General features: G+C 67.8%; 106 protein-coding genes, 1 other RNA gene, 1 pseudogene and 2 riboswitches (1 of these 110 running past the window's edge). Of the genes and pseudogenes, 63 read left to right on the top strand and 45 right to left on the bottom strand.

The window, feature by feature from the left end; translation table 11 throughout:
* The 4 genes from VG566_RS10770 to ribD form a co-directional block, all read left to right on the top strand.
* On the top strand, positions 1–270 hold the 3' portion of the coding sequence (locus VG566_RS10770) for a hypothetical protein (protein ID WP_014645915.1). The gene continues 150 nt to the left of window position 1, outside the view; 270 of the gene's 420 nt are visible here — the last part of the coding sequence; its start codon lies beyond the left edge, outside the window; the stop codon is at positions 268–270.
* 27 nt (positions 271–297) lie between these two features.
* A complete protein-coding gene (locus VG566_RS10765) occupies positions 298–747 on the top strand; it encodes a hypothetical protein (protein ID WP_032962449.1) in 450 nt (149 codons plus the stop codon).
* Positions 748–899: 152 nt separating this feature from the next.
* A complete protein-coding gene (gene nrdR / locus VG566_RS10760) occupies positions 900–1,421 on the top strand; it encodes a transcriptional regulator NrdR (protein WP_010481984.1) in 522 nt (173 codons plus the stop codon).
* A 120-nt stretch (positions 1,422–1,541) separates the two neighbouring features.
* Positions 1,542–2,627: a bifunctional diaminohydroxyphosphoribosylaminopyrimidine deaminase/5-amino-6-(5-phosphoribosylamino)uracil reductase RibD gene (gene ribD, locus VG566_RS10755; RefSeq protein WP_197561548.1), complete on the top strand. Its 1,086-nt coding sequence runs from the start codon at positions 1,542–1,544 to the stop codon at positions 2,625–2,627.
* Positions 2,628–2,662: 35 nt separating this feature from the next.
* On the opposite strand, the gene VG566_RS10750 is transcribed toward ribD, so the two are convergent.
* The 3 genes from VG566_RS10750 to VG566_RS10740 form a co-directional block, all read right to left on the bottom strand.
* Positions 2,663–3,022, bottom strand: coding sequence for a hypothetical protein (locus tag VG566_RS10750; protein WP_262216542.1), 360 nt, complete (start codon positions 3,020–3,022; stop codon positions 2,663–2,665).
* Positions 3,023–3,187: 165 nt separating this feature from the next.
* Positions 3,188–4,072, bottom strand: coding sequence for a hypothetical protein (locus VG566_RS10745; RefSeq protein WP_049442183.1), 885 nt, complete (start codon positions 4,070–4,072; stop codon positions 3,188–3,190).
* Between the two features lie 154 nt (positions 4,073–4,226).
* Positions 4,227–4,847, bottom strand: a complete 621-nt coding sequence (locus tag VG566_RS10740) for a hypothetical protein (protein WP_014645920.1) — start codon at positions 4,845–4,847, stop codon at positions 4,227–4,229.
* A gap of 302 nt (positions 4,848–5,149) precedes the next feature.
* A riboswitch (FMN riboswitch) is annotated at positions 5,150–5,295 on the top strand.
* 77 nt (positions 5,296–5,372) lie between these two features.
* Between VG566_RS10740 and VG566_RS10735 the strand changes: the two genes are divergently transcribed.
* From VG566_RS10735 to thiL, 5 genes are all read left to right on the top strand, one after another.
* A complete protein-coding gene (locus tag VG566_RS10735) occupies positions 5,373–5,999 on the top strand; it encodes a riboflavin synthase (protein WP_014645921.1) in 627 nt (208 codons plus the stop codon).
* Positions 5,996–7,096 carry a 3,4-dihydroxy-2-butanone-4-phosphate synthase gene (ribB, locus tag VG566_RS10730; RefSeq protein WP_241884632.1) on the top strand — a complete coding sequence of 367 codons (1,101 nt, stop codon included), beginning with the start codon at positions 5,996–5,998 and terminating at the stop codon, positions 7,094–7,096. The genes VG566_RS10735 and ribB overlap by 4 nt, the downstream gene beginning before the upstream one ends.
* Positions 7,097–7,226: 130 nt before the next feature.
* Positions 7,227–7,694: a 6,7-dimethyl-8-ribityllumazine synthase gene (ribH, locus tag VG566_RS10725; RefSeq protein ID WP_049443133.1), complete on the top strand. Its 468-nt coding sequence runs from the start codon at positions 7,227–7,229 to the stop codon at positions 7,692–7,694.
* Positions 7,691–8,170, top strand: a complete 480-nt coding sequence (nusB, locus tag VG566_RS10720) for a transcription antitermination factor NusB (RefSeq protein ID WP_005408062.1) — start codon at positions 7,691–7,693, stop codon at positions 8,168–8,170. The genes ribH and nusB overlap by 4 nt, the downstream gene beginning before the upstream one ends.
* Before the next feature lie 125 nt (positions 8,171–8,295).
* Positions 8,296–9,258 (top strand): thiamine-phosphate kinase, encoded by a 963-nt coding sequence (gene thiL, locus VG566_RS10715; RefSeq protein ID WP_197587093.1) that lies wholly within the window; start codon positions 8,296–8,298, stop codon positions 9,256–9,258.
* Positions 9,259–9,410: 152 nt separating this feature from the next.
* Here the strand turns inward: thiL and VG566_RS10710 are convergent, their stop codons facing one another.
* Complete coding sequence (locus tag VG566_RS10710; protein ID WP_241884633.1) at positions 9,411–9,782, bottom strand: DUF805 domain-containing protein; 372 nt, start codon at positions 9,780–9,782, stop codon at positions 9,411–9,413.
* A 128-nt stretch (positions 9,783–9,910) separates the two neighbouring features.
* On the bottom strand, positions 9,911–10,321 hold the full coding sequence (locus VG566_RS10705; RefSeq protein ID WP_049438571.1) for a hypothetical protein: 411 nt from the start codon (positions 10,319–10,321) through the stop codon (positions 9,911–9,913).
* Between the two features lie 424 nt (positions 10,322–10,745).
* On the opposite strand from VG566_RS10705, the gene VG566_RS10700 reads away from it, so the two are divergent.
* Complete coding sequence (locus VG566_RS10700) at positions 10,746–12,773, top strand: acyltransferase family protein (RefSeq protein WP_423172665.1); 2,028 nt, start codon at positions 10,746–10,748, stop codon at positions 12,771–12,773.
* A gap of 110 nt (positions 12,774–12,883) precedes the next feature.
* Here VG566_RS10700 and VG566_RS10695 read toward each other — a convergent pair whose 3' ends face one another.
* The 4 genes from VG566_RS10695 to VG566_RS10680 all read right to left on the bottom strand — a co-directional run bounded on the left by VG566_RS10695 (position 12,884) and on the right by VG566_RS10680 (position 17,013).
* Positions 12,884–14,182: an FAD-binding oxidoreductase gene (locus tag VG566_RS10695; RefSeq protein WP_423172723.1), complete on the bottom strand. Its 1,299-nt coding sequence runs from the start codon at positions 14,180–14,182 to the stop codon at positions 12,884–12,886.
* Positions 14,179–14,823 (bottom strand): metal-dependent hydrolase, encoded by a 645-nt coding sequence (locus VG566_RS10690; protein ID WP_241884636.1) that lies wholly within the window; start codon positions 14,821–14,823, stop codon positions 14,179–14,181. The genes VG566_RS10695 and VG566_RS10690 overlap by 4 nt, the downstream gene beginning before the upstream one ends.
* A gap of 110 nt (positions 14,824–14,933) precedes the next feature.
* Positions 14,934–15,302 (bottom strand): YraN family protein, encoded by a 369-nt coding sequence (locus VG566_RS10685; RefSeq protein WP_241884637.1) that lies wholly within the window; start codon positions 15,300–15,302, stop codon positions 14,934–14,936.
* Positions 15,292–17,013, bottom strand: coding sequence for a penicillin-binding protein activator (locus VG566_RS10680; protein WP_241884638.1), 1,722 nt, complete (start codon positions 17,011–17,013; stop codon positions 15,292–15,294). Before VG566_RS10680 ends, VG566_RS10685 begins: the two co-directional genes overlap by 11 nt.
* A gap of 81 nt (positions 17,014–17,094) precedes the next feature.
* Here VG566_RS10680 and rsmI point away from each other — a divergent pair, with 81 nt between their 5' ends.
* The gene (rsmI, locus tag VG566_RS10675; protein WP_014645933.1) at positions 17,095–17,913 is read left to right on the top strand and encodes a 16S rRNA (cytidine(1402)-2'-O)-methyltransferase; all 819 of its coding nucleotides are present in this window, start codon (positions 17,095–17,097) and stop codon (positions 17,911–17,913) included.
* Between the two features lie 126 nt (positions 17,914–18,039).
* Positions 18,040–18,391, top strand: an RNA gene (rnpB, locus tag VG566_RS10670) — RNase P RNA component class A.
* Between the two features lie 88 nt (positions 18,392–18,479).
* On the opposite strand, the gene VG566_RS10665 is transcribed toward rnpB, so the two are convergent.
* Positions 18,480–18,959, bottom strand: a complete 480-nt coding sequence (locus tag VG566_RS10665; protein WP_049405822.1) for a DM13 domain-containing protein — start codon at positions 18,957–18,959, stop codon at positions 18,480–18,482.
* A 358-nt stretch (positions 18,960–19,317) separates the two neighbouring features.
* A complete protein-coding gene (locus tag VG566_RS10660) occupies positions 19,318–20,106 on the bottom strand; it encodes an NRDE family protein (RefSeq protein WP_014645935.1) in 789 nt (262 codons plus the stop codon).
* 324 nt (positions 20,107–20,430) lie between these two features.
* Here VG566_RS10660 and mraZ point away from each other — a divergent pair, with 324 nt between their 5' ends.
* The 15 genes and pseudogenes from mraZ to lpxC all read left to right on the top strand — a co-directional run bounded on the left by mraZ (position 20,431) and on the right by lpxC (position 37,296).
* Positions 20,431–20,877 (top strand): division/cell wall cluster transcriptional repressor MraZ, encoded by a 447-nt coding sequence (gene mraZ, locus VG566_RS10655; protein WP_004143635.1) that lies wholly within the window; start codon positions 20,431–20,433, stop codon positions 20,875–20,877.
* A gap of 14 nt (positions 20,878–20,891) precedes the next feature.
* The gene (rsmH, locus tag VG566_RS10650) at positions 20,892–21,875 is read left to right on the top strand and encodes a 16S rRNA (cytosine(1402)-N(4))-methyltransferase RsmH (protein ID WP_241884704.1); all 984 of its coding nucleotides are present in this window, start codon (positions 20,892–20,894) and stop codon (positions 21,873–21,875) included.
* Positions 21,872–22,135 carry a cell division protein FtsL gene (gene ftsL, locus VG566_RS10645; protein ID WP_005415286.1) on the top strand — a complete coding sequence of 88 codons (264 nt, stop codon included), beginning with the start codon at positions 21,872–21,874 and terminating at the stop codon, positions 22,133–22,135. The genes rsmH and ftsL overlap by 4 nt, the downstream gene beginning before the upstream one ends.
* A complete protein-coding gene (locus VG566_RS10640; protein ID WP_241884703.1) occupies positions 22,132–23,976 on the top strand; it encodes a penicillin-binding transpeptidase domain-containing protein in 1,845 nt (614 codons plus the stop codon). The genes ftsL and VG566_RS10640 overlap by 4 nt, the downstream gene beginning before the upstream one ends.
* The gene (locus tag VG566_RS10635) at positions 23,973–25,481 is read left to right on the top strand and encodes a UDP-N-acetylmuramoyl-L-alanyl-D-glutamate--2,6-diaminopimelate ligase (RefSeq protein WP_241884702.1); all 1,509 of its coding nucleotides are present in this window, start codon (positions 23,973–23,975) and stop codon (positions 25,479–25,481) included. Before VG566_RS10640 ends, VG566_RS10635 begins: the two co-directional genes overlap by 4 nt.
* A complete protein-coding gene (locus tag VG566_RS10630; RefSeq protein WP_046428819.1) occupies positions 25,478–26,872 on the top strand; it encodes a UDP-N-acetylmuramoyl-tripeptide--D-alanyl-D-alanine ligase in 1,395 nt (464 codons plus the stop codon). The genes VG566_RS10635 and VG566_RS10630 overlap by 4 nt, the downstream gene beginning before the upstream one ends.
* Complete coding sequence (gene mraY, locus VG566_RS10625) at positions 26,862–27,947, top strand: phospho-N-acetylmuramoyl-pentapeptide-transferase (protein WP_004154219.1); 1,086 nt, start codon at positions 26,862–26,864, stop codon at positions 27,945–27,947. Before VG566_RS10630 ends, mraY begins: the two co-directional genes overlap by 11 nt.
* 1 nt (position 27,948) lies before the next feature.
* Positions 27,949–29,274: a putative lipid II flippase FtsW gene (gene ftsW / locus VG566_RS10620; protein WP_053495603.1), complete on the top strand. Its 1,326-nt coding sequence runs from the start codon at positions 27,949–27,951 to the stop codon at positions 29,272–29,274.
* Complete coding sequence (murG, locus tag VG566_RS10615; protein WP_049406067.1) at positions 29,271–30,359, top strand: undecaprenyldiphospho-muramoylpentapeptide beta-N-acetylglucosaminyltransferase; 1,089 nt, start codon at positions 29,271–29,273, stop codon at positions 30,357–30,359. The genes ftsW and murG overlap by 4 nt, the downstream gene beginning before the upstream one ends.
* A 40-nt stretch (positions 30,360–30,399) precedes the next feature.
* Positions 30,400–31,836 carry a UDP-N-acetylmuramate--L-alanine ligase gene (gene murC, locus VG566_RS10610; protein ID WP_197561952.1) on the top strand — a complete coding sequence of 479 codons (1,437 nt, stop codon included), beginning with the start codon at positions 30,400–30,402 and terminating at the stop codon, positions 31,834–31,836.
* Positions 31,833–32,795, top strand: a complete 963-nt coding sequence (locus VG566_RS10605) for a D-alanine--D-alanine ligase (protein WP_014645943.1) — start codon at positions 31,833–31,835, stop codon at positions 32,793–32,795. The genes murC and VG566_RS10605 overlap by 4 nt, the downstream gene beginning before the upstream one ends.
* Positions 32,792–33,469: pseudogene (locus tag VG566_RS10600) on the top strand (cell division protein FtsQ/DivIB); the annotation flags it as partial. The gene VG566_RS10605 and the pseudogene VG566_RS10600, both read left to right, overlap by 4 nt.
* A gap of 68 nt (positions 33,470–33,537) precedes the next feature.
* Positions 33,538–34,773: a cell division protein FtsA gene (gene ftsA / locus VG566_RS10595; protein ID WP_005408083.1), complete on the top strand. Its 1,236-nt coding sequence runs from the start codon at positions 33,538–33,540 to the stop codon at positions 34,771–34,773.
* Positions 34,774–34,943: 170 nt separating this feature from the next.
* Positions 34,944–36,179, top strand: coding sequence for a cell division protein FtsZ (gene ftsZ / locus VG566_RS10590; RefSeq protein ID WP_005415297.1), 1,236 nt, complete (start codon positions 34,944–34,946; stop codon positions 36,177–36,179).
* 205 nt (positions 36,180–36,384) lie between these two features.
* On the top strand, positions 36,385–37,296 hold the full coding sequence (lpxC, locus tag VG566_RS10585) for a UDP-3-O-acyl-N-acetylglucosamine deacetylase (RefSeq protein WP_032956680.1): 912 nt from the start codon (positions 36,385–36,387) through the stop codon (positions 37,294–37,296).
* A 281-nt stretch (positions 37,297–37,577) separates the two neighbouring features.
* Here the strand turns inward: lpxC and VG566_RS10580 are convergent, their stop codons facing one another.
* The gene (locus VG566_RS10580; protein ID WP_032956682.1) at positions 37,578–38,027 is read right to left on the bottom strand and encodes a DUF721 domain-containing protein; all 450 of its coding nucleotides are present in this window, start codon (positions 38,025–38,027) and stop codon (positions 37,578–37,580) included.
* Between the two features lie 12 nt (positions 38,028–38,039).
* Between VG566_RS10580 and VG566_RS10575 the strand changes: the two genes are divergently transcribed.
* From VG566_RS10575 to VG566_RS10565, 3 genes are all read left to right on the top strand, one after another.
* The gene (locus VG566_RS10575; RefSeq protein WP_014645946.1) at positions 38,040–38,996 is read left to right on the top strand and encodes a M23 family metallopeptidase; all 957 of its coding nucleotides are present in this window, start codon (positions 38,040–38,042) and stop codon (positions 38,994–38,996) included.
* Positions 38,997–39,283: 287 nt separating this feature from the next.
* Positions 39,284–42,016, top strand: a complete 2,733-nt coding sequence (gene secA, locus VG566_RS10570; RefSeq protein ID WP_014645947.1) for a preprotein translocase subunit SecA — start codon at positions 39,284–39,286, stop codon at positions 42,014–42,016.
* 102 nt (positions 42,017–42,118) lie between these two features.
* The gene (locus VG566_RS10565) at positions 42,119–43,072 is read left to right on the top strand and encodes a Nudix family hydrolase (protein ID WP_049406070.1); all 954 of its coding nucleotides are present in this window, start codon (positions 42,119–42,121) and stop codon (positions 43,070–43,072) included.
* Between the two features lie 103 nt (positions 43,073–43,175).
* On the opposite strand, the gene VG566_RS10560 is transcribed toward VG566_RS10565, so the two are convergent.
* Both VG566_RS10560 and metF read right to left on the bottom strand, forming a co-directional pair.
* The gene (locus VG566_RS10560; protein WP_241884700.1) at positions 43,176–43,760 is read right to left on the bottom strand and encodes a DUF4124 domain-containing protein; all 585 of its coding nucleotides are present in this window, start codon (positions 43,758–43,760) and stop codon (positions 43,176–43,178) included.
* Between the two features lie 40 nt (positions 43,761–43,800).
* Complete coding sequence (gene metF / locus VG566_RS10555; protein ID WP_032956691.1) at positions 43,801–44,628, bottom strand: methylenetetrahydrofolate reductase [NAD(P)H]; 828 nt, start codon at positions 44,626–44,628, stop codon at positions 43,801–43,803.
* A 203-nt stretch (positions 44,629–44,831) separates the two neighbouring features.
* On the opposite strand from metF, the gene VG566_RS10550 reads away from it, so the two are divergent.
* From VG566_RS10550 to VG566_RS10530, 5 genes are all read left to right on the top strand, one after another.
* On the top strand, positions 44,832–45,758 hold the full coding sequence (locus tag VG566_RS10550) for an alpha/beta fold hydrolase (protein ID WP_100449344.1): 927 nt from the start codon (positions 44,832–44,834) through the stop codon (positions 45,756–45,758).
* 36 nt (positions 45,759–45,794) lie between these two features.
* The gene (locus VG566_RS10545; protein ID WP_049440189.1) at positions 45,795–46,844 is read left to right on the top strand and encodes a sensor histidine kinase; all 1,050 of its coding nucleotides are present in this window, start codon (positions 45,795–45,797) and stop codon (positions 46,842–46,844) included.
* Positions 46,841–47,572 (top strand): LytR/AlgR family response regulator transcription factor, encoded by a 732-nt coding sequence (locus tag VG566_RS10540; protein WP_014645953.1) that lies wholly within the window; start codon positions 46,841–46,843, stop codon positions 47,570–47,572. The genes VG566_RS10545 and VG566_RS10540 overlap by 4 nt, the downstream gene beginning before the upstream one ends.
* A 50-nt stretch (positions 47,573–47,622) precedes the next feature.
* Positions 47,623–48,207: a DUF3228 family protein gene (locus VG566_RS10535; protein ID WP_014645954.1), complete on the top strand. Its 585-nt coding sequence runs from the start codon at positions 47,623–47,625 to the stop codon at positions 48,205–48,207.
* Between the two features lie 101 nt (positions 48,208–48,308).
* Positions 48,309–48,944, top strand: coding sequence for an energy transducer TonB (locus VG566_RS10530; protein ID WP_241884699.1), 636 nt, complete (start codon positions 48,309–48,311; stop codon positions 48,942–48,944).
* Between the two features lie 70 nt (positions 48,945–49,014).
* Here the strand turns inward: VG566_RS10530 and VG566_RS10525 are convergent, their stop codons facing one another.
* The 5 genes from VG566_RS10525 to ahcY all read right to left on the bottom strand — a co-directional run bounded on the left by VG566_RS10525 (position 49,015) and on the right by ahcY (position 53,971).
* A complete protein-coding gene (locus VG566_RS10525) occupies positions 49,015–49,500 on the bottom strand; it encodes a hypothetical protein (protein WP_241884698.1) in 486 nt (161 codons plus the stop codon).
* Positions 49,500–49,973 carry a Cys-tRNA(Pro) deacylase gene (ybaK, locus tag VG566_RS10520; RefSeq protein WP_014645957.1) on the bottom strand — a complete coding sequence of 158 codons (474 nt, stop codon included), beginning with the start codon at positions 49,971–49,973 and terminating at the stop codon, positions 49,500–49,502. Before ybaK ends, VG566_RS10525 begins: the two co-directional genes overlap by 1 nt.
* A gap of 109 nt (positions 49,974–50,082) precedes the next feature.
* Positions 50,083–51,426, bottom strand: coding sequence for a peptidoglycan-binding domain-containing protein (locus tag VG566_RS10515; RefSeq protein WP_241884697.1), 1,344 nt, complete (start codon positions 51,424–51,426; stop codon positions 50,083–50,085).
* Between the two features lie 50 nt (positions 51,427–51,476).
* The gene (locus VG566_RS10510) at positions 51,477–52,265 is read right to left on the bottom strand and encodes a lysozyme inhibitor LprI family protein (RefSeq protein ID WP_241884696.1); all 789 of its coding nucleotides are present in this window, start codon (positions 52,263–52,265) and stop codon (positions 51,477–51,479) included.
* Positions 52,266–52,525: 260 nt separating this feature from the next.
* Entirely contained in the window at positions 52,526–53,971 is a 1,446-nt protein-coding gene (ahcY, locus tag VG566_RS10505; protein ID WP_014645960.1) for an adenosylhomocysteinase, read from the bottom strand.
* A gap of 36 nt (positions 53,972–54,007) precedes the next feature.
* Positions 54,008–54,091, bottom strand: a riboswitch (S-adenosyl-L-homocysteine riboswitch).
* Between the two features lie 120 nt (positions 54,092–54,211).
* Between ahcY and VG566_RS10500 the strand changes: the two genes are divergently transcribed.
* Together VG566_RS10500 and ppc are read left to right on the top strand one after the other, a co-directional pair.
* Positions 54,212–56,728, top strand: coding sequence for a prolyl oligopeptidase family serine peptidase (locus tag VG566_RS10500; RefSeq protein WP_197561676.1), 2,517 nt, complete (start codon positions 54,212–54,214; stop codon positions 56,726–56,728).
* Positions 56,729–56,965: 237 nt separating this feature from the next.
* Positions 56,966–59,677 (top strand): phosphoenolpyruvate carboxylase, encoded by a 2,712-nt coding sequence (gene ppc, locus VG566_RS10495; protein WP_164109635.1) that lies wholly within the window; start codon positions 56,966–56,968, stop codon positions 59,675–59,677.
* Positions 59,678–59,778: 101 nt separating this feature from the next.
* Here the strand turns inward: ppc and VG566_RS10490 are convergent, their stop codons facing one another.
* Together VG566_RS10490 and metK are read right to left on the bottom strand one after the other, a co-directional pair.
* The gene (locus VG566_RS10490) at positions 59,779–60,285 is read right to left on the bottom strand and encodes an acyl-CoA thioesterase (RefSeq protein ID WP_010481883.1); all 507 of its coding nucleotides are present in this window, start codon (positions 60,283–60,285) and stop codon (positions 59,779–59,781) included.
* Positions 60,286–60,472: 187 nt separating this feature from the next.
* Positions 60,473–61,684 carry a methionine adenosyltransferase gene (gene metK, locus VG566_RS10485; protein WP_010481882.1) on the bottom strand — a complete coding sequence of 404 codons (1,212 nt, stop codon included), beginning with the start codon at positions 61,682–61,684 and terminating at the stop codon, positions 60,473–60,475.
* A 335-nt stretch (positions 61,685–62,019) separates the two neighbouring features.
* Between metK and VG566_RS10480 the strand changes: the two genes are divergently transcribed.
* The 3 genes from VG566_RS10480 to VG566_RS10470 all read left to right on the top strand — a co-directional run bounded on the left by VG566_RS10480 (position 62,020) and on the right by VG566_RS10470 (position 65,719).
* Entirely contained in the window at positions 62,020–63,735 is a 1,716-nt protein-coding gene (locus VG566_RS10480) for a lysophospholipid acyltransferase family protein (protein ID WP_049406095.1), read from the top strand.
* Complete coding sequence (locus VG566_RS10475; protein ID WP_005412268.1) at positions 63,732–64,532, top strand: UDP-2,3-diacylglucosamine diphosphatase; 801 nt, start codon at positions 63,732–63,734, stop codon at positions 64,530–64,532. Before VG566_RS10480 ends, VG566_RS10475 begins: the two co-directional genes overlap by 4 nt.
* Before the next feature lie 119 nt (positions 64,533–64,651).
* Positions 64,652–65,719: a metal-dependent hydrolase gene (locus VG566_RS10470; RefSeq protein WP_134967310.1), complete on the top strand. Its 1,068-nt coding sequence runs from the start codon at positions 64,652–64,654 to the stop codon at positions 65,717–65,719.
* A 57-nt stretch (positions 65,720–65,776) separates the two neighbouring features.
* Here VG566_RS10470 and VG566_RS10465 read toward each other — a convergent pair whose 3' ends face one another.
* The 5 genes from VG566_RS10465 to VG566_RS10445 form a co-directional block, all read right to left on the bottom strand.
* Positions 65,777–66,604, bottom strand: coding sequence for a class I SAM-dependent methyltransferase (locus tag VG566_RS10465; protein WP_005415318.1), 828 nt, complete (start codon positions 66,602–66,604; stop codon positions 65,777–65,779).
* An 85-nt stretch (positions 66,605–66,689) separates the two neighbouring features.
* Entirely contained in the window at positions 66,690–67,685 is a 996-nt protein-coding gene (gene dusB, locus VG566_RS10460; protein ID WP_241884695.1) for a tRNA dihydrouridine synthase DusB, read from the bottom strand.
* Between the two features lie 147 nt (positions 67,686–67,832).
* A complete protein-coding gene (locus VG566_RS10455) occupies positions 67,833–68,264 on the bottom strand; it encodes a hypothetical protein (protein ID WP_049414051.1) in 432 nt (143 codons plus the stop codon).
* Positions 68,265–68,413: 149 nt separating this feature from the next.
* Positions 68,414–69,379 (bottom strand): ribokinase, encoded by a 966-nt coding sequence (locus VG566_RS10450; protein WP_049414049.1) that lies wholly within the window; start codon positions 69,377–69,379, stop codon positions 68,414–68,416.
* A gap of 25 nt (positions 69,380–69,404) precedes the next feature.
* Complete coding sequence (locus VG566_RS10445; protein ID WP_014645968.1) at positions 69,405–70,703, bottom strand: NupC/NupG family nucleoside CNT transporter; 1,299 nt, start codon at positions 70,701–70,703, stop codon at positions 69,405–69,407.
* 193 nt (positions 70,704–70,896) lie between these two features.
* Between VG566_RS10445 and VG566_RS10440 the strand changes: the two genes are divergently transcribed.
* The 7 genes from VG566_RS10440 to VG566_RS10410 all read left to right on the top strand — a co-directional run bounded on the left by VG566_RS10440 (position 70,897) and on the right by VG566_RS10410 (position 77,423).
* Positions 70,897–71,868, top strand: a complete 972-nt coding sequence (locus VG566_RS10440; protein ID WP_049406102.1) for an aldo/keto reductase — start codon at positions 70,897–70,899, stop codon at positions 71,866–71,868.
* 193 nt (positions 71,869–72,061) lie between these two features.
* On the top strand, positions 72,062–72,256 hold the full coding sequence (gene hemP / locus VG566_RS10435) for a hemin uptake protein HemP (protein ID WP_005412278.1): 195 nt from the start codon (positions 72,062–72,064) through the stop codon (positions 72,254–72,256).
* Between the two features lie 152 nt (positions 72,257–72,408).
* Entirely contained in the window at positions 72,409–74,601 is a 2,193-nt protein-coding gene (locus VG566_RS10430) for a TonB-dependent hemoglobin/transferrin/lactoferrin family receptor (RefSeq protein ID WP_423172666.1), read from the top strand.
* 4 nt (positions 74,602–74,605) lie between these two features.
* Positions 74,606–75,205 carry a Hemin transport protein gene (locus tag VG566_RS10425; protein ID WP_241884694.1) on the top strand — a complete coding sequence of 200 codons (600 nt, stop codon included), beginning with the start codon at positions 74,606–74,608 and terminating at the stop codon, positions 75,203–75,205.
* Between the two features lie 73 nt (positions 75,206–75,278).
* On the top strand, positions 75,279–76,208 hold the full coding sequence (locus VG566_RS10420) for a DUF6607 family protein (protein ID WP_241884693.1): 930 nt from the start codon (positions 75,279–75,281) through the stop codon (positions 76,206–76,208).
* 274 nt (positions 76,209–76,482) lie between these two features.
* Complete coding sequence (locus VG566_RS10415) at positions 76,483–77,013, top strand: hypothetical protein (RefSeq protein WP_241884692.1); 531 nt, start codon at positions 76,483–76,485, stop codon at positions 77,011–77,013.
* Positions 77,007–77,423, top strand: coding sequence for a hypothetical protein (locus VG566_RS10410; protein WP_053494923.1), 417 nt, complete (start codon positions 77,007–77,009; stop codon positions 77,421–77,423). Before VG566_RS10415 ends, VG566_RS10410 begins: the two co-directional genes overlap by 7 nt.
* 78 nt (positions 77,424–77,501) lie before the next feature.
* On the opposite strand, the gene VG566_RS10405 is transcribed toward VG566_RS10410, so the two are convergent.
* Positions 77,502–80,012 (bottom strand): FtsX-like permease family protein, encoded by a 2,511-nt coding sequence (locus tag VG566_RS10405; protein WP_241884691.1) that lies wholly within the window; start codon positions 80,010–80,012, stop codon positions 77,502–77,504.
* Positions 80,009–80,656, bottom strand: coding sequence for an ABC transporter ATP-binding protein (locus VG566_RS10400; RefSeq protein WP_075076551.1), 648 nt, complete (start codon positions 80,654–80,656; stop codon positions 80,009–80,011). The genes VG566_RS10405 and VG566_RS10400 overlap by 4 nt, the downstream gene beginning before the upstream one ends.
* 75 nt (positions 80,657–80,731) lie before the next feature.
* Between VG566_RS10400 and VG566_RS10395 the strand changes: the two genes are divergently transcribed.
* The 3 genes from VG566_RS10395 (at position 80,732) to VG566_RS10385 (ending at position 83,599) form a co-directional block, all read left to right on the top strand.
* Positions 80,732–81,373 (top strand): arylesterase, encoded by a 642-nt coding sequence (locus VG566_RS10395; protein WP_049406109.1) that lies wholly within the window; start codon positions 80,732–80,734, stop codon positions 81,371–81,373.
* A gap of 87 nt (positions 81,374–81,460) precedes the next feature.
* Positions 81,461–82,174 (top strand): response regulator transcription factor, encoded by a 714-nt coding sequence (locus VG566_RS10390; protein WP_002811889.1) that lies wholly within the window; start codon positions 81,461–81,463, stop codon positions 82,172–82,174.
* Positions 82,175–82,327: 153 nt separating this feature from the next.
* Positions 82,328–83,599 carry a sensor histidine kinase gene (locus VG566_RS10385; RefSeq protein WP_014645975.1) on the top strand — a complete coding sequence of 424 codons (1,272 nt, stop codon included), beginning with the start codon at positions 82,328–82,330 and terminating at the stop codon, positions 83,597–83,599.
* 135 nt (positions 83,600–83,734) lie between these two features.
* Here VG566_RS10385 and VG566_RS10380 read toward each other — a convergent pair whose 3' ends face one another.
* Entirely contained in the window at positions 83,735–84,436 is a 702-nt protein-coding gene (locus VG566_RS10380; protein WP_241884690.1) for an SGNH/GDSL hydrolase family protein, read from the bottom strand.
* 213 nt (positions 84,437–84,649) lie between these two features.
* Here VG566_RS10380 and VG566_RS10375 point away from each other — a divergent pair, with 213 nt between their 5' ends.
* From VG566_RS10375 to VG566_RS10335, 9 genes are all read left to right on the top strand, one after another.
* On the top strand, positions 84,650–85,045 hold the full coding sequence (locus VG566_RS10375) for a diacylglycerol kinase (RefSeq protein WP_014036025.1): 396 nt from the start codon (positions 84,650–84,652) through the stop codon (positions 85,043–85,045).
* 33 nt (positions 85,046–85,078) lie between these two features.
* On the top strand, positions 85,079–85,828 hold the full coding sequence (locus VG566_RS10370; RefSeq protein WP_005408127.1) for a TerC family protein: 750 nt from the start codon (positions 85,079–85,081) through the stop codon (positions 85,826–85,828).
* A 226-nt stretch (positions 85,829–86,054) separates the two neighbouring features.
* Positions 86,055–87,215, top strand: a complete 1,161-nt coding sequence (locus VG566_RS10365) for an MFS transporter (RefSeq protein ID WP_241884689.1) — start codon at positions 86,055–86,057, stop codon at positions 87,213–87,215.
* A gap of 537 nt (positions 87,216–87,752) precedes the next feature.
* Positions 87,753–88,373: a LemA family protein gene (locus tag VG566_RS10360; RefSeq protein ID WP_227864292.1), complete on the top strand. Its 621-nt coding sequence runs from the start codon at positions 87,753–87,755 to the stop codon at positions 88,371–88,373.
* Positions 88,374–88,376: 3 nt separating this feature from the next.
* Positions 88,377–89,264: a TPM domain-containing protein gene (locus tag VG566_RS10355; RefSeq protein ID WP_049420663.1), complete on the top strand. Its 888-nt coding sequence runs from the start codon at positions 88,377–88,379 to the stop codon at positions 89,262–89,264.
* Entirely contained in the window at positions 89,264–89,758 is a 495-nt protein-coding gene (locus VG566_RS10350; protein WP_014645980.1) for a TPM domain-containing protein, read from the top strand. The genes VG566_RS10355 and VG566_RS10350 overlap by 1 nt, the downstream gene beginning before the upstream one ends.
* A gap of 95 nt (positions 89,759–89,853) precedes the next feature.
* Positions 89,854–90,741: a prolipoprotein diacylglyceryl transferase gene (gene lgt, locus VG566_RS10345; RefSeq protein WP_014645981.1), complete on the top strand. Its 888-nt coding sequence runs from the start codon at positions 89,854–89,856 to the stop codon at positions 90,739–90,741.
* Entirely contained in the window at positions 90,738–91,532 is a 795-nt protein-coding gene (locus VG566_RS10340) for a thymidylate synthase (RefSeq protein ID WP_241884688.1), read from the top strand. Before lgt ends, VG566_RS10340 begins: the two co-directional genes overlap by 4 nt.
* 5 nt (positions 91,533–91,537) lie before the next feature.
* Positions 91,538–92,089, top strand: coding sequence for a dihydrofolate reductase (locus VG566_RS10335; protein ID WP_241884705.1), 552 nt, complete (start codon positions 91,538–91,540; stop codon positions 92,087–92,089).
* Positions 92,090–92,167: 78 nt separating this feature from the next.
* Here VG566_RS10335 and VG566_RS10330 read toward each other — a convergent pair whose 3' ends face one another.
* The 10 genes from VG566_RS10330 to VG566_RS10285 form a co-directional block, all read right to left on the bottom strand.
* Entirely contained in the window at positions 92,168–92,827 is a 660-nt protein-coding gene (locus VG566_RS10330; RefSeq protein ID WP_049404140.1) for a DUF1287 domain-containing protein, read from the bottom strand.
* A complete protein-coding gene (locus tag VG566_RS10325; RefSeq protein WP_241884687.1) occupies positions 92,824–93,876 on the bottom strand; it encodes a symmetrical bis(5'-nucleosyl)-tetraphosphatase in 1,053 nt (350 codons plus the stop codon). Before VG566_RS10325 ends, VG566_RS10330 begins: the two co-directional genes overlap by 4 nt.
* 15 nt (positions 93,877–93,891) lie before the next feature.
* Positions 93,892–94,275: a Co2+/Mg2+ efflux protein ApaG gene (apaG, locus tag VG566_RS10320; RefSeq protein WP_008268668.1), complete on the bottom strand. Its 384-nt coding sequence runs from the start codon at positions 94,273–94,275 to the stop codon at positions 93,892–93,894.
* 13 nt (positions 94,276–94,288) lie between these two features.
* Positions 94,289–95,092: a 16S rRNA (adenine(1518)-N(6)/adenine(1519)-N(6))-dimethyltransferase RsmA gene (gene rsmA / locus VG566_RS10315; RefSeq protein WP_197561806.1), complete on the bottom strand. Its 804-nt coding sequence runs from the start codon at positions 95,090–95,092 to the stop codon at positions 94,289–94,291.
* Positions 95,089–96,069 (bottom strand): 4-hydroxythreonine-4-phosphate dehydrogenase PdxA, encoded by a 981-nt coding sequence (pdxA, locus tag VG566_RS10310; protein WP_049440154.1) that lies wholly within the window; start codon positions 96,067–96,069, stop codon positions 95,089–95,091. The genes rsmA and pdxA overlap by 4 nt, the downstream gene beginning before the upstream one ends.
* 3 nt (positions 96,070–96,072) lie before the next feature.
* Positions 96,073–97,419 carry a peptidylprolyl isomerase gene (locus tag VG566_RS10305; RefSeq protein ID WP_032959016.1) on the bottom strand — a complete coding sequence of 449 codons (1,347 nt, stop codon included), beginning with the start codon at positions 97,417–97,419 and terminating at the stop codon, positions 96,073–96,075.
* Positions 97,416–99,923 carry an LPS-assembly protein LptD gene (lptD, locus tag VG566_RS10300; protein ID WP_162838511.1) on the bottom strand — a complete coding sequence of 836 codons (2,508 nt, stop codon included), beginning with the start codon at positions 99,921–99,923 and terminating at the stop codon, positions 97,416–97,418. The genes VG566_RS10305 and lptD overlap by 4 nt, the downstream gene beginning before the upstream one ends.
* A gap of 89 nt (positions 99,924–100,012) precedes the next feature.
* Positions 100,013–100,951, bottom strand: coding sequence for a histone deacetylase family protein (locus VG566_RS10295; RefSeq protein WP_241884686.1), 939 nt, complete (start codon positions 100,949–100,951; stop codon positions 100,013–100,015).
* 9 nt (positions 100,952–100,960) lie between these two features.
* Positions 100,961–101,515 (bottom strand): cob(I)yrinic acid a,c-diamide adenosyltransferase, encoded by a 555-nt coding sequence (locus VG566_RS10290; protein WP_014645991.1) that lies wholly within the window; start codon positions 101,513–101,515, stop codon positions 100,961–100,963.
* A gap of 8 nt (positions 101,516–101,523) precedes the next feature.
* On the bottom strand, positions 101,524–102,108 hold the full coding sequence (locus VG566_RS10285; RefSeq protein ID WP_014645992.1) for a hypothetical protein: 585 nt from the start codon (positions 102,106–102,108) through the stop codon (positions 101,524–101,526).
* Positions 102,109–102,217: 109 nt separating this feature from the next.
* Here VG566_RS10285 and ubiH point away from each other — a divergent pair, with 109 nt between their 5' ends.
* Positions 102,218–103,426 carry a 2-octaprenyl-6-methoxyphenyl hydroxylase gene (gene ubiH / locus VG566_RS10280; protein WP_014645993.1) on the top strand — a complete coding sequence of 403 codons (1,209 nt, stop codon included), beginning with the start codon at positions 102,218–102,220 and terminating at the stop codon, positions 103,424–103,426.
* The gene (locus tag VG566_RS10275) at positions 103,423–104,604 is read left to right on the top strand and encodes a UbiH/UbiF family hydroxylase (RefSeq protein WP_241884685.1); all 1,182 of its coding nucleotides are present in this window, start codon (positions 103,423–103,425) and stop codon (positions 104,602–104,604) included. Before ubiH ends, VG566_RS10275 begins: the two co-directional genes overlap by 4 nt.
* Before the next feature lie 68 nt (positions 104,605–104,672).
* Here the strand turns inward: VG566_RS10275 and VG566_RS10270 are convergent, their stop codons facing one another.
* From VG566_RS10270 to VG566_RS10245, 6 genes are all read right to left on the bottom strand, one after another.
* A complete protein-coding gene (locus VG566_RS10270; RefSeq protein WP_134966894.1) occupies positions 104,673–105,071 on the bottom strand; it encodes an EF-hand domain-containing protein in 399 nt (132 codons plus the stop codon).
* Positions 105,072–105,135: 64 nt separating this feature from the next.
* On the bottom strand, positions 105,136–106,203 hold the full coding sequence (gene rlmM / locus VG566_RS10265; RefSeq protein WP_046428937.1) for a 23S rRNA (cytidine(2498)-2'-O)-methyltransferase RlmM: 1,068 nt from the start codon (positions 106,201–106,203) through the stop codon (positions 105,136–105,138).
* Entirely contained in the window at positions 106,187–106,747 is a 561-nt protein-coding gene (locus tag VG566_RS10260; protein ID WP_004154307.1) for a nucleoside deaminase, read from the bottom strand. Before VG566_RS10260 ends, rlmM begins: the two co-directional genes overlap by 17 nt.
* Before the next feature lie 98 nt (positions 106,748–106,845).
* Entirely contained in the window at positions 106,846–107,568 is a 723-nt protein-coding gene (locus VG566_RS10255) for a DUF6348 family protein (RefSeq protein ID WP_241884684.1), read from the bottom strand.
* A 48-nt stretch (positions 107,569–107,616) separates the two neighbouring features.
* Positions 107,617–108,270 (bottom strand): hypothetical protein, encoded by a 654-nt coding sequence (locus VG566_RS10250; protein ID WP_241884683.1) that lies wholly within the window; start codon positions 108,268–108,270, stop codon positions 107,617–107,619.
* Between the two features lie 43 nt (positions 108,271–108,313).
* The gene (locus tag VG566_RS10245) at positions 108,314–110,062 is read right to left on the bottom strand and encodes a glutamine--tRNA ligase/YqeY domain fusion protein (protein WP_014645999.1); all 1,749 of its coding nucleotides are present in this window, start codon (positions 110,060–110,062) and stop codon (positions 108,314–108,316) included.
* A 225-nt stretch (positions 110,063–110,287) separates the two neighbouring features.
* On the opposite strand from VG566_RS10245, the gene VG566_RS10240 reads away from it, so the two are divergent.
* Together VG566_RS10240 and msrA are read left to right on the top strand one after the other, a co-directional pair.
* The gene (locus VG566_RS10240) at positions 110,288–110,551 is read left to right on the top strand and encodes a DUF2007 domain-containing protein (protein WP_100449360.1); all 264 of its coding nucleotides are present in this window, start codon (positions 110,288–110,290) and stop codon (positions 110,549–110,551) included.
* 30 nt (positions 110,552–110,581) lie between these two features.
* On the top strand, positions 110,582–111,247 hold the full coding sequence (gene msrA, locus VG566_RS10235) for a peptide-methionine (S)-S-oxide reductase MsrA (protein WP_032956996.1): 666 nt from the start codon (positions 110,582–110,584) through the stop codon (positions 111,245–111,247).
* The last annotated feature ends 409 nt before the right edge of the window (positions 111,248–111,656 follow it).

Genomic DNA, 111,656 nt, shown 5'->3' with positions numbered 1-111,656 from the left:
ATGCCGCTGTGGGGCCTGGCCGGCATTGCCGGCTGCCTGGCCTGGTTGTGGCTCAGCGCGGGTTTTCTGCTGCAGGGGCGTGCCGGGCTGCACGTGCACCGCCTCTGGTGGTGGATGCTGCTGGCGGGCGGTCTCGCCGCCTTGCCCCCGCTGGGGCTGGCGCTGTGGTGGGGCATCGCCGTGCATGCCGAAGGCATCGGCTTGTTGCTGCTGGGCCCGTCGATGCTGGTGCCGGCTGCGATGCTGGTGTGGATCAAACGCCGCGCATGACGTGGCCCATGGAAGGAAATCGAACGCATGGATGAGCGTCTGCACAAACGCTGGATGGCGATCGCCGGCCTGCTGGTGGGCCTGCCCACCGTGGCAGCAGGCGGCACGGGTGCCGTGCTGGGGCTGATGGTCGTATGGGACGGCAAGTACCTGACGGGCGACGAGCACACGTGGTTGCTGCTGTGGTCGTCGGCTGGAATCATCGGCCTGCTGTCGTGGTTGTGGCTGAGCGGCCTGTTCCTGTGGCGCGGTGTTGCCGGCCTGCGCCAATCACCGGTTGTCGCCTGGGTCGGCCTTGCGCTGGGGGTGCTGGCCGCGTTGGCCGTGGTCGCCGCCGCGTTGTACTTCACCTTCAAGCATGGGGAAATCTCGACCCTGGCCTTCCTTGGGTTCGGCCCGCCGCTGCTGGTGATGGCCGGGCACCTGGCGTGGCTGCGCTGGGCACGCGCGGCCCCGGTGCCGTCGGCACCTGGTTGAACGTCTGGTCCTGCTGACCTCACTGGACGCTCTGGTTGGCCGAAATGCAGGTACTTCCGCGCAGACAGCATTTGCCGCTGCGCCCTTTCTCAGGTACCTTTGCGACGCTGCCATGACCGTGGCAATAGGTACTTTCCTGAGCCAGGCGTTCCATGCACTGCCCCTTCTGCCAACATGCCGATACCCGGGTCATCGACTCGCGCGTCTCTGAAGACGGCGCGACGATCCGTCGTCGGCGTGAATGTGAAGCCTGCGGCGAGCGCTTCAGCACCCTGGAAACGGTCGAACTGAAGCTGCCGGCCATCGTCAAGAGCGATGGCACCCGCGAGGCGTTCGACCAGCGCAAGGTCCGCGCTGGCTTCGACCGCGCGCTGCAGAAGCGTGCGGTGGCCGAAGACAAGATCGAAGCAGCGGTGCGTGCGGTGGTTCACCAGCTGCGCATCAGCGGCGAGCGCGAAGTGCCCTCGATCAAGGTCGGCGAGTTCGTGATGAACGAACTGCGCAAGCTCGATCATGTCGGCTACGTGCGCTTCGCTTCGGTCTACCGCAGCTTCGAGGACGTGGCCGATTTCCGCGAGGAGATCGAGAAGCTCGAGCGCGACCTGCCGTCCAGTACCGAACAGCTGCAGCTGCTGGGCGATGTGATCGCCCTGACCAAGAAGAAGAAGGGCTGACTGCCTCTGCCTTGGGGGTGCCAACCTTGGTTGGCACCGATGGCCGCATTCACTGGTGGGTGCCAACCGTTGGTTGGCACTGACGGCATGGATCAACACCGGCGGCGTTACCATGGCTGCATGACCACTTCGTTCTCCGTCCTCGACCACCTGCACATGGCCAACGCGCTGCGCCTGGCCGAGCGTGCCGCCTATACCACCCGCCCCAACCCGATGGTCGGCTGCGTGATCGCCCACGGCGAACGCGTGGTCGGGCAGGGCTGGCACCAGCGCGCCGGTGGCCCGCATGCGGAAGTGTTCGCCCTGCGCGAGGCCGGCAGCGAAGCACGCGGTGCCACCGCCTACGTCACCCTGGAACCCTGCGCCCACTACGGGCGCACGCCACCGTGTGCGCTGGCCTTGATCGAAGCCGGCGTGTCGCGCGTGGTCGCGGCGATGCGTGATCCGTTCCCGAAGGTCGATGGCGGTGGGTTCGATCTGCTGCGCAATGCCGGCATCGAGGTCGCCGAAGGGCTGATGGCGGCGCAGGCGCGGGAGCTCAACAAGGGCTTCCTGTCGCGCGTGGAGCGCAATCGGCCGTGGTTGCGGGTGAAGCTGGCCGCCAGCCTGGATGGCCGTACCGCGATGGCCGATGGCAGCTCCAAGTGGATCACCGGGCCGGCCGCGCGCGAGGATGTGCAGCACTGGCGCGCGCGCGCCGGTGCGATCCTGACCGGCGCCGACACGGTGCTGGCCGACGACCCGATGCTGACCGTGCGCCTGGCCGATACCGAAGTGATGGCACCACTGCGTGTGGTGCTGGATTCGCGCCTGCGCTCGCTCGAATGCAGCCGCGTGCGCGAGGGCGGGGCACCGACGCTGTACCTGCACGCTGCGGCGGTGAGCGCACCGGACGCGGCCGACGCCGAATTCGCCAGCGTGCCCAGCGCAGAGGGGCGGTTGGACCTGGGCGCGGTGCTGGCGCTGCTGGCCGAGCGCGGCATCAACGAAGTGCACACCGAAGCCGGCGCGACACTGGCCGGTGCGCTGCTGCGCGGTGGCTGGGTCGATGAGCTTCTGCTCTATCAGGCGCCCACGCTGCTGGGCGACAACGGCCGCCCGCTGCTGGCTGGCCTCGGCATTGATGCCATGGACCAGCAGCGTCGCCTGCGCGTGGTTGACCAGCGCCAGGTCGGCGAGGACAACAGGCTGCTGCTGCGCCCATGAAGGAATGACGCAGAGCAGGGGCTACGCCCATGGCGTCAGGCCGCTTCGTCGTCTTCTTCGCCGACCGGGCACTGGCCCTTCCACTGCTGCTTCCACAGCACATGCAGGTCGCGGCAGTACGCGCCGAGCGCCTCGCCCGGCAGTTGCCTCGCCTTGAACCGCAACTGGCGACGCGTAAAACCGTCGTCGTACTCATCCGGCAGTACCAGCACGGCACACTGATCGTGGTACATCGGGAAATCGCGGCAGTGGTCGTCATTGCTCATCCACGCATCCAGGTGCCTGTCGCTCAGCTGGGTTGACTCGAAGGCGACCGAGGGTTGGACGACGATGATCTTCGTGGCTTTGAACTTGGACGCTTCGGCCTGCCAGCACACCATCAGCGCCAGCAACATGAGCGCGGTCGACGTCATACGGTGTTTCATGCGGTTGCCCCCGGGGGAAGAGGGCAACAGCATTGACCATGCAGGCCGCGCAGGGCCATGCAAGGGTTCTGAAAATGCAGTTGCCCTTGCCGTCGGCAACGCTGGGCAGCGCGTAGGCTCGGCGTTACATCCCGCTCACGCGCATTCGTCGGTCCACATCATCTCGGCGATCGGGCGCAGTGCCTTGCATTCCTGCGTCATGTCTTCGGCTGACTTCACCTTCGCCTTGGCCTTCAGTTCCTCGGTCATGGCATCCACGCCACTGATCTGGTCCGGCGCGATCTTCGCCACGCAGGCGCGGTGCTGCTGCAGCAGCAGGTCACAGCCGGGTACGCCGGTCACCTTCGGTGCGCTGGCCGCCTGCGCGTCCTGCATCCAGTCCTCGAACGGTGCCAGCGCGCCGGTCACGGTACCCACCAGATCGTCGAAGTTGCCGCTGTACCAGTAGCCGTTGTCCTTGGCCGGGTACAGGGTGAAGGTGCCGCTGACCGGCACGCGCGCACCGCTCTGCAGCGCCTGGGTGTAGGCGTCGGTGAACTGCTTGCGCGCGGCCGGGCTGGCGTCGGCTGCAAGGCTGGCGGCGAACAGCGGGCGCACCTTGCCGAGGTCGGGCACCTGGCAGCTGAAAGTGATGCGCGCCAGCTTCTGGTCTTCCACGTACTCGTTGTCTTCAATCACGCTCTTGCTGGCGCGGCACTTCGAATCACGCAGGGCCTTGGCATACAGCGCTTCGGTGGCGGCCGCGTCGGCCTTTGCGCCGGTGCTGGCTAGTACGACCTGCCACGGTTCGGCCAGCGCCTTGGCCAGCGCACCCGGGTTCGGGGTCACCGCGTCCTGGCCTTCGAACGCCGGCTTCAGCGCATCGTTGAGCGCGCGGGTCGCCGCGGCGTCATCTTCCAGCAGCACGCGTGCGTACAGGTCGAAAGCCTGTTCGGGCGTCAGCGTGGCGGGGGCTGCGCCGGCCAGCAGCGGGGCCGCCAGCAGGGCGCTGGCCAGCAGGGTACGCAAGGGAGTCTTCATGACGGTGTTTCCTGTTCCAGAGGCGCGCAAGCGTAGCGCATCTTTGCGCAGGCCCGATGGTGCCCTGTGGCCGCCTGCCGGCGCGCGCGGGCCCAAAAAAAAACGGGCCCCTTGCGGGGCCCGTTCGATCGCACGACGAGGAGCGATCGGTAAATCAGAAGCTGGCGCGGACGCCGACCGAGTACTGGGTGACGTCGCGGTAGCCGGCGATCTCGCCCACTACACCCCAGGTCTTGGTGAAGTTGACCTGGCCGCCGACGGTACCGACCCAGGTGCCCTTGTAGTTGTTGCCGCCATCCATGTAACCGGCCTTGGCCCAGGCTTCGGTCATGCGCGACGGCTTGCCACGGATACCCATGGTGACGCGGCCCAGGTTGGTGTGGTCCTTGCCGTGGTAACGCACGCCGTCGTAGCGCAGGGTCGATTCGGCGTTCTGGCGCACCCAGGCGGCATCGGCGGTGAAGTCCAGGCGGTCGGTCCACGGCATGTGGTAGCCGATACCCAGCTCCGGCTGGTTCAGTTCCAGCTTCAGCGAGTCTTCGCCGTAGTGGCGGGTCTTGCTGGTGCGCGACCAGCCACCGAACACGTAAACCTGCTCGGCCAGCGCGACCGAGCCGCGCAGGTAGCCGCCGTCGACCTTCGGGTCGTCCAGCACGTTGTCGTCAACCTGGACCTGGGTCCAGCCGCCTTCCACGTAGGTGTAGCTCAGGGCGTCGGCCGAAGCCGAGAACGGAGCAGCGGCCAGCAGGGCGGCCACGATCAGGATCTTGCGCATGGGAATTCCTGTGAATTTCAGTCCATTGGCGGGCCTGCCCTCGCGGCTGCCCGTGGCGACCTCATGTCGTCCGCTGCGGATTTTAATGAAAGTTTTACAAAATGCGAGAGACGGCCGTCACAGGCTGGAGCCGGCCTGCAACGGGGTCAGATCCGTTTTCCGTCGGAAAACGGCTCTGACCCGTAGCGATTTCGAGAGGGCCGGGATCAGAGCCCCGTCCAGCGGAAAGGGATCCGACCCCGGTCATCCCCACCCCGTTCAGCACGGGCTGGTACACTAGCCGCGCCGGTTCGCCGGTACACAAACGTCTTCAGGGCGGGGTGCAATTCCCCACCGGCGGTAGGTGCGCAAGCACGAGCCCGCGAGCGCCCCGGCCCACGGCCGGGGGTCAGCAGATCCGGTCCAATGCCGGAGCCGACGGTCATAGTCCGGATGAAAGAAGACGGTGCCACAGGGCCTTCGCGGCCCTGCGCCCGCCTGTTTGCCTTGCGGCGTTTTTCGCTCACTTTTCGCGGAGAACGTTACTTGTTTACTGGAATCATCGAAGGCGTCGGCCGTCTGGCCGCACGCGAATCCATCGGCGGCGATGTCCGCTTCACCTTCCACGTCGGGAATCTGCCGTTCGACCACGTGCAGATGGGCGAGAGCATCGCCATCAACGGCGTCTGCCTCACCGTCATCGCGTTCGACGCCAGCAGCTTCCAGGCCGATGCCTCCACCGAGACCCTGGGCCTGACCACGCTGGGCCAGTTGGGCGAAGGGGCGGTCATCAACCTGGAGCGCGCCATGCGCCCGACCGACCGCCTGGGCGGCCATCTGGTCAGCGGCCACGTCGACGGCCTCGGCCAGGTGCTGTCCATCCATGACGACGCGCGGGCCCAGCGCTGGCGTTTCGCCGCGCCGGCCTCGCTGCGCCGCTATATCGCTAAGAAGGGCTCGATCTGCGTTGACGGCGTCAGCCTCACCGTCAACGAAGTGGACGACGACGGTTTTGAAGTCGCCCTGATCCCGCACACCGTGGCCAACACCGCCTTCTCCGCCACCGGCGTGGGCAGCGCGGTCAATCTGGAAATCGATCTGGTGGCCCGTTACGTCGAGCGATTGATGGGTGTGCCGAGCAACGGTCAGCACCCACAGGGAGACGCAGCATGAACTTCGCCCCGATTCCGGAAATCCTGGAAGACATCCGCCTGGGCCGCATGGTGGTCATCGTCGATGACGAAGACCGCGAGAACGAAGGCGACCTGATCATGGCCGCCGAGCTGGTCAAGCCGTCGGACATCAACTTCATGGTCACCCACGGCCGCGGCCTGGTGTGCCTGCCGCTGACCCGCAGCCGCGCCGCCGACCTCGGCCTGGCGCCGATGGTGCAGGCCAATACCGCCCAGTTCCAGACCAACTTCACGGTCAGCATCGAGGCCGCCGAGGGCGTCACCACCGGCATTTCGGCGCATGACCGCGCGCATACCATCCGCACCGCGGTAAAGCCCAATGCCAAGCCGTCGGACCTGCACCAGCCGGGCCACATCTTCCCGCTGATCGCCCAGCCGGGCGGCGTGCTGACCCGCGCCGGCCACACCGAAGCCGGCGTGGACCTGGCCATGCTCGCCGGGCTGGAGCCGGCCGGCGTGCTGGTGGAGATCCTGAACCCGGATGGCAGCATGGCGCGCCGCCCGGAGCTGGAAGTGTTCGCCCGCGAGCACGGCCTGAAGATGGGCTCCATCGCCGACCTGATCGCCTACCGCCTGGCCACCGAAAAGACCGTCGAGCGCGTGGACGAGCGCGAGATCGATACCGAATTCGGCCCGTTCAAGCTGGTGACCTACCGCGACCGCATCGCCCACGACCTGCACTTCGCGCTGGTCCGTGGCACCCCGGATGCCGAAACGCCCACCCTGGTCCGCGTGCAGGTGGAAAATCCGTTGGCCGACCTGCTGCACTGGCGCCGCGATGATTTCGGCGTGGCCGCCACCGATGCCCTGCGCGCGATCGACGCCGAGGGCGCCGGCGTGATGGTGGTGCTGTCGGCCCCGCGCGATGGCGAAGCCCTGCTGGCCCGCCTGCGCCAGCAGCCGGCGCCGGTGGTGCCGGGCAAGGACAAGGACGTGGGCCAGTGGCGCCGCAATGGTGCCGGCGCACAGATCCTGTCCGACCTGGGCCTGGGCAAGCTGCGCGTGCTGGGCACCCCGCGCCGCCAGATCGGCCTGGCCGGGTACGGCCTGGAAGTGGTGGAGACGGTCACCCTGTAATGGATGGTGCCGACCCCGTGCCACCGGTGGGTGCCGACCGTTGGTCGGCACACCCTGCAGGCCCCCATCGGCCACGGCCGGGGCCCATCCACGCTAGAATTACCTCCTTATCGAGTCCCCCAAGCCGCATATGAGCCACTACGAAGGCGATCTTCGCACTCCCGAATCGGCGCGCTTCGCCATCCTGGCCAGCCGCTGGAACGCCCGCATCACCGACGCGCTGGTCGCAGGCGCCCGCCTGAGCCTGGCCGGCAACGGCATCACCGAAGCCAACATCGACGTGATCCGCGTACCGGGTGCCTGGGAACTGCCGCTGGTGGCCGCGCGCCTGGCCGCCGCCCACGAACACGCCGCCATCCTCACCCTGGGCTGCGTGATCCGTGGCGACACCCGCCACTACGAACACGTGGCCGACCGCTGCGCCGAAGGCCTGATGCGCGTGCAGCTGGACTTCGGCGTGCCGGTGCTGAACGGCGTACTGGCGGTCGAACGCGCTGAGGATGCCGAGGCACGTGCCGGCGGCAGCCACGGTAACAAGGGCGAGGAAGTCGCACTCGCCGCATTGGAAATGGTCAATCTTCTGGAGCAGCTGCCATGAACAAGAACACCCAGGGCAAGCCCTCCGGTAAACCCGTCCGCCGCGATGGCGTCGATCCGGTGCTGCGCTCGCGCGCCCGTCGTCGTGCCGTGCAGGCCATCTACGCCTGGCAGATCTCCGGCGGCAACGCACAGTCGCTGATCGCCCAGTTCGCCCACGAGCAGGCCCGCGAGATCGCTGACCTGGCGTACTTCGAGGCGCTGCTGCACGGCGTGCTCGACAACCGTCGTGACATCGACGAAGCGCTCGGCCCGTACCTGGACCGTGGCATCGAGGAAGTGGATGCGATCGAACGCGCGGTGCTGCGCCTGGCCGCCTACGAACTGCGCTACCGCCTGGACGTGCCGTACCGCGTGGTGATCAACGAAGCCATCGAATCGGCCAAGCGCTTCGGCTCCGAGCATGGCCACACCTATGTCAACGGCGTGCTGGATCGTGCCGCCGTGGAATGGCGCAAGGTCGAATCGGGTCACTGACCTGACCCACCTGTGGTAGTGCCGGCCGTTGGCCGGCAGCTGCAGGGATCCTGAGGTTGCCGGCCAGCGGCCGGCACTACCGCCCAGCGCGCCTTGCGCGGCACGTACAACAGCGGGAACGCCCCATGTCCCTGGCCGAATTCGCCCTCATCGACCGCATCCGCGCCCGCACCCTCGAGCGCGACGACATCCTGCTCGGCATCGGCGACGACGCCGCGCTGCTGCAGCCGCGTGCCAATGAGCAACTGGTGGTCACCGCCGATACGCTCAACAGCGGCGTGCACTTTCCGGTTGAAACGCCTGCCTTCGACATCGGCTGGAAGACCCTGGCGGTCAACCTGTCGGACCTGGCCGCGATGGGCGCGCGCCCGGCGTGGTGCACGCTGGCACTGTCACTGCCGGAGGCCTCTGAAGACTGGATCGAGGCCTTTGCCGATGGCTTCTTCGCACTGGCCGACCAGCACGACATCGCGCTGATCGGCGGCGACACCACGCGTGGCCCGCTGTCGCTGTCGGTGACCGCGATGGGTCAGGTCGGGCGTGGCCAGGCGCTGCGCCGCGATCGCGCGCAGGTGGGGGACGACCTCTGGGTCAGCGGCACGCTGGGTGACGCCGCCGGTGCGCTGCGCCTGTGGCAGCAGGGCGCGCTGAGCGTAACCACCGCCACGCTGCTGGCCGACTACGAAAGCCTGCGCCTGCGCCTGCTGCGGCCGACGCCGCGTGTAACGCTCGGCCTGCGCCTGCGTGCCTTCGCGCATGCGGCGGTGGACGTGTCCGATGGCCTGCTGGCCGACCTCGGTCATATCGCCACGCGCAGCAACGTGGCCGCACATGTCGATGCCGATTCGCTGCCGATCTCGCACGCGCTGCGTGAGCTGCTCGGCCGCGACGGTGCACGTGACTGCGCACTGCGCGGTGGCGACGATTACGAGCTGTGCTTCACCGCCGCCGCCGACCAGCGCGACGCGCTGCACTACCTGGCCGAATCGCTGGACGTGCCACTCACCCGCATCGGCCGCATCGCCGAAGGGCAGGGCGTGCATGTGGATGGCGAAGCCGCCGACGGCGGTTACCAGCACTTCGCGTAGCCGCAGCGGTACTGCCCTGGTGGGTGCCGACCTTCGGGGTGGGGTCAGATCGATGTTGCTCTGGTAGGTGCCAACCTTGGTTGGCACGAATGTGTCAGCGGCCGGCGGCAACACCGTGTCGACCAAGGTCGACACCTACCAAAGCGGGGCGACTACACGTGCGGAACCGGCGCACCGAAGCGGTTGTCGCCCGGCGTGCTGGGCAGCAGCAGGAATACCAGCAGCACCAGGCTGACGAACGGCACGAATGCCAGCAGCATCCACCAGCCCGAGCGATCGGTGTCGTGCAGGCGGCGGATGGTCGCCGCAATACAGGGCAAGGCGAACACCAGCCACATCACCACGCTAAGACCGGTCGCGACGAGTGCCAGACCCTGCGAATCGCTGTAACCGGCATAGAAGCTCAGGATGTACAACGGGATCGAAACGATCACGATGAACAACTGGAACCACCAGAACTCACTACGGCTGGCACGCCCGCTGAACTGCGTATAGCGGGTAAGCGGAATCATCATCTTGTGCATCTGGGCACTCCCTGAAAAGAAGGGCCCACTATTGGTGCGCCTGTAATGATGAACCATCGTAATCATTGCAATTGCGCGCAGCGTGCGACTGAAATGGGCGCTTGCCCGCAGTTCGCGTCGTTGGAAGCTCACGCCGCCCGCAACTGCACATCCACATACTCGGCCAGCCCTCGGCAGGCCAGCAGCAGGCCCTCGCGTGCGCCATCGCCCATCTGCTGGTCGATATCACCGTCCACGCGGACGCGTTCGGTGGCGTGCAGCAGTTCCAGCAGGAAACTCAGCCCCGCATTGGCGCGGTCGATGCGCGCCAGGGCCAGGCGTTGCCCGGGTGTGCGGTTGTTGCCCGGCCACGGCTGGCCATCGGCCGCATCGCCCTGGCGAATGTACTGCAGGCAGGCCTGCAAAGTGATGGCCCCGGCACTGTTGCCGCTCTGTAGTGCAACGAATGTGTCTTCCAGCGTGCGCGCCAGATCATCCGGCAGGCGCGTGGCGGCGTCGCCCAGGGTGGCGAACAGGTGTGGGTAAGGGGAAGCGGTCATGGCGGCGTCCTTGTGCAAGCGGCAAGGGGCCACCCTGCTTAACGGCGAGGGTGGCGGACGGTGCGTGGTTCCAATACCGGTGGCTAACGTCGTCAAACGCCGGCGGGCACGAGGCCCCCACGCACCGCCCGCCATAGGTGCGCGGACAGAATGCCTGCCGACGCCACCCAACAAGGAAAGGGCGACGCCGGCAGGCAAGCGTAAACGACATTAACCAAACGGGATTGGAAGCCCGTGCCACCCGTTGTCGGTGGCGCTACATGATTTGCATGAAGGGCCACGTATGCCAATGAGAAAGATTTGAAAATCCGAAAACGTTGCAGGCATGCGGTGCGCGCCTCAGCGCGACGATTGCGACATTCCTGTAGAGCCGAGCTGGCACCGGAGCTGAACAATGTCCACGTCTGTCGCGATCATCCATTGAATGACTGCGGCAGCGGTGGTGATGCTGTCGGATCGTTCTCCTCCCGTTGCCTGCATGTCCCCTCCCGAACGTTCCCACAACGCGGCCATCGATGGCCTGCGCGCATTGGCGGTGCTGGCTGTCGTCGTCTTCCACACCAATGCGACGTGGCTGCCCGGCGGCTTCACCGGTGTGGACCTGTTCTTTGTGGTGTCCGGCTTCGTGATCAGCCAGTCGCTGGCCTCGCGCACCCATGCATCGCTGGGTGCCATGCTGCTCGACTTCTACCGTCGCCGCGTGCTGCGCCTGTTGCCGGCGCTGCTGGTGATGCTGATGGCCACTTTCGTACTGTCGGCACTGTTCATTCCCCGCGCGTGGCGCAATGAGCAGTTCGACCAGACCGGCTGGGCCGCGCTGGTCGGTTTCAGCAACATCGTGCTGGCCGGCCAGCAGGACGATTACTTCTCGCCCGGCGCTGAACTCAATCCGTTCCTGCATACCTGGACGCTGGGTGTGGAAGAGCAGTTCTACCTGGTCTTCCCGCTGTTGTTCTTCGTGTGGCTGCGCGGGCGTGAGCGCTGGCCGGGGGCGCGTTGGCTGTTGCCGGCGCTCACCATGCTGTCGCTGGCGTGGGCGGGCTGGCAGGCGCGATCGGCGCCGGCGTCGGCGTTCTATCTGCTGCCGGCGCGGTTCTGGGAGCTGGCCGCAGGTGCGCTGCTCTACCAGTGGATGCGTACGCGTACGCGTACGCCAGGCCGGAACGGTGACGCGGTCGCAGCGGCCGGGCTGGCGCTGCTGGCCGCAGGTGTGTTGATCGCCCCGCAGCTGGCGATGCCGGTACCGGGTGTGCTGGCGACCGTGGCCGGTACCCTGCTGCTGTTGGCGGGCGTGTCGACAGCGGGGACATCGCGCATCGCCCGTGCGCTGGGCTGCGCACCGCTGGCCTACCTGGGTCGGCTGTCCTATTCGCTGTACCTGTGGCATTGGCCGCTGCTGGTACTGCTGCGCTGGACGTATGGCCTGCATGGCGTCGCGCTGTGGCTGTATCCGGTGCTGCTGCTGGCGGTGTCGGCCGCGTCCTACCACTTCATCGAGCGCCCGCTGCGCAGTGCGGCGCCGCTGCTGCGGCTGGCACCGGCCAAGGTGCTGGCGATGGCGTTTCCGCTGGTGGCGCTGTGCGGTGCCGGCGCCTGGGCCACGGTCGAGTACCACGAGCAGGTCTCGCTCAGCGTCACCCGCAACGGCTACGCATGGCAGGCGCGTCGCTACCCGGCGTGGCGCCCGCTGGAACCGGTGAGTGCGCCGGCGCTTGAAGGGCGGCGCCTGTTCGTGGCCGGCGACTCGCATGCGGCGGCGTATCGCACCATGACCAGCATGGTCGCGCGGCAGACCGGCATGGAGGTGCGCCAGCAGGATCGCGGCGGCTGCAGCTTCGTCAACCTGCTGCGGGCCAGCCCGGCCGACTGCCAGGACTTCATTGAAGACACGCTGTCGACCATCGAACGCGAGGCGCGCCCGGGTGACATCGTGCTGCTGGCGGCCTTGCGCATGCCGGAACTGCGTGGGTTCGACTGGCAGCGGCAGGATGCACAGCAGATCTATCAACAGCTGCTGGGCGAGCGCACGCCCGCGCATGCACAGGCTGCACGCGACGAAGCCGAACGCGTGCTGGGGCGTTTGCAGAAGCTGGGCGTACAGGTGGTGATCGACGCACCGCTGCCGCTGTTCAAGGCCGGTGCGTACCGCTGTTCAGACTGGTTCAACCGCCGCAATCCGGCGTGTGCCGGCGGTCTGAGCATGCCGCGTGCGGATCTGGAAATGCTGCGGGCGCCGCAGATGGCACTGCTGGATGACCTGGCGGCACGTTACCCGTCAATGACCGTGTGGGATCCGCTGCCGCTGCTGTGTGGGCCGCAGGCCTGTTCGGCGGTGGAAGAGGGCGAACCGTTGTTCTTCGACAACGATCACCTGAGCGGCCATGGCAACCGCGTGCTGCTGCCCAGTTTCCGGCAGACCCTGATCGATATCGCAGCCGACAAGACGGTGTAGAGCCGAGCCCACGCTCGGCTTGCGCGCACAGCGCGGGCGTCATCGCGATCTGGTCGAAGAGCAGCCGAGCATGGCTCGGCTCTACAGGAGCGCGCAGGAGTGCGCGCAGTCTATGCCGGCGGCAGCACCTTACCGGGGTTGAGGATGCCGTCCGGGTCCAGCGCGGCCTTGATCGCGCGCATCGTTGCCAGTGTTTCCGGGGTGAAGGCCTGCGCCATGAAATCGCGCTTGGCCAGGCCGATGCCGTGTTCGCCCGACAACGTGCCGCCCAATGCCAGCGTCAGCTCGAAGATCCTTGGCAGCGCGGCATGTGCGCGTGCGTTCTCGTCGGCATCGTCTGGGTGGTAGAGGATGTTGACGTGCAGGTTGCCGTTGCCGGCATGACCGAAGGTGACGATGGTCAGCGTGTAGTCGCGTGCCAGGGCCTGCACACCGGCCACCAGTTCCGGAATGCGCGACACCGGCACCACCACGTCTTCATTGATCTTGCCCGGCGCAACACTGCGCAGCGCGGGCGACAGCGCCTTGCGTGCGGCCCACAGTTGGTCGCGCGCGCGGCCTTCCATCGCCACGTCCAGTTCAATCATGCCGTCGCCTTCGGCGGCGCTGGCCAGGGCCTGCAGCAGATAGGGCAGGGTGTCGTGGTCACCATCGGCCTCGACCAGCAGCATCGCACCGGCCTCCGGCACGTCAGCACCATTGAGCCGCAGCAGCTCCAGGCTGCGCGCGTCCATGAATTCCAGGCGGGTGGGTACCACCGGCTGCGACATCAACCGCGATACGGCGGCCGCAGCAGCATCGGCATCACGGTACAGCACGCGCAGCCCGGCCTGGCTGACCGGCAACGGGGTCAGCTTCAGCGTGGCTTCCACGATCAGTGCCAGCGTGCCTTCGCTGCCCACCAGCAGATGGGTGAGGTCGTAGCCGGTGGCGTCCTTGGTGTAGGCACCACCGCAGCGGATCAGCTCGCCGGTGCCGGTCACCGCCACCAGGCCCAGCACGTTGTCGCGGCTGGTGCCGTACTTCACCGCGCGCGGGCCGCCGGCATTGCAAGCGAGGTTGCCGCCGATGCTGCAGATCTCGGCGCTTGAGGGATCCGGCGCCCAGAACAGGCCATGCGGGGCCAGTGCCTGCTGCAGGGTGCCATTGAGCACGCCGGGCTGCACGACCGCGCAGCGATCACCGGCGCGGATCTCGACGATGCGGTCCATGCGGGTGAACGACAGCACGATGCTGCCCGGCTGCGGGACGGCTGCACCGGTAGTGCCGGTGCCGGCGCCGCGCGCGACCAGCGCCACGCCATGCGCGCGACAGGCACGTACCAGTGCCTGGTCATCCATGCGCCAGCCCTCCGCGCCCAGCAGGGTGGACAGTTCGGCGACCAGGGCAGCAGGCAGGGCAGGACTCATGACGGATCTCGAGAGGCAGCAGGAGCGGGTTGGATCAGTTTCCAGGCGACAACGGCGCCGGCCAGCGGCAGCCACACCCAGCGCAGTTCGGAGAGCAGGGTAGCCACGCCGCGTGCGCTGAAGAACTGTGGGGCGAAGGGTGAAACGCGGATCGGTCGCCACGGCGCGAAGAAGCGTTGTTCGCTCCACGGCCAGGCCAGTGCGACGCCGAGGCCACCGGAGGTCATCGCATCCAGCAGTGGATGGCTGGCGGCGCAGACGAATACGAATACAGCGGCTTGTACGGTCGATGCCACCGTTGGCCCTGCCTTGGTAGGTGCCAACCTTGGTTGGCACGAAACCGCCGACCAAGGTCGGCGACTACCGGGGCTGTGTGGTGCCGACCAAGATCGGCGGTTACCAAAGAACGCCAGCACCGCGGCCAATGCCGCCAGCACGCCGGCAAACAGCAGCGAATGGCTGGCACCGCGATGGCCGAAGGCATCCGCATAGGGAATGTGCAGCGCAAAGGCCAGTACATCGGCATCGGGCAGCATCGCGGCGATCACGCCTGCAACCAGCAGGCGCGGCGGGATGCGGCCGCGATCAGCGGCGCACCACAGCGCCAGCGGCACAGCAGCATGGGTGATGATCGAAGGCATCAGTCACACACCGTGGTCGTGCCGGCCTGGCTGCGCTCTGGCAGGTGCCAACCTTGGTTGGCACAGAAGCGCCGACCAAGGTCGGCCTCTACCAGAGCGGACGGTACCCATCAGCAGTCATCCAGCCGGAATGCATCACGCAGCCACCGCAGCTGCGGCGGCTCGCCGGTGGCGTCGACCACATCAAAACGGCAGGGTGCATTGGCCAGCGCCGGGTTGTCCTGCAGGTACAGCTGCGCGGCGTGCGCCAGGCGTCGGCACTTGCGCACATCCACCGAAGCGGCACCGCCACCGAAATCCGATCGCGCGCGATAGCGCACCTCCACGAACACCACGATGCCGGCATCGTCCATCACCAGGTCCAGTTCACCGCCGCGATAACGCACGTTGCGCGCGCGCGGCTGCAGTCCGGCCTGTTGCAGATGCTGCTCGGCGGCGGCTTCCACCGCCGAGCCACGTTGGCTGCGCTCAGCGACCACCGACGATCGGCATCGGCCGGCCGCCATTGAAGGTCGACCATGCCGGCTGGCGCAGGATGTTGCCGTTGCTGTCCAGGAACAGGGTGCCGGTGGCACCGTCCAGGCCGCCTTCGTTGGACAGCTTGTCCAGATAGGCGGTGATCTTCCAGGCGTCGGCGCCGAACGCGAACAGGCGGCCGGCCGCACCGCGTGCGCTCGGCAGGGTGCTGGCCACCTGGCTGGCCGAGGGCAGGCCGGACACGCTGCGCACGTTCCAGGCTTCATTCGGGTAGACGATGCCGTCCAGGGCCACGTCTTCTTCCACCTTGCCGCTGCCGACGGTCAGCTGCGAGGTGCCGACGCGGGTGGCGCCACCGGCACCGGCCAGCGCCAGCTGCGGCGCCAGCAGGCGGGCCTGCGGTGCACGCACGGCGAGGAACACCGCATCGACCTGGCCGGCATTGCGCACCTGCGCGCCGACATCGCCAACGGCATCGCTGACGTTGAAGGTGGCCACCACCTGCCCACCGCGCTGTGCGAAGCGCTGCGCGAAGGCGGCGGCGGAACGGCGGCCGGTGTCGTCATTGCTGCTGATCACCAGTGCGCGGTTGCGTTCGCGGCCACGCAGGTATTCGGCGGCGACGATGCCGTCGTCTTCCGGTGCCAGCGAGAAACCGGCGCTGCCGGCCGGCGGTGCGTCCTTGCCACGGTTCAGGGCCAGCACCGGCACCTGCAGCTGCTGGCGGCCGTACACGGCGTCCACTTCGTCGCGGCCCAGCGGTCCGACCACGAAGTCGGCACCGGAGGCGACCGCCTTGTCATAGGCGGCGAGGGCACCGGCCGGGGTGCCGGCGGTGTCGAAGAAGTTGATGTCCGGGCGGCGGCGGCTTTCACCGTAGTAGGCGCTCAACAGGCCATCGCGCACCGGCTGCGCGGCGGTGGCCAGGCGGCCGCTGAGCGGCAGCAGCACGGCCAGCTTGGCCGGCGGGCGGTAACCGTCGCTCATCGCCGGCGGGCGCTTGCTGGTGTCGAACTGGGCCGCGTCATCGCGGTCGAACGGGCGCGGCAGCGGCAGGCCGCGCGCGATCAGCGCACGGCCGGCGAAGTTGTACAGCGGGTCGTTGGCCGGCAGCGCGGCGGCACGGCTGCGCAGGGTGGCGTCGTCGAGGGTGCCGAGCAGGCCGGCGATGGCGGCCTGGTTCTCGCTGCGCGCGCTGCCGGTCAGGCCGGCATGGGCACGGGCGCGCTCGTTGGCGGCACCGAAGGCATCGCCGGTGCCCTGCAGGGCCTGGGCGCGGGCCAGCAGCCAGCGGGTGCGCAGGCCGACCGCAACACTGTCGGCATGATCCTTCAGCAGCGCCAGCGCCTGCGCAGGCTGCTTGTCGGACAGCGCCAGCTCGGCACCGGTCAGCTGGTAGCGCTGCAGGCTGGCGCCGGACAGCTGGCGGGCGGTGAGCTGGCCCAGCAGGCTGCGCGCGCGGGCACTGTCACCGGCCAGATGCCAGGCCCAGGCCGCATCGGCCAGTGCGTTGCTGCGGGCACCGCCACGCAGCGTGGCGGCCAGGCCTTCCAGCTGCAGTGCGGCGTCGCGCGGCTTGCCCTGTTCGATCAGCGCCAGCGCCTGGCCCTGGGCCGGCGAATCGGGGGTGCTGGTCAGGCTGGTGGTGGCACAACCGGCCAGCAGCATCAGCGACAACGACAGGGCGGAGAACCGTGCGGCGGGCTTGTTCATGATCGGGTCCATGCGATGAGGGCAGCGGCCTTGGCCGGGTACACGCTACGATTCTACCCTTGCCCCGTGAGTACCGCTGAAATGAGTGTCCCAACCCTGTACGTCGTCGCCACCCCGATCGGCAACCTGGCCGATCTGAGCCCGCGCGCGCAGGAGGTGCTGCGTTCGGTGGCGGCCATCTGTGCCGAGGACACCCGCCGCAGTGGCCAGCTGCTGTCCCATTTCGGCATCCAGCAACCACTGGTGGCCCTGCACGAACACAATGAAGAGGCCCTGGCGCAGCGGCTGGTCTCGCGCCTGCAGGCCGGCGAGTCGCTGGCGCTGGTCAGCGATGCCGGTACCCCGCTGGTCAGTGACCCCGGATTCCGCCTGGTGCGTGCCGCGCGCGCGGCGGGTATCAAGGTCAGCCCGGTGCCCGGCGCCTGCGCCGCCATCGCCGCGCTGAGCGTGGCCGGCCTGCCCAGCGACCGTTTCAGTTTCGAGGGCTTCCTGCCGGCCAAGGCCAGCGGCCGCCGCGACCGCCTGCAGGCGCTGGCCGGCGAAGTGCGCACGATGGTGTTCTACGAATCGTCGCACCGCATCGCCGAATCGCTGGCCGACATGGCGGCGATCTTCGGTGGCGAACGCCCGGCGGTGCTGGCCCGCGAGCTGACCAAGCTGTTCGAGACCGTGCTCGATGGTGACCTGGCGGGCCTGCTGGCGAAGGTCGAGGCCGACGACAACCAGCGCAAGGGCGAGTTCGTGGTGATGGTGCAGGGCGCGGGTGATGACGAACAAGCGCAGCTGGCGCATGGCCGCCGCGTCTACGCGAAGCTGAGCGAGCACCTGCCGCCGTCGACCGCCGCCAAACTGGCCGCGGAACTGACCGGCGCGCCGCGCAAGGCGTTGTACGGTAGTTGATGGATTGCTGCAGCCACGCATGGCGTGGCGCTACTGCAGTAGATCCACGCCATGCGTGGATGGATGAACCGGACGCCGCGATCAGCACGGCAGGAAGGACCTGCGTACGCTAGAATATGCGCTGGCGGAGCCGGCCAGACAGTCGCGTCATCCCTTCGGGGGTGCCGAGGAAAGTCCGGGCTCCATAGGGCAAGGTGCCAGGTAACGCCTGGGCGGCGCAAGCCGACGGAAAGTGCAACAGAAAGATACCGCCTACGTCTTCTTCGGAAGGCCGGTAAGGGTGAAATGGTGCGGTAAGAGCGCACCGCGAGTCTGGCAACAGACCGGCACGGCAAACCCCACCTGGAGCAAGACCAAATAGGGATCCTTTGGCGCGGCCCGCGTTGGATCCGGGTAGGTTGCTTGAGCGTTGCGGTGACGTAACGCCTAGAGGAATGACTGTCCACGACAGAACCCGGCTTATCGGCCGGCTCCGCCTCCTTCTTCTTCCACGCATGGCGTGGAGCTACCGTGATTGCGGGGTCGGATCCCTTTCCGGAGGAAAGGGATCCGACCCCATGCTGTCCTCAGCCCGGCGTGCGGTACTGGCCGGCGGAAATGAACTGCGAGAAGCGCTCGCACCACACCACCACCGTGGTGTAGTCGTCCACGTCCACGTTCGCGGGCACATCCACCAGGAAGCGGTTGAAGGTCTTCACCTCGCCGATGCGCTGGGCCTGCGCCTTGATCTTCAGGAAGTCGGCCTTGTTGTCGACGAAGTCGCGGACCAGGTAGACCTTGTAATCCGGGCCCGGTCCCATCTTGCCGTCGAAGGCAACCTGGGTGGCGCTGACGCTGACCTTGCCTTCGGCCCAGTGCACCGCGTCGCTGCCTTTGAGGTCGCGACGGAAGGTGGTGCGATAGGTGGCGTCGTTCATCGCGGCCTGCACCTGCGTGACCGGCGGGTCATCGGGGGCGATCAGGATCGGCAGCAGATAGATGCCCAGGCCGAAGCCCAGGCCGAGAGCAAGCAGGTGGGTGGCGAACAGGATGAGAATGCGACGCATGGGGCCTCCTTGAGGGTTGTGGTCGATTGCGCGGCGCGATGCCGGGCGCGACCACCCTGGGAGGTCAGGGGCGACATTTATAGACACAGTGCCGATTGCGAAAAGGGCACAGTCGGCTGGCTGTGATGCTGAAACCGCTGTGGCGCGGACGGATCGCGGTCGCGGCTGGAAGCTGAATGACGTTTCAGGCCCGCTGCGATGACGACTGCCGTCGCGTGGATCGCGACAGCACGCTGCGGGTAGTGCCGGCCGCTGGCCGGCAACTTCATGCTGCATCCGAAGATCCAGAGGTTGCCGGCCACGGCCGCCACTACCCCCCCCCGCCAAGAGCATCCGGCCAAGGGCCGTCATGACCGGGTCAGAAAATGACGTGGCTCTGGCCGCTGGGAGCGCCCTGCGGGCCGAAGCGGCGTTCGTGGATCTCGCCATGGCCGTCGGCGTCGATCAGCAGCACGGTGCTGGCGCGGGTGCCGTAGTCATCGCCACGGATGAAGGCCGGGCTCAGCCAGCGCTCGCGTTCCAGGCCGATGCCGGTGTCGGGCAGGTCGCTGTCGGCAGGGCGGTGTTCGTCGGCCAGAGCATTCCAGAGTGGGGTCAGGTCCGGGGTCAGATCCCTTTCGCTGTGCGAAAGGGATCTGACCCCGTCATTCTGAAGCCAGGCTTCAAGGGCCGCCATCAGCCGCCGGGTCTTCGGCCAGGGCGCGTCCAGCGCGCCGTTGGACATGCCGTGCACGCCCGGGCCGAGGGTCTGCCGTTCGGCGGGATGGTTGCCGAGGTACTCCAGGCTGTCGCTATCGGCCAGCAACAGATTGAACGGGGCATAGGCGCCAGCCACGGTCGCCAATCGGTCGATATGCACAGCGGCCGGGTCGCGGCCGCGCAGGAAGTCGGCCACCAGCGCGCCCCGCGACGGGCCGGTCTGGGCCGCCAGCGGGTCGCGGACGTTGGTGACCACCGCCATCCGGCCCGAGGCGCCAACCCCGGCCCAGCCACCGCCGGAGCGCAGATCGCGCCCGCCGATGACGGACGTCTCATCCTGCCAAGGGGCCAGCGCCGCCGTCGGGCGGGCGTGGAACTCATCACGGTTGCCGGTCATCACCAGCCGCCAGCGCGGGTGGTGCATCCAGCCAAGAGCGAGCAGGCACATGGCCTCATTGTGCACGGTTTGCGCAGTCCGGCGCCGTTTCCGGCCCGTTCCGGATGAATGCGCGGCCGATGTTTCACGCCCTCTCCACGCCCCTGAACTTCCGTTCAATCTCAAAAATTGAGACGGATCAGCAACTTGTGGATAAGCCTTGAACAATTCTCTAAAGGTTGTTGCAAGCCATTGATGCGGCTGGCGATTTCCCCGCTGAAAAGTTGTTGACAACCCTCGGCCCGCTGCTAAGGTGGGCATCAGAGGGAAATCCGGGTGTTTTGTGGGTTTTCGTGGTTCAATGTTTCACCGGGCGAAGGACAAGGTGCAGGCGTCGTGTTCCAGGGCGAGACGGCCATCACAGTTGACGACAAAGGGCGCATGGCGGTTCCCACCGCTTACCGCGACCTCGTCGCGCGCGCCAGCAACAACCGTCTCGTGCTGACCTACAACCCGTTCGAAGCCGGCTGCCTGTGGCTGTATGCAGAGTCGGAATGGGAGCGGGTCCGCGACGATGTGATGTCCAAGCCCAACACCCAGCGCGTCGTGCGCCTGTTGCAGCAGAAGCTGGTCGGCTCGGCCGCCCATCTGGAACTGGACGGCAACGGTCGCATCAGCATCCCCGCCAGCCACCGCGGTGCGGTGGGCATTGAGAAGAAGGCGGTATTGCTCGGTATGGGCGACAAGTTCGAATTGTGGAGCGAGCAGGCGCATCGGGCCCTGATCCAGCAGACGTTGTCTGACGAGGATCTGGGTGATGGGTTGCTCGACCTGAAGTTGTGAGCCGGGGTGCCCGGATGCGCCCAGAAGCGCAGGCCGGTCACCTTCCGGTGTCGCAGTCGCCGGCGGTGCACCTGCCGGTCCTGTACACCCAGGTCCTTGAAGGCCTGAGGGTGATCGAAAACGGACGTTATCTGGATGGCACGTTCGGTCGTGGCGGTCATGCGCGTGGCGTGCTCACCCAGCTCGGTCCCGAGGGGCGCCTGCTGGTCATGGACAAGGATCCGGAAGCCATCGCCGTTGCCGAGCGCGATTTCGCGCCGGACCCGCGCGTGTCCATTTTCCGGGGCAGCTTCGCCCAGCTGCTGCAGTGGAACGCGACGGCCGAAGGCCTGGACGGCGTGCTGTTCGACCTCGGCGTGTCGTCGCCGCAGCTGGACGTGGCCGAACGTGGCTTCAGCTTCGGCAAGGACGGCCCGCTGGACATGCGCATGGATCCGGACAGCGGTGAAAGCGCCGCGCAGTGGATCAACCGCGTCGAAGAGCGCGAGATCGCTGATGTGCTGTGGACCTACGGCGAAGAGCGCCAGAGCCGGCGCATCGCCCGCGCCATCGTGGCCCGCCGCGAGAAGCAGCCGTTCTCCCGCACCGCCGAACTGGCCGAGCTGATCGCCTCGGTGATGCCGCGTGGGAAGTCGGGATCCGATAAGAGCCGGATCCACCCGGCCACGCGCAGCTTCCAGGCCATCCGCATCCACATCAACCGCGAGCTGGCCGATCTTGAAGCCGGGCTCGATGCGGCGGTGGAACGGCTCAAGCCCGGTGGCCGCCTGGCGGTGATCAGCTTCCACTCGCTGGAAGACCGCATCGTCAAGCAGTACATGAACCGCCTGGCCAAGGCGCCGCCGGCCAACCGCCGGCTGCCCGAGGCGGTTGCGTTCGTGCCGACGCTGGACCTGATCGGCGGCGCCATCAAGGCCACGGACGAAGAGCTGGCCGCCAACCCGCGTGCCCGCAGCGCCGTGCTGCGCGTGGCACAGAAGCGGGGGGGCGATGCATGAGCCGGCTGCTGCTGATCATCCTGCTGGCCTGCACCGTCGCCTCGGCGATCGGCGTGGTGTTCGTGCGCCACCGCCACCGGCAGACCTTCATCGAGCTGTCGCGTGCCGAGCGCAAGCGCGATGACATCAACCTTGAGTTCGGCCGCCTGCAGCTGGAACAGGCCACCCTGGCCGAAGCCAACCGCGTGGACCGCATTGCCCGCGAGAAGCTGGGCATGAAGTTCCCCGAGGCCGCTGACATCGTGGTGGTGCGCCCATGAGCAAGACCGGCCGCAACCGCCCGCGCAACGCCTTCAACCTGCGCCAGCGCCTGCGCTGGGTCGCGCTGGCGCTTGGCCTGTGCTCGGTGTCGCTGGTGGGTCGCGCGGCCTACGTGCAGATCATCAACAGCGATTTCTACCAGCGCCAGGGCGAGGCCCGCTACCTGCGCGAGCTGCCGATCAAGACCTCGCGCGGCATGATCACCGACCGCAACGGCGAGCCGCTGGCGGTGTCCACGCCGGTGGCCTCGATCTGGGTCAACCCGCAGGACCTGCTGCGTTCGCCCGAGCGCATCCCGGAGCTGGCCCAGGCGGTCGGCATGTCGGTGGATGAGCTGAGCAGCCGCCTGTCGCAGAAGTCGGACAAGGAATTCATGTACCTGCGCCGCCGGATCAATCCGGACGAGGCAGAGAAGGTGGTCGCGCTGAAGATTCCGGGCGTGGCCGCGCAGCGCGAGTTCCGCCGCTTCTACCCACAGGGCGAAGCGATGGCGCACGTGCTGGGCTTCACCAACATCGACGACCGCGGCCAGGAAGGCCTGGAACTGGCGTTCGACGAATGGCTGCGCGGCAAGGCCGGTGCCAAGCGGGTGATCCGCAACCGCAAGGGCGAGACCGTCGAAAGCGATCTGCTGCGCGCCGCCGAGCCGGGCAAGGACCTGACCCTCAGCATCGACCGCCGCATCCAGTACCTGGCCTTCAAGGAACTGCGCAACGCGCTGGTGGCCAACAAGGCGGCCGGTGGTTCGATGGTGATCATGGACGTGACCACCGGCGAGATCCTGGCCATGGTCAACCTGCCGACCTACAACCCGAACTCGCTGACCGGCGCGATCCCCGATACGCGCCGCAACCGTGCGGTGACCGACCTGGTCGAACCGGGTTCGACGATGAAGCCGCTGACCATCGCCACCGCGCTGCAGGCCGGTGCGGTGACCAAGGACACCATCATCGACACCAACCCGGGCTACATGACCCTGGGCCGCTTCACCATCCGCGACGTGCCGCGCAACAACGGTGTGCTCAACGTGACCGGCGTGATCACCCGCAGTTCGAACGTGGGTGCGGCCAAGGTTGCGGCGAAGATGCCGGACCAGACCTTCTACGACGGCGTGCGCCGCTTCGGCTATGGCTCGGCGCCGCACAGCGGTTTCCCGGGCGAATCGGCCGGCGTGGTGATGCGTCCGGCACGCTGGTCGGGTACCACCAAGACCACCATGTCCTATGGCTATGGCCTGTCGGTCACGCCGCTGCAGATTGCCACCGCGTACTCGGCGCTGGCCAACGGCGGGCGCCTGATCGCGCCGACCTTCGTCAAGGGCCAGCGCAATGAAGGCCAGCAGATCATCGACGAGAACGTCGCCCGGCAGGTGGTGGCGATGATGGAAACGGTAGTCACCCAGGGCGGCGCCAAGCAGGCGGCGGTGCTGGGTTACCGCGTGGCCGGCAAGACCGGCACCGCGCGCAAGGCCGGCCCGGGCGGTTATGAGCGCGGCCATTACAACGCGCTGTTCGCCGGCGTGGTGCCGGCCACCAACCCGCGTTTCGCCACCGTCATCGTCATCAACGACCCGCAGGCCGGCAAGTTCTACGGCGGCCTGGTGTCGGCGCCGGTCTACCACAACGTGATGGAAGGCACCCTGCGCCTCATGGACGTGCCGCTGGACGACCTGCAGTCGTGGCTGGCCGCACAGCAGTCGGGCAAGGTCGGCCATTCGGCGTCGATCCTGCCTGCGCCGCCGGCCGAGACCGCGCTGCCGGTCGATGCCGCCGCTGAATTCGACGCTGCGCTGCCGAGCGCGCAAGTCCAGACGCCGCCCGCTACGGGAGGCACGCAATGAGTCATTCGATGTTGCTTTCGCAGTTGCTTCCGGACGTGGCCCTGGCGGGTCATGATCCCGTTCTGACCGGCCTGGTGCTGGACAGCCGTGCCGTGCGCCCCGGTAACGCCTTCGTCGCCATCGCCGGTTTCGGCGCGCATGGCCTGGGCTTTGTCGAGCAGGCGCGCGCTGCCGGTGCCAGTGCCATCCTGTTCGAACCGCCGGCACCGGCCGATCTGCCGGCCCCGGCTGATGCGATCGCCGTGCCGGGCCTGCGCGCGCGCATGGGCGCGATGGCCGACCAGTTCCATGGCGCGCCATCGCGGGCGATGGCGATGGTCGGCGTGACCGGCACCAACGGCAAGACCTCCACCGTGCAGCTGCTGGCCCAGGCCTGGCATCTGCTCGGAACGCCCAGTGGCAGTATCGGCACGCTGGGTGCCGGACTTTATGGTGCGGTCGAGCCGACCGGCTTCACCACGCCGCTGGTGCTGCAGATGCATGCGCTTCTGGCGCAGCTGCGCGACGCCGGTGCGCGCGCGGTGGCGATGGAAGTCAGCTCGCATGCGCTGGACCAGGGCCGCGTGGACGCCGTGCACTACGACGTGGCGGTGTTCACCAACCTCACCCGCGACCATCTGGACTACCACGGCGACATGGCCAGCTACGGCGCGGCCAAGGCGCGGCTGTTCCATCGCCCGGGCCTGAAGGCCGCGGTGATCAATCTGGACGATGCCTTCGGCCGGCAGCTGTTCGCGGGCCTGCCGGCCGGCGTGCAGGCGATCGGGCTGAGCTCGCGAGGTGCCATCGACGCCAGCGTGCGCGCCGAGGCGCTGCAGCTGGATGGGCGTGGCATTGCCTTCGAGCTGGTCATCGACGGCCAGCGCGCGGCGGTGCAGTCGCCGCTGCTGGGCCGCTTCAACGTGGACAACCTGCTGGCCGTGGCCGGTACCCTGCATGCGCAGGGCCAGCCGCTGCCGCGTATTGCCGAGGTGCTGTCGGCGCTGCAGCCGATCCGCGGCCGCATGAACCGCCTGGGCGGTGAAGACGGCCTGCCGACGGTGGTGGTCGACTACGCGCACACCCCGGATGCGCTGGAACAGGCGCTGGACAGCCTCCACGGGCACCTGCAGGGCACGCTGTTCTGCGTGTTCGGCTGCGGCGGCGAGCGCGACACCGGCAAGCGCCCGCAGATGGCGGCGATTGCCGAGCGCCTGGCCAACCAGGTCATCGTCACCGACGACAACCCGCGCGGCGAAGATGGCGATGTGATCGTGGCTGACATCCTGGCCGGCTTCCAGAACGCCGATGCCGTGACCGTGCAGCGCAGTCGCGCGCGTGCGATCGGCCTGGCGGTGAGGCGTGCCGGTGCAGGCGACATCATCCTGATCGCCGGCAAGGGTCACGAGCCGTACCAGGAAGTGAATGGCGTGCGCCATGACTTCGACGACACCGAAGTGGCCGCCGCCGCACTGGCGGCCAAGGCTGGTGTGCTCAGCGCGCAGGCCGGGGAGGGCGCCGCATGAAGCGCACCCTGCTTTCGCTGATCGCACACTGGGCCGGCGGCGAGATCCACGGCGACGACGTGGCCATCGATGCGGTCAGCAATGACACCCGCAATCTCGGTCCGGGCAGTCTGTATGTGGCGCTGCGCGGCGAGCGGTTCGACGGCCATGACTTCGCGGCCGACGCGCAGGCGCGCGGTGCCAGTGCGCTGCTGGTCGAGCGCCTGCTGCCGGTCGAACTGCCGCAGGTGCTGGTGGCCGACAGCGAACTGGCGCTGGCGAAGATCGCCACAGGCATGCAGCGTGACCGTGGCACCGAGGTGTTCGCGATCACCGGCAGCAATGGCAAGACCAGCGTGAAGAGCCTGCTGCTGTCGATCCTGCAGCAGGTGGCCCAGCACGCGCACAAGGTGGTCTACGCCAACCCGGGCAACCGCAACAACGAGATCGGCCTGCCGCTGGCGGTGATCGATGCGCCGGAAGATGCCGACTACGCCGTCTACGAGATGGGCGCCGGCAAGCCGGGCGACATCGCCTACCTGACCGACATCGCCCGCCCGCGTTATGCGCTGGTCAACAACATCGCCCCGGCGCACCTGGAACGTATGGGCAGCCTGCTCGGCGTGGCGGTGACCAAGGGCGCGATCTACGCCGCGCTGCCGGCCGATGGCGTGGCGGTGATCAACGCCGACGATGCCTATGGCCGCTGGTTCGAACAGCATTTCATCAGCACCCCGGCGCGTTGCCGCGTGCTGCGCTATGGCCTGGAACACTCGGCGGACGTGACCGCGCGCGATATCCGCGCCGGTGCGCAGGGCAGCCAGTTCACTCTGGTCGCACCGGCCGGCGAAGCTCGCGTGGTGCTGGGCCTGCCGGGTCGCCACAACGTCAGCAATGCGCTGGCCGCCGCCAGTCTGGCGCTGGCCGCCGGTGTCGATCTGGCGCTGATTGCCGCCGGCCTGGCCGAAGCGCAGCCGGTGCCGGGTCGCCAGATCGCCCATCAGCTGCGCAATGGCGCGGTGCTGGTGGATGACAGCTACAACGCCAACCCCGGGTCGCTGGCCGCGGCCATCGATGCCCTGGCCGCGGCGCCGGAAGAGGGCTGGCTGGTGCTGGGCGACATGCGCGAGCTGGGCCCGGACGCGGAAGCGCTGCATGCGCAGGCCGGCCTCCGCGCACGTGCTGCCGGCCTGAAGCGCCTGTATGCACTGGGCCCGCTCAGCGCCGCTGCCGCCTCCGCCTTCGGCGAAGGCGGCCGCCATTTCGCCACCCACGACGCGCTGTCGCAGGCGCTGAAGGACGAGCTGCACGCCGGCGTGCGCTGCCTGGTCAAGGGTTCCCGTGGCAGCGCCATGGACACGATTGTCAAAGCGCTGCTGGCGCAAGGAGAGGAATCCCCGCATGTTGTATGAACTGGCTCGATGGTTGCAGCAGTTGGAGAGCCTGTTCGGGCTGTTCAACTACCAGACGTTCCGCGCCATCCTTGCCGCGCTGACGGCCCTGTTCCTGTCGCTGTGGCTGGGCCCGGCGATGATCCGCAAGCTTGCCCAGTTCAAGGGCGGCCAGCCGATCCGCAAGGACGGTCCGCAGACCCATTTCTCCAAGGCCGGCACGCCGACCATGGGCGGTTCGCTGATCCTGCTCACCATCACCCTGTCGGTGCTGATGTGGGCCGACCTGCGCAACCGCTACGTGTGGCTGGTGCTGGCGGTGATGCTGTGCTTCGGCGCCATCGGCTGGTATGACGACTGGATCAAGATCGTCCGCCGTGACCCGAACGGCCTGAAGTCGCGCTGGAAGTACCTGCTGCAGTCGATCTTCGGCCTGGCTGCGGGCCTGTTCCTGTTCTACACGGCCGACGTGCCGGCGGCGCTGACCTTCTACATCCCGATGTTCAAGTCGGTCGCGCTGCCGCTGGCCGGCATCGGCTTCGTGGCCATCGCCTACTTCTGGATCGTCGGCTTCTCCAACGCGGTGAACCTGACCGACGGCCTTGACGGCCTGGCGATCATGCCCACCGTGCTGGTGGCCTGCGCGCTGGGCGTGTTCGCCTACGCCTCGGGCAACGTGGTGTTCGCCAACTACCTGCAGATCCCGCAGATCCCGGGCGCCGGCGAGCTGGTCATCATCTGTGCGGCCATCGCCGGCGCGGGCCTGGGCTTCCTCTGGTTCAACACCTACCCGGCCATGGTCTTCATGGGCGACATCGGCGCACTGGCACTGGGTGCGGTGCTGGGCACGATCGCGGTGATCACCCGCCAGGAGCTGGTGCTGGTGATCATGGGCGGCGTGTTCGTCATCGAAACGCTGTCGGTGATGATCCAGGTCGCCTCGTTCAAGCTGACCGGCAAGCGCGTGTTCCGCATGGCGCCGATCCACCACCATTTCGAACTGAAGGGCTGGCCGGAGCCGCGCGTGATCGTGCGTTTCTGGATCATCTCCGTCGTGCTCGTGCTGATCGGCCTGGCCACGTTGAAGGTGCGCTGAGATGAACGACCTGTCCCGCCAGGCAACACGCCTTGAAGCCATCGAAGGCAGCTACGACAAGTGGCTGCTGGGCGCGATCATCGCGCTCACCGGTGTCGGCGTGGTGATGGTGGCCTCCAGCTCGATCGCGCTGATGAGCAGCCCGTTCTATTACCTCAACCGCCACCTGATCTTCCTGGCGGTGGGTATCGTGCTGGCGGTCATTGCCGCCCGCACCGAGCTGAAGTCGATCGAGCAGTACAACCAGATGCTGCTGCTGGGCTGCTTCGTACTGCTGCTGGCGGTGTTCGCACCGGGACTGGGCAGCACGGTCAACGGTGCGCGCCGCTGGATCAACCTGGGCATTTCCAAGTTCCAGACGGTCGAAGCGGTGAAAGTGCTCTACATCGTCTGGCTGTCGAGCTACCTGGTGCGTTTCCGCGACGAGGTCAATGCGACCTGGCCGGCAATGCTCAAGCCGCTGGGCGTGGCCGGTGCGCTGGTGGTGCTGCTGCTGCTGCAGCCGGACTTCGGTTCCTCGACCCTGCTGCTGGCGATCACCGCCGGCATGCTGGTGCTGGGCGGGGTGAACATGCCGCGCATGTCGATGCCGGTGATCATCGGCCTGGTCGGCATGAGCGCGCTGGCGATCATCGAGCCGTACCGCATGCGCCGCATCACCTCCTTCCTGGACCCGTGGGCCGACCAGCAGGGCGACGGCTACCAGCTGTCCAACGCGCTGATGGCGGTGGGCCGTGGTGAATGGACCGGCGTCGGCCTGGGCAACTCCGTGCAGAAGCTGTACTACCTGCCCGAAGCGCACACCGACTTCATCTTCTCGGTCACCGCCGAGGAATTCGGTTTCCTGGGTACCTGCGTGATCGTGGCGCTGTATGCGCTGCTGGTCGGCCGCACCTTCTGGCTGGGCATGCGCTGCGTGGAAATGAAGCGCCACTTCTCCGGCTACATCGCCTTCGGCATCGGCCTGTGGATCAGCATGCAGACCTTCGTCTCGATCGGCGTGAACCTGGGCATCCTGCCGACCAAGGGCCTGACCCTGCCGCTGATCTCCTCCGGCGGTTCGTCGGTGCTGATGACCTGCGTGGCGATGGGCCTGCTGCTGCGCGTGTCGTATGAACTCAAGCGCGCCGAGCGCCGCCAGGCCGTGCGCATCGGTGGCGCCGAAGACGCCGCGGCCGAACCGATGGACAAGCCCGCCGCAGCGGTGGACGCCAGCGTGCCGACGCGTGCCGAGCCGGTCGCACCCGCGTCCGCTGCAGCGAGCGCCGCACGTGGCACCAGCCGCCTGCAGTCGCGCATCGAACCGACCTTCGGGAGGCTGTCATGAGTGCAGCCACCGAGAGTGGGCGCCCGGTGATGATCCTGGCCGGAGGCACCGGCGGTCACATCTTCCCCGGCCTGGCCGTGGCCCGCGTGCTGCGCCAGCGCGGCGTGCCGGTGACATGGATGGGCGCCGACGGTGCGATGGAAACCCGCCTGGTGCCGCAGCACGACATCGCCATCGATACGCTGGCCATCACTGGCCTGCGCGGCAAGGGCAAGCTGGCCCTGCTGGCGGCGCCGTGGCGGCTGATGCGCGCGCTGCGCGCGGCCGGGCTCATCATCCGCCAGCGCCAGCCGCGCGCGGTGGTCGCCTTCGGTGGCTTTGCCTCCGGCCCCGGTGGCATGGCCACGCGCCTGCATGGCCTGCCGCTGATCGTGCATGAGCAGAACCGTGCGCCGGGCCTGACCAACCGCATCCTGTCGCGTTATGCGCGTCGCCTGCTGACCGGTTTCCCGGGCACCTTCGCCAAGGGCGAGGAGTTCGTCGGTAACCCGGTGCGCGCGGAAATCGCTGCCATCGCGCCGCCGGAACAGCGCTTCGCCGACCGGCAGGGCCCGCTGCGGGTGCTGGTGGTGGGCGGCAGCCAGGGCGCGCGTGCCCTCAATACCGGCGTGCCGCAGGCGATTGCCGCGCTGGGCGCCGGCCTGCCGGTGCAGGTGCGCCACCAGAGCGGCGAGAAGATGCATGCCGAAGCGGTGGAGGCTTACGCCAAGGCCGGTGTGCAGGCGGAAATCACGCCGTTCATCGCCGACATGGCCGAAGCCTTTGCCTGGGCTGACCTGGTTGTCTGCCGCGCCGGCGCGTCCACGCTGGCCGAGCTGTGCGCGGTCGGTGTCGGCAGCGTGCTGGTGCCATTCCCCGCTGCCGTCGACGATCACCAGACCCGCAACGCGGAGTACCTGGTCGAGCGCGGCGCGGCGGTGTTGCTGAAGCAGGACGGAACGCTGGCTGACGGCATTGCCGCACTGCTGCGCGATCTGTCCGAAAATCCCGCCCGCCGCATGCAGATGGCGCAAGCCGCGCGTGCCCTGGCCAAGGTCGATGCCGCCGAGCGCATCGCCGATATCATTCTCGAGGAAGCTGTATGAAGAAGGCATGCCACCGCGCCTGCCCTGCGCGAGGCCGCGCATGATCCGCCGCCTGCACGACACCAACGACCTGGTGCGCGCGTTCCCGCGCGTGCATTTCGTCGGCATCGGCGGCACCGGCATGAGCGGTATCGCCGAAGTGATGCTGACGCTGGGCTATGAAGTGTCCGGCTCGGACAACGCCGACAACGTGGCGACCCGCCGCCTGGCCAGCCTGGGGGCGCGCATCATGCGCGGCCACTCCGCGGCCAACGTGCTGGGCACCGACTGCGTGGTGGTCTCCAGTGCCATCCGCGAAGACAACCCGGAACTGATGGAAGCACGCAGCCAGCGCATTCCGATCATGCCGCGTGCGGCGATGCTGGCCGAGCTGATGCGCTTCCGCCGCGGCATCGCCGTGGCCGGTACCCATGGCAAGACCACCACCACCAGCCTGACCGCTGCGGTGCTGAGCGAAGGTGGCCTGGACCCGACGTTCGTGATCGGTGGCCAGCTGCTGGCCGCCGGTGCCAACGCCAAGCTGGGTGGCGGGCAGTGGCTGGTGGCCGAGGCCGATGAAAGCGATGGCAGCTTCCTGCGCCTGAACCCGCTGATGTCGATCATCACGAACATCGATGCCGACCACCTGGAAAACTACGGCAACGATTTCGCCCGCGTGCAGGCGGCGTTTGCCGAGTTCCTGCAGCGCCTGCCGTTCTACGGCCTGGCGGTACTGTGCATCGATGATCCGGAAGTCGCCGCGCTGGCCGCCAGGACCCCGCGCCACGTGATGAGCTACGGCATGAGCCCGCAGGCCGACGTGCGCGCCGAGAACGTGGTGCAGGAAGGGGCGCGCATGCGCTTCACCCTGCGCCTGCCGCAGGGCACCAGCCAGGAAGTGGTGCTGGCGCTGCCGGGCAGGCACAACGTGCTCAACGCGCTGGCCGCCGCTGCGGTGGGCTGGCAGCTGGGCGTGGCCCCGGACGCGATCGCACGCGCGCTGGAGGGCTTCGCCGGTGTCGGCCGTCGCTTCAACGATCTGGGCGAGGTGACCACCGCCAGTGGCGCCAAGGTCCGCATCATCGACGACTATGGCCATCACCCGAGCGAGCTGGAGGCAGTGTTCGCCGCCGCTCGTGGTGGCTGGGCCGACAAGCGCCTGGTGGTGGCCTTCCAGCCGCACCGCTACAGCCGTACCCGCGACCAGTTCGACAAGTTCGCCGCCGTGCTGTCGAGCGTTGATGCGCTGGTGCTGAGCGAGGTCTACCCGGCCGGTGAAGAACCGATTGCCGGCGCCGACTCGCACGCGCTGGCCCGTGCCATCCGCGCGCGTGGCCGCAGTGAGCCGGTGGTGGTGGGCAAGGCCGCCGAGCTGGCCAGCGTGCTGCCGGACGTGCTGCAGGACGGTGACCTGCTGCTGATGATGGGCGCCGGCGACATCGGTGCCGTGGCCACCCATATCGCGGTGGAAGGTTTCAAGGGGGAGGGCCAGGCGTGAGCACGCTGACCTTCCCGCCGCTGCGCGTGACCGACCCGGCCGAGTTCGGCCGCGTCGCCGTGCTGCTGGGCGGCAGTTCCAGCGAACGCGAGGTGTCGCTGGATTCGGGCCGCAACGTGCTCGAAGCCCTGCAGTCGCGTGGCGTCGATGCGTTCGCGGTGGACGGCATTCCGGCGCTCGCCAGCGCGCTCGCCGCCGGTGGCATCGATCGCGTCTTCAACATCCTGCACGGCCACAACGGTGGCGGCGAGGACGGCATCGTGCAGGGCCTGATGGACGCCTTCGGCGTGCCGTACACCGGCTCGAACGTGCTGGGTTCGGCGCTGAGCATGGACAAGATCCGCACCAAGCAGGTGTGGCTGTCGCTGGGCCTGCCGACCCCGCAGTACCGCAAGGTCACTGCCGAGGACGTGCACGCCAATGCCGCCGAACTCGGCCTGCCGGTGGTGGTGAAGCCGGCCAACGAAGGCTCCAGCGTGGGCATCAGCCGGGTCACCGATGACGCCGGGCTGGATGAAGCGGTGGCCCTGGCCGCGCGCTACGACGGCCAGCTGCTGATGGAGCAGATGGTGGTCGGCGACGAATTGACCGTGGCCATCCTTGGCGACGTCGCACTGCCGTCGATCCGCATCGTGCCCAAGGGCCAGTGGTACGACTACAACGCCAAGTACATCGCCGAGGACACCCAGTACCTGTGCCCGGGCCTGGACGGTGGCGACGAAGAGGACATCCGGCGCATCGCGCTGGCCGCGTTCCGTGCCGCCGGGTGCCGTGGCTGGGGCCGCGTGGACGTGATGCGCGATCGCGACAGCGGCCGTTTCTTCCTGCTGGAAGTGAACACCGCGCCGGGCATGACCAGCCATTCGCTGGTGCCCAAGGCGGCCCGCCAGGCCGGCATCGGTTTCGAGGAACTGGTGTGGCGCGTGCTGGAACAGACCCTGGAGGCCTCGCACGCATGAACGCGGTGCTGCGCATCTTCGTCTGGCTGTTGGCGCTGTCGGTGGTTGCACTGCCGGTGGTGGCCGTGGTCAATGGCTGGGTCGGCGCCGAGCGCTGGCCACTGGCGAAGCTGCGCGTGCATGGTGAGTTCAAGCGGGTGCCGGCCGAACAGCTGCAGCAGGTGCTGCTGCCGTATGCGCGCGCCGGTTTCTTCGCGGTCAAGCTGCAGGACGCGCAGGACGCCCTGGAGAAGCTGCCGTGGGTGGAAAGCGCGCAGGTCCGCAAGCAGTGGCCGGACGTGCTGGAAGTGACCCTGGTCGAGCACAAGCCGTTCGCCCGCTGGGGTACCGACCGCCTGGTGTCCGAGCAGGGCAAGCTGTTCCCCACGCCGAAGAAGCTGTCCGACCTGGCGCTGCCGGAGCTGGATGGCCCGGACAGCCAGACCGCGGAAGTGATGAAGCTGTACAGCGACTCGCGTGCATTGTTCGCACCGGCCGGCGTCGATGTGCGCCGGGTGACGATGGACGCACGCGGCAGCTGGTCGCTGGTGCTGAGCAACGGCACCGAAGTGGTGGTCGGCCGCGACGACGCGCGCTCGCGCATGCAGCGCTTCGTCAAGGTACTGCCGCAGCTCAACCGTCAGGACGCGCCGATCGAGCGCGCCGACCTCCGTTACACCAATGGTTTCACGCTGAGCTGGGGTACCCCGGCCACGCCGGCGAAAACGCCGGCGACCCCGGCCAGAAGCACGCAGGAAAGGACATGAATCGCAAGGGTGACAAATCGCTGATCGTTGGCCTGGACATCGGCACCTCCAAGGTGGTGGCGCTGGTGGGCGAGTATTCGCCGGGCAACCCGATCGAAGTGATCGGCATCGGCTCGCACGAATCGCGCGGGCTGAAGCGCGGCGTGGTGGTGGACATCGAATCGACCGTGCAGTCGATCCAGCGCGCGGTGGAAGAAGCCGAGCTGATGGCCGGCTGCGAGATCCGTTCGGTGTACGCCTCGATTTCCGGCAACCACGTGCAGTGCAAGAACTCGCCGGGCATCGTGCCGATCCGCGACGGTGAAGTGACCTGGGGCGACCTGGATCGCGTGCTCGACGCGGCCAAGGCGGTGGCGATCCCGGCCGACCAGAAGATCCTCCACGCGATCCCGCGCGAGTACGTGCTGGACGATTCGCAGGAAGGCATCCGCAACCCGGTCGGCATGACCGGCGTGCGCCTGGAAGTGCATGCGCACCTGGTGGTGTGCGCGCAGTCGGCGGCGGCCAACATCAGCAAGTGCGTGCAGCGCTGCGGCCTGCAGGTGGACGACCTGGTGCTGTCCTCGCTGGCCTCCAGCGTGGCAGTGCTGACCGCCGACGAGCGCGAGCTGGGCGTGGTGCTGGTCGACATGGGCGCCGGCACCACCGACATCGCGGTGTTCGTGCAGGGTGCGATCTGCCACACCGCCTCGCTGCCGATCGCCGGCGACCACGTGACCAACGACATCGCGCACATGCTGCGCACGCCGACCCCGGAAGCCGAGCAGATCAAGGTGCGCTATGCCTGCGCCCTGGCCCAGCTGGCCACGGCCGAGGAGAGCATCCAGGTGCCGTCGGTGGGCGACCGCCCGCCGCGCCGCATGCCGCGCCATTCGCTGGCGCAGGCCGTGCAGGGCCGCTACGAGGAAATCTTCGAGATGGTGCAGGCCGAACTGCGCCGCTCCGGCTTCGAGGAGCTGGTGCGCGCCGGCATGGTGCTGACCGGTGGCGCGTCGAAGATGGAAGGCGTGGTCGAACTGGCCGAGGAAATGCTGCAGATGCCGGTGCGCGTGGGCATCCCGCAGCACGTCACCGGCCTGGGCGAAGTGGTCGGCAACCCGGTGCACGCCACCGGCGTGGGCCTGCTGCTGATGGGAAGCCAGATCGAGCACCCGCGGCGGCCGTCGCTGCCCACCGGGCGCGCCGGAAGCATGTTCAAGAAACTCAAGACCTGGTTCCGCGGCGAGTTCTGACGCGGAACCCGAAAACCCGGGCCTCGCCCGGGCGCAACACCCGCAGTACCCGCATCACAACGCAGTACCGGCTACACACAACCCACACAGCCGCAACGTCGGCATGCAGCAGGACGGCAGGACGCCCGAATGCCCATGCCAGCGAAAGCGGATACAACGAGGACACGGACATGGCGCATTTTGAACTGATCGAAAAGATGGCACCCAATGCGGTGATCAAGGTGGTTGGCGTGGGCGGCGGCGGCGGCAATGCCGTGGCGCACATGGTCAACTCGGCAGTGGATGGCGTGGAATTCATCACTGCCAACACCGACTCGCAGGCCATCAAGAATTGTGGTGCCAAGCTGCAGCTGCAGCTGGGTACCAACGTGACCAAGGGCCTGGGCGCAGGCGCGAACCCGGAAGTCGGCCGCCAGGCCGCGCTGGAAGACCGTGAGCGCATCATGGACGCGCTGCAGGGCGCCGACATGGTGTTCATCACCGCCGGCATGGGCGGCGGCACCGGTACCGGCGCTGCGCCGGTGGTGGCACAGCTGGCCAAGGAAATGGGCATCCTGACCGTGGCCGTGGTCACCAAGCCGTTCCCGTTCGAAGGCCGTCGCCGCATGCAGGTGGCGCTGAAGGGCATCGAGGAACTGAGCCAGCACTGCGACTCGCTGATCACCATCCCGAACGAGAAGCTGATCACCGTGCTGGGTCGCAACGCGACCATGATCCAGGCCTTCCGCGCTGCCAACGACGTGCTGCAGGGCGCCGTGCAGGGCATCGCCGACCTGATCGTGCGTCCGGGCCTGATCAACGTCGACTTCGCCGACGTGCGCACCGTCATGTCTGAAATGGGCCTGGCGATGATGGGTACCGGCACCGCCCGTGGCGATGACCGCGCCCAGGCCGCTGCCGAATCGGCGATCCAGAACCCGCTGCTGGACGATGTGAACCTGGCTGGTGCCAACGGCATCCTGGTCAACATCACCGCCGGCGCCGATTTCACCATGGCCGAGTTCGACGAGATCGGCCGCACCATCGATGGCTTCGCTTCCGAAGATGCCACCGTGGTGGTCGGCACCGTGCTCGATCCGGACATGCAGGACGAAGTGCGCGTGACCGTGGTGGCCACCGGCCTGAACCGCGTCTCGGCCAGCAAGACCCAGCGTCCGGGCGAGCGTGCGCCGATCAAGCTGGTCCGCAACGCCACCACCGGCCAGCCGGAGTTCGGCGAGTTCGACAACGGCGGCGATGCCGTCTCCAAGGCGGTGGGTGGCATGGGCCTGGGCCTGCGTCGCGCCAGCAGCGATACCGCAGCGGCCTCCGCCCCTTCGGCCCCGGCCGCTTCGGCCCCGGCGGCGGCGGAACTGCCGAACGATTACCTGGACATCCCGGCGTTCCTGCGCCGCCAGGCGGACTAAGCGGGGCGGCCCGGGGTTGTCCTCCCCGGGTTGCGCCACCATGTCCTGAAAACGCGGGCGCCGGGCCAGGATGGGCCCGGCCGCCCTGCTTCACGCGCTTTCCAGCGGCGTGCCGGTGGATCCTGCCGGTGGCTGCAACTGGCGTTTCAGCCGGGGTAGGGGAGTGCGCGTGTTAATCTAATGTGTCACTTCCGGTCCATCCCCCATGATCCAGCAACGCACCCTCAAGAACACGATCCGCGCCACCGGCGTTGGCCTGCACAGTGGTGACAAGGTCTACATGACCCTGCGCCCGGCACCGGTCAACCATGGCATCGTGTTCCGCCGCGTGGACCTGGACCCGGTGGTGGAGGTGCCGGCCAAGGCCGAACTGGTCACCGAAGTGACCCTGTGCACCGGCCTGACCTGCAACGACGCAAAGATCCAGACCGTCGAACACCTGATGTCGGCGCTGGCCGGCCTGGGTGTCGACAACATCATCGTCGAACTGTCCTCGGCCGAGCTGCCGATCATGGACGGTTCGGCCGGCCCGTTCGTGTTCCTGCTGCAGTCGGCGGGCATCGTCGAACAGGATGCGCCCAAGCGCTTCATCCGCGTGCTCAAGACCGTGGAGGTGACCGAGGGCGACAAGGTGGCCCGCTTCACCCCGTACGAGGGCTACAAGCTGGGCTTCACCATCCAGTTCGACCACCCGATGATCCCGGCCAAGCAGTCGCGGCAGGAAATCGAGTTCTCGACGCTGGCCTACACCAAGGAAATCTCCCGCGCGCGCACCTTCGGTTTCATGCGCGACCTGGAATACATGCGCGAGCGCAACCTGGGCCTGGGCGGTTCGATGGACAACGCCATCGTGCTGGACGAGTTCCGCGTGCTCAACGAAGACGGCCTGCGCTACGCCGACGAATTCGTGCGCCACAAGATCCTTGACGCCATTGGCGACCTCTACCTGGCCGGTGGCCAGGTGCTGGGCGCCTACGAGGGCTTCAAGTCCGGCCACGCGCTCAACAACAAGCTGGTGCGGGCCCTGATGGCCGACGCCAGCGCCTGGGAATGGGTCAGCTTCGACTCGCCGACCAGCCCGGATCCGGTGGAATATGCCACCCCGGCCTACGCCTGATTCCATAGATCGTTGAATTTCAAGATAAAAACGCCGCCTTCCAGGGCGGCGTCGTTGTTTCCGGCGCTGGCGACGCATTCAGCGTGCTTGAAAGGCGTCAAGGCCGGTTCAAGGTCACGGTTTTGTGAACCTGTTGGATCGGAAGCCTGAATTTAACGACATTTTAACTTCAATCTAACGACAGGCCCCCGGTTGGCCGCTAGGATGCGACCCGGCCCCCGAAATGTTTCACGCCGTGGTGACACGCGCGACGGGGAGCGGAGCCGGATGCTCCGTTGCCATCAGGACCGCTTCTTCGGCTTCGAGGGAACGTCCTGCAGGCAAGCCAAGGCGTCGCGTAGCCCTTTGTGCGTGGCGGCTGAAACTGCGTGGGGGCCATTCCGGTTGTCGATCGCTGGGGAGCGTGAGGGAGTGGTGGACGCAGTCTTGATGGTCACCCTGGTGGCCTTCAGCCCGATGGAACGGGCCGCGTCGAGCAACTGGGCTTCGGCAAGCCGCAACTTGGCATGCCAGACCGGGGACTCGACGAGAAAAACGAGGTGTTCCCCGTCCACATTGGCCAGCCGGCAGCGGCTGCGCAGAGGTGGCGGCAACTGGGGGCGCAACTGCCGGTCCAGCGCGTCGAGCCACAAGGCCCGACGCAGCGGGTTCCCGCTTTTGTCCGCCATTACCGCATCCAGCGCCGGTTTCGGCACTGACGCGGGGCGAACGCTGGATTTCGGCTCAGACATGAAAACTCACTGATGGCATTCAAAAAGATCGTAATCAAAACGCGTGAAGGACAGGCCAAGGCGTCGCCGATCACGCGTTTGCGGTTCTATTTCGAGGACCGCCCCCGCGCCCTGCTGGGCAGCGTGCTCGGGGTAGGCTGCATTATCGGCCTTGCCGGCGGCATTGGCGCCAGTGCGCTGAATGATTCGCGCCTGCAGGCCAAGGTCGAGCGCCAGGATGCGGAGCTGGCCAAGGTCAAGCGCGATGCGCAGACCCAGGTCAACGCGCTGGCCGCCCGCCTCGGCGAGCTGCAGGCGCAGGCCACCCGCCTGAACGCCCTCGGCGAACGGCTGACCCAGATGGGCAAGCTGGAAGATGGCGAATTCGACTTCAACGAGACCCCCGGCCTCGGTGATGGCGACGCCGGCGGCCCGACCAGCGACATCCCGGTCAAGGACGTCAACGCCGACTTACAGGTGCTGGAGCAGCGCTTTGCTGCTTCAGGCCGCCAGTTGTCGGTGATGGAATCGCTGATGTTCGACCACCAGCTGCAGCAGAACGCCGTGCCGTCGCGCATGCCGATCCGCAACAGCTACGTGACCTCCGGCTTCGGCACCCGTGCCGACCCGTTCGGCCGCGGCGCCGCCACCCACAAGGGCATGGACTTCCACGCCAAGGTCGGTGACCCGGTGATGGCCGTGGCCGAAGGCGTGGTCAGCTTCGCTGGTGTGAAGGGCGGCTATGGCAACGTCGTCGATGTCGACCACGGTAACGGCTATGTCACCCGCTACGCGCACAATTCGCGCCTGGTGGTGAAGGCCGGTGACCTGGTCCGCGCCGGCCAGGAAGTGGCCAAGGCCGGTTCCACCGGCCGTTCGACCGGTGCCCACGTGCACTTCGAGGTGTGGGAGAACGGCAACGTGGTCAACCCGCGCAAGTTCCTCGGCGACGGCGGCAACACGCCGGTCGGCCGCGTCAGCCGCGGCTGATGCCCGGGTCGGATTCCTTCCGCGCCGCGGAAGGGCTCTGACCCGATTCGGTTGAGGGCTGGGGTCAGAGCCCTTTCGCCATGGCGAAAGGGGTCCGACCCCGCATCCGTGTTTCTTTGCCGAATCCGGGGCGATTGCGACCGGATTGGCGCTTGAAACCTCAGCCGCCCGTCCCAAGCTACAATGGGTGTTGCCATCGACAGGGCGCCAGGCGCCCTGTTTCGTTTGCGGCGGACGGATCCCAAGGGGGAGGCCGGGCGTCGTGTCCATCCAACCCGGTTCCTTCAATGATCAACAGCCTGCTTACCCGCGTATTTGGCAGTCGTAACGAACGACAGCTGCGCCAGCTCAACCGCATCGTCGCCAAGATCAATGCGCTGGAGCCGGAGATCGAGAAGCTTTCCGACGAGCAGCTTCAGGCCAAGACGCCGGAGTTCAAGCAGCGCATCGCCGGCGGTGAAGCCCTGGACAAGGTGCTGCCGGAAGCGTTCGCGGTCTGCCGCGAAGCCGGCCGCCGCGTGCTGGGCATGCGCCACTACGACGTGCAGCTGATCGGCGGCATGGTGCTTCACCTGGGCAAGATCGCAGAAATGCGCACCGGTGAAGGCAAGACCCTGGTGGCGACCCTGCCGGTGTACCTCAACGCGCTGGAAGGCAAGGGCGTGCACGTGGTCACCGTGAACGACTACCTGGCTCGCCGCGACGCCGCGCAGATGGGCAAGCTGTACAACTGGCTGGGCCTGAGCGTGGGCGTGGTGTACCCGGGCATGCCGCACAGCGACAAGCGCGAAGCCTACGCGGCCGACATCACCTACGGCACCAACAACGAATTCGGCTTCGACTACCTGCGCGACAACATGGCGCTGTCCAAGGCCGACCGTTACCAGCGCGGCCTGCACTACGCCATCGTCGACGAAGTCGACTCCATCCTGATCGACGAAGCGCGTACCCCGCTGATCATCTCCGGTCCGGCCGATGATTCCCCGGAGCTGTACATCCGCGTCAACCGCGTCGTGCCGCACCTGGTCAAGCAGGAAGCGGAAGACGGCGAGGGCGATTTCTGGGTCGACGAGAAGGGCAAGCAGGTGCACCTGTCCGAAGCGGGCATGGAGCACGCCGAGCAGCTGCTGGTTGAAGCCGGCATCCTCGACGGCGAGACCGAAGGCCTGTACGCGGCGCAGAACCTGACCGTGGTCCACCACCTCAACGCCGCCCTGCGCGCGCACGCGATCTACCAGCGTGACGTGGACTACATCGTGCGCGACGGCGAAGTGGTCATCGTCGATGAATTCACCGGCCGCACCCTGGCCGGCCGCCGCTGGTCCGATGGCCTGCACCAGGCGGTGGAAGCGAAGGAAGGCGTGCCGGTCCAGCGCGAAAACCAGACGCTGGCCAGCATCACCTTCCAGAACCTGTTCCGCATGTACAAGAAGCTGTCCGGCATGACCGGTACGGCCGATACCGAAGCATTCGAGTTCCAGAGCATCTACGGCCTGGAAGTGGTGGTGATCCCGACCAACCGCCCGACCATCCGCAAGGACAGTCCGGACCAGGTGTTCCTCAACCGCAAGGGCAAGTTCAATGCGGTGCTGGCCGACATCGAAGAGTGCGCCAAGCGCGGCCAGCCGGTGCTGGTGGGTACCACCTCGATCGAAACCTCGGAAATGCTGTCCGAGCACCTGAGCAAGGCCGGCGTGAAGCACGAAGTGCTCAACGCCAAGCAGCATGACCGCGAAGCGACCATCGTCGCCAACGCTGGCCGACCGGGGGCGGTGACCATCGCCACCAACATGGCCGGCCGTGGTACCGACATCGTGCTGGGCGGTTCGCTGGAAGCCGAGATCCACGCCCTGGGCGAGGACGCGACCGACGAGCAGAAGGCAGCGGTCAAGGCCGAATGGCAGAAGCGCCACGAGGCAGTGAAGGCGGCGGGCGGCCTGCACATCGTCGGCACCGAGCGCCACGAATCGCGTCGTATCGACAACCAGCTGCGCGGCCGTTCGGGCCGCCAGGGTGACCCGGGTTCGTCCCGCTTCTACCTGTCGCTGGAAGACAACCTGATGCGCATCTTCGCCTCCGACTGGGTGCAGAAGGCCATGCGCATGATGGGCATGAAGGAAGACGACGTCATCGAGGACCGCCTGGTCAGCCGGCAGATCGAAAAGGCGCAGCGCAAGGTCGAGGCCCACAACTTCGACATCCGCAAGAACCTGCTGGACTTCGACGACGTCAACAACGACCAGCGCAAGGTGATCTACGCCCAGCGCGACGAGCTGCTGGATGCCGAGTCGGTGAAGGCGAATGTCGATGGCATCCGCGACGACGTGATCTTCGACATCGTGGCGCGCTTCGTGCCGCCGAACTCGATCGACGAGCAGTGGGACCTGCGCGGCCTGGAAGCGACCCTGGAGTCGGACTTCGGCCTGCAGATGTCGCTGACCGACCTGGTCAAGGAACACGAAGAGCTGGACGCCGAGGCCATCGCCACCAAGGTCCAGGAGCGCGTCAACCAGCACTTCGCCGAGAAGGAAGCCGGCCTGGGCGAAGAAACCATGCGCGCGCTGGAGAAGCACGTGATGCTGACCGTGCTGGACCAGAGCTGGAAGGAGCACCTGGCGCGCATGGATTACCTGCGCCAGGGCATCTACCTGCGTGGTTACGCGCAGAAGCAGCCGAAGCAGGAATACAAGAAGGAAGCCTTCGAGCTGTTCTCGGACATGCTGGAGAACGTCAAGCGCGAAGTGGTGACCCTGCTGGCCCGCGTGCGCATCCGCAGCGACGAGGAAGTGCAGGCGCTGGAAGCGGCCGAGCGCCAGCAGGCGCAGGCGCGCCTGAGCCAGTCGCAGTTCCAGCACCAGGATGCCGGCGGTTACAGCGCCGACGAGGAAGCCGCGCAGGTCGAAGCCGCCCAGCAGGGCGTGGCCACGCTGCAGCGCGACGAGCCGAAGATCGGCCGCAATGATCCGTGCCCGTGCGGCAGTGGCAAGAAGTACAAGCACTGCCACGGCCAGCTGAGCTGACCCCGGAAGGCCCCGCGCAAGCGGGGCCTTCTGCTTTGGCGCGGGCGATCCGGCGCGGATTCGTGATTGCGCTGGCCGCCCTGTTCTGGGCATGCTGGCCCCATGGTTTCTCCCACCCGATCGATCCATGTCGTGGCCGCCGTCATCACCGACGCCCGTGGCCGCGTGCTGCTCAACCGCCGTACCGAGAACCGCGACATGGCTGGCCTGTGGGAGTTCCCCGGCGGCAAGCGCGAATCCGGCGAGACCTCCGAACAGGCGCTGGTGCGTGAACTGCGCGAAGAGCTGGGCATCGAGGCCGATGTCGGGCCCTGGCTGATGGATGTGCCGCAGCGCTATCCGGACAAGCACCTGACCCTGGAAGTGCGCCACGTGCGCAGCTGGAAGGGCACACCGCGCGGGCGCGAGGGCCAGGCGATCACCTGGGTGGCGCAGGACAAGCTGGGCCGCTATTCCATGCCGCCGGCCGACCTGCCGGTGGTGGCCGCACTGCGCCAACCGGATCGCTACCTCATCACGCCGGCGCCGGCCGAAGATGCCGGCGGCGTGCAGCACTGGCATGAACGGCTGCAGCAGGCAGTGGCGGCGGGCCAGCAGCGCATCCAGCTGCGCCTGCCGCCGGAGCATCCGCAACGGCAGGCGATGATCGAACAGGCCGTGCGCGCGCATCGTCGCGGCGTGCAGTGGCTGCTCAACCGCGATGTCGCGTTGGCCCGCACACTGGGCGTGGGCGTGCACCTGGGCAGCGAGCAGTTGCTGGCCCTGCAGGAGCGGCCCTTGCCGGAAGGACAGCTGGTCGCCGCGTCCTGCCACGACCTGGAGCAGCTGCAGGCGGCGCAGCAGCTGGGCTGCGACTTCGCGGTGCTCGGCCCGGTGCAGGCCACGGCCAGCCATCCCGGGGCGGTGCCGCTGGGCTGGGAGGCCTTCGCTGCGCTGCGCGCGCAGGTATCGCTGCCGATCTACGCGTTGGGCGGCATGGCCGCCGGCCATATCGCCGAAGCGCGTCGGCATGGCGGGCAGGGCATCGCTGCGATTCGTGGGCTGTGGCCGGCGTGAGCCGGCATGCAGGGTCAGATCCCTGCGCAGCAGGGCTCTGACCCCATCGCGGCAATCCGGGGTCGGAGCCCTTTCCGCTGGGAAGGGATCCGACCCCTCCCGATCACAACGTGATCCAGAAGCATCCGTATTGCCGCCGCAATCCCAGCACCGTGGACGCTCGCGACGCGCTGCCGGGCAGCGTCTGCTCCAGGCGCAGGCCGACCGGATGCCGTGGCGCTGGCGGCTCAGGGTCGGATTCCTGCGCCGCAGGGCTCTGACCCTCTTCCTGCGAGGACGCCAGCCCCTGTGGCGGATACACCGGCACCACGTCCACCAGTGGCCGCCGTGCCAAGGATTCCAACTGGCCGAGGATGCGCTGCGCGCCGGCATCGGAGACCGCACCCCACAGGTACAGCGAGGACAGCCGGTTCACATCGTTGCTGACGATGCCGGTGCGCAGTGCCTCCACCAGCTCGCTAAGGCGTCGTGGGCAGCGCGCACCCAGGGTGTCGCGTGGCAGGGTGCTGCCGGTGGGCGCGGGCGGTGGCAATCGCGACCGGGCGCCAACGCTGTCGCAGGGCCGGTCGGTATACACGCTCTGGCCCTGCGCATCAGTGCAGCGGTTCAGGCGCGTGGACTGTGCGTGGGCGACGCTCGACAGCACGCATAGCGGCAGCAGCAACAGCAGGAAGGAAAACCGGTTCATCGGCGCAGGGTAGCGCCGATCGCGGTGGCATGGCGTGCTTTCAGCCGTGCAGCAGCTTCAACACCGACGTGGTCGGCTTGGCCAGGTTCAAGGTGTAGAAGTGCAGGCCCGGCGCGCCGCCCTCGATCAGGCGCTGGCACAGTTTGGCCACCACTTCGGTACCGAACGCCCGCACCGATTCGGCGTCATCGCCATAGGCCTGCATCTTGCGGCTGATCCAGCGCGGGATCTCCGCACCGCATTGCTCGGAGAAGCGGCGCAGCTGGCTGAAGTTGGCGATCGGCATGATGCCGGGCGTGATCGGCACCTGCACGCCGAGCCGGCGCACGGCATCGACGAAGTGGAAGTACGCATCCGGGTTGTAGAAATACTGGGTGATCGCCGCGTCGGCGCCGGCATCGATCTTGGCCTTGAAGTGCTTCAGGTCGGCCAGTGCATCGGAGGCCTGTGGATGGGTCTCCGGATAGGCACCGACTTCGATGCGGAAGGCGGTGCCGTGTTCGGCGCGGATGAAGTCGATCAGCTCGGCGGCGTAGCGCATGTCACCGGGGAAGCCCATGCCGGAGGGCAGGTCGCCACGCAGCGCGACCAGGCGATGGCAGCCGATGGCGCGGTACAGCTTGAGCAGTTCGCGGATTTCCTGGCGGGTGCCGCCGACACAGGACAGGTGCGGTGCAGCCTCGAAGCCGTGGTGCTGGTTGAGGTGGCGCACGGTCTCGGAGGTATAGCTCAGGGTCGAGCCACCGGCGCCGAAGGTACAGGACACGTACTCGGGGCCGTAGTCCTTCAGCCTGGCCGCGGCGCGGTCCAGCTGGCTGCGCTGTTCGTCGGTCTTGGGCGGATAGAACTCGAAGCTGATGGCGGTCATGGCACGGGCGGCAGCGGCGGGTGCGGGTCAGTATATCGCTTCATCAAGATGGATGTTAGTTGGCTGCATGGACTGGCACCGTCCGCCGCCGGCGACCGTTTGCCCGGGTCTGCGGCCGTTGCTCCGGAATCGCAACCTGGCTGCCGTAGCCGGGCGCACGCTGCTCCCATCCCGGCACCCCCCACCTGATGAAGGAGCACACGATGAAGATCTTCCTGGCACTCTGGTACGCGATGAAGGCCCTGGCCCGGCTGGCGATGATCGGCATGGCGATGGCCGTGCTCGGCTCCGGTTCCGCGCATGCCGCCACCGGCTCGACCGCTGGCAAGGTACAGGTCGAGGTGGTCGGCATGGGGCGACCGCTGCTGATGATCCCCGGCCTCAACAGCAGCGCCGAGGCCTGGCGCGAGACCTGCCTGGCCCTGAAGGACGTGCAGTGCCACCTGGTGCAGTTGCCGGGCTTTGCTGGCGCGGCAGCGGCCGACCCGCGCCCGGCCGGCTTCCTGCCGGCGATGCGCGGGCAGCTGCTGGCCTACCTGCATGACCAGCACCTGGGGCCGGTGGTGGTGGTCGGCCACAGCCTCGGTGGCGTGCTGGGCCTGCAGATGGCGCAGGCCGAGCCGAAGGCGATCAGCGCACTGGTGGTGGTCGATGCCCTGCCGTTCCTGCCGGCGGCGCGCGACCCGAGTGCCACCGCTGACAGCGTGCGGCCGATGGCCGACCGTCTGCGCAGCGGCATGCTGGCCGCCGATGCCGTGCAATGGCAGGCGCAGTTGAAGGCGGGCCTGCCGGGCATGACCCGCGATCCGCAGCGCCAGGCCGAGCTGGGCCGCTGGGGCGAAGCCAGCGACCGCCGGACCACGGCCGATGCGATGCATGCGGTGATGACCACCGACCTGCGCGACAGCATCGCTTCGATCACCGCGCCGACGCTGGTGCTCGGCAGCTGGGCCGGCTACCAGCCGTTGGGCGGCACCGAGGACGGCACGCGTGCGGTGTTCCAGGCCCAGTACGCGAAACTGCAGGGCGTGCAGATCGCGATGAGCGCGCAGGGTTTCCACTTCCTGATGTGGGATGATCCGCGCTGGTTGCAGGAACAGGTGCAGCGTTTCCTCGCCGCGCATCCCTGACCCTTGTCCGCCCTCCTGCCACCGCCGAGAGCCCGCATGGACGCCACCACGCCTTCCCGCCGTTTCTGGACGCTCAATGCACTGGCATGGGCCGGCTATGCGCTGTACGGGCTGTGGGTCGGCATGCGGATCGGTGGCGGCATCGTGTTCAGTGGCATCGTGCTGATCACCGTCAGCGTCGCGGTCTCACTCTGGCTGTGCAGCGGCGCATTGCGTTCGGTTGCACTGCGCCAGCGCTGGTGGGAGGGCAGCCTGGGCAGCCTGGTGCTGAAACTGGCTGCCGGCGTGGTGCTCGGGGCCAGCGTCGCACAGGCGGTAACGGCGGCGCTGCTGCTGCCGGCGCTGGCGCTGGGTTGGGTGCAGCTGCCTGGCGGCCATGCGGATTACCAGTGGTCTTCGGTGCTGCTGTATTGGATGAACACCGCGTTGTTCCTGCTGGTGTGGACCGGTTTGTGGGCGGGCCTGCACGGCCTGCGGCGGGCACGCCACAGCGAGCTGGCACGCCTGCGCGCCGAAGCCGAACGCAGTGCGCTGGAACGTGACGCACTGCGTGCGCGGCTCAATCCGCATTTCATGTTCAATGCGCTGAACAACCTGCGTGCGCTGATCCTGGAAGACCCGGAACGGGCCCGTGACATGGTCACCCGCCTGTCGCGCACGCTGCGCCAGGCGCTCGCCCACAACCGCAGCGAGCAGGTCACGCTGGCCGAGGAACTGGCGGTGGTCGATGATTACCTGGCCATCGAGGCGGTCCATTTCGAACAGCGCCTGCAGGTGCGGCAGCAGATTGATGCCGATGCCACGCAGGCGCAGCTGCCGGCGATGGCGTTGCAGTTGCTGGTGGAGAACGCGATCAAGCACGGTATCGCCAGCCGACCCGGCGGCGGCGAGGTGCAGATCCGCGCCACGCTGGACAATGACGTGCTGCGGTTGCAGGTGGACAATCCACTTCCAACCGGCAGCGAACCCACCCATGGCCATGGCGTCGGCCTGGCCTACCTGCGTGCGCAGCTGGGCATGCGTGGCCGATTCGTGCTGCAACCGGCCGGTGACCGCATGCAGGCCCTGCTGGAGATTCCGCAATGACTGGCATGCTGCGCGTGTTGATCGTCGATGACGCACGGCTGGCCCGGCAGGAGCTGCGCACGCTGCTGTCGGCGCTGCCGTGGGTGCAGTGCGTGGGCGAGGCCGACGACGTGCCCGCCGCACGCGAGGCGATCACCACGCTGGCACCGGACCTGGTGCTGCTGGATGTGCAGATGCCCTCCGGCAGTGGTTTCGACGTGCTGGACGGCCTGGACACGGTGCCGGCCGTGGTCTTCGTCACCGCCTACGACACCTATGCGGTGCGTGCGTTCCAGGCCAACGCGCTGGACTACCTGGTGAAGCCGGTGGAGGCGCCGCGGCTGCTGGAAGCGCTCGAGCGGGCGCGGCAGTGCGAGGCGGTTGCGGCCGACGTGCCGGAATCGCGCGGCACGCTGGGCGCGCACGACCAGGTGTTCGTGCGCGAGGGTGAACGCTGCTGGTTCGTGGCAGTCTCCGAGATCCGTCGGCTGGTGGTGGATGGCAACTACACGCGGCTGTGGTTCCGCGACCAGAACGCACTGCTGACCCGCAGCCTGAGCGCGCTGGAAGCACGTCTGCCGCCGGATCTTTTCTTCCGCGCCAACCGCAACACACTGGTCAACCTGCGCCGTATCCGTGGGGTGTCGCCCAGCATCGGCGACGGCTATGACCTGACGCTGGATGATGGCAGCGAGGTGGAGGTATCGCGGCGGCAGGCACGCGAGCTGCGCGAGCGGATGGCGTTGTAGGTGCTGCCAGCGGTTACCCTGTGCAGCGGATTCCCAGATCACGCCGCGCCATGTCCATCGTCCTCACCGATTTCGCCCGTCCCCGCCTGTTCCCGCGCGTGCCACGCGGCAATACCATCCAGGACTGCACTGCCGAGCAGTTCGAGGCACACCTCAATGCGCACGCGCCGCTGAAGGTGCTCGACGGCTACGCCCCGTTCTGCAAGTTGTTCGTCTACGAGAACTGGACCAGCACGCGCTGCCTGACGGTGCCGGTCACCGAGGCCAACCGCCACCAGCTGCGCAGCGGCTACGAAGCGCGCAACCGCGAGGAACTGCCGGTACTGGTGCGCTGGTTCGAGGGCGTGGAGTCGCCGCGCGCGAACTACCTGGTGGTGATCCTGTACAACGCCGAGCAGCTGGCCAGGGAAGGCTCACCGATCGAAGCCGACTGGGGCATCGTCGGCTGCATCTACACCGCCGAACCGGAAGAAGTGCCGATGGCGCCGATCACCATGATGCGCAATGCGCTGGGCGTGGAGGAGGGCGGTTCCGGCGTGCCATTGGACAAGGAGGCCTACCGGCGCTCGGTGGAGTTCTGGGAGAACAACGCCAACTGGCGGCCGGGGTCGGATCCCCGCATCGCAGGGCTCTGACCCGATCATTCGAGCCCCCGGTCGAAGCCTTTTCCTGAGGAGGGGATCCGACCCCAGGCGCGCGCTATGATCGGGCCAGGCAAACCCAAGGAGGGCAGGGCATGGCGGTCTGGGCAAGGATGATCCTGATGTTGCTGGCGGGCACGCTGCCCGCCACCCCGGTACTGGCCGCGAAGCCCTCTGCCGGGATGGCCTGCGAACCCATGGCACGCCTTCCCGGGCTGCGCGATGCGGGCGTGACCGCGCTGTCGATGCAGCCGCAGGACGGCCGCTGCGTGATTGAAGTGGCGGCGGCCAATGGCAACGCGCTGCGTCGGCAGCAACGAATGCTGGAGGCGCTGGTGCAGCATGCCTGTGCCGCGCCGGCGCACGTGACCGTGAATGAGGTGCAGGTATCCCTGCAGCTGCGCCTGCCGACGTCCTGCGCGGCACGCAGCAAACGGGATCTGTTCGCGGGTGAAGGTATTCCCTGGCTGCCTCCACACGGCGTGTCGCCGCGCTATCCGGTGGAGGCCATGCGGCAGGGGCTGTCCGGCCGCAGCATGCTGAAGGCGTTGGTCGATGCGCGGGGGCGCGTTGCGGCCGTGATCGTGGAGACCTCCAGCGGTCATGCGTTGCTGGATGACGCTGCAGCGGAGGAGCTGCAGGGCTGGCGTTTCAGCCGCGCCGATGCGAAGGGTACGGTGCCGGCGTTGACCCTCGTGCGCATGCCGATGCGGTATGAATTCGTGGAGTGAGCGTCATCCACGCATGGCATGGATCTGGACGTACCGCAGCGGAGCCACGCCGTGCGTGGCTGCATCACTGTCAGAGGCGCTTCCACTCCCACCACGGGTAGTGGTATTCACGCTCGGTGGCGCTCCACGGCTGCGTGCAGGACGTGCACGTCACCCGGTAGCACTCACCCCAGCCATCCTCGGCCTCGCCTCGTCCGAGCAGCAGCACGTGGCCCTGTTCCAGCAGCGGTGCAGGGTTGAAGAACACATAAGAAGGGTAGAGTGCGCACAGGCACCCCTCACGCGCCCGCCAGTAGCGCAGCCGTTGCAGGGCCGCCTTCAGGTGCGCCTGGTTGCTGATCAGCATGCCGCCAAGGGCGATGCCCTCGCAGTTGCGTTCGATCGTATCCACATGTGCGACCAACGCGTCCAACGACGCGGTGCTGAACAGCCGTGCCACCGTGCGTGCGGCATCGGTGATGCGCGTGGCATCGCGCGACAGCAGGTCCTGCAGCAGCACGTCGGCCTGTGCATCTTCGAGCCGGGGTACCGGCGCTGCAGACCACGGCCAGCGCATCAGCGTGACTTGCCGATGGCAGCGTAGTGGCCGGCGGTGAGGCGCAGAAGGTCGGCCGGTGCCAGTTCTACCTCGAGGCCGCGGCGCCCGGCGCTGACATGCAGCGCGGGCAGCGCTTCGGCACTGGCGTCCAGGAACGTGCGCAGGCGTTTCTTCTGCCCCAGCGGGCTGATGCCACCGACCAGGTAGCCGGTCGCGCGCTGTGCGGCATCGGCGGCGGCCATCTCGCACTTCTTGCAGCCGGCGGCTTCGGCCAGCGCCTTCAGGTCGAGCTGGCCGGCGACCGGCACGATCGCCACCAGCAGTTCGTGTGCTTCAGTGCTGGCCAGCAGGGTCTTGAACACCTGGGCCGGGTCGAGGCCGAGCTTGTCGACGGCTTCGCCGCCATACGATTCGGCGTGGGCGTCGTGCACGTAGCTGCGCACGGTGTGGGCGATCTTCTCGCGCTTGAGCAGGTTGATGGCCGGGGTCATGGGCGCATCCTAGCGCGAGGTAGGGATATTGCCTTGACCGAAACTCGCGCATCAACGCAGGACGGGCCCCCGAAGGGCCCGTCCCGGCTGTGATCGTCGGCATCCCGCGTCAGCGCGACATCGACTGCTGCGTCTGAATCTGTTCCTGGGTCTGTCGCTGCGACAGTTCGTTGTCCAGCGCCTGGCTATGCCGCGTGCTGTCCTGCAGCGTGTGGTTCGCCGCCTGCGACAGGTCGACGTAAGTGCGGTGCATGGCGGGATCGCCAAGCTGGCCCTGCACGGCGAACACGCCCTGGTTGTCCGGCCGCGCCAGCACGGTATCGACCTGGCTCATGCCAGCCAGCTTGGACTCGTAAGCCACCAGGCCCGCGGCGTTCTCGAGCTGGCTGCGGTCATTGAACAGTGGCGCCAGGCCACCCTGGCGGCGTTGTTCTTCCAGCGTTTCCAGCTTTTCCACGACCTGCTGGTAACGTGGGTTGTCGGCATGGCCGGGGGTGGCCATGGTCGGTTCGGCGGCCTGCTGTTGCTGTTGCGCGATGGCCTTGTCGAGCGCACCCAGCGTGGTGGCACCGACCTTGCCATCGACGGTGAGCTGGTGCTCACGCTGGAACTGCTTGACCGCTTCCAGGGTGCCGGGCCCGAAATCGCCATCGGCTACCAGTGGCTTGCCGTCCTTGCCCAGGTAGCCCAGGTCGGCCAGCTTCTGCTGCATCGCCTTTACCTCATCGCCCCTGGCGCCGCTGACCAGTACGCCGTTGCCGCCGGGCGCGCCGGGCGACCCGTGCGAGGGGGCATGGGTGGGGGTGATGCCCAGCTGGGTCATGGCCCGGTCGAAGCGCTCATCGCGACTGGTCACCGCGGCCGGCGACTGGATGCCGTACTTGGTGGCATCGACGAAGTTCTGTACGTCGCCGCGGGTCGGCGGATTGCCGGCCTGGACCGTACCGCCCTGCAGCTTTTCCGCGTTGCCGGCCAGATAGCTGATGAACTGCGGGCCCATGCCGCCGAACTGGTTGTCATAGTCGGCCATGGCCAGCTGCAGTTCGGGGTTGGCCGCGATGGCATCGGCGGCGCCCGGGTTGGTGGCACGCACCTTGGCGATGGCTTCATCGACGCGCTCGATGGCGCTGTCCAGCTTGTCGTTGGTGAGCTGGTCCATCTTCGCCTGCGGAATGGCCTGCAACTTGGCGTCAAGCGCCGCCAGCTGCCGGGTGCTCAATCCGCCCTGCTGGGACAGCAGTTCGATGTCAGCGGCGGTGAAGCCGTTGTCGCGCAGGAAACGCCTGGCCTGTGGATTGCCGCCGACATCGAACTGCACCAGTCCGAACGAGTAGGTGCTTGCGCCTTTCTGCGCGTATGAGAAGTGGTCCAGGTGGCGGGTGTTGCCGCCCAGCTCCGTGTTGAGGAACAGCGTGGACAGTTGTTCGCGGGTAAGGGTGGAATCCTTTGCCATGGTCATCGTCCTTCAATGTGGGGAAAAGCGCCGGGCGCACCCAGCGGATGTCAGCCGGCGCAGTGCTGCTGCGTGAAGCCGAGCAGCTGGCGGACGGCCTGGGTGCCGTAGGCGGCCGATGCCGGTTCGAGGGCGAACTGGCCGACCATCTGGTTGCTGCACAACTGCACGTTGCGCTTGCCGGCGGTGGTTTCCTGGATGCAGTTGGCCGCCAGCACGGCGTTGGGGCCACCGCCCACGTTGGTGGCGGCCGTACAGCCCAGCAGGCGGCCTTCCTGGCCGTTTTCTCCCAGCAGCGTGTTGAAGTTCGCCAACTGGCTGTTGGGGTCGCGCAGCACCAGCAGGTCCACGCACTGCTGCTGGCCGTCGGGCACTTCGCAGGCGTCCTGGTCGACCAGGCCGTCGCGCGTGGCCGAGAGCACCTTGAGGCGATCGGCAAATACCTGTTGCAGGCAGTGCGCGTCACCGCACAGGTCGCGCGTATGCTGGATCCAGCGCTGCTGCTCGGCCTGCAGCTTGTCCTTGCCGGCGGCATCGAGGGTGTCGCGTGCGGAGGCTTCAGCCTTGGCCAGCTCGCCTTCCTGCTGCAACAGGGCGGGGTCGTTGCAGATCAGGGTCTGCACCTGTGATGCCCCCTCGGCGCAGGCAGCGCTGCTGCCCGTGGCCGCTGCCGGGGGGCTGGTTGCCTTGCCGTCGGTGCTTGCCTGGCCGGTATTCGCCGCCGGCGCGCTGGCACCGGCATCGCTGCCAAGCGGGCTGCAGGCGGCCAGCAGGGCCACCCAGCACAGGATCATCAGGGGCTTCATCGCCCGGGTCACTCGGTCATTGTTGCGCGGCATGTCCTGTCCTTTGCTGTCTGCGTCCCGGCGCATGGCCTGCAGTTGGCAGTCCATGGGGGCATAGAGCCTAGCAAGCGGCTTCTTAGGGCACTGTGACAGGGCGCGCGGATCTGCTGCGGGGCGACGCAACGCAGAACGGGCGCCCGAAGGCGCCCGTTCTGTCTGCATCTGTTGCCGGGGTCAGCGCCCTTTCCTGCGGAAAGGGATCCGACCCCGCCTGCGCCGGTAGTGCCGGCCGCTGACCGGCACCGCGCACGGCATCAGTAGCGGTAGTGGTCCGGCTTGAACGGGCCTTCCACCGGCACGCCGATGTAGTCGGCCTGTTCCTGGCTCAGGGTGGTCAGCTTCACGCCGATCTTTTCCAGGTGCAGGCGAGCCACTTCTTCGTCCAGCTTCTTCGGCAGCAGGTACACCTTCTTCTCGTAGCTGTCCTTGTTCGCCCACAGGTCGATCTGTGCCAGGGTCTGGTTGGCGAAGCTGTTGGACATCACGAAGCTCGGGTGGCCGGTGGCGCAGCCCAGGTTCACCAGGCGGCCTTCGGCCAGCAGGAAGATCGCATTGCCGTTCGGGAAGATGTACTTGTCGACCTGCGGCTTGATGTTGACGTGCTTGATGCCGGCGAAGGACACCAGTGCGTCGACCTGGATCTCGTTGTCGAAGTGGCCGATGTTGCAGACAATGGCCTGGTCCTTCATCGCGCTCAGGTGCTCGATGCGGATGATGTCCCTGTTGCCGGTGGTGGTGACGTACAGGTCGGCACGGCCCAAGGTCGATTCGATGGTGTTGACTTCATAGCCTTCCATCGCCGCCTGCAGGGCGCAGATCGGGTCGATCTCGGTGACGATCACGCGCGCGCCGTAGGCACGCAGCGACGCGGCGCAGCCCTTGCCGACATCGCCGTAGCCGCAGACCACGGCTACCTTGCCGGCCAGCATCACGTCCATCGCGCGCTTCAGGCCGTCGGCCAGCGACTCGCGGCAGCCATACAGGTTGTCGAACTTGCTCTTGGTGACCGAGTCGTTGACGTTGATCGCCGGGATCAGCAGGGTGCCGGCCTGGGCCAGCTGGTACAGGCGGTGCACGCCGGTGGTGGTCTCTTCGGAGACGCCCTTCCAGTCCTTGACCACGCGGCCCCAGTAACCCGGGCGCTCCTTGGCAACGCGCTTGAGCAGGTTCTTGATGACCTGTTCTTCGTGCGAGGCGGACGCGGTGTTGACCCAGTCGCTGCCGTTTTCCAGTTCGTAGCCCTTGTGGATCAGCAGGGTCACGTCACCGCCGTCGTCCACCACCAGTTCCGGGCCGGTCAGGGTGCCGTCGGCCAGGGTGAAGGTCAGCGCGTCCAAGGTGCAGTCCCAGTACTCTTCCAGGGTCTCGCCCTTCCAGGCGAACACCGGGGTGCCGGTGGCGGCGATGGCGGCAGCCGCGTGGTCCTGGGTCGAGAAGATGTTGCACGAGGCCCAGCGCACGTCGGCGCCGATGTCCTTCAGGGTCTCGATCAGCACCGCGGTCTGGATGGTCATGTGCAGCGAGCCGGTCACGCGCACGCCCTTCAGCGGCAGCTCGGCCTGGTACTTGCGGCGGATCGACATCAGGCCCGGCATTTCGTGCTCGGCGATGTCCAGTTCCTTGCGGCCCCAGTCGGCCAGCGTGATGTCGCGGATCTTGTAATCACCTTCGGTGGAGAAGGTCTTGGCAACAGCGTTCATTCGTGTGCTCCGGTTGTGGGCGAGCGGGTGCTCGCATCTAGCCGGGCGCCGTTGTTACAAAGCCACCTTACCGAGCCTGGCCGGGCCTCATCGGATCCGGTCGCAGCGCCCCTCGGCAGGGGAGAACCCCCATTATATCGCGGCCCCGGCATGACATCCGGATGACCCAACCATCGGCAGATGGGGGCGCGTGCACGGCCTGTTAAGGTCGGTGCTTTCACGCATCACGCAGGTAGAACGATGAGCATGCACGCGCGCCGTACGCGGCGCTGGACCGGCCTGGTCCTGTCGATGGGACTGCTGGCCGTGGCCCCGCTGGCCTGGGCGGTGGCCCCACAGCCCGCTGCAGCACAGGCGCAGGGTGCCAATGGCTACGAACTGCCCTCGGCGGCGCTGCAGGCGGTGGTCGACGCACCGCGCGCGCCGTCGCTGCACCTGTCGCCTCGCCGCGACATGGCCGCGTTGATGCAGGTGCCGTCGCTGCCGCCGATCCGGGTGGTGGCGCAGCCGGAACTGAAGCTGGCCGGCCTGCGCATCAACCCGCGCACGTTCTCCGACAGCCGTTTCAGCTTCGGCGAGAAGGTGTGGCTGATGAACGTGGCCGATGGCAAGGAACGGCAGATCAGCGGCCTGCCGGCCACGCTGTCGATCGCCAGCCTGATGTGGTCTCCGGATCAGAAGTGGCTCGCTTTCAACCAGGTCGACGCCATCAGCGGCGCCAACGAACTGTGGCTGGTGGACGTGGCCGCCGGCAGCGCCCGCCGCCTGGTTGCCGGCTTGAACACGGTGATCGGCAGCGGTTACCAGTGGCTGCCGGACAGCCGCGGGCTGGTGGTGTTCACCCGCCCGGCCAACCTCGGTGCGGCCCCGGCCACCGACGGCATCCCGACCGGCCCGGCCGTGCAGCAGACCCGCCAGGGCGATGGCGTGGTGTCGATCCGTACCTACCAGGACCTGCTGAAGAACGAGGCTGACGCGCGCCAGTTCGACTACTACGCCACCACACAGCCGGTGGAAGTCAGCCTGGATGGCAGCACCCGCCCGATCGGCGCGGCCGGCATCTTCATGGGCTTCTCCGTGTCGCCGGATGGCCGCTTCGTGCTGCGCCAGCCGGTGCAGCGCCCGTATTCCTACGTGGTGCCGGTGAGCAGTTTCCCGCGCCGCATTGAAGTGATCGACCGTGCCAGCGGCAAGCTGGTGCATACCGTGGCCGTGCGTCCGCTGGTGGAAGGCCTGCCGACCGGCAACGACGCCGAAGTGACCGGCGTGCGTGACATCGGCTGGCGTGGTGATGCCGACGCGACCCTGGTCTGGGCCGAAGCGCAGGATGGTGGCGACCCGAACAGGGATGCCAAGGTGCGCGATGCGGTGCTGATGCAGGCCGCGCCGTTCGACACGCCGCCGGTGACGCTGGCCCAGCTGGGCAGCCGCCTGGCCGGTATCAGCTGGGGCCGTGGCGACCTGGCCCTGCTGACCGAATCGTGGTGGAAGACCCGCAGGACCAAGACCTGGCTGATCGCCCCGGACAATGCCAGCGCCGAACCGCGCCTGCTGTGGGATCGCGATGCGCAGGACCGCTACGCCGATCCGGGCCGGCCGCTGCGGGCCAGCGACGAGCGCGGCCGTTCGCTGCTGCAGACCAGCGCCGATGGCGGCAGCCTGTACCTGGCCGGCGCCGGTGCTTCGCCGGAAGGCGACCGTCCGTTCGTGGACCGCTTCGACATCGCCACGGGCAAGGCAACGCGCCTGTTCCACTCGCAGGCACCGAGCTATGCGCTGCCGGTGGCATTGCTGGACAAGCAGGGCAGTTCGCTGCTGCTGAGCCGCGAGAGCCCGGACGAGCCGGCCAACTTCTACGTGCAGTCGCTGGCCGATGCTGGGAGCGCACCGCGCGCGCTGACCCATTTCGCGCATCCGCTGCCGCAGCTGAAGGGTGTGCAGAAGGAGCAGATCCGCTACAAGCGCAAGGACGGCGTCGACCTGACCGCGACCCTGCTGCTGCCGCCGGGATACGACCCGAAGCGCGACGGCCCGCGCCCGCTGCTGATGTGGGCCTACCCGGGCGAGTTCAAGAGCGCGGCCGCGGCCAGCCAGGTGACCGATTCGCCGTATCGCTTCAATGCGGTCAGCTACTGGGGTCCGCAGGCGTTCCTGGCCAAGGGTTACGTGGTGCTGGCCAGCCCGTCGATGCCGATCATCGGCGAGGGCGACAAGGAGCCGAACGACACCTACATCGAACAGCTGGTGGCCAATGCGCAGGCGGCCGTGGATGAAGTGGTGCGGCGTGGCGTGACCGACCGCGATCACATCGCCATTGGTGGCCATTCGTACGGTGCGTTCATGACGGCCAACCTGCTGGCACACACCCGCCTGTTCAAGGCGGGCATTGCGCGCAGCGGCGCCTACAACCGCACGCTCACGCCGTTCGGCTTCCAGGCCGAGGAGCGCAACTACTGGCAGGCGCAGGACGTCTACCAGAAGATGGCGCCGTTCAATTACGCCGACAGGATCAAGGATCCGATCCTGTTCATCCACGGCGTGGACGACAACAACTCCGGCACGTTCCCGATCCAGAGCGAGCGCATGTTCGCGGCGGTGAAGGGCCTGGGTGGCACCGCGCGGCTGGTGATGCTGCCCAACGAATCGCATGCCTACCGCGCACGCGAATCGATCATGACCATGCTGGCCGAGAGCGAGCGCTGGCTGGAGCAGACCATCGGCCCGGCCGAGCAGGGCACGGCGAAAAAGAAGCGCTGATACGTGCATGAGGGTGGCCGCTGCAACAGCGGCCGCCTGTGCGGCTGCGCCGCCGCCCGAGCATGGGCTCGGGCGCTACACGGTGTCACGCGCCATGACGCTTGTAGAGCCGAGCCCATGCTCGGCTGCGTCCGCCATGGATACGTGCAGATGAAACCATTCTTGCATCGCAGCACGACGCCCGATCTGGGATAGGCTTGGGGTCTGGATCCGTTGACCGAGGCCTGTGCGTCGCCGATGAACGAGTACCGCAGCAGCATCGAGTTTGCTTCCCCCGATCTTCCGCTTCGCGATGACGTGCGCCGGCTCGGCGCACTGGTGGGTGACCTGCTGGTCGAACAGGTTTCGGCCGCTTTTCTCGACGATGTCGAGGACGTGCGCACCCGCGCCATTGCCCGCCGCGAGAACCAGGCGCCGCTGTCGGAGCTGGCCGAAGGGCTGGCCGGGCGCACGCCGCAGCAGGCCGAGACCATGGTGCGGGCCTTCAGCACCTACTTCCAGGTGGTCAACATCGCCGAGCGCGTGCATCGCATCCGCCGCCGCCGTGATTACCAGCGTGCCGGTACCGCCGGGGCGCAGCCCGACGGCCTGCAGGATGCGCTGCAGCACCTGAAGGCGCAGGGCGTGGGCCTGGATGAGCTGGCGCAGTGGCTGCCGCGCATCGACATCGAACCGGTGTTCACCGCGCACCCGACCGAAGCGGTGCGCCGCGCGCTGCTGGAGAAAGAGCAGCTGATGGTGGCCAGCCTGGTCGACAACCTCGACGGCCAGCGCACGCCGGGGGAAGCGGCCGCCGATGCTGCGCGCTTCCGCATGGCGCTGACCGCTTCGTGGCAAACCACCGATTCCTCGCCGGTGCGGCCTACCGTCGATGACGAGCGCGAGCACGTCGGCTTCTATCTGGTGCAGGTGCTGTACCGGGTGATCCCGGTGCTGTACGAATCGCTGCAGCAGGCGCTGCGCGATACCTACGGCGAAGAACTGCCGCTGCCGCGCCTGCTGCGCTTCGGTACGTGGGTGGGCGGCGACATGGACGGCAACCCGAACGTGGATGCCCACACCATCCGCACTACGCTGGACGCGCAGCGGCAGGCCGTGCTGGGTCGTTACCAGAAGGAACTGCTGCAGCTGGCCAGCCTGCTCAGCCAGTCCACCGAGCGGGTGGGCGTGAGCGAGGCGCTGCAGGCGCGCGTGGCGCACTACCAGCAGCTGCTGCCGCAGGTGCAGTCGCGCCCGCGCCATGCCGACATGCCGTACCGCCTGCTCAACGACCGCATGCGTGCACGCCTGCAGGCCACGTTGGATGACGGCGAAGGCGCCTACGCCGGTCCGGACGAACTGATCGACGACCTGCAGCTGATCCTCGACAGCCTGCGCGCCAACCGCGGCGAACATGCCGGTGGCTTCGCCGTGCAGCGCCTGCTGTGGCGGGTGAAGACCTTCGGCTTCCACCTGGCGCGGTTGGACGTGCGCCAGGAATCGAGCGTGCACGCGCGCGCGCTGGCCACGGTGCTGGGCGGCGACGCAGCGTGGGACGGTCTGGATGCCTTGGGCCGCGCACGCCTGCTGGCGCCGCATGCCAGTGGTGACGCGCCGTTGCCGAAGGGCGACGACGAAGGCAACCGGCGACTGGACGCCGTGTTCGCCGCGCTGGCCGATGCCCGTGCGCGGCATGGTGGCGATGCACTGGGCAGCTACATCATCTCGATGGCACATGACCGCAGCGACGTGCTGGCGGTGCTGGCGCTGGCGCGCCGTGGCGGCCTGGTGGAAGAGAACGGATCAGTACCGCTGGATATCGCGCCGCTGTTCGAGACGGTGGAGGACCTCAAGCGCGGCACCGCGACCCTGCGTGATCTGCTGGCCGACCCGATCTATCGCGCGCACCTGCAAGCGCGCGATGACGTGCAGATGGTGATGCTGGGCTATTCGGACAGCAGCAAGGACGGTGGCATCGCCGCATCGCGCTGGGGCCTGCAGCGTGCACAGGTGGAGCTGCTGGAGGTGGCGGCCGAGGCCGGCATCCGCCTGACCTTCTTCCATGGCCGTGGCGGCTCGATCAGCCGCGGTGGCGGCAAGACCACGCACGCGGTGGACGCATCGCCGCGCGGCAGCATCGATGGCCGCCTGCGGGTGACCGAGCAGGGCGAGGTGATCCATCGCAAGTACGGCATCCGTGCGCTGGCCCTGCGCTCGCTGGAGCAGGCCACCGGTGCGGTGCTGCGTGCCAGCCTGCGCCCGCGTGCCGCCGAGCCGCGCGAGGATGAGTGGCGACCGGTGATGGACGCGGTGGCATCGGCCAGCAGCGAGGTGTATCGCGCGTTCGTTGGCCAGGCCGGTTTCATGGACTACTTCCGCACCGCCACGCCGATCGACGTGATCGAACGCATGACTCTGGGCTCGCGGCCATCGCGCCGGCTCGGCCAGGACGCCGCGCTGGGCAACCTGCGTGCGATTCCCTGGGTGTTCGCCTGGAGCCAAGCGCGCGCGGTGATTCCCGGTTGGTACGGCGTGGGCAGTGGCCTGCAGGCGGCGGTTGATGCCGGCCACGAACGGACCCTGCGCGAGATGGCGCGGGACTGGCCGTTCTTCCGAACCTTCCTGGACGACATCGCGATGGTGCTGTCCAAGGGCGATATCACCATCGCCGAGCAGTTTTCGCTGTTATCGGGTGAACTGCACGGGCACTTCTTCCCGCAGGTGCAGCGCGAACTGGAACTCACCCGGCACTGGCTGCTGGCGCTGATGGACCAGCGGACGCTGCTCGACCACGATGCGCGGCTGGCGCTGTCGATCCGCCTGCGCAATCCCTACGTCGATCCGATCAGCGTGCTGCAGGTGGACCTGTTGCAGCGCTGGCGGGCCAGCGGGCGCGAGGATGACGGGTTGCTGCGCGCGCTGGTGGCCTGCGTGAACGGTGTTGCGCAGGGCGTGCAGAACACCGGTTGATCCGCATCCGCCGGGCATGGCCCGGCGAATTCGCAATGGTAGTGCCGGCCGCTGGCCGGCAACTGCGGCCTGGGTGGGTGCGGGGCTTGCCCCGCACGCCCTCATTCCTCCGGTGACGGCGGATTCGATGCCAGCAGTTCCAGATGGCGCTGCTCCATTTCCTGACGCAGCTGGCGGCGGATCTGCGCGGCGGCCTGGCGGCGCTTCTCGTCGGACGTCGCCGGCTGCAGGGGCGGGACGGGCGTCGGCCGGCCTTCCTCATCCACGGCCACCATGGTGAAGAAGCAGCTGTTGGCGTGGCGCACGCTGCGCTTGAGGATGTCCTCGGCCACCACCTTGATGCCGATCTCCATCGACGAGGTGCCGGTATGGTTCACCGAGGCCAGGAAGGTGACCAGCTCGCCCACTGCGATCGGCTGGCGGAACATCACCTGGTCCACCGACAGGGTGACCACGTAGCTGCCGGCGTAACGGCTGGCGCAGGCGTAGGCAACCTGGTCGAGCAGGCGCAGGATGGCGCCGCCGTGGACCTTGCCGGAGAAATTGGCCATCTCCGGCGACATCAGCACGGTCATGGACAGCTGGTGGGTTTTCAGTTCGGTCGACATGCGGCGATTGTATCGGCAACCGGGTAGTGCCGGCCGCTGGCCGGCAATCACGCGATTGTTTTCGGAGGCCATGAAAAAGCCGGCCAGCGGCCGGCTCTACCAGAAAGCAGAAGGGCCGCTTGCGCGGCCCTTCCTCAACGTCAGCCGACTGACAGTCGGCTCTACGCGCCGGCTTTATCAGCCGGTTTTACTTCAGCTTCGCATCGGCGCGCAGGGCGGCGGCGCGGTCGGTCTTCTCCCAGGAGAAGGCCGTGGCGTTGACGGTCTCGCCTTCGCCGTTGAGGTAGCTGAACTCCTTCGGCTTGCGGCCGAAGTGGCCGTAGGCCGCGGTCTGCTGGTACATCGGGTGCACCAGGTCCAGCATCTTGATGATGCCGTACGGGCGCAGGTCGAAGTGCTTGCGGATCAGCTTCTCGATCTTGTCGTCGCTGATCTTGCCGGTGCCGAAGGTGGTGACCGAGATCGAGGTCGGCTCAGCCACACCGATGGCGTAGGAGACCTGCACTTCGCAACGGTCGGCCAGGCCGGCGGCCACCACGTTCTTGGCGACGTAGCGGGCCGCGTAGGCTGCCGAACGGTCGACCTTGGACGGGTCCTTGCCGGAGAAGGCACCACCACCGTGACGGGCCCAGCCGCCGTAGGTGTCGACGATGATCTTGCGGCCGGTCAGGCCGCAGTCGCCCACCGGGCCACCGATCTCGAACTTGCCGGTCGGGTTGATGTGGAACTTGGTGCCCTTGTGCAGCCACTTGGCCGGCAGCACCGGCTTGATGATCTCTTCGCGGACGGCCTCGATGAGGTCCTTCTGCTTGATGCCGGGGGCGTGCTGGGTCGACAGGACCACGGCGTCGATGGCCGAGACCACGCCGTTTTCATAGCGCAGGGTGACCTGGCTCTTGGCGTCCGGACGCAGCCACGACAGCGGCGAGTTCTTCTTCTTGCGGATCTTGGCCTGCTGCTCGACCAGGCGGTGCGACAGGTGGATCGCGGCCGGCATGTAGCTGTCGGTCTCGTTGGTGGCATAGCCGAACATCAGGCCCTGGTCGCCAGCGCCCATTTCTTCCGGCTTCTTGCGATCCACGCCCTGGGCGATGTGCGGCGACTGCTTGCCGATCAGGTTCAGCACGCCGCAGGTGGCGCCGTCGAAACCGACGTCGGAGCTGTCGTAGCCGATGTCCGTGATGACCTTGCGGGTCAGCGCTTCCAGGTCGATCCAGGCGCTGGTGGTGATTTCACCGGCCACGATGGCAACGCCGGTCTTGACCATGGTCTCGCAGGCCACGCGGGCGCGCTGGTCCTGGGTCAGGATCGCGTCCAGCACCGCATCGGAGATCTGGTCGGCAACCTTGTCCGGATGGCCTTCGGAGACCGACTCGGAGGTGAAGAGATAGCTGGACATCAGGCGTAATATCCCTTGATTCGGATGGAAAGATGGGCGCGCATGATACACGGGGTGCGCCGCCTGTGCATTGTGAACCTGTGCCGGTTGCCGGTGGTTAAGCCCGCGTAGGCCTGGAGGGGCCGTCCCTTGGGGATTGGGGCCCAGCCTTGAGGCCCAGTGTTCCACCAGCGTGACAACAGACGGGACGGCTGCCGGCCCCGACCGCGCAGGCAGCGACCTCGCCGCGAAGGCGGGCCGGCCGTCATCGTTCTGCCCCGAAACCGCCATCTGGCTGCCGCCTGCCGGGCGCAGGCTGTCGGCCAATCCGGCCGCCGGGCATCAGTGGATCCGCCATGCAGGAACTCGAACAGCGTCTCCAGCAACGTTTCCCCGATTGGTTCCATGGCCGTCGCGGCCAACTGGCGCGGCCGCTGCTGCGCAGCGTCGGGCGCTGGTCGCGCCTGGACCAGATTGAAGCCTTCCTGCAGCGCAGCTCAGGACTGCGCGGCTTCGGTTTCGTCGCCGCCGGCCTGGAATTCATCGGCGGCCAGTACCAGGTGGATCCGGCCGCGCTGGCCAGGATCCCGGCCACCGGCCGCCTGCTGATCGTCGCCAACCACCCCTCCGGGGCACTGGATGCCCTCGCACTGCTGGACGCGGTTGGCCGTATCCGCCGCGACGTGCGGATCGTGGCCAACGATCTGCTGGGGGCGATCGCGCCGCTGCAGGACCTGCTGCTGCCGGTGCGCATCCTCGGCGGCAAGGCCCGGCGCGGCAGCCTGCATGCCGTGGAGGAAGCGTTGAACGCCGAGCAGTGCGTGATCGTGTTCCCGGCCGGCGAGGTCTCGCGGCTGTCGCTGCGCGGCATCCGTGATGGCCGCTGGCAGCGGGGATTCGTCCGCTTTGCCCGCGCGGCCGCTGCGCCGGTGCTGCCGGTGCGGGTGGAAGCGCGCAACTCGGCGCTGTTCTACGGCGCCTCGACCCTGTTCAAGCCGGCCGGCACCGCGCTACTGGCGCGCGAAATGTTCGCCCGTCGTGGCCGCCCGCTGCGGCTGAGCATCGGCGAGCCGATGCAGCTGGGCAAGGGCGGTGACCCGGGCGCACAGCTGCTGGCGGTGCGCCGCGCGCTGTACGCGCTGGGCCGCAACGGCGCGGCCGGCAATGCCGCTGCGTGCGCAGGCCCCGAGCCATTGGCGTCTCCGGTGCCGCCTTCGCAGGTCGCCGCCGGCATTGCCGCGGCCACCCAGCTGGGCCAGACCGCCGATGGCAAGCAGATCCTGTTGGCGACCTGTACCGCCGATTCACCGCTGCTGCTGGAACTGGGCCGCCTGCGCGAGCTGACCTTCCGCCAGGTGGGCGAGGGCACCGGGCGCAGCCGCGACCTGGACGCCTACGATCCGCAGTACGAGCACATCGTGATCTGGGACGCGGCGGCGCAGCGCATTGCCGGTGCCTACCGCATCATGCGCGGCGCCCAGGCCCTGGCCCGGCACGGCCTGTCCGGGCTCTACAGCGCGTCGCTGTTCCGCTATTCCGACGATGCCATCACCCACATTGCCGAGGGCCTGGAGCTGGGCCGCAGCTTCGTGGTGCCCGATTACTGGGGCAGCCGCAGCCTGGACTACCTGTGGCAGGGCATCGGCGCCTACCTGCAGTGCCGACCGGGCATCCGCTACCTGTTCGGCGCGGTCTCGATCAGCGCAGCGCTGCCGCGCGATGCGCGCGAGCAGCTGGTGGCCTACTACCAGCGCTACTACGGCGGAACCGCCGGGCTGGCCGAATCGAACCGCCCCTTCCAGTACTTCGCCGCACCGCCAAGTTTCGGCGAGCTGGATGCGGGTGCCGCGTTCGATGTGCTCAAGGCCAACCTGGCCGCACTGGGTACCGGCGTGCCGACGCTGTACCGCCAGTACACCGATCTGTGCGAACCCGGCGGCGCGCGCTTCCTCGCCTTCGGCGTGGACCCGGACTTCAGCGATTCGATCGACGGCCTGATCGAAGTGGACCTGTGCGCGATCCGGCCGAACAAGCGCAAACGCTATCTGCGCGACGCGGGTGCGCCGGCATGAGCACGCTGGCGAACCTGTCGCCGCACCGGCGCGCAGTGTTCGTCTCCGACGTGCACCTGGGCTCACGTCATTGCCACGCCACCGAGCTGGCGCGGTTCCTCTCGCAGCTGCGCTGCGAGCGGTTGTACCTGGTCGGCGACATCATCGACCTGTGGTGGATGGCGCATCGCCGCGCCAACTGGCGGCAGTCGCACAGCGAAGTCATCCAGGCCCTGCACGCGCTGCGCCGTGCAGGGACCGAGATCATCTACATTCCCGGCAACCACGATGCCTCGCTGCGCCAGGTGTGCGGGCTGATGTTGCCGGCCATGCAGGTGCGCCGCCGTGCCATCCACGTGACCGCCGATGGCCGCCGGCTGCTGGTCGCGCATGGCGACGACTACGACGGCGTTACCCATTTCGGTGGCCTGCAGGAAAAGTTCGGCGACTGGCTGTACTACCGCATCCTGACCGGCAACCAGGCGCTGAACGCGGTACGGCGCCGGCTTGGCATGCGCTACTGGTCGCTGTCGGAGTTCCTGAAGAAGCGCAGCGGGGCCGCCGAACGCTACATCGAGCGCTTCGTGCAGGCCGGGCTGGACGACGTGCGCCGGCGCGGCCTGGATGGCATCGTCTGCGGCCACATCCACCGCGCGGCGCTGGTCGAACGCGATGGCCTGGTCTACGCCAACGACGGCGACTGGGTGGAGAGCCTGACCGCACTGGCCGAGGACCATGATGGTGCGCTGCGCCTGCTCGACCACAACGGCCAGACCCTGGTGGAACTGCCAGGCGCGCGGTTGTCGCAGGCGGCATAACGCGCGTCTGTCCTACTGTAGAGCCGAGCCCATGCTTGGCTGACGTGGCGCCGAACGAAGCGCAGCCGAGCATGGACTCGGCTCTACATGCACCGCCCGCAAGCCGCTAGCATCGGCCCATGGACTCCCTGACCCAGATCGTGCTCGGTGGCGCCGTCGCCGCTGCCATCGCCCCGCCCGGACATCGCCGCGCGGCCCTGCTCGCTGGTGCCGCGCTTGGCACCCTGCCGGACCTCGACGCGCTGTGGCTCGGTTTCACCGCAGCCGATCCGGTGGCGAACATGATCGAGCACCGCAGTTTCAGTCATTCGCTGCTGGTACTGCCATGGGTGGCGGCATTGATCTGGTGGCTGTTCAAGCGCTTCGGCAATGGCCGCGTCGCGCAGTCACCTCTGCGCTGGTTCTGGGCGATCCAGCTGGCGCTGGTCACCCATCCGGTGCTGGATGCGTTCACCGTGTATGGCACCCAGTTGTGGTGGCCGCTGCGCCCGCATCCGACCATGGGATCCAGTGTCTTCATCATCGACCCGGGGTATACGGTGTGGCTTCTGCTGGGCTGCGTGCTGGCCTGGTTCGGCCGCGCCCGGCCCTGGGCGGGCAAGGTGCTGGGCGTGGCCCTGCTGCTCAGCAGTGGCTACCTGGGCTGGGGCCTGATCGCCAAGTCACAGGTCGACCGTGCCGCACAGCAGAGCCTGGCCGCGATGGGCCTGGGCGATGCGCCGCGCTTCTCGGTACCGATGCCGTTCAACACCCTGCTGTGGCGGGTGGTGGCGATGACGCCCAATGGCTACGTGGTGGGTGACCGCTCGCTGGTGGCCGACCACGGGCCGATGCGGTTCGAAGGCCATGCGTCCAACGTACAGGCCTTGCGCGAAGCGCAGGCCATCCCGGCGGTGCAGCAGCTGACGTGGTTCAACCGCGGTTTCATGCGTGCGCAGGTGGTTGACGGCCGGTTGGTGCTGAGTGACCTGCGCATGGGGCTGGAGCCGGACTACACCTTCAACTTCGTTGTGGCCGGGCAGGCCGACGGGCAGTGGCGGGCGATCGTTCCCGAGCAGGTGCGGGTGGACTACAGCAGTCCCGCCGCGCGTGCCGACGCCGGTCGCCGCCTGGCGGCGATGTGGCAGCGGATCTGGCAGGAGCCGGCGGCGGCGCGGGGCGCGGCCGACCACACCGCCGTGCATTGATCAGTGGATCCACGCATGGCGTGGCTCTACGGCCCCGATCGACAGCAGAACACCGGATCAATACACCGTGGCGCGGCCCTGGACGAACGAGTAGAAGAACACGGCGTTCGGGTCGTTCTGCACCAGGCGGAACTCGCGGCGCATGCCTTCCACGGTTTCCTCGTCCACCGAGCCGGCCTGCAGCAGCTGGTCGGCGGCCGACAGCAGGAGCTGTTCCCAGAACGCGATCATCGTCTTGCGACGCGCCGGTTCGCGGTTGTCCAGGTGGATGGTCTTGATCTCGGTGTGCACGTCGCGGAAGCCGCCGGCCAGCAGCAGGTTGCCCAGCTTTGCACCGACGAACGGGTCACCGCCATGGTCGTACTGGAAGTCGTTGAAGGCCATCCAGTAGCGCCAGATGTGCGGCGAGTACGGGTCGAGCAGGAACGAGGCATTCATCACTTCGGTGATGTAGACCGGCGAACCCGGAGCCAGCACGCGGCGCACTTCGCTCAGCACCCGCGCCGGTGAAGGCACGTGTTCCAGCACCCAGCACAGGAACGCCGAGTCGAAGCTGCGTGCCTCGAACGGCAGCTCGCCGGCGTCGGCCTGCTGCAGGGTGTATCGGTCGCTGCACCACGGCGTGCGCGCCAGGTTCTCGCGCGCGGTGGCCAGCTGCGTTTCGCTCAGGTCCACGCCGGTCACGTGCAGCTCGGGGAAGCGGCGTAGCAGGATCTCGGTCTGCGCACCGACGCCACTGCCGACTTCCAGCAGGCGCCGCGCGCCGCTGTAGTCGATCTGGCCGAAGATGCTCGATTCCAGCAGCCGGGCCTGGGTCATCAGGCGCTGCTGTTCGGTGCCGGAAAATCCGTGCAGATAGGTCGGGGAGGAAATCGGCGGGGTCATGGGGCGGGCTCTTGTAGCGTCGAGCGTGCTCGACGGCTCTGGAAATTCAGTCGAGCAAGCTCGACTCGACGGCATGGCAGTACGCTCAGGCAGCAGATGACAACGCGGGTTCCCCGGCGATCAGGCGGTCGAAGTATTCGGTGGTCAGCGCGATCTGGCCCTGCGGGTCCTCGGCACGGTTGACCACCGCGCGGAACGCGGCATTCTCCGGCCGGTCCTTGGCATACCAGCCCAGGTGCTTGCGCGCGATGCGCACGCCCTGCGGTTCGCCGTAGAACGCGTGCAGCGCATGCAGGTGGCCGAGCAGGATGTCGCGCACTTCCGCCAGCGACGGCGGTGGCAGTTCCTCGCCGGTGGCCAGGTAGTGCGCCACTTCGCGGAAGATCCACGGCCGGCCCTGCGCGGAGCGGCCGATCATCACCGCGTCCACGCCGGTCTGCTGCAGCACGTAGGCGGCCTTCTGCGGCGAATCGATATCGCCGTTGGCGATGACCGGAATGCGCAGTGCGGCCTTGATCTCGCCGATGGTGGCGTACTCGGCCTGGCCGGTGTAATGCTGGTCGCGGGTGCGGCCGTGCACGGCCAGTGCAGCGATACCGCTGTCCTCGGCGATGCGCGCGATCACCGGCCCATTGCGGTGGTCACAGTCCCAACCGGTGCGGATCTTCAGCGTGACCGGCACGTCCACCGCGTTGACCACGGCTTCGAGGATGCGCGCCACCAACTGCTCGTCGCGCATCAGCGCCGAGCCGGCCCAGGCGTTGCACACCTTCTTGGCCGGGCAGCCCATGTTGATGTCGATGATCTGCGCGCCGTGGTCGACGTTGTAGCGCGCGGCCTCGGCCAGCTGCTGCGGCTCGGTGCCGGCGATCTGTACGCTGATCGGTGCCGGTTCGCCCTCATGGTCCATGCGGTGGATCGACTTGCGCGTGTTCCAGAACCGCGGGTCGCTGATGGTCATTTCCGAGGCGGCCAGTCCCGCACCCAGCCGTTTGCACAGCAGGCGGAAGGGCTTGTCGGTGACGCCCGCCATGGGGGCCAGCACGACGTTGGGGGCAATGGTGTACGGGCCGATCTGCATGCGCCCATTGTAGGGCGCGGGCGGCGGTACGGTCGTGTCGGGTACGGTCCGGTTCAGGCCGATCGGCACCGACCTCATGCCGTACCGGCATCAGCAGATGCTTGACGGTTGCTTCCGCCGCCCCCAGGGGCGGGCCATGGTAGGCGGCTAGCCCAAGCTCTGCCAGGCCTGCCGGGTCCCCAGCGCGAAGGCCAGCCCCAGGCAGAGGCAGACCAGTGAACTGGCTACCCAGAAGCGCCGGCCGTTGTAGCCGGGCCGGAGCAGCGCCAGGCCGAAGCCCATCGCCGCGCGCAGCAGCAACAGCAGGGCGATGCCCGTCAGGACCAGACGACTGGCCGGCAGCGGCGAATGCCAGCCCGCGGCGGCCAGTGCGTACAGCGCCCAGGCCACCAGCACGGCAGTAATGCCGGCGGTCATCAGCGGCGGCCACCAATGCCCGGCCTGTGCCAGCCGGACCATACGCTGGCCAGCACCGAAGTACCTGTACCAAGGGGCGCCGAAGGCGATGCAGCCGATATGCAGCAGGGCTGCAATGGCACTGCCGGCGGCCGCGAACAGCAACCAGGGGAATCCGTCCATGTCCTGCCCGTGCAAGGAAGCTGCGCGGATGGTGGGCCAGGGACAGGATGTGGGCAATGCGACAGGCGGTCGCAGGGGCCGGGCAATGGGCAAAAGAAAGGCCCAGGTGCCTGTGCACCCGGGCCTCGTCATCCACGCGTGGCGTGGAATTACTTGGCTTCGGCGTCGGCCGGGGTGAAGCGCGGCATCGCCGCTGCAGCGCCTTCCTTCTCGGTTGAACGACCGGCGAACTGGTTGGCGAAGCGCACGTGGCGGGCGAACGGGGCGTCGGCCACCTGCGCCAGCGACGCGGCCAGCGCACCGTTGAAGGCGTCACCGGCACCGGTGGTGTCGATCGCCTGCACCTGTTCGGCACCCACGCGGTAGTACGGCTGGGTATCGCCGCGCAGGTTCTCGTCGGCATGCGACACGAACACGCCCACCGAACCCAGGGTCACCACCACGGTACCGTTGCCGACCAGCTTGCGGCACAGCGCGTGCAGGCTGGCGCCATCCAGTGCGGCGACATCGTTGGCATCCACGCGCTCGCCGACATGGCGGCCGAGCAGCGCGGCGAACTCGGTCTCGTTCGGGGTGATCACATCGGCCAGCTTGAGCAGGCCAATGGTCGAGGGCGCGTCGGCCGGTGCGGTGTTGAGCACGGTGGTGACACCGGCCTCGCGGGCCGTGGCCAGCGCCGCTTCGATGGTCTGCACCGGCGATTCCAGCTGTACCAGCACCACCTTGGCGCTGGTCAGCAGGGCCTGCTGCTGTTGCAGGAAATCAGTGCTCAGCGCGGCGTTGGCGCCCGGGCCGATCACGATGGTGTTGCGGCCACGCGCGTCCACGTAGATGCCCGCAGTGCCGGTCGGCTCGCTGCTGGCTTCGGCGATCAGCCCGAAGCCGTCCTGCGCAGCCAGCTCGCGCGCGGTGGCGCCACCAGCGTCATCGCCCAGCGCGCACACGAAGTGCGTGTCGGCGCCGGCGCGGCAGGCCGCGACCGCCTGGTTGAAGCCCTTGCCACCGGGGCCGGTGCTGTAGCGGCCGGCAATGGTCGCACCCGGTGCCGGCAGCGACTCGCACCGCCACACGTGATCGACATTGAAGGAACCGACGACAACGACACTGCTGCTCATAGGAAATCTTTTCTCAACCAGGGGTTCAACTGAAGTGCGTCAGCACGCCGGCGATGGTCGCCGTCATGAAGGTGGCAATGGTACCGCCCAACACCGCGCGCAGGCCGAACTTGGCCAGGTCGTGGCGACGTTCCGGGGCCAGGCCGCCGATGCCGCCGATCTGGATCGCGATCGAGCTGAAGTTGGCAAAGCCGCACAGCGCGTAGGTGGCGATCAGGCGACCTTCCTCGGACAGGCTCACGCCGGCCACCTGGCCGTTCACGATCTGCGACAGTTCGGTGTAGGCGACGAATTCGTTGATCACGACCTTCTGGCCGATCAGCGAACCGACGGTGGTGGCATCAGCCCACGGGGTACCGATCACCCAGGCGATCGGGGCCAGCACGTAACCGAAGATGGTCGACAGGTTGGTCGGCTTGCCGATGGCAGCGGCCAGGCCGGTCACCTCGCCGATCCAGGTCAACGGGGCGTTCAGCAGCGCGATCAGGGCGATGAAGGCCAGCAGCATCGCGCCGATGTTCAGCGCCAGCTTCAGGCCGTCACCGGCACCGGCAGCGGCCGCGTCGATGATGTTGCTGGAGGTCTTTTCGACTTCCATCTTCACCGTGCCGCGGGTCAGCGGGGTGCCGGTTTCCGGAATCAGCAGCTTGGCCACGACCAGGGTGGCCGGTGCGGCCATGATGCTCGCTGCCAGCAGGTGCTTGGCGTAGAAGGCCTGCTGCGCCGGGTCGCCACCGCCGAGCATGCCCACATAGGCCGCCAGCACGCCGCCGGCGATGTGGGCCATGCCGCCGATCATCATGGTCAGCAGCTCGGACTGGGTCATCCTGGCGATGTACGGGCGCACGGTCAGCGGCGCCTCGGTCTGGCCGATGAAGACGCTGGCGCAGACGCTGGTGGTTTCCGCGCCGGACACGCGCATCACCTTGGTGATCGACCACGCCATCACGCGCACGATCGCCTGCATGACGTTGAGGTGGTACATCACCCCCATCAGCGCCGAGAAGAAGATGATGGTCGGCAGCACCTGGAAGGCGAAGATGAAGCCGTAGTTCTTGGTGTCCATCAACGAGCCGAAGATGAAGCCCGAGCCTTCATTGACGAAGCTGAGAACCTTGACGAAGCCCTTGCCCAGCGCATCGAACACGTCGCGGCCGCCCGGCACCAGGATCACCAGCGCCGCGAACGCGATCTGCAGGGTGATACCGGTGGCAACCAGCTTCCAGTCAACCGCACGCTTGTTGTTGGAAAACAACCAGGTGATGCCGATCAGCACCGCCAACCCGAACAGGCCGAAGCCGATCCTGCCCAAACCTTCGACCATGTGAGTGACTCCCCTGGGGCGTCGCGAAAAACGGGAAGCCTAGTGCAGGGCAGGGGCCGGGGCAAGAAAAAGCAGCGTGCGCGCATCTATCGGTACCGATCAGGCCAGCAACGGCAAGGGCTTGCGGCCGGCGGCGGCAGGTAGAATGGGGCTCGATCCCGGCCCGGATGCGGGCCCGCAGCAGGAGATTCGCATGCAATACCGTCGCCTGGGCTCCACCGGCCTGCCGATTTCCGCCCTGTCCTTCGGCGCCTGGGTGACCTTCGGTGACCAGATCCCGCGCGACGAGGCCCGCAACCTGGTGGCCGCCGCCTGGGACCACGGCGTCAACTTCTTCGACAACGCCGAGGGCTATGCCAACGGCCGCGCCGAACAGGTGATGGGCGATGTGATCGCCGACCTGCGCCTGCCGCGCGACGGCATCTGCGTCTCCAGCAAGGTGTTCTTCGGCAGCGCCAAGGACCCACGGCCGACCCAGCGCGGCCTGTCGCGCAAGCATGTGACCGACGCCTGCCATGCGGCGCTCAAGCGCCTGCGGGTGGACTACCTGGACCTTTATTACTGCCATCGCCCGGATCCGGACGCGCCGGTCGCCGAGACCGTGCATGCCATGGATACCCTGGTGCGGCAAGGCAAGATCCTCTACTGGGGGACCTCGGAGTGGTCGGCAGTGCAGATCCAGCAGGCGCTGGACATCGCCGAGGCGCGCAACCTGCAGGGCCCGTCGATGGAGCAGCCGCAGTACAACCTGCTGCACCGCGAACGGGTCGAGGTCGAGTACGCGCCGCTGTATGCCGGTGCCGGCCTGGGCACCACCATCTTCTCGCCGCTGGCCTCGGGCCTGCTGAGTGGCAAGTACGACCAGGGCATTCCGGCCGATGCGCGGCTGGGCCGCGAGGGCATGGAATGGCTGCAGGCGCTGGTGCTGGGTGACGACGCCGGGGCCCGCCTGGCCCAGGTGCGCCGCTTCAGCGAGGTGGCGCGTGCGCTGGGGCAGACGCCGGCCACGCTGGCCATCGCCTGGTGCCTGCGCAACCCGAACGTCTCCAGCGTGATCCTCGGTGCCAGCCGGGTCAGCCAGCTGCTGCAGAACCTGCAGGCGCTGGAGGTGTTGGAGCAGGTCGACGCCGCCGGCTGGGCCGACGTCGAAGCCGCCTTCGCCTGAACCCGGGGGCCGACCGGGCCTCGGGGGCCTCGGTAGAGTCGACTCTACACGGCTGCGTCGCCATTTGATTGGCATGATCTATCGAATTTCAGAATTCGATCATTAATCTCATCAATCAAATTGAGAATGGTTGTTGATTGTCAACTGAGAATCATTATCATTTGACTCGTCCCTCGCACGAGTCCAGATGCTCATGAATGCTCAACCTGTACTGCTGCGCCCCGAAACGCTGACCCTCCGCGATCGTCCGGTCCGTGTCGTTCCGCCGGAAGAGGTCATCGACAGCGAAGCCCTGCTCAAGGGCCGTCGTGAAATCCTGATCCAGCACGGCGACCGCTTCTATCGCCTGCGGCACACCAGCAACGACAAGCTGATCCTGACCAAGTAATCGCGGCCTGGTCGCCCGCCCCCCTCCCTCCTGCCGGCCGCGCCGGCAGGGTGGGCGACCCGTCCGCTCCCGCTCTCTCCCCCTCGGTCTACCGCGTGCACCCTCCGGGTGTGCCGGTAACCGGGGGTTCCCCTGCCTGACGAACGAACCCGATGACCCGCCCTACCGCCCTTTGCCTTGCCGTCTGGATGGCCCTGCCGCTGTCCGCCCATGCTGCTGCCGCGGCCACCGCCGCGCCCGATGCGCGCGAATTCGACCGTGTGCAGGTCACCGCCACCCGCACCGAGCGGGCGGTGAGCGATGTGGCGGCCACCGTGGACGTCATCGACCGCGAGCAGATGGACCGGCACCTGGTGCAGGACATCAAGGATCTGCTGCGCTACGAGCCGGGCCTGTCGGTCAGCCGCAGCGCCGCGCGCTTCGGCCTTGGCAGCATCCGCATCCGTGGCCTGGACGGCAACCGCGTGCGCGTGCAGACCGACGGCATCGCCATGCCCACCAGCTTCAACATCGGCTCATTCTCCAACGCCAACCGCAACTTCACCGATCTGGATACGCTCAAGCGCGTGGAGATCGTGCGCGGCCCGGCCAGCTCGCTGTATGGGTCCGACGCGCTCGGGGGTGTGGTCGCCTTCGTCACCAAGGATCCTGCCGACTACCTCAAGGATGGCAAGGACAGCTACGTCGGCCTGAAGTTCGGCTACGACGGTGAGTGGAAGGGCCTGCTCGGCGGCGTGACCAGCGCGTTCGGCGGCGAACACTGGAGCGGCATGGTCAACATCAACCATCGCCAGGGCCAGGAAACCGGCAACAAGGGTGATGTACGCAGCCTCGACAACACCCGCACCGCGCCCAACCCGCAGGACCGCGATGGTCGCAGTGGCCTGGCCAAGCTGGTCTATGCGCCGAGCGAGGCCCAGCGCTTCCGGCTGACCGTGGAAGGCAACGAAGACAACACCGATACCAACGTGCTGTCCTCGATCGACCGCACCACCACCACCGGCATGAAGGCGCGCGATACGCAGAACCGCACCCGCGTGTCGTTCGCCCATGAAATGGATGCGCTGGACAAGGGCTTCGCCGACAGCCTGCATTGGCAGCTGTATACCCAGCACAGCGAAACCACCCAGATCACGGATGAGGACCGCGCCAACCGCAGCCGCCGGCACCGCGCGTTCAACTTCGACCAGCGCGTCTACGGCCTGCAGGCGCAGTTCAACAAGGCGTTCAGCACCGGCAGCGTCGAACACGCGCTGACCTACGGTTTCGAGGGCGCGCATACCGAGATCCGCCAGAAGCGCGACGGTTACCAGGTGCTGGCCAATGGCCAGACCAGCACCACCATCCTGCCCGACGCCTTCCCGGTGCGCGATTTCCCGATCAGCAAGACCACCGAGCTGGGCCTGTACGCACAGGACGAAATGCGCATGGCCAACGGCAAGCTGTCGCTGGTGCCGGGCGTGCGCGTGGACCGCTACGAGCTGAAGCCGGAGGTGGACAGCATCTTCGCCGACGACAATCCCGGCGTTGCGGTGGCCAGGCTGACCAAGACCAGCGTCTCGCCGAAGCTGGGCATGGTCTATCGCTTCACCGACGAATGGTCGCTGTTTGCCGGCTATTCGCATGGCTTCCGCTCGCCGCCGTACAACGACGTCAACCTGGGCTTCACCAACTTCGCCTTCGGCTACACCGCCATTCCCAATCCGGACCTGAAGCCGGAAACCAGTGACGGCATGGAGCTGGGACTGCGCTTCCTGTCGCCAGCGGCCTACGTCAGCCTCAGCGGCTACTACAACGAGTACAAGGACTTCATCGAGTCGCAATCGCTGGTCGGCACCAACGCCCAGGGCCTGATGGTGTTCCAGTCGCGCAACATCGCGGATGCGCGCATCTACGGTGCCGAAATGAAGGCCGGCGTCGACTTCGGCCAGATCAGCCCGGCGCTGCAGGGCTGGGCGCTGCGCAGCTCGGTGGCCTGGTCGCGCGGCGACAACAGGACCGAAGACACCCCGCTGGATTCGGTCGACCCGCTGCGTGGCACCGTCGGCCTGATGTACGACACCGACACCTGGGGCGTCGAACTGGCCGGTACCTTCGTCAAGCGCAAGGACCGCGTCACCGCCGCCACGGTGTACCGCCCGGCCGGCTACGGCGTGGCCGACCTGATGGCGCACTGGAACTTCGCCCCGGGCGCCACCTTCAACGTCGGCGTGTTCAACCTGGGCGACAAGCGTTACATCGACTGGTCCAACGTGGGTTCGACGCTGTCGCCGGGCAGCCGCGTGCTGGACCGCTATACCAACCCGGGCCGCACCCTCTCCGCCAGCCTTGCCGTTTCCTGGTGACCTCATGAGCCGAGCCTTGTCCGCACGCAGGAACGACGCCATCGCCGCGCAGGGCAGCGCGGCCTGGCCGACGCCGGCACAGCTGGCCACGCTCGGCACCGTGTTGTGCCTGTACCGCGCCGACGGCAACGAGCTCGGTGGCTGGCGCCAGGCAGTACGCGTGCATGCCTGCCAGGGCGTGGACAGCGAGGGCGTGCGCGAAAGCCTGTGTTTCCTCGATGCCCGCGGCCGCTGCGTGTGGCGGCTGTACCTGCTGCCCGACAGCGATTTCCTGGCCTGGGACCGGCTGGTCGCGGCGCTGCCGCCGGGCCCGGAGCATGACAGCGAGGGCAGTGTCGGCGAACGCCTGTGGCGGCGCCTGGCCGGCCATCTCGGTGGCCAGCGCTGGCGACTGTGCGCGCTGCGCCTGCATGCCGCCGACGACGGCCGCACCCTGGCTGCAAGCCTGTCGACGTTGTCCTCGCTGGGCGCAGCCACCGCGCGTCGCATCGCGCGGCTGGAAGGTGCCGAAGGCGAGCTGGCGATCGACGATTGCTGCTGCGCCGAAGCTACACGTCGCTCGGCGCCGCGGGTTCCCGGCGACCTGCCGCTGATCCGGCTGTAACCCTTTCCCGATGGAACGCCTGTCGGCCACGGACGGCCTCTCACTGCATCTGCAACCCCGAAGGAAGACCCCGATGAAGCTCCAGACAGCCAGCGTCCTGCTGCTGCTCGCCACCAACGGCGTGGCCAGCGCGCAGCCCTCCGGCATCGCCCGCGACCACGACAGCATCCTTGCCATGCAGGGCGAGTACACCGTCGATTTCGCATTCGACGAGACCGTGCTGCTGAAGCCCGGCTACGAGCGCGCCCCGGCGATGCGCAGCGGCGGCAACGAACTGGTGATCGTGGTCGAGGACACGCCGAAGCGCATCGTGCTGCAGCACCTGCTGCTGGACGAGAAGAGCGGCCACATCACCAAGCACTGGCGCCAGGACTGGGTCTACGAAGCACCGAACCGATTCGAGTTCAGCGCCGACCAGACCTGGCAGGTACGCCGCATTCCCGCAGCGGTGAACCAGGGCGCCTGGACCCAGTGCGTGTACGAAGTGAGCGACGCACCGCGCTACTGCGGCACCGGCAAATGGACCTACACCAACAACGTGCCGAGCTGGACCAGCGACCTCAGCTGGCGCCCGTTGCCGCGCCGTGAGTACACCAAGCGCAGCGACTACAACGCGCTGGCCGTCGTCAACCGCCACACGCTCACGCCCAATGGCTGGACCCACGAGCAGTTCAACACCAAGGTGCAGCGCAACGCCGACGGCAGCCAGGTGGAGATCGCACGCGAGTTCGGCTTCAACGACTACGTGAAGACCACCGAGGTCGACTTCACCCCGGCGCGTGACTACTGGAAGGCCACTGCCGGCTACTGGGCCAAGGTGCGCCAGCGTTGGGACGGCTTCCTCGGCCAGGCCCCGGGCGTGCACCTGAAGACCAAGATCGATGGCATGGCGATGATCATTCCGCTGTTCACCCAGGCCGAAGCGATCCAGTCCGGCAAAAAGGTGAAGGACAAGCAGATCGACGAGGTGTTCGCCAAGTACGTGGAAAAGGCGCCGAACTGAGGCCGCGTGTGGAGTCGAGCTGTGCTCGACTCCACAACCGCATCCACTCATGGCGTGGCTTTGGCGGTCCGTTCATGTGCTCTTGGTAGGTGCCGAGCTTGCTCGGCACGCTTTCGATGGTGACGCGATGCGGTGTCTGCGCGCGTCGCCGGACGGATTGGTGCCTTGTGCGCATAAACATGACGCATTTCGCTGGATTTTGTCCGAGTCCGCTTTCCGGCTTCTGCGCATGGGGTAGGGTAGCCGCCCACGCAGTCATTGAACGTCGCCGCAGATGAAGCTTTCCGCCTCGTGCAGTCAAATGTTGTCCGGCGAAGCCTGCGATGATATCGACAGCTTCTTTCTCGAAATCGATGACTTCGAGGAAGCCGCACTTGTTTCGCGAACCCAGCGGATAGACGGGCTGCTCGCGCGTATTGGGCCTCGATGGACATCGGCTTATCTGTTCAGTCTCTGCATGCATGTTCTGGCGACCGTTCGTATTGCCGGCTGCGCGCGCGATCCAGCCGGAGCGAAGATGTTTATCGCATTGAGCTTCACCGATTTCGAGCTGTATGCGGAAGAGGGCGTGCTGCTCCCCAACGTTTTCTACTATCCAGGTTCCGAGGGGGTCGCATTTGGAGCCCGGCGCTGGCACGAAAGCGGCAGCAACACCTCGACGGAAATCGACGCCGTGCGCTCCGTTGTCGAGGATGCTGGCCTGCTCGCGGGTTTTCGCTTCTGCGAAAGCCGCACCAATGGCCCTCCCGGTTACGAAGTTGTTCGTGTCTTTGCGATTCCAATGCATGGAAACGAGGCTTGCTGATGGTCGTGCCAGAACGCCGGATGTTCGATGCCTATCTGTCCGATCCGCAGGTCTATGATCGTCTTGAACGGCATATCCACGACCACTTCATGAAGGCAATCAACGCGGCAAGCCTGCGCATTGAAGACTTCCGCAGCCCGCACTACAACACGTTCTTCGTCGATGGCACTAAGGATCGCGATGCCAATCCGATCTTCTCCGCCAAGCACCTGCCCAGCGGCAACATCGTTCGTATCGTCATTTTTGACAGCCCGCCTGAATACAGCGAAGTCCGCAAGCGGGTAGGGGATAACGAGGAGAAGGACGAGCTCTGCCTGTTCATAACGCTTCTGGGCGTGCAGCGCGCGATGAGCACGACCGTGGCCTGGGCGCAGCAACAGGCGTCCATCATCCCGGCCATTCGTCAGTAGACCCACGCCTTGTGTGGATGCGCTCAGGTGGGGCGCGCAGCGTACAGCCGGCCCCACCCGTAGCGTGTCACGGTCTCCTCAGGCCTCGCGCAGTGCCAATGCCGGCGGCGTATGCAGGATCGCCCGCGTACCCCACCAGCCCGCCAGCAGGCTCAAGCCGATGCCGACCACGCCGCCGATCAGCAGGCCCGGCCACGGTGGCAGCAAGGGCAGCTCGAACACCTTCTGCGACACCGCCACGCCGATCGCTGCGGCCGCGCCCACCGCCAGCAACGCCGCCAGCGTGCCCAGCGCGCCGAACTCCACCAGCACCGCGCCGCGCAGCTGGCGCCGGGTCGCGCCCAGCGTGCGCAGCACCGCGCTGTCGTAGCGGCGCTCGCCGGCGGTGGCCTGCAGCGCCGCCAGCAGCACCAGCACGCCGGCCAGCAGGCTGAACACCATCACCAGCTGCACTGCCTGCGCCACGCGCTCCATCACATCGCGCACCTGCGAGATCACCGCGTCCACGTCCAGCAGCGACAGGTTCGGCTGCGCGCGCACCAGCTCGCCCAGCCCGGCCGCGTTGCCGGACGGCAGATGGAAGGCCGACAGCAGGTTGTGCGGGGTATCGCCCACCGCATTCGGGTTCAACAGCACGAAGAAATTCGGGCGGAATGTGTTCCAGTCCGCCTTGCGGATGCTGGTGACGGTGAACTCGCGCTGCTGCTCGCCTACGGAAATCGTAATGCGATCACCCAGGTGCGCGCCGTAGCGCCGCGCCCAGCTGGTTTCCACCGAGGCTTCCGCCGCGGTGCTGCCGGCCTGCCAGAAGCGGCCCTCCAGCAGCGCATTGGCGGGTGGGAAGCTGCTGCGCCAGCTGAAGTTCAGCGGCCGGTTCTCGTCGTCGTCCTCGCGCGGGCCGTTGTTCGCGCCGTTCCCCTCGGCGGCGGCCTGGTCCACGCGCAGCGGCGGCTTGCCGTTGATCGCGATCAGGCGGCCGGTCGCCATCGGCTCGATACTGGCGTCGCCGGCGCCCAGTCCACGCAATGCGGCCAGCACACCGTCGCGTTGTTCGGGCTGGATGTTGATCAGGAAGTAGTTCGGCGTATCCGCAGGCAGGCGCTCGCGCCACTGCTGCAGCAGGCCGGGTCCGGTCACCGCCAGCAGCAACAACGCGCACAGCGACAGCGACAGCCCCACCAGCTGCATCACCGCCAGCAGCCGGCGCCGGGTCAGCGCGGCCAGGCCCAACCGCCAGTTGCCATGCAGGCGGTGCTGCAGGCCGCGCAGCAGCTGCAGCAGCACGAAGCCGACCGCACCGGCCGCCAGCGCCAGCGCGGCCAGGCCGCCCAGCACCCACAGCGCCAGTTTCAGATCGCCGGTGACCTGCACCGCCAGCAGCAGGCTGACCGCCAGCGCCGCCACATAGGCCAGCAGCGACGCCGGCGGCAGGGCGGCGAAGGAACGGTTGAGCACCCGCATCGGCGGCACCCCGCGCAGGCGCAGCAGCGGTGGCAGGCCGAAGCCGAACAGCAGCAGCAGGCCGATGCCGGCACCGGTCAGCGCCGGCATCGCTTCCGGCAGCGGCAGGCGCTGCGGCACCAGGCTGCCCAGCACCTGCACCAGGCCTTCCTGCGCGGCCATGCCCAGGCCGATGCCGAGCGCACAGGCTGGCACCGCCAGCATCAGCAGCTGCAGCGCCAGGCCCAGCAGGATGTCGCGCTGGCGTGCGCCCAGGCAGCGCAGGATCGCCACCTGGTCGATGCGACGCAGGGCGAAGCGGTTGGCCGCCAGCGCGGTGGCCACACCGGCCAGCAGTACCGCCAGCAGCGCGCTCAGGCCGAGGAAGCGCCCGGCCAGATCGAATGCCTGGCGCACGCCACGCTGGGTGTCGTCCACGCTCAGCAGGCGCAGGCCTTTCGCCTGCGGCAGCAGCCACTGGCGCAGCGCCGCGATCGGCTCCGCTGCGCCGGCGAACATCAGCCGGTAGTTGATACGGCTGCCCGGGCCGAGCAGGCCGGTGCCCTCCACATCAGCGCGGTTGACCAGCAGGGTGGGCGAGAGTGTCAGCAGGTCGCCACCGCTGTCCGGCTCGGCCTCGATGATGCCGGCGATGCGCAGCGTGCCGGCGCCGAACTCGAGGTCATCGCCGGCCTTCAGCCCCAACCCCTGCAGCAGGCGTGGGTCGGCATAGGCCTGGCCCTTGGGCGGCATGCCGGCATCGGCGATCAACGCACCGCCGGGCGTGGCCCGGACCCGCAGCGTGCCGCGCAGTGGATAACCTGCCTGTACCGCCTTGATGCTGGCCATCTGGCTGGCATCGCCGTTGAACAGCACGCTGCCGAAACTGGCGATGCGGGTATGCGCCAGGCCGCGCTGTTGCGCCTCGTCGGCGAATGCCTGCGGCGGATCATCGCGCCCGGCGATGCCGAGGTCGCCGCCGAGCATTTCCGCCGCGCTGCCGGTCAGCGCCAGGTTGACCCGGTTCACCAGCGTGCCCACCGCAGTCATCACCGCCACGCCCAGCACCAGCGCGGCGAACACGGTCAGCAGGTCGCCGGCCAGCGCCTCGCGGCGCAGCGCGCGCCACGCGTGGCGCAGCACGTTCATGCCTGTGCCCCACGCTCGACCGGCAGCAGGCGGCCGTCATCGATGCGGTGGATGTACTGGCAACGCTGGGCCAGGCGCAGGTCGTGGGTGACCAGGACCAGGGTGGTGCCGCTGCCGGCGTTGAGTTCGAACAGCAGGTCGCTGATGTGCTGGCCGGTGGCGTGGTCCAGCGAGCCGGTCGGTTCGTCGGCGAACAGGATGCGCGGACGGGTGACGAAGGCACGTGCCAGCGCCACGCGCTGCTGCTCGCCGCCGGACAGCTGGCGCGGGTAGTGGCGGGCGCGATGGGCCAGGCCGACCTGCGCCAGCACCTCGTCCACCCGCGCGCGGTCCTCGCGTCCGGCCAGTTCCAACGGCAGCGCGACATTCTCGGCGGCAGTCAGCGCCGGCAGCAGGTGGAAGCTCTGGAACACGAAGCCGACCGCACGCGCGCGCAGCTGGGCCCGTGCTTCTTCATCCAGGTCGCCCAGGTTCTGGCCCGCCAGCGCGACGTGGCCGCGGCTGGGCAGGTCCAGTCCGGCCAGCAGGCCGAGCAGGGTGGTCTTGCCGGACCCCGAAGCGCCGACGATGGCCACACTGGTGCCTTCATGGACGGTCAGGGTGATGTTGTCCAGTATGTGGACTTCACCCTCCGGGCCCTGCACGGACTTGCCGACCTGGTCGACGGCGATGGCGACGGGCGTGCTGCGGGGGGACAGGCTGTCGATGAGGAGACTCCAATGCGCAAGACGGGATGGAGCCGGCGAGCCGGCGCGATGATGGTGCTGCTGCTGGGATTGCTGCTGCCCGGGCTGGCCGGAGCCAAAGACCCGGCAGGCACGGTGCTGGTGCTCGGCGACAGCCTCAGTGCTGCCCACAATATCCCTGCCGACGCCGGCTGGGTCAGCCTGTTGCAGCAGCGGGTCAGGCAACAGTCGAAAACACCGGCGCGCATCGTCAATGCCAGCATGAGCGGGGAAACCACGGCCGGCGCGCTGACCCGCCTGCCGGGCCTGTTGGCGAAGGAAAAGCCGACGGTGGTGGTGATCGCGCTGGGCGGCAACGACGCGCTGCGCGGGCTGACCCCGGCACAGGTGCAGGGCAACCTGGAAAAGATGGTACAGGCCAGCCAGAAGGCCGGCGCCAGGGTGCTGCTGCTGGGCATCGACGTGCCGCCCAACTATGGGCCCGCTTACCGCCAGCGCCTGGCGGCGGCCTACAAGGCGCTGGCCACGCAGTACAAGGTGCCGCTGCTGCCGTTCCTGCTGGAGGGCGTGGCCCTGCAGCCGGGCATGATGCAGCCCGATGGACTGCACCCCACGGCGCAGGCGCAATCGAGGGTGCTGGACAACGTCTGGCCACTGCTGCGGCCCCTGCTCTGAACGATTTACAACCCTCTTGACGGAACTTCACATCGCGTCCACCGTCGATCCGGCATGTTTCACAAAGCTGAAGTTAGAGGGAATCACATGCGTCAGACGAAGGAGACCTCCGGCTTGGTGCTGGTGGTCGAAGACAACCGCAACATCTCCGAGATGATCGGGGAATACCTGGAAGGTCGCGGCTTCGAAGTCGACTATGCACAGGACGGCCTGGATGGCTACCGCCTTGCGGCGGAGAACAGCTATGACGTCGTGGTGCTCGACCTCATGTTGCCGCGCCTGGATGGCATCGAAGTATGCCGTCGCCTGCGCAACGATGCGCGCAAGTCCACCCCGGTGCTGATGCTCACGGCACGCGACACGCTGGACGACAAGCTCACCGGCCTCGGTTTCGGCGCCGATGACTACCTGACCAAGCCGTTCGCGATCCAGGAGCTGGAAGCCCGCCTGCGCGCGCTGATCCGCCGTGAACGCCGCCAGGTGGGTTCGGAAGTGCTGAAGGTCGCCGACCTGGTGCTCGATCCGGTCAGCATGCGGGCCACCCGTGCCGGTACCGAACTGCAGCTGTCGCCGATCGGCCTGCGCCTGCTGACCATCCTGATGCGCGAATCGCCGCGCGTGGTCACCCGCCAGGAGATCGAACGCGAGATCTGGGGCAATGGCCTGCCGGATTCGGACACCCTGCGCAGCCATCTGTACAACCTGCGCAAGATCATCGACAAGCCGTTCGACCGTCCGCTGCTGCACACCGTGCAGAGCGCCGGTTACCGCATTGCCGATATCGCCCAGCCGATGGCCTGATCGGGGCCAGGCCGGTGCAGCATCAGGCCCGGCCGGGCAACGACCCCGCACCGGGCACGGATGACCGGCCGGCACTGCCGCCGGTCATCCTCCGTGCACGACTACGGCGCAGCGCGCTGCCTATAATCGCAGCGCTCTGACCGGGACCCCGCAATGCCGCACGGCCTGCCGCGCAAGATCCGTATCGCCTTCATCCTGCAGGCAGTCCTGGCCAGCCTGGGCATCCTGCTCGGTGCCTGGCTGGTTTCGCTGGTGATCAAGCACAGCCTGGTCGGCGCCGCCCTGCGCGAGGAAGCGGCCTATTACTGGACGCTGCACGAGGCCTCGCCGGTGCAGCCACCGCCCAACACCCAGAACATCCGCGGCTACCTGCTGGAAAGCGGGCAGTCGGCGCTGTCGTTGCCGGCCAACCTGCGCAACCTGGAACCCGGTTTCCACGAGCTGCCCAAGGATGACCAGCTGGTACTGGTCGATGTGCGTCCGGCCGGCCGCCTGTACCTGGTGTTCCTGCGTTCGCGTGCGGAGATGCTGGCGTTCTGGTTCGGCATCGTGCCGGTGCTGCTGACCCTGTTGGCGGTGTATGGCGCCAGCTGGGTCACCTACCGGGCCTCCAAGCGCCTGGTGTCGCCGGTGAACTGGTTGGCACGGCGCGTCTCGCGCTGGGACCCGGGTCACCCGGAGGCGGCCGACCTGGAACCGAACAAGCTGCCCGCGGACATGCAGGGCGAGACCCGGCAGCTGGCGGCCGCGCTGCATTCGCTGGCCAACCGGGTCAGCGCGCATGTGGCGCGCGAGCGCAATTTCACCCGCGATGCGAGCCACGAGCTGCGCACGCCGTTGACCGTCATCCGTGTGGCCAGCGACATGGCCCTGGGCGATGAAACCCTGCAGCCGCGCCTGCGCCGCAGCCTGCAGCGCATCCAGCGCGCCGGCCGTGACATGGAAGCGGTGATCGACGCGTTCCTGATCCTGGCCCGCGAGGCCGACGTCGAACCCCAGATCGAGCTGTTCGACGTCAACGACATCGTCCGCTACGAGGTGGACAACGCCAACGAACTGCTGGGTACGCGTCTGGTGTCAGTGCACCTGCACAGCGAAGGCCCGGTGCAGCTGCACGCGCCGCCGCGGGTGCTGCAGGTGGTGGTCAGCAACCTGGTGCGCAACGCCTGCAGCTACACCGACGAAGGGCGTATCGACGTGCACGTGCTCAATGACCGGGTGGTGGTGCGCGACACCGGCATCGGCATGTCCGCCGAGGCGCTGTCGCGCGCGTTTGAACCCTTCTACCGCGCCGAGCCGAGCCGCCCGCAGGGCACCGGCCTGGGCCTGTCGATCGTGCGCCGGCTGTGCGACCGCTTCGGCTGGAAGGTCAGCCTGGCCAGCCAGCCGGGCAAGGGCACCGAAGCCACGGTGGTCTTCCGGTAACGCGGCGACCTGCCGGGGTCGGATCCCGTTGCGGCGCAACCGGCTCTGACCCCATCCCGCTGAAATGTCGGTAGATCCAGGCCATGCGTGGATGGGGTGCGGTAGCGCCGGGCCATGCCCGACGTCCACAGTGCCTCAGTTGCAGTTGACCTTCGGCGCCAGCGCCCTGGTCCAGATCGCATAGCCGGCCGGGGTCATGTGCAGCATGTCCTCGCGGAACAGCGTCGCATCCGGCTGGCCGTCGGCGCCGAGCATCGGCGTGTAGATGTCGGTGAAGCCGGTGTTGGGCAGCCTGGCCAGCGCGGCCTTGATCAGCGCGTTGGCTTCCTTGATTGCCGGCAGCAGGTGCGCGCGCGACGGGCTCGGCTTGATGGACAGGTACTCGACCCTGGTCTTTGGCAGGTCGCGGTGCACGCGCTGCACGAAGGCGACCACATCGTCGCGCACCTGCACGGCGCTGCGGCCGCTGTTGAGGTCGTTGTCACCGGCGTAGAAGAACACCTTGCACGGCGCATACGGCACCACGATCTGGCCGGCATACCAGGTGCTGTCGCGCACTTCCGAACCGCCGAAGCCGCGGTTGAACACCGGCTGGCCGGGGAAGTCGGTGGCCAGGCTCTCCCAGAAGCGGATCGAGGAGCTGCCGATGAACTCGATGCCACCACGCGGCGGCGGGTTGGCCTGGTCGGCGCTGGCGAAGCGGGCCATGTCGCCGGCCCAGGCCACATTGGAGACCTGTTCGGGCACCTGCGGCGGCCTGGCCGGGCTCAGGGCCTGGGCAAGCGGTGCGGCAGTCAGCAGGCCCAGCATCAGCAGGCAGGTACGGCGACGGGACATCAGGCGCTCCAGCAGGCAAGGGGACCTCCATCATAGAAGCACGGCCCAGCCCGGTGCTTGCCCCTGGCAGGCCGTTCAGCGGGCCGGTGCGGGGTGCGGTTGGCGGCCTTGTGGCAAAATGGCGGCCATCTGCCTATTCCTGTGCACCCATGATTTCCTGCCGTGCGTCTGAGCGGTCGCTGCGCCGCGCCCCTGTTGCTGGATGTTCCACCCGTGGCTGATCAGTTCGGCCACATGCCCCGCGGCCCGCGCCGCATCTTCCAGGCCGCCCGCTGGTCCTGGCAGGGGCTGCGCGCCGCCTGGCTGCACGAGTCCTCGTTCCGGCTGGAGGTATACCTGCTGGTGATGCTGACTCCGGTCGCGATCTGGCTGGGCCAGACCCCGGTCGAACGCGCGCTGCTGATCGGCTCGATGCTGCTGGTGCTGGCGATGGAGCTTGCCAACTCGGCCATCGAAGCGGTGATCGAACGCTACGGCAGCGAGATCCATGAGCTGGCTGGCCGCGCCAAGGACATGGGCTCGGCAGCGGTGTTCGTGCTGATGATGAACGTGCTGCTGTGCTGGGCGCTGGTCGTGGTTCCGCACGCGCTGGCCGGCAGCTACGGCTGAAACCCCATTCCCCCACTGCCTTGAAGAGTTTCCATGTCCTTTGAGTTCCTCGCCGACCCCAATGCCTGGGTGACCCTGTTCACGCTCAGCGCGCTGGAAATCGTGCTCGGCATCGACAACCTGGTGTTCATTTCCATCGCGGTCAGCAAGCTGCCGGAAGAGCGTCGTCCGTTCGCACGCAAGCTGGGCATCGCGGTGGCCTGCATCACCCGCATCGGCCTGCTGGTCTCGCTGGCCTACCTGGCGCACATGGCGGCCAACCTGTTCACCGTGGCCGGCATGGGCATTTCCATCCGCGACCTGGTACTGATCGTTGGTGGCCTGTTCCTGATCATCAAGGGCTGCATGGAGATCAAGGAACTGATCAGCGGTGGCGAGGACGAAGACCCCAGCACCACCAAGGCCTCGGCCGTGTTCGGCTACGTGATCGCCCAGATCGCGGTGATCGACATCGTGTTCTCGCTCGACTCGGTGATCACCGCCGTGGGCATCGCCGACCACATCCCGGTGATGGTGGCGGCCATCCTGCTGTCGGTGCTGGTGATGCTGCTGGCCGCCAACCCGCTGGGCCGCTTCATCGACGCCAACCCGACCGTGAAGATGCTGGCCCTGGCCTTCATCCTGATGATCGGTGCGGTGCTGATCCTGGACGGCCTGGACGTGCACGTGCCCAAGCCCTACATCTACGCCGCGATGGGCTTCTCGGTGCTGGTGGAGTGGCTGAACCTGCTGATGCGCCGCCGCGCCCGCGAACACAACGTGCCGGGCGCCGGCAACTGGTAAGCGCGCCATTGGCACGTGTGTCCCAGAACCCCCGGCCTGGCCGGGGGTTCTGCGTTGTGGGGCGCGGCTCTACAACGAACGGCGCTGCGGTTTTTGCACTTGCGGCGGCGTTCCGGCCTTCACTTGTGAATCAGGATCAACAGTGTTTTCCCGGGCCGAGGCTTAATCTGGCGCAGCAAAGCGCGCAGGCTACGCACTCCCGATTCCCGCCCCCCAGGAAACCCCCATGAATTCCAGAGCCGCCTTGCTGGCGCTTGCTGTTGGCGCCTTCGCCATTGGAACCACCGAATTTGCCCCGATGGGCTTGTTGCCGGTCATCGCCGACGGCGTGGGCGTTGGCATCCCCACCGCCGGCATGCTGATCACCACCTACGCCGTGGGCGTGATGCTGGGCGCGCCGGTGATGACCCTGCTGATGGGCCGTTTCGGCAAGCGCACCGCGCTGATGCTGCTGATGTCCATCTTCGTGGTCGGCAACCTGCTGTCCGCGCTGGCGCCGAACTACGGGCTGCTGCTGCTGTCGCGCCTGGTCACCAGCCTCAACCACGGCGCCTTCTTCGGCATCGGTGCGGTGGTCGCCGCCAGCCTGGTGCCGAAGGAAAAGCAGGCTGCCGCCGTGGCCACCATGTTCATGGGCCTGACCATCGCCAACATCGGCGGCGTGCCGCTGGCGACCTGGGTCGGCCAGCAGCTGGGCTGGCGCCTGTCCTTCGCCGGTACTGCGGCGCTGGGCCTGATCGCAATCACCGCGCTGGGCTTCGCGCTGCCGGCATCTGCACCGGGGCCGCGCCCGGACGTGCGCCGCGAACTGAAGGCGATCCTGCAGCCGCCGGTGCTGCTGGCGATGGCCACCACCGTGCTCGGCGCCGGTGCCATGTTCACCCTCTATACCTACGTCGCACCGGTGCTGACCGAATTGACCGGCGCCTCCAATACCTTCATCGCGATCTCGCTGGCGCTGATCGGCATCGGCTTCACCCTCGGCAACGGCATCGGTGGGCGCATGGCCGACTGGTCGCTGGATGGCGCGACACGGATCCTGCTGGCCGTCCTGGCGGTGCTGATGTTCGTGCTGCCGCTGGCCTTCATGAGCCACGCCACCGCCGCCCTCGGTGTGCTGCTGTTCGGCGCGGCGACCTTCGCCCTCGTACCGCCGCTGCAGATCCGGGTGATGCAGGCGGCCAGCGAGGCGCCGGGCCTGGCGTCGTCGATCAACGTCGGTGCGTTCAACCTGGGCAATGCGGTGGGTGCGGCGCTGGGCGGTGCGGTGATCAGCTCGGGCCTGGGCTATGCCGCGATTCCGGTGGCCGGTGGCCTGCTGGCGGCATCGGGCCTGCTGCTGGCGTGGCTGGGGCGTCCCCGCACTGCGGTGGCTGAGGCCTGCTGAGGGGAGAGGGTTTACGGCAGGGCTTGCAGCCCTGCACCCGCTGAATCAACGTCAACGGCAAAAGCCTGCATTCCGTGGGTTGGCGGGGTGGGTCCGGTTGAGGGGGACGCTGCAAGTACGTCCATGTAAGCTCGGTCGCCGCATCCATGCGGCTCACGCCCCCTCAACCGGACCCACCCCGCCTTCGACAGATTCCCGCGATCTGTCGCAACGGCGCCCCGCTCTGGTAGCTGTCGACCTTGGTCGACACGAATGCCTGAAGAACCGGCTTTTGCTTTTCATTTTTTCTTTTGATCTTCCCGCGGTGTGCAGGAAATTGTCCGTGGCCGGGAGGGTGGGTTGGCTGGGGGCGTGAGCGCCATGGATGGCGCGACCGAGCCTACATGGACGTATTCACGGCGTCCCCCAGCCAACCCACCCTCCCGGCCAACCCCGATATCCAGCAAACACAGCACCGCGGAGGGGGCAGTGCCCGATGGCCGGTCTTTCACCCGAACCGTGGCATGCTCGGTGCCAAGCCCACCCGGAACCTCCGCCATGCGCCTGTTCACCCGTGTCCTGCCCCTGATGCTGCTGGTCTCCCTGCTGTCCGGCTGCGGCTACAACGCCATCCAGCAGAAGGATGAGGCGGTCAAGGCCAGCTGGTCCGAAGTGCTCAACCAGTACAAGCGCCGCGCCGATCTGGTGCCCAACCTGGTGCAGACGGTGAAGGGCTTTGCCAGCCAGGAAGAGCGCGTGCTGACCGAAGTCACCAACGCCCGTTCGCGCGTCGGCCAGATCAACGTCAACGCCGACGACGAAGCCTCGCTCAAGCAGTTCCAGCAGGCCCAGGGTGAACTCGGCAGCGCACTGTCGCGGCTGCTGGTGGTCACCGAGAACTACCCGGTGCTGAAGTCCGACCAGAACTTCCGCGACCTGCAGGCCCAGCTGGAAGGCACCGAAAACCGCATCACGGTTGCGCGCGGCCGCTACATCCAGCAGGTGCAGGACTACAACACCTACATCCGTTCGTTCCCGCAGGTGGTCACCGCCAAGATCTTCGGCTACAAGACCAAGCCGAACTTCACGGTGGACAACGAAGCGCAGATTTCCAACGCGCCAGCGGTCGATTTCGGCAACGCGCCGCAGCAGCAGCCGGCACCGCAGCCGGGCCACTGACCGATGCGCCTGGCCACTGCGCTGCTGGCCCTGCTGCTGTGGCTGCCGTTGGCAGCGCAGGCACAGCCGCTGGCGCCGATTCCTGCGCTGGACTCGCCGGTGGTCGATACCACCGGCACGCTGGACGCCACGCAGAAGCAGGCGCTGGTGCAGCAGGCGATCGAGCTGCAGCAGCGCAAGGGCAGCCAGCTGCAGGTGCTGGTGGTGCCCACCACCCAGCCGGAGGACATCGCGCAGTACACCACGCGGGTCTTCGACCAATGGCAGATCGGCCGCAAGGGCGTGGATGACGGCGTGCTGCTGGTGGTGGCCAAGGATGACCGGCGCGTGCGCATCGAGCCGGGCTACGGTCTTGAAGGCGCCATTCCCGATGCCATCGCCAACCGGGTGATCCAGGAATACCTGGTCCCGCGCTTCCGCAGCGGCGACTATGCCGGCGGCATCACCGATGCCACGGCGGTGCTGGTCAAGCTGATCGACGGCGAACCGCTGCCGGCACCGGTCAGCGGCCATCGCGGGCGCGAGCCCGGTGGTGGTGGCGATACCTGGTTCCTGGCGCTGTTCATCGGCGTGTTCGCCGGCAGCATCCTGCGCGGCGTGTTCTCGCGCGTGCCGCGTCCGCTGCGCGGCCTGCTCGGCGGCGCGGGTGCGGCGCTGGCAGCATTCCTGTTCACCTCCACGCTGCTGGCCAGTGGCCTGGCCGGCGTGGTCGGCCTGATCGTGGCGATGCTGTCCGGCCACCCGGGTCGCTTTGCCGGCGGTGGCGGTTGGGGCGGTGGCAGCTGGGGTGGCGGAGGCGGTTTCGGCGGGGGCGGTGGATTTGGTGGTGGTGGTGGCTGGGGCGGTGGCGGCGGCCGTTCCGGTGGCGGTGGCGCTTCGGGAGGCTGGTGATGATCCAACGTCTATTCCGCCATGTATTCTCGCCCTCGGTGCGGCGTGCGTTCCCACCTGCCACATTGCAGGCGATCACCGGGGCCATCGCGGCCGGTGAGCAGCGCCACGGCGGGCAGGTGATGTTCGCGGTGGAAGCGGACCTGCCGCTGGGTGCGCTGTGGCACAGGGTGACCCCGCGCCAGGCCGCCGAGCATGCCTTTGCGCGCCTGCGAACCTGGGATACCGCCCACAACAACGGCGTACTGATCTACCTGCTGCTGGCCGATCACGCGATCGAGATCGTTGCCGACCGTGGCCTGCACGGCCGGGTCAGCCCGGCGCAGTGGCAGCGGGTCTGCACCCACCTGCGCGAGGGCCTGCGCGGCGCCCATCCGGTCGAGGCACTGCAGGATGCCATCGACGAGGTCTCCAGCCTGATCGAAGGGCACTTTCCGGCCTCGATGCGGTCCGAGCATGACGCGTTGCCTGACGCGCCGCAGATCCTGGACTGAACCCTGATCTGCGGCGTGGTCCTCCGCCCGTGCCGGCTCCGGCCCCGGGCGGGGCAGGGACGCTAAAATACCCGTACTCCCGCCAGGCGTTTTCCATGATCTATTTCCACGACATCGACCCCATCGCCCTTTCGCTGGGGCCGATCAAGGTGCACTGGTACGGCATCATGTACCTGCTCGGCTTCACCGCAGCGTGGCTGCTGGGCCGCACGCGCATTGCCGCGGGGCGCCTGCCGGGCGTCGATGCCAACGGCTTCTCCGACCTGCTGTTCTACGCCATGCTCGGCGTGGTGCTGGGCGGGCGCATCGGCTACATGCTGTTCTACGCGCTGGGCGATTTCCTGCACAACCCGCTGCTGCTGTTCAAGGTGTGGGACGGCGGCATGAGCTTCCACGGTGGCCTGCTCGGCGTGCTGGGCGCCTGCTGGTGGTGGTCGCGCAAGCACAAGCTGCATTTCTTCGACACCATGGATTTCATGGCGCCGCTGGTGCCACTGGGCCTGGGCTTCGGCCGCATCGGCAACTTCATCGGCGCCGAGCTGTGGGGCAAGTACACCGACGGGACCTGGGGCGTGGTGTTCCCGTCCGGCCTGCCGGCCCCGCTGAACCAGCTCGACCACGCGACGCTGCAGGCGCAGTTCGCCACCGGCGCATTGAACCCGTACGCCCGCCATCCGTCGCAGCTGTATGAAGCGTTCCTGGAAGGCCTGGTGATGTTCGTGGTGCTGTGGGCGGTGTCGGCCAAGCCGCGCCACCGCTACCTGGTGGGTGGCCTGTTCGCGTTGATGTACGGCCTGTTCCGCTTCGCGGTGGAGTTCGTGCGCATGCCGGACAACGGCGTCTACGTGGCCTTCGACTGGCTGACCCGTGGCCAGATCCTCAGCCTGCCGCTGATCGCCTTCGGCCTGGTGCTGCTGGTGATGTCGCGCCGCGCGCCGGTGCTGCAGCCGCAGTTGCCGGTGGCTGCCGAGGGCAAGGCATGAAGCCCTACCTGGACCTGCTGGCGCACGTGCTCGAACACGGCGCCGACAAGAGTGATCGCACCGGTACCGGCACCCGCAGCGTGTTCGGCTGGCAGATGCGCTTCGACCTCACCGAAGGCTTTCCGCTGGTCACCACCAAGAAACTGCACCTGCGCTCGATCATCCACGAGCTGCTGTGGTTCCTGAAGGGCGACACCAACATCGGCTACCTGAAGGACAACCAGGTACGCATCTGGGACGAGTGGGCCGACGAGAACGGGGACCTCGGCCCGGTCTACGGCAAGCAGTGGCGCAGCTGGGCCACCGCCGACGGCCGCCAGATCGACCAGATGCAGTGGCTTGTGGACGAGATCAAGCGCAACCCCGATTCGCGCCGGCTGGTGGTCAGTGCCTGGAACGTGGGCGAGCTTTCGCAGATGGCGTTGATGCCATGCCATAACCTGTTCCAGTTCTACGTGGTGGACGGCAAGCTCAGCTGCCAGCTGTACCAGCGCAGCGGTGACATCTTCCTTGGCGTGCCGTTCAACATCGCCAGCTACGCGCTGCTGACCCACATGGTGGCGCAGGCCACCGGCCTGGGCGTGGGCGACTTCGTGCACACGCTGGGCGATGCGCACCTGTACTCGAACCACTTCGAGCAGGCCCGCGAGCAGCTGTCGCGCGCGCCGCGCGCGCTGCCGAAGCTGTGGTTGAACCCGGAGGTGACCGACCTGTTCGGCTTCCAGTTCGACGACATCCGCATCGACGGCTACGACCCGCATCCGGCGATCAAGGCGCCGGTAGCGGTATGAGCGCCCTGAAGCTGTCGATGATCGTGGCGCTGGACCGCAACCGTGGCATCGGCCAGGGCAATGCCATGCCCTGGCACCTGCCGGATGACTTCAAGCACTTCAAGGCGCTCACCCTGGGCAAGCCGATCCTGATGGGGCGCAAGACGGCCGAGTCGATCGGCCGCGTGCTGCCGGGGCGGACCAACCTGGTGCTGACCCGCAGCGGCCAAGTGCCGTTCGAGGGCATGCGTGCGGTGGCGTCGCTGGACGAGGCGAAGGCGATTGCCGAAGGCGAGGGCGCCAGCGAGCTGTGCATCATCGGCGGCGGCGAGATCTTCCACCAGTTGCTGGACCAGGCCAGTGACCTGTACCTGACCTGGGTCGATGCCGAAGTCCCCGCCGATACCCATTTCCCCGAAGTGGACGTGCAGGACTGGCAGGAAGTGAGCAGCGAGCCGCACCCGGCCGACGAACGGCACGCCTACGCGTTCCGCTTCGTGCACTACGTGCGCCGCAGATCGCGGAAAATACGAACGAAAACACCGACGAAAACACCGACGGGAACACCGACGGGGTAGAGTCGACTGTTAGTCGACTGCTCTCGGCGGTCACCCGAAAAACCCGCGCTGCGCGCGATAGTCGACTAACAGTCGACTCTACCGGGACTGTCGCAACGGCATCCGGTAATGCCCGATGATCGCGTGCTGGAACAGCAGGTTCTCTTCGCGCGTGCCGCGCGCGATGTTGTGCAGCACCAGCGGTGTGCCGTTGGCCAGGCGCCGGTCAGAAACGATGCCCACGTGCAGCAGGCCGTTGCCATTGAGCTTCCAGGCAACGATGTCGCCGGCCGCGTAGTCGGCGGCGAGGGCCGTGACCGGTTGCTGCCAGCCCTGGCGCTCGAACCAGCGCATCAGGTTCGGTACACGACGATGATCGATGTTGCGGTCCGGCCGTGACAGGCCCCAGATCGCCGGATAGGCACTGAAACTGCCGCGCATGTCCTCATGCACGCGTGCCTGCAGGTCCAGGCCCAGATCGCGCAGGGCGCGCACCACCACGTCCGTGCACACGCCGCGATCCAGTGGCACGTCGCCGCCAGGATAGGCCAGTACCTGGTAAGCAGGATCGTAACGGGTGGTGACGCCGACCTGCGCGCGGGCTGCGGCCACCAGTGGCGGCGAAGGGGCCTGCGGCTGCGTCGGCGCATGTGCAGCACCATCCGCAGCCGTGGGAGCAGGCGGCGAGCCGGGCTGGCAGCCGCTGGCCAGGGCCAGCGTCAGCAGCACCGTCCCTGGTGCCCAGCCGCGCCGCGTCACGCCTGCGGCGGGGGACTGTTGTGGGTGCCGCCACCCGCGCCACCCGCGCCACCCGCGCCACCCGCGCCGCCCCCTCCGCCCCCTCCGCCACCACGACGGCGACGGCGGCGTGGGCCACGGTTGCCCGGGCTGGCAGCGGCGTTGCCGCCCTGTTCCTTGCCCTGCGTCGCAGCGCCGGGGCGCTCGTGCGCCGGTCGCGCCGGCGGGCGGGCGTTGGGCACGGGTGCCGGTACGTCGCGGCCCGGGACCTGCACCACGCGCAGCTCGTCGGTATCAAGCTGGAGCGCGGTCAGCTTGCCGCCCCAGACCGCACCGGTGTCGATGGCGTGCACGCCCTGGGTGATGGTCAGGCCCAGCGCCGACCAGTGGCCGCAGACGACCTTGAGGTCGCGCTCGACCCGGCCGGGCACTTCGAACCAGGGATAAAGCCCCTGTTCCTGCGTGCCCGGCGTGCCCTTGTCCTCGATGCCGATGCGCCCCCGCGGGGTGCAGTAGCGCATGCGGGTGAGCACGTTGATGATCGCGCGCGAGCGGTCGTAACCGGACAGGTTCGGGGCCCAGCTCGGCTTGTCGCCGTACATGTTGCGGAACAGCTTGCGGTAGCCGGCGCCATGCAGTTGCACCTCGACCTCGGCGGCATGCTTCTCGGCCATCTGCGTGGTCCACTTCGGCGCCAGGCCGGCGTGCACCATCATCCAGCCCAGCTCGCGGTCCACGTGCACCAGCTTCTGCAGGCGCAGCCAGTCCAGCAGTTCGTCGCGGTCCTCGGCCTGCACGATGCGCAGCAGGTCCGGGTTGACCTTGCGCTGTTCCTCTTCGGTACGCGAACCGACGGCCAGCAGCGAAAGATCATGGTTGCCCAGCACCACCACGCTGTGCTCGCGCAGCGAGTGCACCAGCCGCAGCGTTTCCAGCGACTGCCCGCCGCGGTTGACCAGGTCGCCGCAGAACCACAGGGTGTCCTGCGCCGGGTCGAAGCGGATCTTCTCCAGCAATCGCTGGGTGACGTCATAGCAGCCCTGCAGGTCGCCGATCGCCCACACACTCATCGTTCGGCCTCCGTGTCAGTGCAGGGTACGCGGCACGGCCAGCACGAAGGGTGCGACCGGCGCGGCAAATTCGGTGCCATCGTCGGCGACCATGTCGTAGTGCCCCTGCATGGTCCCGTGATCGGTCCCCAGCATGACACCGGACGTGTAACGGAAGTCTTCACCGGGGCGCAGCCGCGGCTGCTCGCCGATCACCCCGTCGCCATCGACATGCTCGACACGACCATTGGCATCGGTGATGCGCCAGTGGCGCGCGACCAGGCGTGCCGCGACCCGCCCCTGGTTGTGGATGCGGATCGTGTAGGCGAACGCAAAGCGACCGTCTTCCGGCGCGGATTGATCGTCGAGGAAGCGCGGCGCGACTTCGACGGAGATGGCATAAACGTCAGCGTCTTCCATACCGGCAGTGTAATCAGGAGGCATTGGCCAAAGCGATGAATTCGGCCACGTCCAGCTGTTCGGCGCGGGCATCGGGACGCACGCCGGCGGCGATGAACTGCTCGGCGGACACCACGTTGTTCAGGGCATTGCGCAGGGTCTTGCGGCGCTGCCCGAAGGCGGCCTTGACCACGTCGGCGAAGCGCTTGTGGTCGTTGATGTTGATCGCGGCCGGGTCACGCGGCACCAGACGCACCACGGCCGAATCGACCTTCGGCGGCGGCCGGAACGCGCCCGGCGGCACCACGAACAGCGAGGTCACCTGGCAGTAGGCCTGCAGCATCACGCTGAGGCGGCCATACACCTTGCTGCCGGGGCCGGCCGCCATGCGGTCGACCACTTCCTTCTGCAGCATGAAGTGCATGTCGCGGATGACCGCGGCATGCTCCAGCGCATGGAACAGGATCGGCGAGGAGATGTTGTAGGGCAGGTTGCCGACCAGGCGGATCGGCTGGCCGGCAGCCAGTTCGGTGAAGTCCACGCGCAGCACGTCGCGATGAACGATGGTCAGCTCGCCCAGCGGCTCGGCGGCGGCGGTCAGCGGCGCGATCAGGTCGCGGTCGAACTCGATCACCGTCAGCGTGGGGTGCACGCGCAGCAGCGGCAGGGTGATCGCGCCCTGGCCAGGGCCGATCTCGACCAGGCGGTCGCCGTCTTTCGGGTTGACCGCCATCACGATCTTGTCGATGTAGTGGCGGTCGGCCAGGAAATGCTGGCCAAGCTGCTTCTTGGCCGGTGCGGTGAACACCGGGCCGGAGGGGGAATGCGGGGAATTCATGCGCCCAGTGTACGTTGCCGCGCAAGCTGCGCACACAGCGTCGTTGCCGCCTGCAGGCTGGAGGGATCGGCGATGCCGCGGCCGGCCAGCTCCAGCGCGGTGCCATGGTCCACCGCCACGCGCGGATAGGGCAGGCCCAGGGTCAGGTTCACCGCCTGTTCGAAGCCGGAATATTTCAGTACCGGCAGGCCCTGGTCGTGGTACATCGCCAGCACGGTGTCGAAGCCGGCCAGCTTGGCGGGCAGGAAGGCGGTATCGGCCGGCAGCGGCCCGACCAGGTCCATGCCCTCCGCGCGCAGGCGCTGCAGCAGCGGGATGACCAGATCCAGTTCTTCGCGGCCCAGGTGGCCATCTTCGCCGGCGTGCGGGTTCAGGCCGAGCACGGCGATGCGCGGCGCAGGCAGGCCGAACTCACGGCGCAGTGCGGCGTGCACCGTGCGCAGCGCGTGCTCCAGGCCGGGCGCGGTGATCGCATCGGCCACCTCGCGCAGCGGCAGGTGGGTGGTGGCCAGGGCCACGCGCACGATGTGGTTGGCCAGCATCATCACCACCTTCACCCCGGCCTGGTCGGCCAGCAGTTCAGTGGTGCCGCTGTAGGCGATGCCGCCTTCATTGATGACCGCCTTGTGCACCGGGCCGGTGACAACACCGTGCAGTTCGCCGGACAGGCAGGCCTGGCCGGCGCCGAGCAGGGCGCCGATGACCGCGCCGGCATTGGCCGGATCGGCCTGGCCGAAGCGGCTGGGCGCAGCGTTGCGGACAGTGCGCAGGCGCAGATCGCCGGGGGCGCGTGCTTCGGCGTCCTCGGGCAGCAGCTGCAGGGGCAGGTTCAGCGCGGCCGCAGCCGCGTGCAGGGTGTCCGGGTCGGCGAAGGCCAGCAGCCGGCAATCTTCACGCGGCTGCTGGACGAGGCGGACACATAGCTCCGGGCCGATCCCGGCGGGCTCGCCCGGTACCAGAGCGAGCTCGGGGCGCATCGGTCAGGACTGCGGCGGGGTGGCGGTGTTTTCCGCGCGGTCGCCGCTGCGGAAGCTGACGTAGGCTTCGCCACGCAGTTCCTGCAGGAAGCGGTTGTACTCGTCTTCCAGCTTGCGGCGGCCGATGGTCTCGCGGACCTGGGCACGCTGGTTGTCGGTGGTCACGTCGGTCTGGCGGGTCGCCACGCGCTGCACGATGTGCCAACCGGCATCGGTACGGAACGGCTGGCTGACGCCACCGTCCTGGAGGCCTTCCACCTGCTGGCCGAAGGCCGGACCGAACGCGTCGGCCGGGAACCAGCCCAGGTCACCGCCCTGGCCCTTGCTGTTGTTGTCCTCGGAGGACTCCTTGGCAACGGTCTGGAACTCGGCACCACCGGCGATGCGGGCACGCAGGGTGTCGATCTTGGCCTTGGCGGCGGCGTCGGTCTGGTGGTCGTCCACGCGCACCAGGATGTGGCGGCCGTGGAATTCAGTGACCGTATGCTCACCGGCGGCGGCGGAGCTGGCGTCACGCACTTCCACCAGCTTCAGCAGCTGGAAGCCGCTCGGGCCACGGATCGGGCCGACCACTTCGCCGGGCTTCATCTTTTCCATCATCTGGGCAAAGGCCTGCGGGATTTCATCCAGGCTGCGCCAGCCCAGGTCACCGCCTTCCAGTGCATTCGGGCTGTCCGAATAGCGCACGGCTGCAGCGTTGAAGTCCAGCTCGCCCTTGTCCAGCAGGGTCTTCACACCATCGGCCTTCTTCTGGCCGGTGGCAATCTGGTCAGCGTTGGCGCCGTCGGGCAGGGCGATCAGGATGTGCGCCAGGTGGTACTGGTTGCCCACCGTGGCCTGCTGCTTCAGCGCGGCGTCGACTTCACCCTCGCTGACGCTGATGCGGCTCTGCGCGAAGCTCTGGCGCAGGCGCTGCACGGTGATCTCATCACGCACCGAAGCGCGGAAATCGTTGAAGTCGATGCCGTCATGGGCCAGGCGCTGGCGCAGGGCGTCCAGGTTCGACCCATTCTGCTGTGCGATGGAGTTCATCGCCTGGTTCAGCTCCTGGTCGCTGACCCGGATGCCGCTGCCCTGGGCGCGGGCCACCTGCAGCTTGACCAGCACCAGGCGCTCGAGCACCTGGCGGCTGAGCACGTCTTCCGGCGGCAGCTGGTTTTCACGGCCGGCGTACTGCGCCTTGATGTTGGCGATCGCACGCTGGAGCTCGCTCTGCAGGATCACGTCCTCATCGACGACGGCGGCGATGCGGTCAAGCGGCTGCGCCTCCTGGGCAAGCACCTGCAGGGGGGCGGACACGCTGGACACCGCCAGCAGCGAGGCGAGAAGAACGGGGAAGCGCTTGGTCATGGGATCAGGTTCGGATCGTAGTCATCCCGGGTCGCCCCGGTGTTGCTCGGCGGCACGAGATAGAGGTCGTCGCGGTTGTAGCCGAGGATAGCACGGCGCAGGGTACGGTCCGTGTCCTGGCCCAGGGAGCTCAGGCCCTTGAGCACGAACTCCAGCTGGATGGCGTTGTTCATCTCGCCTTCGCGGTTGCGGACGTAGCGGCGGGCGACCGCACGCACGGCCAGGCAGCAGCTGTCCCACTGGACGCCGGCGATGATCTCCAGCGGTTCCTTGTCCTGCAGCGAGTAGTAGTAGCGGCCGACCAGGCTCCAGCGCGCATTCAGCGGGTACAGGAACGACAGGTCGGCCTGTTCCAGCAGCGTGCGGTCATGCTTGTTGGCGGTGGCCGGGGCGCCGGAGTTGATGCGGTAACGGTAGCTGAGGTTGATCACGCCATCGTTGGGCATCAGGTAGCGGGCGCGGACGCTGGCCAGATCCTCGCGCTTGTACTTGGGGTCCCACTGGTAGGTGGCACCCAGGGTCCAGCGGTCGTTGATCATGTAGTTGCCGTCAGCGATCCACGCCGACTTGCCCTTCTCCACCGGCGCGCCACCCGGGGTGACGGTCACCCGCGATTCGTCGAAGTACTGGATCTGGCCGATGGAGGCCGAGAAGCGTTCCTTGCCGGTGGTCTGGTCGATGAAGCGGGTGCTCAGCGCCATGGTCAGCTGGTTGGCGTCGTTCTGGCGATCGGCGCCGGTATAGCGAGAATCGCGGAACAGCTGGCCCCAGCTGAAGGTGAAGTCGCGGGTGTCGAAGATCGGCAGCTCGTCCTGATCGCGGTAGGGCGTGCGCAGGTAGAACAGGCGCGGTTCCAGGGTCTGCAGGAAGGACTTGCCACCGATGCGGGTCTCGCGATCGAAGAACAGGCCGGCGTCGATGCTGCCGATCGGCAGGCTGCGGCTGGGCGAGGTGTTGCCGCGCAGCTGTTCCGGTGTGGCGGTGTTCGGGTCGATGCCCTGCGAACGCAGGATCTGGCCGCGGATGCCGTTCACGCCATCAACCAGGCCACGGTCCAGCTGGTAACCGGTATAGCGGTAGGCCAGGGTCGGCGTGACATACCAGGCCGCGCCGCTGATCGGGAACGACACGTAGGGTTTGACATCCAGCCGCGAGCCGCCGCTGACACCGATGCCGTCGGTCTGACGGCTGCCGTTGCGGGTGTACTGCAGGTCCGGTCCCGCATCAGCGCCGTACTTGAAGTTGATGTCGTCGTGGGTGAAACGCACGGCTTCGGCGTAGATGCCGGTTTCCAGCCACGGCAGGACCGGCTTGTCCCAGTTGAGATACAGGCGCGGCTGGCGGTTGTAGGCCAGCGCACCCTCGTTGAGGGTGTAGTCGGTCAGCTGCCAGCGGTCGGCCATGATGCCGGCCGTCCAGTTCCTGCCAGTGCCGTACAGGCCGATGGTGCTCTGCAGGTTCGACGCGGTGACCCCCACCAGGCGGTTGGCGAAGTCTTCCACATAGCGTTCGTCGCTGACCCAGGCCAGGTTGGCGCGGGCCTGCCAGTGGTCGTCGAGGTTGTGGTAGCCGCCGAACATCACCCGGCCGCGGTCGCGGTCGCGCAGTTTGTCGTTGGGCATGAACGCGGTCAGCAGTTCGCCGCGGCCGCCGTTGTAGAGGTAGCGGAATTCGTTGTCGAGCATCAGGCCGCGCCGGCTCATGTAGCGCGGGGTCAACGTGTCGTCGTAGTTCGGCGCCAGGTTGAAGTAGATCGGCTGTGCGTAATCGAAACCGTTGCGGCCGGACATGCCCAGCTGCGGGAACAGCAGGCCGGTCTTGCGGCGGTCGTCGATCGGGAACTTGAAGTACGGCGCCCACAGCACCGGCACCTTGCCGATGCGAAGCACGGCGTTGCGGGCGGTACCGAAGCCTTCGTCGTTGTCCACTTCGATCTGCGGCGCCGACAGCTTCCACACCGGCTGCGACGGGTCGCAGGTGGTGTAGGTGGAGCGGTGCATCTGGCCGACCGCGCCCTGCAGGTCGACCGATTCGGCATCGCCGTTGCCGCGGCGCGAGACCAGCTGGTACTTGATGTCGGTGATCTTGTGGGTGTCGCTTTCCTGGTTGCCCTCGGCGCGCTTGGCGACCATGCGGATCGAGGAGTCCTGGTAGCGGACATTGCCGTCGGCGATGTAGTTGCCGGTCTCGGTATCGAAGCTGAGCTTGTCGGTGCCGACGAACTGGTCGCCACGGCGCAGGGCCACGTTGCCTTCGTACTGCGGCACGGTGGTGGTGCCCAGCAGCTGGTCACCCTCGATGTCGGTCGGCTGCTGCTCGCGCGCGGCGCTGGCGGCGGCCTTGTCCTGCCCCGGGACCGGGACCGGGACAGGGGCATCGGTGAACGCGGGAATCACGTCGGTAGCCGGGCACAGGCCCCAGTTGAGCGGCTTTTCATCGGCCATTGCCGGCAGGCAGATGGCGATGCTCAGAGGCAGGGGAAGCAGGCGGAGGGCTCGGCGCACGCGGTTCGGATTCGGGCGAAAACGGACGGTAGCTTGCCCCATCCCTTGCATAGGGGCAATGAAGGGCGTCGGATCCTGCCGGTTCGGGTTCATCCGGAGACGCTGCCCGGTGGGGGGGACAGCAGGGCCCGGACATGGGCCACGCTGCACTCGGCAAGGGCCTGCAGGTCATAGCCGCCTTCCAGCATCGAGACCACCCGGCCGGCCGCATGGCGGCGCGCCAGCGCATGCAGTTCGCGGGTGATCCAGGCGAAATCGTCGGTTTCCAGCATCAGGTCGGCCTGCGGATCGCGCAGGTGGGCATCGAAGCCGGCCGAAATCAGCAGCAGCTGCGGCCGGAAGTCGTCGATGGCCGGCAGCATCTCGTCGGCCCACACATTGCGGAAGCGGAAACCGCCGCTGCCGGGGGGCAGCAGGATGTTCATCAGGTTGCCGGCACCGCGGTCGCGGCGCAGGCCGGAGTTGGGGAACAGCCCGGCCTGGTGGGTGCTGTAGTACGAGACCCGGGCGTCGTGCTGGAAGATGTCCTGGGTGCCGTTGCCATGGTGGACATCGAAATCGACCACCGCGATCCGCTCCAGGCCATGGCGGTCGCGGGCATAGGCGGCGGCGATGGCGATGTTGTTGAGCAGGCAGAAGCCCATCGCAGTGCTGCTGGTGGCGTGGTGGCCCGGTGGCCGCACCGCGCAGAACGCCAGCGGGTCCTCGCCCAGCATCACCGCATCTACCGCCGCCACGCCGGCGCCGGCGGCATGCACGGCGGCATTGGCCGAGCCGGGCGAGGTCCAGGTGTCCATGTCCAGCTGGCGCAGCGGCGCGGTCTGCGGCTGCAGCACGAAGTCGAGCAGGGCGCTGTCGTGGACCCGGGTCAGTTCGCCGAACTTGGCCGGCGGCGCCTCGCGCCAGTCCAGCTGGCCGGGGAAGGCGGCGTGCAGGGCATCGAGCACATGCTGCAGGCGTTGCGGGCACTCCGGATGGCCAGGGCCGGGGTCATGCAGCAGGCAGGACGGATGGGTGAAGACCAGCATCGTGCCGACTCAGCGCTGGCGCTGCTGTGGCTGCCACAGCGCTTCGCCATGGCCATCGGCACGGGCCAGCACCCGGGCCAGCACGAACAACAGGTCCGACAGCCGGTTGAGGTACTGCAGCGCCTCGCTGCGCACGGCGTCGTGGCGGGCCAGGGTGACCGTCTCGCGCTCGGCGCGGCGGACGATGGTGCGCGCCAGGTGGCAGCGTGCGGCGGCCTCGCCACCGGCTGGCAGGATGAATTCCTTCAACATCGGCAGGCTGGCGTTGTAGTGGTCCAGCTGCTGTTCCAGTGCCGACACATCGGCGGCGTGGATCGCGGCGTGGCCGGGGATGCACAGTTCGGCGCCCAGGTCGAACAGCTGGTGCTGCAGATGCACCACCAGCGCGCGCACGTCGTCGGGCAGCGCCGTGGCCAGCAGCAGGCCGAGTGCGGCATTGGCTTCGTCGACAGTGCCGTAGGACGCCACGCGGGCATCATCCTTGGCCACGCGCTGGCCGTCGCCAAGGCCGGTACTGCCGTCGTCGCCGGTGCGGGTATAGATGCGCGAGAGGCGATGACCCATGGCGCGGCTCAGTGCCGGATGTCGCGGCGGGCCTGCTGGAGCTTCAGTACCTGCTCCACGGCCAGCTGCAGGGCGGCGGCCAGCGCCACGTAGATCGCGGTGGTGCGCAGGTACGGCCCGAACCACTGTGCGTAGTTCTGTGCCCAGCCGGCCAGCGTCGGTTCGGCCACGTTGCGGCTGGTCCAGTAGAAGCCGCCCTGCGCGAGCAGGTGACAGACCGCCACCGAGGCCACCAGCAGCAGCGCGCCCTTGGCCAGTACCGGCCAGCGTGCCCCCTGGTAGTTGCGGCCCAGCAGCATGCCGCCGGCCCACAGCGAGAAATACGCCGGCAGCAGCAGCCAGTAACCCGGCGACACGCAGTAGTGCTGCCAGAAATCCAGCCCGCTGCTGCGGATCACGATCCAGTCCACCAGCACCGCGAACACCATCAGCAGCGGGAATGCCCAGCGGGTCCAGCCAGCCAGGTAGAAGCCGCCGATGAAGAACACCGCCCAGGAGGCATCCGGGATCGCCGCGAAGTGGTTGACCCGGGTCGCCGCCAGCAACAGCACGAGTACGGACAGGACGAAGGCACGGTTGGCGGTGGCGGACATGGCAGCGGGCCCGGAGCGGATTCAGGTTTCATTCTAGCCCGCCGCGCCGGTTGGCGCAGGTCGGGGGCTGTTGGGTGTTCGGGCGGGGCGAGCGCGTATCATGAACACCATGAGTGAACGACATGACGTGCTGATCGTCGGTGGCGGCCTGGTCGGTGCCAGCCTGGCCATTGCCCTGGACCGGTTGGGCCGCGACGTGGGCCTGCTCGAAGCCAGCCCGGCCGGCGAGCTGCCGGCGGTGTTCGACCAGCGCAACCTCAGTTTCGCCGCGGCGACCGTCAACGCGCTGACCGCGTTGGGGGTCATGCAGAAGCTGGCGATGGCGCCGGGCCCGATCCGCCGCATCCATGTCAGCCGCGCCGGCGATTTCGGCCGCGTGCAGCTGGAGGCTTCCGACTACGACCGGCCGTGGTTCGGCCAGGTGGTTGTCGCGCGTGACTTCGGCCAGGCGCTGGAAGCGCGCCTGCAGGAGCTGCCGCAGCTGCGGCGCTACCGGCCGATGCGGTTCCTGGGCCTGGGCGAGGTGGTCGACGGCTACCGCCAGGTGCGGGTGGCCGACGAGACCGGCGAGCGCGTACTGCTGGCACGGCTGGTGGTCGGTGCCGATGGCACGACCAGCGGTGTGCGTGGCGCGCTGGGCATCGAGGTCGACCGGCATGATTTCCAGCAGACCCTGTTCGTGGCCCGCGTGCGCAGCCAGCGCGCGCCGGATGGCACGGCCTGGGAGCGCTTCACCGATACCGGCCCGACCGCCCTGCTGCCGCGCGGCGACCGCCACTTCGGCACCGTGCACGGCGTGGCGCGGGACCAGGCCGATGCGGTGATGGCGCTGGACGATGCGGCCTGGCTGCAGCGCCTGCAGGATGCGATCGGCTGGCGTGCCGGTCGGCTGCTCGAATCCGGCCCGCGCAGCGCTTACCCGCTCATCCAGGTGCTGGCGCGCGCATTGGCCGGTGAACGCACGGTGCTGCTGGGCAATGCCGCGCAGACCATCCATCCGCTGGGTGCGCAGGGCTTCAACCTGGGCCTGCGCGATGCGCTGACCCTGGCCGAACTGCTGGAGGATGCGCACGAGGATGCCGGCAGCGATGTGCTGCTGCAGGCCTATGTTGCGCGCCGCCAGGAAGACCGACGGCAGACGGTGGCGTTCTCGGGTGGCCTGGCACGGCTGACCAGCAATCCTGCACCGCTTATGCGGCCGCTGCGCAGCCTCGGCCTGGTGGCCGCGCAACGCGCCTCGGTGCAGTCGATGCTGGTCGGTGGTGCGATGGGCTTCCGTGGCGAAGTGCCGCGGCTGTGCCGTGGAGAAGCGGCATGAGCCGGCGTGTGAGCCTGGACGTGGCCATCGTCGGAGGTGGCGTGGTCGGCGCTGCCTGTGCGCTGGCGTTGGCCGATGCCGGCCTGTCGGTTGCGCTGGTGGAAGGTCGTGAGCCCGCGCCGTGGCAGGCCGCACAGCCTGACCTGCGCGTGTTCGCCTTCGCTGCTGACAACGTACAACTGTTGAGCCGCCTGGGCGTGTGGCCGGCGATCGCGCAGGCCCGCGCCTGGCCCTACCGGCGCATGCAGGTGTGGGATGCGGCCGGTGGCGAAGATCTGCTGTTCGATGCTGATCGCTTCGGCCGTCGTGAACTGGGCTACATCGTCGAGAACGGCCTGCTGCAGGATCGCCTGTGGTCGGCACTGCCGGCGGCGGGTGTGCAGCTGCACTGCCCGGCACGGGTGGACGCGCTGGAGCAGGACGAGGAGGGCGTGCGCCTGCGCCTGGATGACGGGCGTCGCCTGGAAGCGGCGTTGGCCGTGGCCGCCGACGGCGCCGAGTCGACCCTGCGCCAGCTGGCCGGGATCGAGGTCGAGCGGCACGACTACCACCAGCGTGGCGTGGTGGCCTACGTGGACAGCGATCTTCCCAACCAAGCCACCGCCTGGCAGCGTTTCCTGCCGGGCGGGCCGCTGGCGCTGCTGCCGGTGGCCGAGCGCCGCACCTCGATCGTCTGGACCCTGCCCGAGGACGAGGCGGCACGTGTGCTGGCCTTGGACGAGGACGCCTTCAACCGGGAACTGACCCGCGCCTTCGCGGCACGGCTGGGTGAGCTGCGACTGGCGTCACCGCGAGCGGCCTTCCCGCTGCGTCGCCAACTGGCCCGTCACTACGTGGCCGGCCGAGTACTGGCATTGGGTGATGCCGCGCATGTGGTGCATCCGCTGGCCGGGCAGGGCGTGAACCTGGGCCTGCGCGATGTCGCCGCCCTGCAGCAGTGGCTGGCGCCGTCGGCCGAGCGCCGTGGCCAGCCGCGGCTGTCGCCGCAGCGCCTGCAGCGCTGGGCACGCGAACGGCGCAGCGACAACCAGATCGCCGCCTACAGCTTCGATGCGATCAACCGCCTGTTCTCCAACGACGAGATGCACTTGACCCTGGCCCGTGGCCGCGCGCTGGGCTGTGTCGGCAAATGGCCGCCGCTGGTACAGGCGTTCTGGAAGCGCGCCGCCGGCGTCTGAAGCAAAAAGGGGACGGAGGGGATTAAGTCGTTTGTGCACATACGACTTAATCCCCTCCGTCCCCTTTTTCAATCCACCAGCCAGCCGGCCAGGTCGGTGCGGTCCAGCTTGCCGCGGTGCCTGCGGTCCAGCGAATTGAATTCGTCGGCCAGCGCCGGATTGGCCTGTGCTTCCTCGCGGCTGATGAAACCGTCGCCGTTCACATCTAGCGCGGCGAAATGGATGCGGTACTGGCCGACCACGCTGCTCGGTTCCAGCGAACGCACGGTCACCTGCGCCTCGCCGGCCGGCTGCGGAATCTCGACGCTGCCGCTGACCCGGCCCGCATCCAGCGGTTGCTGGCGGATCGCGCCGCCGGTGGGGCCCAGCGGCTGGCTCTGCGCCGGCGTGGACGGGCCGTGCTGGGCGATGGCCGGTACCGAGGCCATCAGGATGGTCAACAGCAGCGCAGCACGCGGAAGGTTCATGACAGGCTCCTTGCCAGAGGGTACCGGGAGCGTACTCCCGGCAACCTGTGCCGCCGATGACGGATCAGCGCAGCGGCGAAGCCAGCACGGTGATCTCTTCACGATCGTGATAGAGCTGCTTGGCGCGGACCACCAGCGGCTTGCCGGCCTGGTCCTGGAACAGGTCCAGGCACAGCCGGGTTTCGTCCCAGCGCTTCTTCATCGGCAGTTTCAGATTGAAGATCGCATGCCGGCACCAGCCCTCGCGGAACCAGGTGGCCATGCGTTCGGCCACGCGGCGCGGCTGCTCGACCATGTCGCAGACCATCCAGTCCAGCGGCTGTTCCGGGTGCCAGTGGAAGCCATCGGCGCGCAGGTGCTCGACCAGTCCGGTGTCCAGCACGTGCTGGCGCAGCGGGCCGTTGTCGATGCTCAGCACGTGCATGTGCTGGCGGGTCAGCACCCAGGTCCAGCCGCCGGGGGCGGCGCCCAGGTCGGCCGCACGCATGCCCGGCTTGGCCAATGCTTCGCGTTCTTCCGGCGTCAGCAGGGTCAGCAGCGCCTCGTCCAGCTTCAGCGCCGAACGCGAAGGCGCCTCGGGCAGCAGCTTCAGGCGCGGGATGCCCAGCGCCCACGGTGCGCTGTCGGCCGGGTCGGCCACGCAGACGAAGGCATGGGTGCCATCGACGAACACCACATGCAGGCGCGGCAGGCGGTTGTTCGGCTTATCAGTGAGCTTGCCGGCCTTGCGCAGCGCCGGGCGCAGTGCATTGCCGAAGGCACGGGCCAGACCGGACAGTGGCTTGCCGGCGTCCGAATCGGGGTGTTCCACCCACAGGTCGCCGAAGCGCGGCGCATCGGCCAGCACTTCCAGCATCGGGGTGATCCGGTCCGCCGGGTCCAGCTGCGGCAGTTCGGCCAGCACCACCAGCTTCTGCCGCGCGAAGATCAGCTCGCGCCAGCGCAGGCGCGGCGCCAGCGCGGCGGCTTCGTCGCACATGAAAAGCACGTAGCCGTCATTGCGCTGGGTGCGCGCATAGCCGGCGAAACCGGCTTCACCGGCGCGGAACTGCAGCTCGCCAGCCAGCTCGGGCTCGAAGCCCTGCCGGCACAGGCACAGCAGGCCGATGCCGGTTTCAGTAACGGGCGCCATCGCTTTCCCCATAGGCACGCAGCACGCTGCGCGCGGCGTCGCGGTTCAGGCCTTGCACCACTTCGATGCCGCGCTTGTTGAGTTCACCCACCCAGTCGGCCGGCAGCGGGCCTTCATCGAACGGGGTCAGTTCCTCGACGTCGGCCGAGTTGGCACCGATCAGCAGGCGGTCGATGCCGGCCCACACGGTGGCGCCGTAGCACTGGCAGCACGGCTGCGAGCTGGTGGCCAGGGTGACCGGCGACAGCACCGCGTTCAGGCGCGGGGTCTGCAGGCGCTGCTGGGCCAGCATGTAGGCCATGTTCTCGGCGTGCGCCAGCGAGGTCGCGTGCGGCATCACCCGGTTCACGCCGGCGGCGATGACCTTGTCGTCCGGTCCGAACACCACCGCACCGAACGGACCGCCACTGGCGTGCTCGACGTTCAGCCGCGACAGCTCGATCGCCAGCGCGACCTTGGCCTCATCGCCCGGATATCGACGATCCAGGTCGATCTGGTCGTGGATCCAGGCGGGAAGGGTCAGGTGGACTTGCGCGTACAGCATCGCGGGGGTGCCTCGTGTGGGATGGGAAAAAGTGCGGTTGCTTGGGGAAACCGGCGCGCAGTGTAGCCGCACCGGCCTGTACCGGGTGTGGGCGTGGCTCAGCCCGGCGAGCCGGTGCGGATCACCACGTACTGCTTGCGGAATTCCAGCCCGGCCTGCGGCCAACTGGCAGCATAGGCGCGCAGCAGGGGCAGGGCGGCGGCGAAGTCGTGGCCGTTGACCCGGCAATCGGCCTCGCACAGGCCGTCGGCATCGCGCGAGGCGAACAGGCGGATGGCGAGGAAATGGCGGGCTTTCAGCAGCTCGTCGAAGGCCTCCATGCTGCGGGTGAACAGGCAGCAGGGGCAGGAGCCATGATCGTCTTCGCTGCAGGTGGAGGCATCCACGTCCTGTGCACGGTAGTGCGCCAACGGCCCCAGCACCACGGTGCGCTGATGTTCCTCACCCTCGTCGCCGACCGGATAGGTCAGGCCCATCATCGGCAGGCCCTGTGCGTCTTGGGCGCCGATCGCGGTCTGCAGGGTCACCAGGTCCACCCGGGCCCAGGCCTGGAAGCCGGACAACAGCGATGCCTGCTCATCGGCACCATTTGCGTGCTGGTACTCGAACAGGCCATCGGCGAACAACTGCGGATGCTGGCTTTCAATGACGGTGGAGGTCTGCCAGCCGCCGTTGTCGCGCGGCTGCGCGGCCATCGCATGCGGGGTCAGGCGCAGGCCGCTGTCGAGCAGCAGCGCGTTGCCGTCGATGCGGCTGGCGGTGCCGGTGTCCTGCAGGGCCTGCTGCAGCAGCGGGAGGAGGGCGGTGGCGCTCGCGGTCATGTCAGGCCTGTGGATGGATGGGGCGGAACATCCAGGCAGGGCCTGGGGCTAGCGGTCGAGTGCGTCGAGCTCGGCGCGATATCGCTGCGCGTCGGATTGCTGCTGCGGGTCGCTGCCGTGGTTGCGCAGCCAGCTTTCCAGTTCGCGGCGATAGTCGGCGCGGAACTCGGCATTGCCCGGGCTGAAGTGCAGCTTGCGCGCCGCCACTTCCACCCGCTCGCGCGCGCTGGCCCGGGCCTGGGCGATGCCGTGCGGTGACTCGTTGGTGAGGATGACGATGTTGCGCGGGAAGCCCGGCGTGTACTTCACCACGAACGGCTGGTCGCGCGCCGGGATGCGGATGGCGTTTTCCAGCGGCCACAGCGAAGCCGTGTTGGTGTGGAACACCACGTCCACGTCGCGGCCCTCGGCCGTGCGCAGCACCGCTTCGTAGCGCCAGATGTACTGTTCGTTGAGCGTGGAGCTGGTTCGCTCGGCCTTGACGATCACCGCTTCACCACGCTCGCCCACCACGTTGAGGAAGGCGGCGTTGAGGAAGTGGCCGAGGAACATGTTGAGCATCGCCAGCGGGAACACCACGATGGCGTAGCCCGGAAAGCGCCGCCACCACGAGACCAGCCCGGCCAGCACCATTGCTGCAAAGAACGTCAGCAGCGGATGCTGCGAAATGAACCAGAGCAGGACGGAAAGGGCGGTGATCATCGTCGCGGTCCTGCGGGCGCCATCCAGGCGCCCGCGCAGGTCCTCAGGCCGACCAGGTATCGCGCAGGGTCACGCTGCGGTTGAATACCGGCGTGGCTGCGGTATGGTCGCGGCGGTCGGCCACGAAGTAGCCGGTACGCTCGAACTGGAACGACTGCTCCGGCGCGGCGCTGGCCGCGGCCGGCTCGACATAGCCGGTGACAGTGCGGCGCGATTCCGGGTTGAGGTAATCGCGGTAGGTCTTGCCTTCCGATTCGTCGTCCGGGTTCGGCACCGAGAACAGGCGGTCGTACAGGCGGATCTCGGCCGGCACGCCATGCACGGCGCTGACCCAGTGGATGGTGCCCTTGACCTTGCGGTTGGCGCCTTCCATGCCCGGACGCGATTCCGGATCCAGCCAACCACGCAGCTCGGTGATGGTGCCGTCGGCATCCTTGATCACTTCGTCGCAGCGGATGATGCCGGCGCCACGCAGGCGCACTTCGCCACCCGGGACCAGGCGCTTCCAGCCCTTCGGCGGCACTTCGGCGAAGTCCTCGCGGTCGATCCACACTTCGCGTGCGAACGGTACTTCGCGGCTGCCAAAGCTTTCGTCCTTCGGGTGGTTGCTGAAGGTCAGCTGCTCTTCGTGGCCCTCCGGCAGGTTGGTCAGCACCAGCTTGACCGGATCGACCACTGCCATGCGGCGCGGTGCGGCACTGTCCAGGTCCTCGCGCAGCGCGCCTTCCAGCACGCTGAAGTCGATCAGCGAGTTCTGCTTGCTGATGCCCACGCGTTCGGCGAACAGGCGCATCGCGGCCGGGGTGTAGCCACGGCGGCGCAGGCCCTGCAGGGTCGGCATGCGCGGGTCCTCCCAGCCGTCGACCAGCTGTTCGGTGACCAGCGCCATCAGCTTGCGCTTGCTCATCACCGTGTAGTTGATGTTCAGGCGCGAGAACTCGATCTGGCGCGGCTTGGCCGCTTCGCGCGGCAGGCCGGCATCGACCAGCGGCTGGGTCAGCGCGTCGTCATGGGCGAAGTCGACGTTGTCCACGCACCAGTCGTACAGCGGGCGGTGGTCTTCGAATTCCAGCGTGCACAGCGAGTGGGTGATGCCTTCGATCGAATCACCCAGCGCGTGGGCGAAGTCGTACATCGGGTAGATCGGCCACGCATTGCCGGTGTTCTGGTGCTCGACGTGCTTGATGCGGTACAGCGCCGGATCGCGCAGGTTGATGTTGCCGCTGGCCATGTCGATCTTGGCGCGCAGGGTGCGCGCACCATCCGGGAATTCACCGGCGCGCATGCGGCGGAACAGGTCGAGGTTTTCCTCGACGCTGCGGTCGCGCCACGGCGACGGGCGGCCCGGCTCGGTCAGGGTGCCGCGGTAGGCGCGCACTTCCTCGGCCGACAGGTCGCAGACGTAGGCCTTGCCCTGTTCGATCAGCTTCTCGGCGGCCAGGTAATAGGCCTGGAAATAGTCCGAGGCGTGGCGCAGCTCGTTCCACTCGAAGCCCAGCCAGCGCACGTCGTCCTGGATCGCGGCCACGTATTCCGGATCTTCCTTGGCCGGGTTGGTGTCGTCGAAGCGCAGGTTGCAGACGCCGCTGAACTCGCCGGCGATGCCGAAGTTCAGGCAGATCGACTTGGCGTGGCCAATGTGCAGGTAGCCGTTCGGCTCCGGCGGGAAGCGGGTCTTGATCGCCTGGTGCTTTCCGCTGGCCAGGTCCTCGCGCACGATCTGGCGGATGAAATCGCGCTTTTCGTGGCTGTCGGCGGGGGTCTCGGGGCTGGCGGGGGTGTGCTCGGACATGAGTCGGCGAAAAGAAAGGCAGAAAGACCAACAGTCTAGCGCGTACGGGGCGGGGCTGCCCGGTGGGGTGTGGGGATGCCGGCCAGCGGCCGGCACTACCCTTGCCTGCAATGCCAGCCCCACCCTCTGGTAGTGCCGGCCGCTGGCCGGCAACTCTCGGATCCCGCCCCCGGCACCATTCAGCCCCCGGGCGTATGCTGGAGCCCTGCCCCGAGGAGCCGCCGCATGCACATCCTGTACAAGGCCGACAACCTGTTCGACGCCCATCTGGTCAAGCACGCGCTGGAAAACGCCGGCATCCCCGCCTTCGTGTTCGGCGAGCAGCTGCTGGGGGGCATGGGCGAGCTGCCGTTGTTCGGTGTGTTGCGGGTCGGCATCCCCGACGCGGCGCGGCCGCAGGCGGAGGACATCATCGCGGCGCTGGACTTGGGCCAGGCCGCCGCCGACCCCATTTCCGATGCAGACGATATGGCCGGACTGCCGGCGTAGGAGCGCATCATGTTGGGAATTGGCCAGGGCATCCTCGGCATCGGGGCCTTCAAGCAGCGCCTGCCGCGCCCGGAAGAGGCATTGCCGGGGCGCGAGCAGCCATTGCCGCTGCACAGCAACCAGCACTTCGTGAACAGCCATCCGCTGAAGGACCGCTTCGCCGGCCTGCAGCAGATCCGCTTCGCGCTGGGCTGTTTCTGGGGCGCCGAGCGCAAGTTCTGGACCGAGCCGGGCGTGTACAGCACCTCGGTCGGCTACGCCGGCGGCATCACGCCGAACCCGACCTATGAAGAAGTGTGCTCGGGCCTGACCGGGCACACCGAAGTGGTGCAGGTGGTGTTCGACCCGGCGGTGGTGAGCCTGGAACGGCTGCTGCAGCTGTTCTGGGAAAGCCACGACCCGACCCAGGGCATGCGCCAGGGCAACGACACCGGCACCCAGTACCGTTCGGCGATCCACGCCACCGACGAGGCACAGTACGCTGCCGCGCTGGCCAGCCGCGAGGCCTACCAGGCCCAACTGGATGCGGCCGGCTACGGCCCGATCACCACCGAGATCGTGTACCCGGCACCGGCGTACTACTACGCCGAGGACTATCACCAGCAGTACCTGGCGAAGAATCCGAACGGCTACTGCGGCATCGGCGGCACCGGCGTGAGCTGCCCGATCGGGTTGGATGTGGAGGCGCCGCGCTGACGCGCGGTGGTCCGCCTGCGGCGGGCAGAAGCCAAAGCCAAAGCCAAAGCGGCTCTGGGTTGCTGACGGTTTGGCGGGACGGGGGCGGCTGGCAGGACACGCCGTAAACCCATCCCTGGGGGCTCGATGGCGCCATCCATGGCGCCAACGGTCCTGCCAGCCGCCCCCGTCCCACCTTCGACAGTTTCCCGGTGACGGTGGGCAAGAGCATTGGTTGGTGACAAACTGATGGAAAAGAAAAAGGACGCGGCGTTCGCCGCGTCCTTTTTATTTGGTTCTGCATTGTCCTTGTAGAGCCGAGCCATGCTCGGCTCCGAGCAAGCGAAGCGCGCGACCCGCTGTTGCTCTTCTTTCTTTCTTCCGTGGCGGGTGGCCACCGGAAACTGTCAGAGGGCGGGCGGGGGGGGGT

Origin of the sequence: Stenotrophomonas sp. CASM114 (assembly GCF_049384325.1) — a bacterium.
GTDB classification, from domain to species: domain Bacteria; phylum Pseudomonadota; class Gammaproteobacteria; order Xanthomonadales; family Xanthomonadaceae; genus Stenotrophomonas; species Stenotrophomonas muris.
This window is presented reverse-complemented; position numbering and strand designations above follow the sequence as displayed.

Bases quoted from the DNA above. Each gene is read 5' to 3' on its own strand.
- VG566_RS10765 (WP_032962449.1), top strand. From the start codon at position 298: ATGGATGAGCGTCTGCACAAACGCTGGATGGCGATCGCCGGCCTGCTG.
- nrdR (WP_010481984.1), top strand. From the start codon at position 900: ATGCACTGCCCCTTCTGCCAACATGCCGATACCCGGGTCATCGACTCG.
- ribD (WP_197561548.1), top strand. From the start codon at position 1,542: ATGACCACTTCGTTCTCCGTCCTCGACCACCTGCACATGGCCAACGCG.
- VG566_RS10750 (WP_262216542.1), bottom strand. From the start codon at position 3,022: ATGTTGCTGGCGCTGATGGTGTGCTGGCAGGCCGAAGCGTCCAAGTTC.
- VG566_RS10745 (WP_049442183.1), bottom strand. From the start codon at position 4,072: ATGAAGACTCCCTTGCGTACCCTGCTGGCCAGCGCCCTGCTGGCGGCC.
- VG566_RS10740 (WP_014645920.1), bottom strand. From the start codon at position 4,847: ATGCGCAAGATCCTGATCGTGGCCGCCCTGCTGGCCGCTGCTCCGTTC.
- ribB (WP_241884632.1), top strand. From the start codon at position 5,996: ATGAACTTCGCCCCGATTCCGGAAATCCTGGAAGACATCCGCCTGGGC.
- ribH (WP_049443133.1), top strand. From the start codon at position 7,227: ATGAGCCACTACGAAGGCGATCTTCGCACTCCCGAATCGGCGCGCTTC.
- nusB (WP_005408062.1), top strand. From the start codon at position 7,691: ATGAACAAGAACACCCAGGGCAAGCCCTCCGGTAAACCCGTCCGCCGC.
- thiL (WP_197587093.1), top strand. From the start codon at position 8,296: ATGTCCCTGGCCGAATTCGCCCTCATCGACCGCATCCGCGCCCGCACC.
- VG566_RS10710 (WP_241884633.1), bottom strand. From the start codon at position 9,782: ATGCACAAGATGATGATTCCGCTTACCCGCTATACGCAGTTCAGCGGG.
- VG566_RS10705 (WP_049438571.1), bottom strand. From the start codon at position 10,321: ATGACCGCTTCCCCTTACCCACACCTGTTCGCCACCCTGGGCGACGCC.
- VG566_RS10700 (WP_423172665.1), top strand. From the start codon at position 10,746: ATGACTGCGGCAGCGGTGGTGATGCTGTCGGATCGTTCTCCTCCCGTT.
- VG566_RS10695 (WP_423172723.1), bottom strand. From the start codon at position 14,182: ATGAGTCCTGCCCTGCCTGCTGCCCTGGTCGCCGAACTGTCCACCCTG.
- VG566_RS10690 (WP_241884636.1), bottom strand. From the start codon at position 14,823: ATGCCTTCGATCATCACCCATGCTGCTGTGCCGCTGGCGCTGTGGTGC.
- VG566_RS10680 (WP_241884638.1), bottom strand. From the start codon at position 17,013: ATGAACAAGCCCGCCGCACGGTTCTCCGCCCTGTCGTTGTCGCTGATG.
- rsmI (WP_014645933.1), top strand. From the start codon at position 17,095: ATGAGTGTCCCAACCCTGTACGTCGTCGCCACCCCGATCGGCAACCTG.
- VG566_RS10665 (WP_049405822.1), bottom strand. From the start codon at position 18,959: ATGCGTCGCATTCTCATCCTGTTCGCCACCCACCTGCTTGCTCTCGGC.
- VG566_RS10660 (WP_014645935.1), bottom strand. From the start codon at position 20,106: ATGTGCCTGCTCGCTCTTGGCTGGATGCACCACCCGCGCTGGCGGCTG.
- rsmH (WP_241884704.1), top strand. From the start codon at position 20,892: ATGCGCCCAGAAGCGCAGGCCGGTCACCTTCCGGTGTCGCAGTCGCCG.
- ftsL (WP_005415286.1), top strand. From the start codon at position 21,872: ATGAGCCGGCTGCTGCTGATCATCCTGCTGGCCTGCACCGTCGCCTCG.
- VG566_RS10640 (WP_241884703.1), top strand. From the start codon at position 22,132: ATGAGCAAGACCGGCCGCAACCGCCCGCGCAACGCCTTCAACCTGCGC.
- VG566_RS10635 (WP_241884702.1), top strand. From the start codon at position 23,973: ATGAGTCATTCGATGTTGCTTTCGCAGTTGCTTCCGGACGTGGCCCTG.
- VG566_RS10630 (WP_046428819.1), top strand. From the start codon at position 25,478: ATGAAGCGCACCCTGCTTTCGCTGATCGCACACTGGGCCGGCGGCGAG.
- mraY (WP_004154219.1), top strand. From the start codon at position 26,862: ATGTTGTATGAACTGGCTCGATGGTTGCAGCAGTTGGAGAGCCTGTTC.
- ftsW (WP_053495603.1), top strand. From the start codon at position 27,949: ATGAACGACCTGTCCCGCCAGGCAACACGCCTTGAAGCCATCGAAGGC.
- murG (WP_049406067.1), top strand. From the start codon at position 29,271: ATGAGTGCAGCCACCGAGAGTGGGCGCCCGGTGATGATCCTGGCCGGA.
- murC (WP_197561952.1), top strand. From the start codon at position 30,400: ATGATCCGCCGCCTGCACGACACCAACGACCTGGTGCGCGCGTTCCCG.
- ftsA (WP_005408083.1), top strand. From the start codon at position 33,538: ATGAATCGCAAGGGTGACAAATCGCTGATCGTTGGCCTGGACATCGGC.
- ftsZ (WP_005415297.1), top strand. From the start codon at position 34,944: ATGGCGCATTTTGAACTGATCGAAAAGATGGCACCCAATGCGGTGATC.
- lpxC (WP_032956680.1), top strand. From the start codon at position 36,385: ATGATCCAGCAACGCACCCTCAAGAACACGATCCGCGCCACCGGCGTT.
- VG566_RS10580 (WP_032956682.1), bottom strand. From the start codon at position 38,027: ATGTCTGAGCCGAAATCCAGCGTTCGCCCCGCGTCAGTGCCGAAACCG.
- VG566_RS10575 (WP_014645946.1), top strand. From the start codon at position 38,040: ATGGCATTCAAAAAGATCGTAATCAAAACGCGTGAAGGACAGGCCAAG.
- secA (WP_014645947.1), top strand. From the start codon at position 39,284: ATGATCAACAGCCTGCTTACCCGCGTATTTGGCAGTCGTAACGAACGA.
- VG566_RS10565 (WP_049406070.1), top strand. From the start codon at position 42,119: ATGGTTTCTCCCACCCGATCGATCCATGTCGTGGCCGCCGTCATCACC.
- VG566_RS10560 (WP_241884700.1), bottom strand. From the start codon at position 43,760: ATGAACCGGTTTTCCTTCCTGCTGTTGCTGCTGCCGCTATGCGTGCTG.
- metF (WP_032956691.1), bottom strand. From the start codon at position 44,628: ATGACCGCCATCAGCTTCGAGTTCTATCCGCCCAAGACCGACGAACAG.
- VG566_RS10550 (WP_100449344.1), top strand. From the start codon at position 44,832: ATGAAGATCTTCCTGGCACTCTGGTACGCGATGAAGGCCCTGGCCCGG.
- VG566_RS10545 (WP_049440189.1), top strand. From the start codon at position 45,795: ATGGACGCCACCACGCCTTCCCGCCGTTTCTGGACGCTCAATGCACTG.
- VG566_RS10540 (WP_014645953.1), top strand. From the start codon at position 46,841: ATGACTGGCATGCTGCGCGTGTTGATCGTCGATGACGCACGGCTGGCC.
- VG566_RS10535 (WP_014645954.1), top strand. From the start codon at position 47,623: ATGTCCATCGTCCTCACCGATTTCGCCCGTCCCCGCCTGTTCCCGCGC.
- VG566_RS10530 (WP_241884699.1), top strand. From the start codon at position 48,309: ATGGCGGTCTGGGCAAGGATGATCCTGATGTTGCTGGCGGGCACGCTG.
- VG566_RS10525 (WP_241884698.1), bottom strand. From the start codon at position 49,500: ATGCGCTGGCCGTGGTCTGCAGCGCCGGTACCCCGGCTCGAAGATGCA.
- ybaK (WP_014645957.1), bottom strand. From the start codon at position 49,973: ATGACCCCGGCCATCAACCTGCTCAAGCGCGAGAAGATCGCCCACACC.
- VG566_RS10515 (WP_241884697.1), bottom strand. From the start codon at position 51,426: ATGGCAAAGGATTCCACCCTTACCCGCGAACAACTGTCCACGCTGTTC.
- VG566_RS10510 (WP_241884696.1), bottom strand. From the start codon at position 52,265: ATGCCGCGCAACAATGACCGAGTGACCCGGGCGATGAAGCCCCTGATG.
- ahcY (WP_014645960.1), bottom strand. From the start codon at position 53,971: ATGAACGCTGTTGCCAAGACCTTCTCCACCGAAGGTGATTACAAGATC.
- VG566_RS10500 (WP_197561676.1), top strand. From the start codon at position 54,212: ATGAGCATGCACGCGCGCCGTACGCGGCGCTGGACCGGCCTGGTCCTG.
- ppc (WP_164109635.1), top strand. From the start codon at position 56,966: ATGAACGAGTACCGCAGCAGCATCGAGTTTGCTTCCCCCGATCTTCCG.
- VG566_RS10490 (WP_010481883.1), bottom strand. From the start codon at position 60,285: ATGTCGACCGAACTGAAAACCCACCAGCTGTCCATGACCGTGCTGATG.
- metK (WP_010481882.1), bottom strand. From the start codon at position 61,684: ATGTCCAGCTATCTCTTCACCTCCGAGTCGGTCTCCGAAGGCCATCCG.
- VG566_RS10480 (WP_049406095.1), top strand. From the start codon at position 62,020: ATGCAGGAACTCGAACAGCGTCTCCAGCAACGTTTCCCCGATTGGTTC.
- VG566_RS10475 (WP_005412268.1), top strand. From the start codon at position 63,732: ATGAGCACGCTGGCGAACCTGTCGCCGCACCGGCGCGCAGTGTTCGTC.
- VG566_RS10470 (WP_134967310.1), top strand. From the start codon at position 64,652: ATGGACTCCCTGACCCAGATCGTGCTCGGTGGCGCCGTCGCCGCTGCC.
- VG566_RS10465 (WP_005415318.1), bottom strand. From the start codon at position 66,604: ATGACCCCGCCGATTTCCTCCCCGACCTATCTGCACGGATTTTCCGGC.
- dusB (WP_241884695.1), bottom strand. From the start codon at position 67,685: ATGCAGATCGGCCCGTACACCATTGCCCCCAACGTCGTGCTGGCCCCC.
- VG566_RS10455 (WP_049414051.1), bottom strand. From the start codon at position 68,264: ATGGACGGATTCCCCTGGTTGCTGTTCGCGGCCGCCGGCAGTGCCATT.
- VG566_RS10450 (WP_049414049.1), bottom strand. From the start codon at position 69,379: ATGAGCAGCAGTGTCGTTGTCGTCGGTTCCTTCAATGTCGATCACGTG.
- VG566_RS10445 (WP_014645968.1), bottom strand. From the start codon at position 70,703: ATGGTCGAAGGTTTGGGCAGGATCGGCTTCGGCCTGTTCGGGTTGGCG.
- VG566_RS10440 (WP_049406102.1), top strand. From the start codon at position 70,897: ATGCAATACCGTCGCCTGGGCTCCACCGGCCTGCCGATTTCCGCCCTG.
- hemP (WP_005412278.1), top strand. From the start codon at position 72,062: ATGAATGCTCAACCTGTACTGCTGCGCCCCGAAACGCTGACCCTCCGC.
- VG566_RS10430 (WP_423172666.1), top strand. From the start codon at position 72,409: ATGACCCGCCCTACCGCCCTTTGCCTTGCCGTCTGGATGGCCCTGCCG.
- VG566_RS10425 (WP_241884694.1), top strand. From the start codon at position 74,606: ATGAGCCGAGCCTTGTCCGCACGCAGGAACGACGCCATCGCCGCGCAG.
- VG566_RS10420 (WP_241884693.1), top strand. From the start codon at position 75,279: ATGAAGCTCCAGACAGCCAGCGTCCTGCTGCTGCTCGCCACCAACGGC.
- VG566_RS10415 (WP_241884692.1), top strand. From the start codon at position 76,483: ATGAAGCTTTCCGCCTCGTGCAGTCAAATGTTGTCCGGCGAAGCCTGC.
- VG566_RS10405 (WP_241884691.1), bottom strand. From the start codon at position 80,012: ATGAACGTGCTGCGCCACGCGTGGCGCGCGCTGCGCCGCGAGGCGCTG.
- VG566_RS10395 (WP_049406109.1), top strand. From the start codon at position 80,732: ATGCGCAAGACGGGATGGAGCCGGCGAGCCGGCGCGATGATGGTGCTG.
- VG566_RS10390 (WP_002811889.1), top strand. From the start codon at position 81,461: ATGCGTCAGACGAAGGAGACCTCCGGCTTGGTGCTGGTGGTCGAAGAC.
- VG566_RS10385 (WP_014645975.1), top strand. From the start codon at position 82,328: ATGCCGCACGGCCTGCCGCGCAAGATCCGTATCGCCTTCATCCTGCAG.
- VG566_RS10380 (WP_241884690.1), bottom strand. From the start codon at position 84,436: ATGTCCCGTCGCCGTACCTGCCTGCTGATGCTGGGCCTGCTGACTGCC.
- VG566_RS10370 (WP_005408127.1), top strand. From the start codon at position 85,079: ATGTCCTTTGAGTTCCTCGCCGACCCCAATGCCTGGGTGACCCTGTTC.
- VG566_RS10365 (WP_241884689.1), top strand. From the start codon at position 86,055: ATGAATTCCAGAGCCGCCTTGCTGGCGCTTGCTGTTGGCGCCTTCGCC.
- VG566_RS10360 (WP_227864292.1), top strand. From the start codon at position 87,753: ATGCGCCTGTTCACCCGTGTCCTGCCCCTGATGCTGCTGGTCTCCCTG.
- VG566_RS10355 (WP_049420663.1), top strand. From the start codon at position 88,377: ATGCGCCTGGCCACTGCGCTGCTGGCCCTGCTGCTGTGGCTGCCGTTG.
- VG566_RS10350 (WP_014645980.1), top strand. From the start codon at position 89,264: ATGATCCAACGTCTATTCCGCCATGTATTCTCGCCCTCGGTGCGGCGT.
- lgt (WP_014645981.1), top strand. From the start codon at position 89,854: ATGATCTATTTCCACGACATCGACCCCATCGCCCTTTCGCTGGGGCCG.
- VG566_RS10340 (WP_241884688.1), top strand. From the start codon at position 90,738: ATGAAGCCCTACCTGGACCTGCTGGCGCACGTGCTCGAACACGGCGCC.
- VG566_RS10325 (WP_241884687.1), bottom strand. From the start codon at position 93,876: ATGAGTGTGTGGGCGATCGGCGACCTGCAGGGCTGCTATGACGTCACC.
- apaG (WP_008268668.1), bottom strand. From the start codon at position 94,275: ATGGAAGACGCTGACGTTTATGCCATCTCCGTCGAAGTCGCGCCGCGC.
- rsmA (WP_197561806.1), bottom strand. From the start codon at position 95,092: ATGAATTCCCCGCATTCCCCCTCCGGCCCGGTGTTCACCGCACCGGCC.
- pdxA (WP_049440154.1), bottom strand. From the start codon at position 96,069: ATGCGCCCCGAGCTCGCTCTGGTACCGGGCGAGCCCGCCGGGATCGGC.
- VG566_RS10305 (WP_032959016.1), bottom strand. From the start codon at position 97,419: ATGACCAAGCGCTTCCCCGTTCTTCTCGCCTCGCTGCTGGCGGTGTCC.
- VG566_RS10295 (WP_241884686.1), bottom strand. From the start codon at position 100,951: ATGCTGGTCTTCACCCATCCGTCCTGCCTGCTGCATGACCCCGGCCCT.
- VG566_RS10290 (WP_014645991.1), bottom strand. From the start codon at position 101,515: ATGGGTCATCGCCTCTCGCGCATCTATACCCGCACCGGCGACGACGGC.
- VG566_RS10285 (WP_014645992.1), bottom strand. From the start codon at position 102,108: ATGTCCGCCACCGCCAACCGTGCCTTCGTCCTGTCCGTACTCGTGCTG.
- ubiH (WP_014645993.1), top strand. From the start codon at position 102,218: ATGAGTGAACGACATGACGTGCTGATCGTCGGTGGCGGCCTGGTCGGT.
- VG566_RS10275 (WP_241884685.1), top strand. From the start codon at position 103,423: ATGAGCCGGCGTGTGAGCCTGGACGTGGCCATCGTCGGAGGTGGCGTG.
- VG566_RS10270 (WP_134966894.1), bottom strand. From the start codon at position 105,071: ATGAACCTTCCGCGTGCTGCGCTGCTGTTGACCATCCTGATGGCCTCG.
- rlmM (WP_046428937.1), bottom strand. From the start codon at position 106,203: ATGGCGCCCGTTACTGAAACCGGCATCGGCCTGCTGTGCCTGTGCCGG.
- VG566_RS10260 (WP_004154307.1), bottom strand. From the start codon at position 106,747: ATGCTGTACGCGCAAGTCCACCTGACCCTTCCCGCCTGGATCCACGAC.
- VG566_RS10255 (WP_241884684.1), bottom strand. From the start codon at position 107,568: ATGACCGCGAGCGCCACCGCCCTCCTCCCGCTGCTGCAGCAGGCCCTG.
- VG566_RS10250 (WP_241884683.1), bottom strand. From the start codon at position 108,270: ATGATCACCGCCCTTTCCGTCCTGCTCTGGTTCATTTCGCAGCATCCG.
- VG566_RS10245 (WP_014645999.1), bottom strand. From the start codon at position 110,062: ATGTCCGAGCACACCCCCGCCAGCCCCGAGACCCCCGCCGACAGCCAC.
- VG566_RS10240 (WP_100449360.1), top strand. From the start codon at position 110,288: ATGCACATCCTGTACAAGGCCGACAACCTGTTCGACGCCCATCTGGTC.